Origin of the sequence: Stenotrophomonas sp. SY1, assembly GCF_021202945.1 — a bacterium.
Taxonomy (GTDB): domain Bacteria; phylum Pseudomonadota; class Gammaproteobacteria; order Xanthomonadales; family Xanthomonadaceae; genus Stenotrophomonas.
The window spans coordinates 1,062,453-1,173,549 of record NZ_JAJOYR010000002.1 but is presented as its reverse complement, the minus strand read 5'-3'; the positions used below and the strand labels follow the sequence as shown (position 1 = coordinate 1,173,549).

At 65.2% G+C, this 111,097-nt stretch carries 115 protein-coding genes, 2 tRNA genes and 1 pseudogene (1 of these 118 running past the window's edge); 59 read left to right on the top strand and 59 right to left on the bottom strand.

Annotated elements, in window-relative coordinates:
* From cueR to LR961_RS16840, 3 genes are all read left to right on the top strand, one after another.
* Positions 1-113, top strand: the end of a protein-coding gene (gene cueR / locus LR961_RS16850) for a Cu(I)-responsive transcriptional regulator (protein ID WP_232151086.1). Its footprint begins 355 nt before the window's first position; only the last 113 of its 468 coding nucleotides appear in the window; the start codon falls outside the window, past its left edge; the stop codon is at positions 111-113.
* Between the two features lie 214 nt (positions 114-327).
* Positions 328-909 carry an Ax21 family protein gene (locus tag LR961_RS16845; RefSeq protein ID WP_232151085.1) on the top strand — a complete coding sequence of 194 codons (582 nt, stop codon included), beginning with the start codon at positions 328-330 and terminating at the stop codon, positions 907-909.
* Between the two features lie 472 nt (positions 910-1,381).
* Complete coding sequence (locus tag LR961_RS16840) at positions 1,382-1,840, top strand: hypothetical protein (RefSeq protein ID WP_232151084.1); 459 nt, start codon at positions 1,382-1,384, stop codon at positions 1,838-1,840.
* Between the two features lie 125 nt (positions 1,841-1,965).
* On the opposite strand, the gene LR961_RS16835 is transcribed toward LR961_RS16840, so the two are convergent.
* On the bottom strand, positions 1,966-2,439 hold the full coding sequence (locus tag LR961_RS16835) for a DUF1456 family protein (protein WP_232151083.1): 474 nt from the start codon (positions 2,437-2,439) through the stop codon (positions 1,966-1,968).
* A 165-nt stretch (positions 2,440-2,604) separates the two neighbouring features.
* Between LR961_RS16835 and LR961_RS16830 the strand changes: the two genes are divergently transcribed.
* The gene (locus tag LR961_RS16830; RefSeq protein ID WP_232151082.1) at positions 2,605-2,919 is read left to right on the top strand and encodes a DUF6122 family protein; all 315 of its coding nucleotides are present in this window, start codon (positions 2,605-2,607) and stop codon (positions 2,917-2,919) included.
* Positions 2,920-3,054: 135 nt separating this feature from the next.
* On the opposite strand, the gene LR961_RS16825 is transcribed toward LR961_RS16830, so the two are convergent.
* Together LR961_RS16825 and LR961_RS16820 are read right to left on the bottom strand one after the other, a co-directional pair.
* Entirely contained in the window at positions 3,055-3,504 is a 450-nt protein-coding gene (locus LR961_RS16825; RefSeq protein WP_232151081.1) for a hypothetical protein, read from the bottom strand.
* A gap of 98 nt (positions 3,505-3,602) precedes the next feature.
* Entirely contained in the window at positions 3,603-4,814 is a 1,212-nt protein-coding gene (locus tag LR961_RS16820; RefSeq protein WP_232151080.1) for an FAD-dependent oxidoreductase, read from the bottom strand.
* Positions 4,815-5,131: 317 nt separating this feature from the next.
* On the opposite strand from LR961_RS16820, the gene LR961_RS16815 reads away from it, so the two are divergent.
* The gene (locus LR961_RS16815) at positions 5,132-7,546 is read left to right on the top strand and encodes a DUF3772 domain-containing protein (protein WP_232151079.1); all 2,415 of its coding nucleotides are present in this window, start codon (positions 5,132-5,134) and stop codon (positions 7,544-7,546) included.
* Between the two features lie 112 nt (positions 7,547-7,658).
* Here the strand turns inward: LR961_RS16815 and LR961_RS16810 are convergent, their stop codons facing one another.
* A complete protein-coding gene (locus tag LR961_RS16810) occupies positions 7,659-9,761 on the bottom strand; it encodes a phosphoglycerol transferase I (protein WP_232151078.1) in 2,103 nt (700 codons plus the stop codon).
* A 318-nt stretch (positions 9,762-10,079) separates the two neighbouring features.
* Positions 10,080-11,732, bottom strand: coding sequence for an AarF/UbiB family protein (locus LR961_RS16805; RefSeq protein ID WP_232151178.1), 1,653 nt, complete (start codon positions 11,730-11,732; stop codon positions 10,080-10,082).
* Between the two features lie 181 nt (positions 11,733-11,913).
* Between LR961_RS16805 and LR961_RS16800 the strand changes: the two genes are divergently transcribed.
* Positions 11,914-12,825, top strand: a complete 912-nt coding sequence (locus LR961_RS16800; protein ID WP_232151077.1) for a DUF808 domain-containing protein — start codon at positions 11,914-11,916, stop codon at positions 12,823-12,825.
* A gap of 353 nt (positions 12,826-13,178) precedes the next feature.
* Here LR961_RS16800 and LR961_RS16795 read toward each other — a convergent pair whose 3' ends face one another.
* The 3 genes from LR961_RS16795 to LR961_RS16785 form a co-directional block, all read right to left on the bottom strand.
* The gene (locus LR961_RS16795; RefSeq protein ID WP_232151076.1) at positions 13,179-13,841 is read right to left on the bottom strand and encodes a hypothetical protein; all 663 of its coding nucleotides are present in this window, start codon (positions 13,839-13,841) and stop codon (positions 13,179-13,181) included.
* A gap of 13 nt (positions 13,842-13,854) precedes the next feature.
* Positions 13,855-14,373 (bottom strand): sigma-70 family RNA polymerase sigma factor, encoded by a 519-nt coding sequence (locus LR961_RS16790; RefSeq protein ID WP_332311047.1) that lies wholly within the window; start codon positions 14,371-14,373, stop codon positions 13,855-13,857.
* 66 nt (positions 14,374-14,439) lie between these two features.
* Entirely contained in the window at positions 14,440-15,972 is a 1,533-nt protein-coding gene (locus LR961_RS16785; protein ID WP_232151074.1) for a GGDEF domain-containing protein, read from the bottom strand.
* 120 nt (positions 15,973-16,092) lie between these two features.
* On the opposite strand from LR961_RS16785, the gene LR961_RS16780 reads away from it, so the two are divergent.
* Positions 16,093-16,725, top strand: coding sequence for an NAD-dependent epimerase/dehydratase family protein (locus LR961_RS16780; RefSeq protein WP_232151073.1), 633 nt, complete (start codon positions 16,093-16,095; stop codon positions 16,723-16,725).
* A 172-nt stretch (positions 16,726-16,897) separates the two neighbouring features.
* On the opposite strand, the gene LR961_RS16775 is transcribed toward LR961_RS16780, so the two are convergent.
* From LR961_RS16775 to pdhA, 9 genes are all read right to left on the bottom strand, one after another.
* Complete coding sequence (locus LR961_RS16775) at positions 16,898-17,659, bottom strand: SDR family oxidoreductase (protein ID WP_232151072.1); 762 nt, start codon at positions 17,657-17,659, stop codon at positions 16,898-16,900.
* A gap of 54 nt (positions 17,660-17,713) precedes the next feature.
* Entirely contained in the window at positions 17,714-18,100 is a 387-nt protein-coding gene (locus LR961_RS16770; protein ID WP_232151071.1) for a VOC family protein, read from the bottom strand.
* Positions 18,101-18,130: 30 nt separating this feature from the next.
* Complete coding sequence (locus LR961_RS16765; protein ID WP_232151070.1) at positions 18,131-18,742, bottom strand: DUF998 domain-containing protein; 612 nt, start codon at positions 18,740-18,742, stop codon at positions 18,131-18,133.
* 6 nt (positions 18,743-18,748) lie between these two features.
* Complete coding sequence (locus LR961_RS16760; RefSeq protein WP_232151069.1) at positions 18,749-18,910, bottom strand: hypothetical protein; 162 nt, start codon at positions 18,908-18,910, stop codon at positions 18,749-18,751.
* Between the two features lie 304 nt (positions 18,911-19,214).
* Positions 19,215-19,637: a hypothetical protein gene (locus LR961_RS16755; RefSeq protein ID WP_232151068.1), complete on the bottom strand. Its 423-nt coding sequence runs from the start codon at positions 19,635-19,637 to the stop codon at positions 19,215-19,217.
* A 129-nt stretch (positions 19,638-19,766) separates the two neighbouring features.
* Entirely contained in the window at positions 19,767-21,119 is a 1,353-nt protein-coding gene (locus tag LR961_RS16750; protein ID WP_232151067.1) for a dihydrolipoamide acetyltransferase family protein, read from the bottom strand.
* Complete coding sequence (locus tag LR961_RS16745; protein WP_232151066.1) at positions 21,116-21,469, bottom strand: SH3 domain-containing protein; 354 nt, start codon at positions 21,467-21,469, stop codon at positions 21,116-21,118. The genes LR961_RS16750 and LR961_RS16745 overlap by 4 nt, the downstream gene beginning before the upstream one ends.
* A 1-nt stretch (position 21,470) precedes the next feature.
* Positions 21,471-22,550, bottom strand: a complete 1,080-nt coding sequence (locus LR961_RS16740; RefSeq protein ID WP_232151065.1) for an alpha-ketoacid dehydrogenase subunit beta — start codon at positions 22,548-22,550, stop codon at positions 21,471-21,473.
* Positions 22,543-23,631, bottom strand: a complete 1,089-nt coding sequence (gene pdhA, locus LR961_RS16735; protein ID WP_232151064.1) for a pyruvate dehydrogenase (acetyl-transferring) E1 component subunit alpha — start codon at positions 23,629-23,631, stop codon at positions 22,543-22,545. Before pdhA ends, LR961_RS16740 begins: the two co-directional genes overlap by 8 nt.
* Positions 23,632-24,080: 449 nt before the next feature.
* Between pdhA and LR961_RS16730 the strand changes: the two genes are divergently transcribed.
* From LR961_RS16730 to LR961_RS16715, 4 genes are all read left to right on the top strand, one after another.
* Positions 24,081-24,941 (top strand): tryptophan 2,3-dioxygenase family protein, encoded by an 861-nt coding sequence (locus LR961_RS16730; protein ID WP_232151063.1) that lies wholly within the window; start codon positions 24,081-24,083, stop codon positions 24,939-24,941.
* Between the two features lie 374 nt (positions 24,942-25,315).
* A complete protein-coding gene (locus tag LR961_RS16725) occupies positions 25,316-26,824 on the top strand; it encodes an oligopeptide:H+ symporter (protein WP_232151062.1) in 1,509 nt (502 codons plus the stop codon).
* Positions 26,825-26,852: 28 nt separating this feature from the next.
* Positions 26,853-27,428, top strand: coding sequence for a thioredoxin family protein (locus tag LR961_RS16720; protein ID WP_232151177.1), 576 nt, complete (start codon positions 26,853-26,855; stop codon positions 27,426-27,428).
* 280 nt (positions 27,429-27,708) lie between these two features.
* A complete protein-coding gene (locus LR961_RS16715; protein WP_232151061.1) occupies positions 27,709-28,824 on the top strand; it encodes a hypothetical protein in 1,116 nt (371 codons plus the stop codon).
* A gap of 88 nt (positions 28,825-28,912) precedes the next feature.
* Here LR961_RS16715 and LR961_RS16710 read toward each other — a convergent pair whose 3' ends face one another.
* Positions 28,913-29,407, bottom strand: a complete 495-nt coding sequence (locus LR961_RS16710) for a MarR family winged helix-turn-helix transcriptional regulator (protein WP_232151060.1) — start codon at positions 29,405-29,407, stop codon at positions 28,913-28,915.
* A 128-nt stretch (positions 29,408-29,535) separates the two neighbouring features.
* On the opposite strand from LR961_RS16710, the gene hppD reads away from it, so the two are divergent.
* The 3 genes from hppD to hmgA all read left to right on the top strand — a co-directional run bounded on the left by hppD (position 29,536) and on the right by hmgA (position 32,462).
* Positions 29,536-30,651 carry a 4-hydroxyphenylpyruvate dioxygenase gene (hppD, locus tag LR961_RS16705; RefSeq protein WP_232151059.1) on the top strand — a complete coding sequence of 372 codons (1,116 nt, stop codon included), beginning with the start codon at positions 29,536-29,538 and terminating at the stop codon, positions 30,649-30,651.
* A gap of 87 nt (positions 30,652-30,738) precedes the next feature.
* Positions 30,739-31,137 (top strand): endonuclease domain-containing protein, encoded by a 399-nt coding sequence (locus LR961_RS16700; protein ID WP_232151058.1) that lies wholly within the window; start codon positions 30,739-30,741, stop codon positions 31,135-31,137.
* A gap of 26 nt (positions 31,138-31,163) precedes the next feature.
* On the top strand, positions 31,164-32,462 hold the full coding sequence (gene hmgA / locus LR961_RS16695; RefSeq protein ID WP_232151057.1) for a homogentisate 1,2-dioxygenase: 1,299 nt from the start codon (positions 31,164-31,166) through the stop codon (positions 32,460-32,462).
* Positions 32,463-32,627: 165 nt separating this feature from the next.
* On the opposite strand, the gene LR961_RS16690 is transcribed toward hmgA, so the two are convergent.
* A complete protein-coding gene (locus tag LR961_RS16690; RefSeq protein ID WP_232151056.1) occupies positions 32,628-33,146 on the bottom strand; it encodes a hypothetical protein in 519 nt (172 codons plus the stop codon).
* A 126-nt stretch (positions 33,147-33,272) separates the two neighbouring features.
* Between LR961_RS16690 and LR961_RS16685 the strand changes: the two genes are divergently transcribed.
* From LR961_RS16685 to LR961_RS16675, 3 genes are all read left to right on the top strand, one after another.
* Complete coding sequence (locus LR961_RS16685; RefSeq protein WP_232151055.1) at positions 33,273-33,860, top strand: lectin; 588 nt, start codon at positions 33,273-33,275, stop codon at positions 33,858-33,860.
* Between the two features lie 75 nt (positions 33,861-33,935).
* Positions 33,936-34,886, top strand: coding sequence for a calcium/sodium antiporter (locus LR961_RS16680; protein ID WP_232151054.1), 951 nt, complete (start codon positions 33,936-33,938; stop codon positions 34,884-34,886).
* 69 nt (positions 34,887-34,955) lie between these two features.
* On the top strand, positions 34,956-35,468 hold the full coding sequence (locus LR961_RS16675) for a hypothetical protein (protein WP_232151053.1): 513 nt from the start codon (positions 34,956-34,958) through the stop codon (positions 35,466-35,468).
* Positions 35,469-35,521: 53 nt separating this feature from the next.
* Here the strand turns inward: LR961_RS16675 and LR961_RS16670 are convergent, their stop codons facing one another.
* From LR961_RS16670 to LR961_RS16630, 9 genes are all read right to left on the bottom strand, one after another.
* Positions 35,522-35,872, bottom strand: coding sequence for a Na+/H+ antiporter subunit G (locus LR961_RS16670; RefSeq protein WP_232151052.1), 351 nt, complete (start codon positions 35,870-35,872; stop codon positions 35,522-35,524).
* On the bottom strand, positions 35,869-36,111 hold the full coding sequence (locus LR961_RS16665) for a K+/H+ antiporter subunit F (protein WP_232151176.1): 243 nt from the start codon (positions 36,109-36,111) through the stop codon (positions 35,869-35,871). Before LR961_RS16665 ends, LR961_RS16670 begins: the two co-directional genes overlap by 4 nt.
* 38 nt (positions 36,112-36,149) lie before the next feature.
* Entirely contained in the window at positions 36,150-36,656 is a 507-nt protein-coding gene (locus LR961_RS16660; protein ID WP_232151051.1) for a Na+/H+ antiporter subunit E, read from the bottom strand.
* Positions 36,653-38,194 (bottom strand): monovalent cation/H+ antiporter subunit D, encoded by a 1,542-nt coding sequence (locus LR961_RS16655; RefSeq protein WP_232151050.1) that lies wholly within the window; start codon positions 38,192-38,194, stop codon positions 36,653-36,655. Before LR961_RS16655 ends, LR961_RS16660 begins: the two co-directional genes overlap by 4 nt.
* Positions 38,191-38,571, bottom strand: coding sequence for a Na+/H+ antiporter subunit C (locus LR961_RS16650; RefSeq protein WP_232151049.1), 381 nt, complete (start codon positions 38,569-38,571; stop codon positions 38,191-38,193). Before LR961_RS16650 ends, LR961_RS16655 begins: the two co-directional genes overlap by 4 nt.
* A complete protein-coding gene (locus LR961_RS16645; RefSeq protein WP_232151048.1) occupies positions 38,571-41,399 on the bottom strand; it encodes a monovalent cation/H+ antiporter subunit A in 2,829 nt (942 codons plus the stop codon). Before LR961_RS16645 ends, LR961_RS16650 begins: the two co-directional genes overlap by 1 nt.
* Positions 41,400-41,486: 87 nt before the next feature.
* Positions 41,487-42,422 (bottom strand): universal stress protein, encoded by a 936-nt coding sequence (locus LR961_RS16640; RefSeq protein WP_232151047.1) that lies wholly within the window; start codon positions 42,420-42,422, stop codon positions 41,487-41,489.
* Between the two features lie 245 nt (positions 42,423-42,667).
* On the bottom strand, positions 42,668-43,141 hold the full coding sequence (locus LR961_RS16635; RefSeq protein ID WP_232151046.1) for an Mpo1-like protein: 474 nt from the start codon (positions 43,139-43,141) through the stop codon (positions 42,668-42,670).
* 89 nt (positions 43,142-43,230) lie between these two features.
* Positions 43,231-44,157: a phosphoribosylaminoimidazolesuccinocarboxamide synthase gene (locus tag LR961_RS16630; RefSeq protein ID WP_232151045.1), complete on the bottom strand. Its 927-nt coding sequence runs from the start codon at positions 44,155-44,157 to the stop codon at positions 43,231-43,233.
* Between the two features lie 163 nt (positions 44,158-44,320).
* Here LR961_RS16630 and LR961_RS16625 point away from each other — a divergent pair, with 163 nt between their 5' ends.
* The 13 genes from LR961_RS16625 (at position 44,321) to LR961_RS16565 (ending at position 56,970) form a co-directional block, all read left to right on the top strand.
* Positions 44,321-44,650, top strand: coding sequence for a DnaJ domain-containing protein (locus LR961_RS16625; RefSeq protein WP_232151044.1), 330 nt, complete (start codon positions 44,321-44,323; stop codon positions 44,648-44,650).
* Positions 44,651-44,662: 12 nt separating this feature from the next.
* A complete protein-coding gene (gene rpe / locus LR961_RS16620) occupies positions 44,663-45,337 on the top strand; it encodes a ribulose-phosphate 3-epimerase (protein ID WP_232151043.1) in 675 nt (224 codons plus the stop codon).
* A gap of 3 nt (positions 45,338-45,340) precedes the next feature.
* Positions 45,341-45,832 (top strand): GNAT family N-acetyltransferase, encoded by a 492-nt coding sequence (locus tag LR961_RS16615; RefSeq protein WP_232151042.1) that lies wholly within the window; start codon positions 45,341-45,343, stop codon positions 45,830-45,832.
* Between the two features lie 252 nt (positions 45,833-46,084).
* Positions 46,085-47,014 (top strand): lipid kinase YegS, encoded by a 930-nt coding sequence (gene yegS, locus LR961_RS16610; RefSeq protein ID WP_232151041.1) that lies wholly within the window; start codon positions 46,085-46,087, stop codon positions 47,012-47,014.
* A gap of 271 nt (positions 47,015-47,285) precedes the next feature.
* Positions 47,286-48,521: a Ca2+-dependent phosphoinositide-specific phospholipase C gene (locus LR961_RS16605; RefSeq protein WP_232151040.1), complete on the top strand. Its 1,236-nt coding sequence runs from the start codon at positions 47,286-47,288 to the stop codon at positions 48,519-48,521.
* Positions 48,522-48,828: 307 nt separating this feature from the next.
* Entirely contained in the window at positions 48,829-50,304 is a 1,476-nt protein-coding gene (gene trpE / locus LR961_RS16600; protein WP_232151039.1) for an anthranilate synthase component I, read from the top strand.
* Positions 50,305-50,426: 122 nt separating this feature from the next.
* Complete coding sequence (locus LR961_RS16595; protein WP_332311039.1) at positions 50,427-52,487, top strand: acyltransferase; 2,061 nt, start codon at positions 50,427-50,429, stop codon at positions 52,485-52,487.
* Between the two features lie 108 nt (positions 52,488-52,595).
* Positions 52,596-53,180: an aminodeoxychorismate/anthranilate synthase component II gene (locus LR961_RS16590; RefSeq protein WP_232151037.1), complete on the top strand. Its 585-nt coding sequence runs from the start codon at positions 52,596-52,598 to the stop codon at positions 53,178-53,180.
* Positions 53,177-53,827 (top strand): LysE family translocator, encoded by a 651-nt coding sequence (locus LR961_RS16585; protein WP_232151036.1) that lies wholly within the window; start codon positions 53,177-53,179, stop codon positions 53,825-53,827. Before LR961_RS16590 ends, LR961_RS16585 begins: the two co-directional genes overlap by 4 nt.
* Entirely contained in the window at positions 53,824-54,336 is a 513-nt protein-coding gene (locus tag LR961_RS16580) for a DUF1543 domain-containing protein (protein ID WP_232151035.1), read from the top strand. The genes LR961_RS16585 and LR961_RS16580 overlap by 4 nt, the downstream gene beginning before the upstream one ends.
* 15 nt (positions 54,337-54,351) lie before the next feature.
* Complete coding sequence (gene trpD, locus LR961_RS16575; protein WP_232151034.1) at positions 54,352-55,389, top strand: anthranilate phosphoribosyltransferase; 1,038 nt, start codon at positions 54,352-54,354, stop codon at positions 55,387-55,389.
* Between the two features lie 67 nt (positions 55,390-55,456).
* On the top strand, positions 55,457-56,251 hold the full coding sequence (trpC, locus tag LR961_RS16570) for an indole-3-glycerol phosphate synthase TrpC (protein WP_232151033.1): 795 nt from the start codon (positions 55,457-55,459) through the stop codon (positions 56,249-56,251).
* Positions 56,248-56,970, top strand: a complete 723-nt coding sequence (locus tag LR961_RS16565; RefSeq protein ID WP_232151032.1) for a haloacid dehalogenase-like hydrolase — start codon at positions 56,248-56,250, stop codon at positions 56,968-56,970. The genes trpC and LR961_RS16565 overlap by 4 nt, the downstream gene beginning before the upstream one ends.
* A gap of 148 nt (positions 56,971-57,118) precedes the next feature.
* On the opposite strand, the gene LR961_RS16560 is transcribed toward LR961_RS16565, so the two are convergent.
* Positions 57,119-57,880 carry a sulfite exporter TauE/SafE family protein gene (locus LR961_RS16560; protein WP_232151031.1) on the bottom strand — a complete coding sequence of 254 codons (762 nt, stop codon included), beginning with the start codon at positions 57,878-57,880 and terminating at the stop codon, positions 57,119-57,121.
* Positions 57,881-58,379: 499 nt separating this feature from the next.
* On the bottom strand, positions 58,380-59,069 hold the full coding sequence (gene crp, locus LR961_RS16555; RefSeq protein ID WP_232151030.1) for a cAMP-activated global transcriptional regulator CRP: 690 nt from the start codon (positions 59,067-59,069) through the stop codon (positions 58,380-58,382).
* 155 nt (positions 59,070-59,224) lie between these two features.
* Here crp and speD point away from each other — a divergent pair, with 155 nt between their 5' ends.
* Both speD and LR961_RS16545 read left to right on the top strand, forming a co-directional pair.
* Positions 59,225-60,019, top strand: coding sequence for an adenosylmethionine decarboxylase (speD, locus tag LR961_RS16550; RefSeq protein ID WP_057506052.1), 795 nt, complete (start codon positions 59,225-59,227; stop codon positions 60,017-60,019).
* Positions 60,020-60,166: 147 nt separating this feature from the next.
* Entirely contained in the window at positions 60,167-60,481 is a 315-nt protein-coding gene (locus tag LR961_RS16545; RefSeq protein WP_232151029.1) for a multidrug efflux SMR transporter, read from the top strand.
* A gap of 176 nt (positions 60,482-60,657) precedes the next feature.
* Here LR961_RS16545 and coq7 read toward each other — a convergent pair whose 3' ends face one another.
* Positions 60,658-61,302 (bottom strand): 2-polyprenyl-3-methyl-6-methoxy-1,4-benzoquinone monooxygenase, encoded by a 645-nt coding sequence (gene coq7 / locus LR961_RS16540; protein ID WP_232151028.1) that lies wholly within the window; start codon positions 61,300-61,302, stop codon positions 60,658-60,660.
* 201 nt (positions 61,303-61,503) lie between these two features.
* Between coq7 and rplM the strand changes: the two genes are divergently transcribed.
* Together rplM and rpsI are read left to right on the top strand one after the other, a co-directional pair.
* Positions 61,504-61,932: a 50S ribosomal protein L13 gene (gene rplM, locus LR961_RS16535; protein WP_057626427.1), complete on the top strand. Its 429-nt coding sequence runs from the start codon at positions 61,504-61,506 to the stop codon at positions 61,930-61,932.
* 2 nt (positions 61,933-61,934) lie between these two features.
* On the top strand, positions 61,935-62,327 hold the full coding sequence (rpsI, locus tag LR961_RS16530) for a 30S ribosomal protein S9 (protein WP_232151027.1): 393 nt from the start codon (positions 61,935-61,937) through the stop codon (positions 62,325-62,327).
* A 399-nt stretch (positions 62,328-62,726) separates the two neighbouring features.
* On the opposite strand, the gene LR961_RS16525 is transcribed toward rpsI, so the two are convergent.
* Together LR961_RS16525 and LR961_RS16520 are read right to left on the bottom strand one after the other, a co-directional pair.
* Positions 62,727-62,801, bottom strand: a tRNA-Gln gene (locus LR961_RS16525).
* 57 nt (positions 62,802-62,858) lie between these two features.
* Positions 62,859-62,935: transfer RNA gene (locus LR961_RS16520), tRNA-Met, on the bottom strand.
* Between the two features lie 119 nt (positions 62,936-63,054).
* Between LR961_RS16520 and LR961_RS16515 the strand changes: the two genes are divergently transcribed.
* The 3 genes from LR961_RS16515 (at position 63,055) to bfr (ending at position 64,526) form a co-directional block, all read left to right on the top strand.
* A complete protein-coding gene (locus LR961_RS16515) occupies positions 63,055-63,663 on the top strand; it encodes an RNA pyrophosphohydrolase (protein WP_232151026.1) in 609 nt (202 codons plus the stop codon).
* A gap of 77 nt (positions 63,664-63,740) precedes the next feature.
* On the top strand, positions 63,741-63,941 hold the full coding sequence (locus LR961_RS16510; protein ID WP_232151025.1) for a (2Fe-2S)-binding protein: 201 nt from the start codon (positions 63,741-63,743) through the stop codon (positions 63,939-63,941).
* Between the two features lie 114 nt (positions 63,942-64,055).
* Positions 64,056-64,526: a bacterioferritin gene (gene bfr, locus LR961_RS16505; protein ID WP_232151024.1), complete on the top strand. Its 471-nt coding sequence runs from the start codon at positions 64,056-64,058 to the stop codon at positions 64,524-64,526.
* Between the two features lie 18 nt (positions 64,527-64,544).
* On the opposite strand, the gene LR961_RS16500 is transcribed toward bfr, so the two are convergent.
* Genes LR961_RS16500 through LR961_RS16490 form a run of 3 tightly spaced genes read right to left on the bottom strand, consistent with a single transcriptional unit; the run spans position 64,545 to position 69,324 of the window.
* Complete coding sequence (locus LR961_RS16500) at positions 64,545-66,827, bottom strand: ATP-binding protein (protein WP_232151023.1); 2,283 nt, start codon at positions 66,825-66,827, stop codon at positions 64,545-64,547.
* Positions 66,828-66,830: 3 nt separating this feature from the next.
* Positions 66,831-68,657 carry an EAL domain-containing response regulator gene (locus tag LR961_RS16495; RefSeq protein ID WP_232151022.1) on the bottom strand — a complete coding sequence of 609 codons (1,827 nt, stop codon included), beginning with the start codon at positions 68,655-68,657 and terminating at the stop codon, positions 66,831-66,833.
* A gap of 31 nt (positions 68,658-68,688) precedes the next feature.
* Positions 68,689-69,324, bottom strand: coding sequence for a DUF4126 domain-containing protein (locus LR961_RS16490; RefSeq protein WP_232151021.1), 636 nt, complete (start codon positions 69,322-69,324; stop codon positions 68,689-68,691).
* 158 nt (positions 69,325-69,482) lie between these two features.
* Here LR961_RS16490 and LR961_RS16485 point away from each other — a divergent pair, with 158 nt between their 5' ends.
* From LR961_RS16485 to ampE, 6 genes are all read left to right on the top strand, one after another.
* The gene (locus LR961_RS16485) at positions 69,483-70,223 is read left to right on the top strand and encodes a DUF6776 family protein (protein WP_232151020.1); all 741 of its coding nucleotides are present in this window, start codon (positions 69,483-69,485) and stop codon (positions 70,221-70,223) included.
* Between the two features lie 2 nt (positions 70,224-70,225).
* Positions 70,226-70,663 carry a polymer-forming cytoskeletal protein gene (locus LR961_RS16480; RefSeq protein WP_232151019.1) on the top strand — a complete coding sequence of 146 codons (438 nt, stop codon included), beginning with the start codon at positions 70,226-70,228 and terminating at the stop codon, positions 70,661-70,663.
* Positions 70,664-70,695: 32 nt separating this feature from the next.
* Complete coding sequence (gene erpA, locus LR961_RS16475) at positions 70,696-71,082, top strand: iron-sulfur cluster insertion protein ErpA (RefSeq protein ID WP_232151018.1); 387 nt, start codon at positions 70,696-70,698, stop codon at positions 71,080-71,082.
* A gap of 25 nt (positions 71,083-71,107) precedes the next feature.
* Complete coding sequence (locus tag LR961_RS16470) at positions 71,108-71,440, top strand: hypothetical protein (protein WP_232151017.1); 333 nt, start codon at positions 71,108-71,110, stop codon at positions 71,438-71,440.
* A 114-nt stretch (positions 71,441-71,554) separates the two neighbouring features.
* Positions 71,555-72,463 (top strand): NAD(+) diphosphatase, encoded by a 909-nt coding sequence (gene nudC, locus LR961_RS16465; RefSeq protein ID WP_232151016.1) that lies wholly within the window; start codon positions 71,555-71,557, stop codon positions 72,461-72,463.
* A gap of 69 nt (positions 72,464-72,532) precedes the next feature.
* The gene (ampE, locus tag LR961_RS16460) at positions 72,533-73,420 is read left to right on the top strand and encodes a regulatory signaling modulator protein AmpE (protein ID WP_232151015.1); all 888 of its coding nucleotides are present in this window, start codon (positions 72,533-72,535) and stop codon (positions 73,418-73,420) included.
* Between the two features lie 160 nt (positions 73,421-73,580).
* Here ampE and LR961_RS16455 read toward each other — a convergent pair whose 3' ends face one another.
* From LR961_RS16455 to LR961_RS16435, 5 genes are all read right to left on the bottom strand, one after another.
* Positions 73,581-73,961 carry a DUF2752 domain-containing protein gene (locus tag LR961_RS16455; RefSeq protein ID WP_232151014.1) on the bottom strand — a complete coding sequence of 127 codons (381 nt, stop codon included), beginning with the start codon at positions 73,959-73,961 and terminating at the stop codon, positions 73,581-73,583.
* A gap of 39 nt (positions 73,962-74,000) precedes the next feature.
* Positions 74,001-74,309, bottom strand: a complete 309-nt coding sequence (locus LR961_RS16450) for a CD225/dispanin family protein (protein WP_232151013.1) — start codon at positions 74,307-74,309, stop codon at positions 74,001-74,003.
* Between the two features lie 29 nt (positions 74,310-74,338).
* The gene (locus tag LR961_RS16445; protein ID WP_232151012.1) at positions 74,339-74,698 is read right to left on the bottom strand and encodes a hypothetical protein; all 360 of its coding nucleotides are present in this window, start codon (positions 74,696-74,698) and stop codon (positions 74,339-74,341) included.
* Between the two features lie 98 nt (positions 74,699-74,796).
* Positions 74,797-76,686: an MFS transporter gene (locus LR961_RS16440; RefSeq protein ID WP_232151011.1), complete on the bottom strand. Its 1,890-nt coding sequence runs from the start codon at positions 76,684-76,686 to the stop codon at positions 74,797-74,799.
* Positions 76,687-76,727: 41 nt separating this feature from the next.
* Positions 76,728-77,600, bottom strand: coding sequence for a LysR substrate-binding domain-containing protein (locus LR961_RS16435; RefSeq protein WP_232151010.1), 873 nt, complete (start codon positions 77,598-77,600; stop codon positions 76,728-76,730).
* 99 nt (positions 77,601-77,699) lie between these two features.
* Here LR961_RS16435 and LR961_RS16430 point away from each other — a divergent pair, with 99 nt between their 5' ends.
* Entirely contained in the window at positions 77,700-78,887 is a 1,188-nt protein-coding gene (locus LR961_RS16430; RefSeq protein WP_232151009.1) for an MFS transporter, read from the top strand.
* Positions 78,888-79,039: 152 nt separating this feature from the next.
* Here LR961_RS16430 and yccS read toward each other — a convergent pair whose 3' ends face one another.
* Entirely contained in the window at positions 79,040-81,229 is a 2,190-nt protein-coding gene (yccS, locus tag LR961_RS16425) for a YccS family putative transporter (protein WP_232151008.1), read from the bottom strand.
* An 89-nt stretch (positions 81,230-81,318) separates the two neighbouring features.
* Here yccS and LR961_RS16420 point away from each other — a divergent pair, with 89 nt between their 5' ends.
* Positions 81,319-82,629, top strand: coding sequence for an amidohydrolase (locus LR961_RS16420; protein WP_232151007.1), 1,311 nt, complete (start codon positions 81,319-81,321; stop codon positions 82,627-82,629).
* Positions 82,630-82,689: 60 nt separating this feature from the next.
* On the opposite strand, the gene LR961_RS16415 is transcribed toward LR961_RS16420, so the two are convergent.
* The gene (locus LR961_RS16415) at positions 82,690-83,604 is read right to left on the bottom strand and encodes a LysR family transcriptional regulator (RefSeq protein ID WP_232151006.1); all 915 of its coding nucleotides are present in this window, start codon (positions 83,602-83,604) and stop codon (positions 82,690-82,692) included.
* 81 nt (positions 83,605-83,685) lie between these two features.
* On the opposite strand from LR961_RS16415, the gene LR961_RS16410 reads away from it, so the two are divergent.
* A complete protein-coding gene (locus LR961_RS16410) occupies positions 83,686-84,681 on the top strand; it encodes an aldo/keto reductase (protein ID WP_232151005.1) in 996 nt (331 codons plus the stop codon).
* Positions 84,682-84,827: 146 nt separating this feature from the next.
* On the opposite strand, the gene purD is transcribed toward LR961_RS16410, so the two are convergent.
* From purD to prmA, 7 genes are all read right to left on the bottom strand, one after another.
* Positions 84,828-86,114, bottom strand: a complete 1,287-nt coding sequence (gene purD, locus LR961_RS16405; protein WP_232151004.1) for a phosphoribosylamine--glycine ligase — start codon at positions 86,112-86,114, stop codon at positions 84,828-84,830.
* A 22-nt stretch (positions 86,115-86,136) separates the two neighbouring features.
* Positions 86,137-86,547, bottom strand: coding sequence for a hypothetical protein (locus LR961_RS16400; protein ID WP_232151003.1), 411 nt, complete (start codon positions 86,545-86,547; stop codon positions 86,137-86,139).
* Entirely contained in the window at positions 86,547-87,362 is an 816-nt protein-coding gene (locus LR961_RS16395; RefSeq protein WP_232151002.1) for a hypothetical protein, read from the bottom strand. Before LR961_RS16395 ends, LR961_RS16400 begins: the two co-directional genes overlap by 1 nt.
* A 23-nt stretch (positions 87,363-87,385) precedes the next feature.
* Positions 87,386-88,969, bottom strand: coding sequence for a bifunctional phosphoribosylaminoimidazolecarboxamide formyltransferase/IMP cyclohydrolase (gene purH, locus LR961_RS16390; protein ID WP_232151001.1), 1,584 nt, complete (start codon positions 88,967-88,969; stop codon positions 87,386-87,388).
* A 235-nt stretch (positions 88,970-89,204) separates the two neighbouring features.
* The gene (fis, locus tag LR961_RS16385; protein ID WP_057631483.1) at positions 89,205-89,477 is read right to left on the bottom strand and encodes a DNA-binding transcriptional regulator Fis; all 273 of its coding nucleotides are present in this window, start codon (positions 89,475-89,477) and stop codon (positions 89,205-89,207) included.
* 98 nt (positions 89,478-89,575) lie between these two features.
* Complete coding sequence (locus LR961_RS16380) at positions 89,576-90,442, bottom strand: DUF3426 domain-containing protein (RefSeq protein WP_232151000.1); 867 nt, start codon at positions 90,440-90,442, stop codon at positions 89,576-89,578.
* A gap of 29 nt (positions 90,443-90,471) precedes the next feature.
* Entirely contained in the window at positions 90,472-91,386 is a 915-nt protein-coding gene (gene prmA, locus LR961_RS16375; RefSeq protein WP_232150999.1) for a 50S ribosomal protein L11 methyltransferase, read from the bottom strand.
* A gap of 146 nt (positions 91,387-91,532) precedes the next feature.
* Between prmA and LR961_RS16370 the strand changes: the two genes are divergently transcribed.
* Positions 91,533-92,489 carry a hypothetical protein gene (locus LR961_RS16370; protein ID WP_232150998.1) on the top strand — a complete coding sequence of 319 codons (957 nt, stop codon included), beginning with the start codon at positions 91,533-91,535 and terminating at the stop codon, positions 92,487-92,489.
* Complete coding sequence (locus LR961_RS16365; protein ID WP_232150997.1) at positions 92,489-92,848, top strand: hypothetical protein; 360 nt, start codon at positions 92,489-92,491, stop codon at positions 92,846-92,848. The genes LR961_RS16370 and LR961_RS16365 overlap by 1 nt, the downstream gene beginning before the upstream one ends.
* Before the next feature lie 299 nt (positions 92,849-93,147).
* Here LR961_RS16365 and accC read toward each other — a convergent pair whose 3' ends face one another.
* From accC to aroQ, 3 genes are all read right to left on the bottom strand, one after another.
* Positions 93,148-94,515 (bottom strand): acetyl-CoA carboxylase biotin carboxylase subunit, encoded by a 1,368-nt coding sequence (gene accC, locus LR961_RS16360; RefSeq protein WP_232150996.1) that lies wholly within the window; start codon positions 94,513-94,515, stop codon positions 93,148-93,150.
* Between the two features lie 10 nt (positions 94,516-94,525).
* Positions 94,526-95,002 carry an acetyl-CoA carboxylase biotin carboxyl carrier protein gene (gene accB, locus LR961_RS16355; protein WP_232150995.1) on the bottom strand — a complete coding sequence of 159 codons (477 nt, stop codon included), beginning with the start codon at positions 95,000-95,002 and terminating at the stop codon, positions 94,526-94,528.
* 64 nt (positions 95,003-95,066) lie between these two features.
* The gene (aroQ, locus tag LR961_RS16350) at positions 95,067-95,501 is read right to left on the bottom strand and encodes a type II 3-dehydroquinate dehydratase (RefSeq protein ID WP_232150994.1); all 435 of its coding nucleotides are present in this window, start codon (positions 95,499-95,501) and stop codon (positions 95,067-95,069) included.
* Between the two features lie 362 nt (positions 95,502-95,863).
* Between aroQ and LR961_RS16345 the strand changes: the two genes are divergently transcribed.
* From LR961_RS16345 to LR961_RS16330, 4 genes are all read left to right on the top strand, one after another.
* Positions 95,864-96,496, top strand: coding sequence for a TetR/AcrR family transcriptional regulator (locus LR961_RS16345; protein WP_232150993.1), 633 nt, complete (start codon positions 95,864-95,866; stop codon positions 96,494-96,496).
* Between the two features lie 13 nt (positions 96,497-96,509).
* A complete protein-coding gene (locus LR961_RS16340) occupies positions 96,510-97,187 on the top strand; it encodes a type 1 glutamine amidotransferase domain-containing protein (RefSeq protein WP_232150992.1) in 678 nt (225 codons plus the stop codon).
* Positions 97,188-97,275: 88 nt separating this feature from the next.
* Positions 97,276-97,686 carry an organic hydroperoxide resistance protein gene (locus tag LR961_RS16335; RefSeq protein ID WP_232150991.1) on the top strand — a complete coding sequence of 137 codons (411 nt, stop codon included), beginning with the start codon at positions 97,276-97,278 and terminating at the stop codon, positions 97,684-97,686.
* Between the two features lie 18 nt (positions 97,687-97,704).
* Complete coding sequence (locus LR961_RS16330; protein ID WP_232150990.1) at positions 97,705-98,682, top strand: zinc-binding dehydrogenase; 978 nt, start codon at positions 97,705-97,707, stop codon at positions 98,680-98,682.
* 331 nt (positions 98,683-99,013) lie between these two features.
* On the opposite strand, the gene LR961_RS16325 is transcribed toward LR961_RS16330, so the two are convergent.
* Entirely contained in the window at positions 99,014-99,742 is a 729-nt protein-coding gene (locus tag LR961_RS16325) for a hypothetical protein (RefSeq protein WP_232150989.1), read from the bottom strand.
* 110 nt (positions 99,743-99,852) lie between these two features.
* Between LR961_RS16325 and LR961_RS16320 the strand changes: the two genes are divergently transcribed.
* A complete protein-coding gene (locus LR961_RS16320) occupies positions 99,853-100,872 on the top strand; it encodes a LysR substrate-binding domain-containing protein (RefSeq protein ID WP_232150988.1) in 1,020 nt (339 codons plus the stop codon).
* 105 nt (positions 100,873-100,977) lie between these two features.
* On the top strand, positions 100,978-101,409 hold the full coding sequence (locus LR961_RS16315) for a hypothetical protein (RefSeq protein ID WP_232151190.1): 432 nt from the start codon (positions 100,978-100,980) through the stop codon (positions 101,407-101,409).
* A 99-nt stretch (positions 101,410-101,508) separates the two neighbouring features.
* On the opposite strand, the pseudogene LR961_RS16310 reads toward LR961_RS16315, so the two are convergent.
* From LR961_RS16310 to cutA, 5 genes and pseudogenes are all read right to left on the bottom strand, one after another.
* Positions 101,509-101,763: pseudogene (locus LR961_RS16310) on the bottom strand (integrase core domain-containing protein); the annotation flags it as partial.
* Between the two features lie 554 nt (positions 101,764-102,317).
* Positions 102,318-102,737: an H-NS histone family protein gene (locus LR961_RS16305; protein WP_232150987.1), complete on the bottom strand. Its 420-nt coding sequence runs from the start codon at positions 102,735-102,737 to the stop codon at positions 102,318-102,320.
* A gap of 112 nt (positions 102,738-102,849) precedes the next feature.
* Complete coding sequence (locus LR961_RS16300) at positions 102,850-103,419, bottom strand: TlpA disulfide reductase family protein (RefSeq protein WP_232150986.1); 570 nt, start codon at positions 103,417-103,419, stop codon at positions 102,850-102,852.
* A 1-nt stretch (position 103,420) separates the two neighbouring features.
* Positions 103,421-105,772, bottom strand: coding sequence for a protein-disulfide reductase DsbD (locus tag LR961_RS16295; protein ID WP_269670794.1), 2,352 nt, complete (start codon positions 105,770-105,772; stop codon positions 103,421-103,423).
* Positions 105,773-105,779: 7 nt separating this feature from the next.
* Positions 105,780-106,127 (bottom strand): divalent-cation tolerance protein CutA, encoded by a 348-nt coding sequence (cutA, locus tag LR961_RS16290; RefSeq protein ID WP_232150984.1) that lies wholly within the window; start codon positions 106,125-106,127, stop codon positions 105,780-105,782.
* Positions 106,128-106,293: 166 nt separating this feature from the next.
* On the opposite strand from cutA, the gene LR961_RS16280 reads away from it, so the two are divergent.
* Genes LR961_RS16280 through LR961_RS16260 form a run of 5 tightly spaced genes read left to right on the top strand, consistent with a single transcriptional unit; the run spans position 106,294 to position 110,554 of the window.
* On the top strand, positions 106,294-106,701 hold the full coding sequence (locus LR961_RS16280) for a prepilin-type N-terminal cleavage/methylation domain-containing protein (RefSeq protein WP_332311038.1): 408 nt from the start codon (positions 106,294-106,296) through the stop codon (positions 106,699-106,701).
* Entirely contained in the window at positions 106,698-107,195 is a 498-nt protein-coding gene (locus LR961_RS16275) for a prepilin-type N-terminal cleavage/methylation domain-containing protein (protein WP_232150983.1), read from the top strand. Before LR961_RS16280 ends, LR961_RS16275 begins: the two co-directional genes overlap by 4 nt.
* Positions 107,179-107,592 (top strand): hypothetical protein, encoded by a 414-nt coding sequence (locus LR961_RS16270; RefSeq protein WP_232150982.1) that lies wholly within the window; start codon positions 107,179-107,181, stop codon positions 107,590-107,592. Before LR961_RS16275 ends, LR961_RS16270 begins: the two co-directional genes overlap by 17 nt.
* On the top strand, positions 107,589-108,299 hold the full coding sequence (locus LR961_RS16265) for a hypothetical protein (protein ID WP_232150981.1): 711 nt from the start codon (positions 107,589-107,591) through the stop codon (positions 108,297-108,299). Before LR961_RS16270 ends, LR961_RS16265 begins: the two co-directional genes overlap by 4 nt.
* A gap of 20 nt (positions 108,300-108,319) precedes the next feature.
* Positions 108,320-110,554 carry a hypothetical protein gene (locus LR961_RS16260; RefSeq protein ID WP_232150980.1) on the top strand — a complete coding sequence of 745 codons (2,235 nt, stop codon included), beginning with the start codon at positions 108,320-108,322 and terminating at the stop codon, positions 110,552-110,554.
* Positions 110,555-111,097 lie beyond the last annotated feature (543 nt).

The following is a 111,097-nucleotide window of genomic DNA, read 5'->3' as shown; positions in this document are numbered from 1 at the left end:
ATGATCGTCCTGACTGCCCGATCCTGCGCGATATCGAGACCGGTGTACCGCTGCATGACACGCCGCTGCCCACCCAGTTCGGCAGCGGCATGGGCAGCAAGGCACCACGTTGATATGGCGTGGTGGATGAATGAAGTTGGGACGACGCGATGCTCGCGTGCATCGCGCGTGCCAGAAATGACCTGAATACAAGCCAAAAAACGCTGTATTCGAGGAGGTGCGGTTTCAGGAAGGGTTGTGGCGCATAACGGAAAAATTACATCCGGACGCAAAGCAGGCTTCCCTGCAATGCACGCCATAAAGTCTTTATCCAGAAGGTGTACCCCCATGAAGAATTCGTTGATTGCCCTGGCGCTGGTTGCCGCCCTCCCGTTCACCGCTTCGGCAGCTGAAGGCCTGTCCTACAACTATGTTGAAGGCAACTACGCCAAGACCGATGTCGGCGTTGATTCCGAAGCTGATGGTTGGGGCGTGAAGGGTTCCTACAGCGTGCTGCCGAAGATGCACGTGTTCGGCGAATACACCCGTCAGGAAACCGACTTGGGCAAGATTGACGTTGACCAGTGGCGCGTTGGCGTTGGCTACAACCAGGAAATCGCACCGAGCACCGATTTCATCGCACGTGCGGCTTACGAGAAGTTCGACCCGAAGGTGCGTGACGGCCTGGACTTCAACGGCTACAGCGTTGAGACCGGCCTGCGTACCGCTTTCGGCAAGCATGCCGAGGTGTACGTGATGGCAGGTTACGAAGACTTCCAGAAGAAGCACGGCATCAACCCGGAAGGTGACTTCTACGGCCGCCTGGGTGGCCAGGTGAAGTTGAACCAGAACTGGGGCATCAATGGCGACATCAAGATGACCGGCAACGGCGACAAGCAGTGGACCGTCGGTCCGCGCTTCAGCTGGTAAGAAGCAGCGTCATCGCGAGATGGAAAGGCCCGGCATTGCCGGGCCTTTTTGCGTTTGGGCGTTTGTGGCAATCGCTGTCTCAGCGCTGGAACCAGCAGCGTCCTCACCCCAACCTCGCTCCGCGCCCCGGCCCTTGCGCTGACGCAAGGGCGTTCAAGAAGACGCGAACCGGTGGTTTGCAAGCGCCCTCTCACCCCGCAGGCAGAAGTGTGGCCATTGCATTGCGAGCCGCTGCATTTCTGGCCTCTTCGGTAATCGGAAAAGGGCTGCTGCGCCGTGAGTCGTCGCATTCCGGGCCATTCTCCTGTGAACGGGAGAGGTCCACTGCACTATGCGCTGCTGCGTTCCGAGTCCCTCTCCCGCAAGCGGGAGAGGGGTTGGGGTGAGGGCCGCTGCCGCTTCTGTCATTCAGTAGTAACAAAATTGCAGCATCGTGCGCATCGACCGGCATTGGCCGGAAGGAATTGCCGCCATGAAGATCCGCCTGCTGCTCACCGCTTCGCTGATGCTGGCCACACCGCTGGCCTGGGCGCAACGCGATTACCTGCCCATCGAACAGCGCCTGAGTGCCGAGCAGCTTCAACAGGTTGGTCTCAGCCCGCAGCAATTGCAGTTGCTCAACCGTATGCTCAGTGACGCCCAGGCGGCTGCGCCCGCAGCGGATGCCGTACCGCCAGCCGCGCCGGCGATGCATATCGGTCTTGAGGAAGGGCCCGTGCACAGCCAGGTGCAGGGCACGGTGGATGGCTGGGAGCCGGGCACCGTGTTCGTATTGGCCAACGGCCAGCAGTGGAAGGTGCTGAAGGGGCAGATGCGCCTGCGTCAGAGCCTGCAATCGCCGCAGATCGAGGTGGTGCCGGGTATCGCCGGGCGCTGGTTCCTGCAGGTTGACGAGGACCTGCCCAAGGCGCGCGTCTACCGCGTGCTTTGAAACTTCCTTCGCCCGTTGGGAGAAGGTGCCCGGAAGGGGGGACGAGGGTAGGGCGCGTTGCTCCTTCCGTACCCTCTCCCCAACCCCTCTCCCGGAGGGAGAGGGGATAGTGGCTTGCGGGGCAATCAGCCCGCCGGGCGTACCCGCTGGGTCAGGCCCTTGAGGAAGTTGCGCAGTGCCTGGTCGCCGCATTCGCGGTAATTCTTGTGGTCCGGCTGGCGGAACAGCGCCGACAGCTCCGGCTTGGACATCGGGAAGCCGGCCGCTTCGAAGATGGCGTGCATGTCCACGTCCTTCAGTTCGAAGGCCACGCGCAGCTTCTTCAGCACCAGGTTGTTGGTGACGCGCTTTTCCGGCGGGCGCTGCGGCTGCGATTCGTCGCGGCCACGGTAGTGATAGATCAAGCCATCCAGGAAACGCGACAGCACCGCGTCCGGGCAGGACTCGAACAGCGGCTCGTCGTCCTTGCGCAGGAAGTCGTGTACCTGGGCCGCGTCCACGGCGAAACCGGGATCGGCCAGATGAATGGTGTCCACCACCATGCCGTCGCTGAGATCGAGCATGTAGCGGATGCTGCGCAGTACGTCGTTGTTGATCATTGCCACTCCAGAACGGCCGCGCGGAACCCTCCGGCGGCCGCGTAGTGTAACGCCGCGCCTTGCCGGGGCCGTCTACAATCGGCCGATTCAGCGGAAAACAGCCCCCATGCATACCTTTGCCCCCTGCACACGCCGGGCCGTCAGCCTGGCCGCGGTGACCGGTCAATGAGCCTGCGCGCGATCTTTCACCTGTGCCTGCACGCGGCGATACCGGCGCTGCTGGCATGGCTGTTCTGGCGCCCGCAGTTCGCCAGGGCGTGGATGCTGCTGTTGTTGGGCTGGGTGATCGACCTGGACCATCTGCTGGCCGATCCGATCTATGCACCGAACCGCTGCAGCATCGGTTTCCATCCGCTGCACACCGCGCCGGCCATCCTGGTCTATGCCGGCCTGACGGTGCCCAAGCGCACGCGCCTGTTCGGCATCGGCCTGCTGCTGCACATCACGCTGGACGCCATTGACTGCGTGTGGATGCGCTGAGGCCGGGATTGGTGGCTCGGGATTGATGGAGCACAGCCGTGCGCGGCTGAGGCACTGCCGGGAAGGCCCATGCCCAGCATGGCCCGGCACTACCGGGTGCATCTGCCGGGATGACGCAGCGTCCGGATCCCAGCCTTACCAGCCGTACCAGGGGCCGGGCCCATAGCCCCGGCCGTAGCCATAACCGGGGCCGACGCCTTCACCCTCGCTGAGATGGATGTTCAGGTCGAAACGGCGGGTCTTGCCTTCGTCATTGGTGTAGTTCTTGCCCAGATTCAGGTCCACCGCACTCCAGTGGCTGTTGCCGAACGCCTTGGAGTAGCCGATGCCGGTGCTGAGTGCGCCGTGCACCTGGAGCTTGTCGTCCACCACCACGTCGGTGCCGGCCGCATCCTTTTTGGGCAGGCCACGGCCGCTGTGGTCGCCGTAGTAGGTACCCGGAGCGTCGGACTGGTAGGACGGGTCGCCCAGGTAACGCAGTGGCTCCTGCGGCACGCTCAGATCCAGAGCGCCGGGGGACGGGCTCTGTGCCAGGGCCATGGCCGGAGCCAGCAGCAGGGCGGGGATGAGGGACGTTCGGATCATGACGGAACCACTCCGGGGCGCTTGCCGCGCCGTGGATGGCGAGGTTTCCTGAACGCTAGCAGAAAAGGTTTGAACGATGGCTGTCGTCGCCGGACCGCTCAACCAAGCCGCTGGAACGAGAACAGCCGCGCCAGCGGATGCGGGCGACGTTCGATGGCAGCACGCACCAGACCGGCGCCGAGCATCGAGTAGGTGATGCCATTGCCGCCATAGGCCATCGCGAACTGGACCCGCGGCCCCCACTGCGGGTGCGCACCGAAAAACGGCAGGCCGTCGTCGGTTTCGGCGAAGGTGCCGGCCCACGCGAACGCGGGCTGCAACGGCAGCCAGGGAAACAGGTGACTGGTCTTGGTCACCAGTTTGTGTGCCTTGTGCTGTACCCGCCGGTCGCGCCGTGCCGGCACGTCGATGGCATCGTCCTCGCCGCCGATGAGCAGGCGTTGGTCGTCGGTGGCACGCAGGTACAGATAGGGGCGGGCGGTTTCCCACAGCAGCGTCCGCTGCAGCGGGCCCAGCAGTTCATCCGGCAATGGGTCGGTCACCAGTGCGTAACTGCTGCGGTTGCGGGCCACGTTCTGCCTGATCCAATGCTGGCTGGCGTAGCCGGCGGCCACCACCAGCTGCTTGCAGCGGATGACGGCGCCGGCATCGGTGCGCGCACGTACCTGGCGGCTGCCCACCTCCAGCCCGGTCACGCAGGTGCGGTCGTACACCTGGCCACCGCGCCGGCACAGGCGCATCAGCAGACGGTAGGTCATGCGGTAAGGGTCCACGCGCGCGGCCAGGCTGCTGACGATGGCACCGGGCGCGGTGAAACCGTATTCGGCGTGCACGCCTGCGGCGTCAAGCCAGCGCACGGGCAGACCATGCTGGTGGCGCAGTTCGTATTCTGCGATCAGTTGCTTGAGATCACGCCGCCTGCTGGCGAAGTACAGGCTGTCGTTGCGTTGGAAGCCGATGTCGCGCAGGCGCGTGGCCAGATGCTGCAAGGCCACGACGGCCTCGGCACAACTGCGGTACGCCAGCAATGCCTGCTCCAGGCCATGGCGGCGTGTCAGTTCCAGCAGCGGCGTGTCGATTTCGTACTGCAGCAACGCGGTGCTGGCAGCGGTGGAGCCCCAGCCGATGTCGCGCTGTTCAACCACCGCCACGTCGTGGCCGTGGTGGTGGAGGTGGTCGGCGATCAGTGCGCCGGTGATGCCGCCACCGATCACCAGCACATCGCATTGCAGGTCGCGCTGCAATGGCGGGAAGGCATGCATCAGTCCGTTGCTGATCGCCCAGTACGGGTAGCCGCTTTTCAGATCCATGGGGATGCCTGCGCGTTGTACATGACGAGCTATAGGCCGTGTCGGGTGAACGTGGTGTTGCGGTGAGGCTTTGGGCAGCGCGGATTCAAGGGCTGGGGGCGGCGTAGGAGCAGAGGCTTCCCCCATCCGCCCTTCGGGCACCTTCCCCGCAAGCAGGGGAAGAGAAGGTGTTGGCTCCGGCTTCGATGCGGACGCCTGCGGTTGCCTGTTTCCAGCTTTCCTGGTGCTCACTCCGCTACAACGCTCACTCCTGCTTCTGCCGGGCTGATTTATAGTCCGCAGCAGGCGCGGTGGTCCGCGCGGTCCGGTGCACCGTCTTGTTCAAACAACGCTTCTTCCTGCCGCTGCGTGCGGGGCTGTTCGTCTTCTTCATGTTGGCCGTGGGTGCAGCGTGGGCGGCACCGGAGACGAGTGGCAACGCCGGTACGCCGCAGGCGCGCATCGAGCAGGCGTCCAGCGCGCTTGATGCGGTACAGCGCGCATTGAACGACGCTGATTCGGCCGAGACGCTCAAGACGCTGTCCGAACGTGCCCTGCAGGCCCAGCGTGATGCGGAGGCCAGCGTGCAGGCGCTGCAGCCGGATCTGGCGCAGATGGATGCGCGCATCGAGCAGTTGGGGCCGGCGCCGGAATCCGGCGAGGAAGCCGACATCGCCCGCCAGCGCAAGGCGCTGGAACAGCAGCGCAGTGAGCTGGATGCGGGCGTCAAGCGCGGCAAGCTGCTGGCCGAAGACGCGCGGCAGCTGAGCGAATCCATCGAGAAAATGCGCGCCCAGCAGTTCAGCGAACAACTGGGGCGCAAGCTCGGTTCCCCGTTGTCACCGGCGTTGTGGCGCAACTTCGCCGAGCATCTGCCCGATGATCTGGACCGCGTACACGGCCTTTACCGCCAGGCGATCAGCGGGCTGACCCAGGCCACCGCCAAGCACGGTTGGGTGGCCCCCTTGACCGGGTTGGGACTGGCACTGCTGGTCGCATTTCCGTTGCGGCTGTGGCTACGTCATCTGGGACGTCGTTACGCCGCTTCCGGGCGGGCGCCCGATGGGCGCCTGCGCCGCACCGGCCTGGCAACCTGGTTGCTGCTGGTCGGCACACTCCTGCCAGGTATGGCCAGTCTGTTGCTGGTGAACAGCCTGCGCTCCATCTCCGCGATCGCGCCGCGTCTGGAATCGGTGGCCGATGCCTTTGTCGGCGCAACCTTCTTTGCTGCCTTCATTGTTTCGCTGGCATCCTGCCTGCTGGTGCCTTCACGGCCTTCGTGGCGGCTGTTCGATATCGAAGATGTCGGTGCGCGGCATCTGCTCCGCTTTGCCTGGGCGGCGGCGGGCGTGACCTGGGTGACGTTGCTGCTGCGTGCGGTCAACAATGCAGCACGCACCTCCCAGATCAGCACGGTGGCGTTCTATGGACTGATCGCGCTGATCTACGTGGCACTGATCATGGGCATGCTGGTGACGCTGGCGGCCCTGCATCGGCGCCGCGCGGCCGAGGCGGCCAAGGTCGAACAGGAAGAGAGCGCCGCAGCACATGCGCGCGCTGCCAAGCCGCCGCGCAGTGGCTGGCTGGTGCTGGTGCGGCTGGGTGGGCACGTGGCGGTTTTTGCCGCGTTGATCGCAACCCTGCTGGGTTATATCAACTTCGCCATGTTTGCCGCCCAGCAGATGGTGTGGATGACGGTGGTGGTGCTGGCGATATCGCTGCTGATGAAGTTCGCCGATGACTTCGCAACCTGGCTGCTGGCGCCGGAGAGCACCATCGGCCGCACGCTGCGCCTGTCCACCGGCCTGGCACCGTCACGCCTGGAGCAGGCCGGGGTGTTGCTGTCGGCGATGGTGCGGGTGCTGCTGGTGCTGGTGGGCATCACGGCGGTGATCGCGCCCTACGGCAATGTCAGCATGCTCTACAGCGGCCTGGAAACGATGGCCGGTGGTGGGCTGAAGATCGGCGACAGCGTGCTCAAGCCTTCGGCGGTGGTGTGGGCCTTGGTGGTGCTGGCCGGCGGCCTGGCGCTGATGGGCGTGGTGCAGCGCTGGTTGGTGGAAACCTATCTGCCCAAGACCCAGCTGGATATCGGTGCCCGCAATTCGATCAGCACCGTGGCGCATTACGCAGGCATCGTGCTGGCGGCCTTGTGGGCATTGGCGACATTGGGCATTGGCTTTGAAAAGGTGGCGCTGCTGGCCAGCGCGTTGTCGGTGGGTATCGGTTTCGGCCTGCAGGCGATCACCCAGAACTTCGTATCCGGTCTGATCCTGTTGGCCGAGCGCCCGGTGAAGATTGGTGACTGGGTGAAGATCGGCGACCAGGAAGGCGATATCCGCCGCATCTCGGTGCGTTCAACCGAAATCCAGGTGGGCGACCGTTCCACGCTGATCGTGCCCAACTCCGAGTTGATCACCAAGACCATCCGCAACATGACGATGGACAACGCGCTGGGCCGCATCCAGATCCAGTTCTCGGTGCCGTTGAGTACCGACGTGGGCAAGCTGCGCACGCTGATGCTGGATATCTACGCCGCCAACCCGGCGGTGCTGGAAACGCCGGCGCCATCGGTGCAGATCGATTCGATCAACGGCGGCATGATCGCGATCAACAGCTTCGCCTACGTCAACTCGGCGCGTGCGGTATACGGCACCCGCAGCGAGCTGCTGTTCGAACTGCTGCAGCAGACGATGGCCAACAACATCCCGTTGGTCACGCCCACCGATATTCATCTAGTGCGGGATTCCTGAAGCAGTGATGCGTGATTGGTGATTGGTAGAGCGGAGCCATGCTCCGCTGTGGCATTACCGGTATGGCGGTTGCCGAGCGTGGCTCGGCACTACCGGATCTGAAATGTCTGCTTCAAGACCGTGGATACACCGTTTCGGCCGGCAGCAACGCGTAGTCATCCACTGCCAGCTGCTCGGCGTGGTTGAGCCATGCGCGGATTTCCAGGTCATCAATCGCGTGGTCCAGCCCCAGCGGCATGCGGATGCGGCCTTCGCTGTCCGGCTGCACCCACTGCTGGGCGATCACCACTTTGCCGCTGGAAGACACCGCTTCCACCCAGAACGGCCGCGTCGGGCGCTGCGCCGCGTACAACTCCAGCACGTACTGGCCGGGGCCAGTGTGGCGCGGCTGGCGGCTGATCATGCGCGACTGGCGCACGCTCGGGCGTGGGCCGGTGAACGGCTGCAAGGGTGAGTCGATGGCGATGCCACGGCGCAGCTGTGCATCACGGAACAGGCGCATGCCCTGGTCGCTGTCCACCAGCAGTGCGCACCACTGGCCATCGGCCGAACCATCCTCGAACGCCGTGCAGCGGTCCACGTAGGCCAGGCGATGCTCCGGATCGGCTTCCTCGAACTTGCGCGAGGTGTTCTCCAGGTACATCGACTTGAGCTGCCATTGCTTGTCGTACTCCAGCAGCACCGGTGGCTGCACCTTCTGCACACCGACCAGTACCTGTTCCTGCTCCAACCGCAGCATGCGGGTCTGTTCACCGAGCCACAGCGAGCGCGCGAACGCGCGGTAACGTGCGTAGTCGCTGCCATCGCCCTGCATCGCGGCGACGCTGGCACTGGCCGGGCGTGGCGTGGCCAGCAGCGAGCGGCCGAAGCCGATCGCATCGATGGACGGATCCAGCAACTGCAACGCGGTGGCGCCCGAGTCCAGCGTGGTGCCGGCCTCGGCCTGGATCTGGCGCGGTGCGATGTCCTTGCCCAGGAACAGCAGCAGGTTCTCGCGTTGCTGCCTGGCCAGCACGTGACTCAGGTCGTTGGGCATGGCCAGATGGTCGGAGGCCAGCACGACCAGCGTGTTGTCGCCGAACTCGCTGCTGCGGATGCGGTCGACCAGCCGGGAGATCAACCGGTCAGTGCACTTGAGTGCATTGAGCAGGCCGATGTTGCCGTGCGTGCTGCGGTAGCGCGTGCCCTTGCAGGCCACCGGCAGGTGCCCGGCCGGATGATGCGTGTCCATGGTCAGCGCGGTGAGCATGAATGGCTGGCCGGCGCGCGACAGCTCCATGAATTGCTCGAATACGCTTTCCAGCAGCACATCATCGTGCACGCCCCAGTTGGAGAAGTGCTTGCGGGCGATGCCCTGCTGCTGGAACCAGGCCAGGTCGCGCACGTCATCGAAGCCGTGCGAGGAGAGGAAATCCGCCTTCGCCGCGAACTGGCCGTTGGCGCCGCCCATGTAGTGATTGCGGTAGCCCTGCTGCTTGAGGTAATCGCCCAGGCAGAACGCCTCGGGCAGGAAGCTGCCCATGCGCCCCATGCTGTTCTCATCGCCCTGCGCGGTGGTCAACGGCACGCCGCACATGGACGACACCAGCCCGGCGATGGTCCAGCCGCTGCCGTCGGCGGAGTCGATGTTGCGGAAATCCAATGCCTGCGCGGCGAGACGGTGCAGGTTGGGCATCAGCCCCGGAAACACTGCTTCGTCCAGATAGGTGCGCTCCAGGCTTTCGCCGTAGATCCAGACGATGTTCGGCTGCCGTGCAAGCGGCTTGGAGGGGACGATGTACTGCGGCGCCACCGCGCTGTAATCCACCGGCTGCATCTGCTGGTAGATGCGCTTGGCATCGGCGTAGAGCGGACTGCTGAACATTGCCGCCAGCAGCAGTGCGGCAAACCCGGCAAATACCGGTGCACCGCGTCGCGCAAGGTGCAGGCGGCGTACACGCAGCAGCAGCATTGGCGTGAGCGAGATCAGCACCAGCACCAGGAAGCTGGCGATGTAGGTGCCGAAATCACCGACGCCGGCGCCTTCCATGTCGCTGCGCAGGTGATAGAGCGTGGCCGAGTTGATGCCGTCGCCGCTGAGACGATCAATCAGCCACCAGCTGCTCAATGCCAGCAGCAGCAGCGATAACAGTCCGGCCTTGAGTCGGGCCAGGGTGGGGGACAGCAACAGCAGGACGACCAGTGCAGCCAGCGAGGGCCAGAAGATCCAATGCATGCAGTCATTCGGGTAGCGGAGACGATGATCAGCGACCGCAGCCGCCGCTCTGTTTCACGTACGCATTGCATGCGTGTGACGAAGAGGTGCCCGATGGTGCATGCACGAACCTGACTGAAATGTTCTGGATGAATTGCGATGTAGTGAGATGTGCGGAGAGGGAGTGGCGGGTGGCAGGACGGAGCCAAGCTTCGTTTCAGCGTTGCCGGAGGGTCGGTGCCGGGCATGGCTCGGCACTACCGGATAAGTGGGTTGAATGGCCGGTTTGCTGATCGTGCGCTGCGCTTCATCCCAGCCTGGCAATCCCCAATTCCCGCATCACCGATGCCCGCGCTCTTCGCGTTCGCGCGAACGTGTGCGTCGATCAAACAACAGCGAACTGAAGATCAAGCCCACGCCAACCACCACGCCCAGCAGGAACAGCACGATCGCAAAGGCGGGATAGCCGAACAACGTGTAACGGGTGGGTACCTGCATCAGCAGCACCGAGGACAGCAGCAACGCGGCGGTGATCAGCCCGGCGGCGATGCGGTTGGCGACTTTCTGGATGTTCTCCATCAGCCGCGATTCCTCCAGCCCGGTGACCTTCATCTGCAGGCGGTTTTCGGCCAGCAGACTGAGGATGTCGAACATGCGCCGGGGGCCATCACGCAGCAGTTGCTGCAGTTCCATCGCCTCGCTGGCCAGGTTGGCGCGCGACAGCGATTTGCGCAGGCGCGCACGCACCACGTGCTGCAGCTGCTGCTCAACCACGTTGCGCGTGTTCAATTCTGGCGCCAGCAGCCGGCACACGCCTTCCAGGTTCAACAACGCCTTGCCCAGCAGGCTCAACTCCGGCGGTGTGCGCAGATTGCTGGCGGTGGCGATGCGGACGATCTCCAGCACCACATGGCCTTCGGACACGGTGCCGCTGGCGGCATAGCGGGCGATCATCTGCCCGGTTTCACGCAGGTGGCGTTCCTCGTCGTAGTCCTCCAGCCGTGTGCTGATGGCGATGATTTCATCGGCCACTTCTTCACCACGTCCATCGACAGCGGCAAACAGCAGCTTGAGCAGGTGTTCGCGCAGGCGTGGTGGCACGTGCGCGACCATGCCCAGGTCGAAGATCGCCAGGCGTCCGTCGGGGGTTACCCGCAGGTTGCCCGGATGCGGGTCGGCGTGGATCTCGCCGTGCACGAAGATCTGGTCCAGGTAGCCACGCACCAGTGCGGCGGCCAGCGGCAGCATCGGTTGTTCGGTGCGACGCACGTCGGCGATCGCATCCACGCGCACGCCGGGCACCAGATCCATCGTCAATACGCGACGGCTGCACAGGCTGCCAACCGGCTGCGGCACCCACAATTCCGGGTATGGCGCCAGGTGCCGGCCAAAGCGCTCCAGGCTGGCGGCCTCGGCTTCGTAATCCAGCTCCATGCGCAGGGTCTTGGCGAACTCATCCAGCCAGTCGGAGAACCGCACCTTGCGGCCGACCCGGGTGAGGTGGTCGGCGGCACTGGCAAAACTGCGCAGCACACCGATATCCGAGCGCAGCTGCGCGGCGATATCCGGCTTCTGCACCTTGATGGCCACCTGCCGGCCATCGTGCAGTTCGGCGCGATGGACCTGGGCAATGGATGCACAGCCCAGCGGTTCAGGGTCGAACCACAGGAACAGCTTGCTGACCGGCGCGCCGAGGTCTTCTTCGATGACGGTGCGGATGTGTTCCACCGGAACCGGCGCAACCTGCTCCTGCATGCGCTCCAGCGCGGTCACGTATTCCTGCGGGATCATGTCCGGCCGCGTGGACAGCAACTGGCCGAGTTTGACGAAGGTGGTGCCCAGCGCTTCCAGGTCGGTGACGAACTGGGTGGGATCACCGGTGCCGGGCTGCTTGCCCAGCCGCGGCAATTCGCCGTCGAGCACGATGCCGGAGAACACGCCCGAGTTCCGGTAACGCAGCAGCAGCCGCACGATCTGCTGGCGCCGGTTCATGCCGCCCACGGGCGTGGGGCTGTCGTTGGCGTCGGGGGTACTCAAACGGGGTGCCTGCCACTGCCAGAGCGGCCAGTGTGGCGCCAGGAGGGTTGGCTCTGGGTGAATGGAGCACCGCAAGCCTGCGCAGCAGGGCGTGAATGGGCGAGAATCCCCCCATCCACCCAACCTTTGGTGCCCCATGGCTGGAGCCAGCCTGTTTGCCCTGCTCGACGATATCGCCTCACTGCTTGATGACGTGTCCATCCTCACCAAGGTCGCGGCCAAGAAGACCGCCGGCGTACTGGGCGACGACCTGGCGCTCAACGCGCAGCAGGTCACCGGCGTCAATGCCAACCGCGAGCTGCCGGTGGTGTGGGCGGTGGCCAAGGGGTCACTGGTCAACAAAGCCATCCTGGTGCCGGCGGCGCTGGCCATCAGCGCGTGGCTGCCATGGGCGGTGACGCCGTTGATGATGATCGGCGGCGCCTTCCTGTGCTACGAGGGCGTGGAGAACCTGGCGCACAAGTTCCTGCATTCCAGGGAAGAGGACGCCGCGCGCAAGGCCGAGCGGCGCGAGGCGCTGGCCGACGAGAACATCGACGTGGTGGCGTGGGAGCGCGGCAAGATCAAGGGTGCCATCCGCACCGACTTCATCCTGTCGGCGGAGATCATCGTGCTGTCACTGGGCGTCGTCTCCAGTGCCCCGTTCGGCCAGCAGGTCGCCACGCTGATCGCCATTGCGCTGGGCATGACCGTGTTCGTCTACGGACTGGTGGCCGGTATCGTCAAGCTGGACGACGTCGGTGCCTGGTTGCTGGACAAGGGCCGCGCGCTGGCCTTGCTGGGTCGCGGCATCCTGCATGCCACGCCGTGGTTGATGCGTGGCTTGTCCATCGCCGGTACCGCAGCGATGTTCCTGGTCGGCGGTGGCATCCTGGTTCACGCGATTCCAGCGTTGCACCACTTCGTCGTGGGCCTGGCCCCTGCGAATCTGGAATGGCTGGCCAACGCACTGGGCAGCGTGGTGGTGGGCATCATCATCGGCGCTGTGGTGCTGGCGGTGGTGACGCTGTTCCAGAAGCTGCGCGGTGGCGCCAAGGCGGCGCATTGAGCGGCCAAGCCTGAGGTCATGGTTGTGCTGTAGGCGCGGCGTCAGCCGCGAAACGGGTGGCACAACCGCAACTGGTTTCCCGTGCGACGGCACGTACCCCCGTTGCCGGAATCACCCCCGGCTTCGCCGCTGAAGTCGCTCCTGCAACGGCGGGCAGGCAGCGGCGCGGTGCAGGAGCGACCTTGGTGGCGAAGCCGATGTGGTTTCCCTCGGTGGTGCGTCTGCAATTGCAGTTATCCGGTTGCCGCATGCATTGCCAGCTTCGCGGCTGACGCCGCTCCTACAACTGAGGATGCTGCAAAGGCAGGACGTTGTTCGCAGCGCACGGCTACATCGTGATCCTCGGCGCACCCTCACCGTGCATCCTCCTGCAACTCACGTAGCTGCCGTTGCGCATGCACCAACGATTGGCCGGACAAGCCCTCCAGCCAGCGTCGCAACCCGTGCGTAACCGGCAGGCGTCGCAATGCCCAGCGCGCCAGCACGCCGCTGCCGAGCATCGCGACCACGCCGAAACCCAGTGTCGCCACGAACCAGGCCGGTGCCGCCGCGTACAGGTCCAGCCCCAGCCAGCGCACACACAGCCACTGCGTGGCCAGCAACCACAGGCAGAACCACGGCAGGCCCAGCGCGAGTTCGCCAAGTGCGGTGAAGCGGCGCAACTGCGCGATCCGCTGCAACTGCAGCAGCACCGGCGCGTCGCTGCGCTCGATCCGCATCGCCAGCAACGCGCGGGTGATCGATACCCAGATCGCGGCGATGCCGTAGATGTGGAAGGCCAGGCCGGTCAACAGAAGTTGCGGCACCTGCCGGTACTCGATCCAGAAGCTGGCCGCCATCGCGGTGACCGCAATCCAAACCAGCAACCACGCCAGCTGCATGCCGCTGAACCAGCGCAGCCGCCGTCGGATATCGCGCAGGCGGGGTTCGCGCCAGGCCTGCAGCGCGGAGGCTTCCAGCTGATCGATGCGTTGGGCCTGGCTGGCCCAGGCAGCCTTGAGTTGTTCAAGTTCCATGGTTTGAGCCCCTTCAATCCTGAGCGGGAGACAGGCGTTGCCGCAGCTGCTGGCGCAGCCGGTGCAGGCGGGTGGCTGCGTTGCCGGCGCTGATGCCGAGCACTTCGCCGATCTGTTGGTGGCTGTAGTCGTCCAGGTGCAACAGCAACAGGGCGCGGTCCAGCGGCGGCAGGGCGTGGATCACCGAATACAACTGCGACAGCTGCGCGGCTTCCTCGGGGGTGTCGGCAACCATCGCCGCGGATTCCAGTTGGTCGATAGCCACATCGGCGTGGTGGTCCTGGCGCAGCCGCCGGCCACGCTGTTGGGAGATGGCCACATTCAGCGCGACGCGATACAGCCAGGTGCTGAACCGGGCCTTCTCCGGCGCGAAGGCGGGGAAGCCACGCCATGCCTGGATGCTGATCTCCTGCACCAGGTCGCTCCGGTCCTCCGGTTCATGGCTCCAGGCACGCGCCACCTTGAGCACGATGCCCTGGTGCTGCGCCAGCAGGTGGGCGAAGCGCTGCTGCAGATCGGCGTCGGCGGTCACGGGGATGTCCATGCAAGGGTGATTCGCACCAGCGCAGGAAATATCACAGCCGTGGGCGCCGGAGCGTCAGTCGGCCGGCAACACCCGGTTGCGGCCGATGCGCTTGGCCGCGTACAGGGCCTGGTCGGCGCGGTGCAGCAGCGCGTCGGCCGGTTCTCCATCGCGGGCCTGGGCCACGCCAGCACTGAAACGTACCTGCACGCGCTGCGTGTCGAGAAGGAACGGGCGCTGTGCCAATGCAACCTGCAGCTGCTGCACCGCTTCCAGCGCGGCGTTGCCGGTCAGGCCCGGCAGCACCAGCACGAACTCATCGCCACCCAGGCGGGCAAGGCGGTCGTGCGTGCGCAGCCGTTGCTGCAGCACCGCCGTCATGTGCCGCAGTGCCTGGTCACCGCCGGCGTGACCGTGGCTGGCGTTGGTCTGGGCGAAGTGATCCAGATCCAGCATCGCCACGCTCACCAGCGCTCCGCTGCCGCTGAGTTCTGCAGCCAACAGTTCTTCCAGCCCACGCCGGTTCAGGACGCCGGTGAGCGGGTCGGTGCGCAGCTGGTTGTCGGCCTGTTCCAACTCGCGTTCCAGCTGCTGCACACGCAGCTCGGCAGCCTTGGCTTCGGCGCGGGCATTGGCCAGGTGGTCGCGCGCGCGCGCGGCCTGGGCCTGTACCCGCGCGGTGTCCTGCAGCACGTCCTGAAGCAACTGGTTGAGGTCGGCGATGCTGCGCGCCTGGCGCACCGCGATGGCGTAGCTGGCGATGCGGTCGTGGTACTCGCCGGTCTCGGTGGCCATGCCGTCGACCTGGTCGAGGAAGCTGACCATCAGTTCCTTCATGGCCTGCTTGGATTCATCGATGCCCTGGCGCAGCAGGCCTTGCCGGTAGATCACGTCCCGCAGGTCGTTGCGGGTCTGCTCCAGCGAGCCGGTATCCAGCGGCCCGGACAGCAACTGGCGCACGTTGCGGATCTGGCTGTGCAGCCAACTACTGCCATCGAGCAGTTCGGTGATGTTTTCCAGCAGCATGTCGAACAGGCTCAGCAGCAGATCGCGCTGCTCCTGCATGCCATCACTGCGCACGCCCACCTGGTGGCACAACTCGCGCAGGTGTTGCGCCACCGGCTCCAGCGCTTGTCCGGCGCGCCAGCCACGCAGTTCCTCGCCCATCCGCCGGGCCTGTTGTTCCAGCTCAGGCGAGTGCTGCATCAGGCTGGCCAGCACCGCATCAAGGGTGCTGGCGAGCATGTCGCGCAGGCGTTCGGCCTCGACGCTGCCGGTGCCTGGCTGGGCCAGTTCGATGGTGCGGATGTACTTGTCGATCAGTTGCCGCAGCAGGCGTCCATAGCGTTCCCAGTCCCGGTCGATGTGGGCGCTGTGCAGGCGCTGGCCCATGTCGCCCAGTTCGCCGGGCAGCGAGCACATGCCTTGGGCGAACGCGCCCAGCAGCGGTTCCGGCGCATCGGCGCCGACGAACAACCGCTGCAGCAACGCCATGCCGTTACTGCTTGCTGCGACCGGTTCAACCGTCACCTGTGGCGCTGCCCGCCGCGACAGGATGCGTCCCAGCCCGGTGCCACGGGGGAGGGGGGAGTCGGTGTGATCGGCCATTGCAAGAGGGTCCGGGCGTGGAAACGCATGCGCCTGCGCGCGTAAGGAGGGTGGTGTTGAAGCCCCATTATCGGCAAGGTAGCAGACGGCTTGAACGGCAGCCGATCACAGGAGCGGAGCATGCGGGTACTGATTGCAGGGGCCACCGGCCTGGTCGGGGCGCAGGTGCTGCGGCGGTTGCTGGCAGACCCGCGCTGCAGCGGCGTGGTCGCCCCGACCCGGCGGCCGTTGGCACCGACTGATGCAAAGCTGCTCAATCCGGTGCTGGATTTCGCCACGCTGCCGGCCGATGCGCCGTGGTACCAGGTCGATGCGGCGGTCTGCGCCCTGGGTTCGACGATGAAACAGGCCGGCTCACGCGAGGCGTTCCAGCAGATCGATCACGGCTACCCGCTGCAGATCGCGCAGGCCGTGCGCCGGCAGGGCTGCGAGGTGTTCGCGTTGAACTCGGCGATGGGCGCCAAAGCGCGTTCGCCGTTCTTCTACAACCGGGTGAAAGGGCAACTGGAGGAGGATCTGCGCGCGCTGGGTTTCTCTTCGCTGGCGTTGGTCCGGCCGGGGTTGATCGGTGGCGAACGTGCCGAGTCGCGTGCGGGAGAGCATGCCGCAGCGGTGGTGCTGGGGGCTTTGGCGCCGATGCTGCCCAAGGCATGGCGGATCAACCCGGCCGAGCGCATTGCCGATGCATTGGTGGAAGCGGCATTGAACACGCAGCCCGGCGTGCGGGTGATCGGTTCGGCGCAGTTGGTGTAGGCGATAGCCCCGCGTAGGAGCAGCCTTGGCCGCGAAGCCACCGCTGCTGCAGTCTGCAGGGAACAGCGCAACCGTACGATGCGTGATCGCGTTTATGTGGATGCCGGCTGCACGGTCGGGTTCGCGGCCAAGACCGCTCCTGCAATGCGGATATGGGGGCCGCGCGGCCCGATCAGGCCGGCAGCGATTGCCCACCATCCACCGCCAACACCTGCCCGGTGATCCAGCGCGCCGCCGGTGAACACAGGAACACCGCGGCGCTGGCCACATCGGCGGCATCGCCGAAACCGCCGAACGGAATCTTCGCGCGGATCTGCTCGTACAGCGCCGGCTCCTCGCTGCGACGGCGGTCCCACAGGCCGCCGGGGAACTCGATCGAGCCCGGTGCGATGGCGTTGACGCGGATGCGCTCACGCGCCAGTTCAGCAGCCAATGACACGGTGTAGTAATTCAACGCGGCCTTCGCGCTGGAATAGGCTGCTGCACGCGGCGTGGGCACCAGTGCATTGATCGAACTGATGTTGAGGATGGCCGGCATCGCGCTGTTGCGCAGGTACGGGACGGCGAGACGATTGGTGCGCACCGCCGCCATCAGGTCGATGTCGAAGCCGGCCTGCCAGCTGGCGTCATCGGTGCCATTGCCGTAGCCGGAGGCATTGTTGACGACGATGTCGATGCCGCCCAGCGCATCGGCTGCGGCACCTACCCAATGTTCGATCTGCACCGGCTCGGCGAGGTCGCAGCCCTGCACGTGCACGGTGCGGGCGCCGGCTTCACGCAAGCTTGTCGCGGCCTGCTGCAGCACCGCCTCATTGCGCGCGCAGATGCTTACCTGGGCACCTTCCTTTGCGAAGGCGACCGCCATGGTCAAGCCAATACCACGACTGCCACCGGCAATCAGTACGCGTGCATTGTTGAGTGAAGGGGCAGGCATCGACATATCTCCAGCATCTGGAACGAAGCGGCCATTATCGGCGGCCTTCGCCGTTTACTCCCAGCGTGTGGGTGCCGGTCCGCGCTCGGGATGTTTCATCTGCACCACGCAGAAGCGGTGGCCGGTTGGCGCTTCCATCACCCACCAGCGTTTGACCCGGCCGATGCGTTTGGCGCCGAGTGCTTCCAAGCGGTCGGCCTCGGCATCGATGTCGTCGGACTCGATATCCAGATGCACGCGCGAAGGATGGCTGACGCGTTGCACCTCCACGTGCAGTCCGGCCGGTGCGCCGTGCAGTTCGCTGTACTGGGCGCCGTCTTCCTCGGTATAGGCGGGTTCGGCATCCAGCCCCAGTGCCGCGCTCCAGAACGCTGCGGCCTTGTCACTGTCGATGTCCTGGCAGTCGATGATGAAACCGGCCAGACGGCTGCGGTGGCTCATGGCGTTGCTCCGGGCGATGGAAGCCGCAGCTTAATCCCTGCCCGGTGACGGGGCAGGCTGGGCCAGTCGCCAAGCCGTGATGCACAGCGATCCATAGACGAGCCACTCGGCCAGGCGCTGCAGCAACCCACGCCATTCATGCAGTGGCGGTGCGCCCATCAGCACGAACAGCAGCAGCCAGGTTGCGGCGAGCGCCACCCACGCCATGCGCATGCTGGCACGCAGCCCGGGAGTGGTCGCCAGCAGCACCAGGCCGAGGGTGGTACCCAGATACGTGAATACGCCAAGCAGGTTGTGCAGTGCCTGCGACAGGCTGCCTTCCATCGGGCAGCCAAGGTCGCAGGGCGCCAGTGCCGAGCCGATCCAGGCCAGCGGCTCGCACAGCAGCAGCCAGTAGCCGACGCGGCTGGCACCGGAGACCGGCACGCGCGGAGCCATCACCACCAGCAATGCTGCGGCCAGCACGCCAACGGGAATGAATCCGGCGACGCTGATCACAATGGCGTGGGCGCTGCCGCTTGCGCCCAGTTCGCTGATGTACTGCGCCTGCGCCGAGTAGCCCGGCTTCAGTGCGGCACCACCGACCAGCATGCCCACGTATACAAGGACGAACAGAACGATGAGCCAGCGCGGCTTACGCATCGCTGGTCAGTAAGGTGTGCTGGAAAGGAAGAGCTCGACCTTGCCGCATGAAACGCAGGCATAAAGGTCGAACTCTTCGCGGTCGAGGAACAGGCTGCCCAGGTCGCCGAGCAGGAATGGCATCGCCTGGGTGCTTTCCTGGAAGCGGCGGCGGCCGATGAACTCCATCGTGGCGCCAGCGCATCGCAGGCATTGCATCCGCCGTGGGGCCGGGCCGCCATGCGGCGGCTGGTCGGCATCCGCTGGTGGCGGGGAACCATCGGCGTAGGTACTGCAGCGCCAGCACTGCCGTGCGTCGGCGCCATTGCGTTCACCACATCGGGTACAGATCCAAGCGTCCATGGGATTACCGAATCGGGTTTGTGGCCGGCTCGGGCATGGTAGCCCTGCATTGGGTGAATGCCGTGACAGCGGATGCATCGGAACCGCAACCCGCTCCGAAGGCGGGTCACGGTTCCGGCAGGGCACAGGTTCAGCCGATCGGCGGGGCGTGCAGTTCAGCGAACAGCTGGTTCTGCGCCTTGCGTGCCATCGAACGCGGCAGGCTGGCTACGAAGCTGCTGCCGCTCAGTGCCATGTCGCCCTTGATGATCAGGCCGTTGATGCGGGTGTAGCTGCGGAACGTATGGCGGCTGCCGTCGCGGATGACCTCCAGGAACATCGGAGCGGTCAAAAAGCCTTTGCCCTTGCGGTAGACCTGCGTCTGCCCGGTTTCGCGCTCCAGGAAGTAACCGTTGGCCTGTGCCCAGCTGGCGACCTTGCCAAGCACGTCCTCATCGGTGGTCAATGTGGTCTGGTCGTACGGACGTCCACTGTTCCTGGCCATCAGCGCCATCACGTTCAGTGCGCCAAAGCCAATGACGGCGCCGACGATCATCCCTGTTGCGATTCCCATGTACTGCTTCCTGTTTCGGTGTTGAAGAGCCCGCTCGATGGCGGGTGCCGGCAGCGATGGTAGCGCGGTCGCGCAGACATAAAAAAAGCCCGCATTGCTGCGGGCTCAAATGCTGCAGTAACAATGGGATCAGTGGGTCAGCGCCAGGTCGTCGATCAGCGCGCGCAGGAAGCGGGCAGCTTCGCCGCCGGTGCAGGCGCGGTGGTCGAAGGTGACCGACAGCGGGATGACCTTGTGCGTTTCCACGCCGCCCATCACCGGGGTGAGCTGGAAGCGGGCGCGGCCGGCGGCAACGATGGCCACGCACGGCGGCACGACGACCGGCGTTGCGTAGCGACCGGCGAACATGCCGAAGTTGGACAGCGAGATGGTGTAACCGCTCAGTTCCGAAGCGGCGATCGAGCGGTCTTCCACCTGCTGGCGCAGACGGTTGATGCCTTCGCGCACGCCACGTGCATCGAGCATGTCGGCATTGCGTAGGGCCGGGACGAACAGGCCGTCGTCGGTGTCCACGGCGATGCCGATGTCCACCTGCGCGTGCAGGGTGCGGGTGAGGTTGTCACCGTCGAACCAGGCATTCATCGCCGGCACGGCCTGGCAGGCCTTGACGATGGCGCGGACCAGGCGCGAGGTCATGTCGTTGCCCGGTGCCCAGGCGTGGATGTCGGCGTCGTCGCTCAGCGTGGTCGGCACGACCTTGCTGTGCGCATCGGCCATCACCCGCGCCATGTTGCGGCGCACGCCCTTCAGCGGCTCCGGCTGGCCCTTGGCAACCACGCCCGGAGGCGCGGTGCGCATCGGCTTGCCGGCGGCGGAAAGCGGGGTGCGGGTGGCTTCGACGCGTGCGGCGGGTGCCGCAGCGACAGCAGCCTGCGGTACCGCTGCCGGCGCTGCGCCGATCTTTGCGGTACCTGCTTCGGCAGCCTGCTTCACGTCGTTCATTGTCACCGCGCCATCGGCGCCGGTGGCACGCACGCGGGCCAGGTCCACGCCCAGCTTGCGGGCCATTGCACGCACTGCCGGCATCGCTTTGACGCCACCGACGGCTACGGCCTGTTCGGTGTGCACGGCGTTGGAGCTGACCATCGCGCCGACCACGGTGCCTTCGTCGGCACGTTCGGCGGCGGCAGCAGCCGCTGGTGCCGGTGCTGCGGCAGGTGCAGGCGCCGGTGCGGCCGGTGCCGGGGCGCCGTGGTGATGGCCGGTGTCCTGGCCTTCGGCACGCTGCGGCAGGTTCGGGTCGATCTCGAAGTGCGCCAGCATGTGGCCGGTCACCACGATGTCACCCGGTGCGCCGGCCAGTTTCAGGATCTTGCCGGAGACCGGCGAGGGCACTTCCACCACGGCCTTGGCGGTCTCCATCGAGACCAGCGGCTCGTCCAGCTTGATCACATCGCCTTCCTTGACGAACCACTCAACGATGGTCGCGTCCGGCAGGCCTTCGCCCAGGTCGGGCAGGTTGAAGCTCTTGGTCTGGCTCATGTGCAGTTCTCTTCCAGCAATTCAAGTTCGCGCGCCGGCAACCAGCCCTGCGTGCCGTCGGCACGCTCGGACCACCACCAGCCGCCATGTTCGTAATGAAGCCTTACCCGCTCGCCGCTGTCGGCATCCAGTTCGCGCGCGCTGTAATCGCGCAGCACTTCGGCGCGTCCATCGCCGAGCATCCCCAGCCATGCAACCGGTGTCCAGCCGGCATCGCCGGCGTCGGTGGTTACCCACGCGAACGCCGGCCATTCCTCGTCACGTACGCCGAGCGCGACAATCTGCCCGGCGTGGACCTGCAAAGGATTGCGATATTGACTGCGGTAGCTGCCAGTCAGGCGTGCCTGCATGTCAGCCTGCCGTCACCGCACGCTTGGCCGCAGCCACGATCCGCTCGACGCTCGGCAGGTACTTCATTTCCAAACGGAACAGCGGGATGTGGGTGTCGTAGCCGGTGACGCGCTCGACCGGTGCCAGCAGGTCGTACATGGACTCTTCGGCCAGGCGGGCGGCGATTTCAGCGCCGAAACCGGCCGTCTTCGGCGCTTCCTGCACGATCACGCAGCGGCCGGTCTTGGCCACCGATTCGGCGATGGTGGCGAAATCGAGCGGACGCAGCGTGGCCACGTCGATGACTTCGGCACTGATGCCTTCGCCGGCCAGCTTGTCGGCTGCTTCCAGGGCTTCCTTCACCTGCGCGCCCCAGGTCACCAGGGTCACGTCGGTGCCGTCACGCAGCACGAAGCACACGTCCAGCGGCAGTGCCTCGCCATCGTTGGCGACCACTTCCTTGTACTGGCGGTAGATGCGCTTGGGCTCCATGTAGATCACCGGATCCGGCTCGCGGATCGCGGCCAGCAACAGGCCGTAGGCACGCTGCGGGCTGGACGGCAGCACCACGCGCAGGCCCGGCACGTTGGTGAAGATGGCCTCGTTGGCTTCGCTGTGGTGCTCCGGCGCACGGATGCCACCACCCCACGGCACGCGCAGCACCATCGGGCAATGCAGGCGGCCACGGGTGCGGTTACGCAGGCGTGCGGCGTGGCAGATGATGTGGTCCACCATCGGATAGACGAAGCCGTCGAACTGGGCTTCGGCAATCGGCTTCATGCCCTGCGCGGCCAGGCCGACGGTGAGGCCGGCGATGGTGGTTTCATCCAGCGGGGTGTCCAGCACGCGCTGCGAACCGAACTGCTGCTGCAGGCCGGCGGTGGCGCGGAACACGCCGCCGTTGACGCCCACGTCCTCGCCCAGCACCAGCACCGAGGGGTCGTGTTCCATTTCCCATGCAAGGGCCTGGGTGACGGCTTCGATGAGGGTGATCGGGGTGGCGGTCATGGTGGCTTCTCCGCTGTGGCTTGCCGCGCTGTGGGCCGGGCCGGGGTCGTGGCTGGCCGGGGTTCCGGAAACGACGCGCTTGATGTCATCCATGGCGCTGCTCCAGGGCGATGGCGGCGGCGCGCTGGGCCAGCAGATCCGGCGGCGGGTCGGCGTACAGGAAATCGAACATGGCTTCGACCGGCTGCACCGGGCAGTTGAGGTAGGCGTTGACCTCCTCGTCCACGCGGGTGCCGCATTCGGCGATCCAGTTCTTTTCTTCTTCCTCGCTCCACACGCCCTGCGCGGTGAGGTACTTGCGCAGGCGGAGCAGCGGTTCCTTCAACCAGGCCGACTTCACTTCGGCGTCGTCGCGGTAGCGGCGCGCATCGTCGGCGGTGGTGTGGTCGGACAGGCGGTAGGTGAGCAGCTCCAGCACCGTGCCGCCCTTGCCGGACAGGGCACGTTCGCGCGCCTGTTCCATGGCTGCCAGCACCGCGATCAGGTCGTTGCCGTCCACCTGCAGGCAGAACAGGCCGCCGGCCAGGCCCTTCTGGGCCAGGGTTTCAGCGCCGGTCTGGGCCGAACGCGGCACCGAGATGGCCCAGCCGTTGTTGACCACGCACAGGATCAGCGGCAGCTGGTAGGCGCCAGCGGAGTTCACTGCGGCGTAGAAGTCGGTCTTGGAGCTGCCGCCGTCACCGCAGACGGTCACGGCCACCTGGTTCAGGCCACGCAGCTTGAACGACAGTGCCGAACCGGCTGCGTGCAGGCACTGGGTCGAGATCGGCACGCAGATCGGGAAATCGCGCACGGCGTCGCTGGAGCGGTCGTAATCGCTGCCACGTTCGTCGCCGCCCCAGTACATCAGGACGTCGCGTGGGCGTACGCCGCGCATGAACATCGCGCCGTACTCGCGGTAGCTGGGGGCGAACACGTCACCGGGCTTCATTGCCGCACCAATGCCGACGTGGGCCGCTTCATGGCCCAGGCAGGAGGCAAAGGTGCCGAGCTTGCCGGTGCGCTGCAGCGCCACGGCCTTGGTGTCGAACACCCGGGTGGCCAGCATCTGCCGGAACATCGGCAGCAGGGCGCGGGGGTCGCGCAGCGACTCGGGGAGATCGTTGCGTACCAGGTTGCCGTCGGCATCCAGGTACTGCAGGTATTCAATTTGGAACTGGGCGGAAACCGTCATTGCAGCAACACCTTGAACAGATGGTTTCAAATGATAGGAATTGCCCATGGTAAGGAATCCGTCCGAAAAAGCCGTCCTGCGCCGCAGCACAACTGATCGTACAAACCCTTGGTTACAGCCAGGGCAACCACCGACGGCGAGCAAACTCAACGTATTCAGTCTGGTTTGCCGCAGACCACGCATTGTCGCGCCGGTTGCGCCGGCAGGTGTTCGGATTCCGTTTGCGCGGCCAGCAACGGAGTTCCGTCCCGGGTACCGGGCTTCCAGAAGGTCGGGAAGGGGGCCTTGTTGCCCCTGCTCCTGCGCGTTGGTGGCGGGGCTGGAGACAAGCGCTGAAGGCGCCCCTCCCCAACCCTCCCCTTTGCCTGCGGCAGAAGGGAGGGGGCAACGCCCCCGCAGTGGTGGCGGCCTGCGTTACGCTTTGCGCCCCCGCGCAGATGGCAAGGCCGATGACCGTAGAAAAGAACCAGCGTGAGCTCGAAGCAGGTATCCACACCGACCTGCAGGGCCGGCTCACCTACGGCGGCTACCTGCGCCTGGACCAGCTGCTGTCGGCCCAGCAGCCGCTGTCCAACCCACCGCACCACGACGAGATGCTGTTCATCATCCAGCACCAGACCTCGGAGCTGTGGCTGAAGCTGCTGGCCCATGAGCTGCGTGCCGCGCGTGCCCACCTGCAACGCGACGAGGTCTGGCAATGCCGCAAGGTGCTGGCCCGCGGCAAGCAGGTGCTGCGCCTGCTGACCGAACAATGGGCGGTGCTGGAAACCCTGACCCCGTCCGAATACATGGGCTTCCGTGACGTGCTGGGGCCGTCTTCCGGCTTCCAGTCGCTGCAGTACCGCTATATCGAATTCCTGCTGGGCAACAAGAACGCCGACATGCTCGGCGTGTTCGCCCATGACCCGGCCGGGCAGGCGCAGCTGCGCGAGGTGCTGGAAGCGCCGAGCCTGTACGAGGAGTTCCTGGCCTACCTGTCGCGCTTCGGCCATGCCATCCCGGCTACCTACGAGGACCACGACTGGACCCAGCCGCATGTCAGCGACCCGGCCCTGCGCACGGTGTTCGAGACCATCTACCAGGACACCGACCGCTACTGGCGCGAGTACTCGCTGTGCGAGGACATGGTGGACCTGGAAACCCAGTTCCAGCTGTGGCGCTTCCGCCATATGCGCACGGTGATGCGGGTGATCGGCTTCAAGCGCGGCACCGGTGGCTCCAGCGGCGTGGGCTTCCTCAAGCAGGCGCTGGAGCTGACCTTCTTCCCGGAGCTGTTCGAAGTCCGTACCAGCATCCGCGCCGACGGCTGAGGCCGGCCAGCGCCGGATGCAGCCTGGGGCGTTGCAGGAGCGGCTTCAGCCGCGAAGCCACGGCTGCATCCCGTCGCATGGGGCTCGTCACGGCTGTTCTGTGGTTGCGGTCTGGCCGTTGGCGGGTGGTTTGCCAGCGTAGCGATGGGCGTCGCGCCTGCGCTGAGGACGGCATGGTGCGTCCGTCAAAACCCAACCCATTCAGCATGTTGCGACCGCAGCATGACTCGCTTTGACCGGCCATGGCCGCGGCGTGGCCGGTGCGGGCAAGATGCAATGTGGATTTGACGTGAAGCCGACGCTTCTGTGATCCTCGCCCGTCGCGCCGGTTCCGGCCGATTTCTTTCGCATCAAAATTATCAGGGGACACCCGCATGAGCGCTGCCGCGCCGAATTCCGCAACAAACCCGGCGCCCGTGCCGGAGTTCAAGGACCTCCTCGGTCACCCGCGTCCGCTGTGGATGCTGTTCATGACCGAGTTCTGGGAACGCTTCGCCTTCTACGGCATCCGCTGGGCGCTGGTGCTGTACATCGTGGCGCAGTTCCACGGCGGCAATGCGGTTGGCGAGGAACCGGCCAGCCATACCTACGGCGCCTACCTGGCGCTGGTGTATGCGGCAGCGATCTTCGGCGGTTTCGCGGCCGACCGGATCATCGGCTACCAGCGTTCGATCCTGATGGGTGCGGTGATCATGGCCGCTGGCCTGTTCATGATCGCCATTCCCAACCAGCAGGTGTTCAACCTGGGCCTGGCCACGATCATCGTCGGCAACGGCCTGTTCAAGCCGAACATCTCCACGATGGTGGGCAAGCTGTACAAGCTGGATGATGGCCGTCGCGATTCGGGCTTCACCATCTTCTACATGGGCATCAACATGGGTGCGATGATCTCGCCGATCCTCACCCAGATCCTGGCGCAGAAGGTGTTCGGCACCGACGCGATGCCGGCCTACAAGATGGTGTTCATCGCCTCGGGCATCGGCATGCTGATCAGCCTGGTGTGGTTCCTGATCGAGCGCCGCCACCTCAAGGGCATCGGCGCACCGCTGGCTGAAAAGCCCGGCAGCGGCCCGGTGATCAAGACCGCGCTGGCCTGCTTGGTCGCCATCCCGGTGATGTACGGCCTGCTCAATGCCGGCGCCAACGTGCTGCAGGTCATCCTGACCATCATGTTCATCGGCCTGGGCGTCATCCTGCTGATCGAGGGTATCCGCGAAGGCAAGGTCGCGCGCAACCGCGTGATCGCCATGCTGATCATCTTCACCTTCAACGTGCTGTTCTGGATGTTCTTCGAACAGGCCGGCAGCTCCTTCACCTTCCTGGCCGACCGCATCGTCGACCGCCAGTTCGGTGACTGGACCTTCCCGACCGCCTGGTTCCAGTCGGTGAACTCGGTGGCCATCATCACCCTGGCGCCGGTCCTGGCCTGGTTGTGGGTGCGCCTGGGCAAGGCCAATCCGTCGATCCCGCGCAAGTTCGGCCTGGGCCTGATCTTCAACGGCCTGGCGTTCCTGCTGCTGATGTTCGCCCTGTCCAGCCTGCTGGACCCGGGCAGCAACAAGATCCCGTTCTGGACCCTGTTCGCGGTGTACTGGATCCAGTCCATTGGTGAGCTGTGCCTGTCGCCGATCGGTCTGTCGATGGTGACCAAGCTGGCGCCGGTGCGTCTGGTCGGTTTCGCCATGGGCGGCTGGTTCCTGTCCACCGGCATCGGCAACAACCTGGCGGGCCTGTTCGCCGGCCACGTCAGTGGCGCCGGTGGCATGACCGTGCAGTCGGCCCATTCCGGTTACACGATGGGCTTCTGGATCCTGATCGGCGGCGGCGTGCTGCTGTTCCTGATCGCCCCGCTGGTGCAGAAGCTGATGCACGGCGTGAAGTGAGGAAGCAACGATGAAACTGATGTTCGGAATGATTCCCCTGCTGCTCACCGTCGCACTTGCCGGTTGCAATCAACCGCCGGCCCAGGCTCCGGAAAAAGTGCAGCCGCTGGATACCTCCGAACAGAAGACGCCGGTGGCTGACACCAGCCAGCCGGTGGCATCGGGCAATACCCCCACCGCAGCGGACATCGCCGCGGTGGCCGGGCTCAACGCGCAGTTCGACCCGGCCCGCGACCCGGTCGCCGACCTGGAAACGGCCAAGGTCGAGGCCCAGCGTGGCGGCAAGCGGATCATCCTGGATGTGGGCGGCGAGTGGTGCTCGTGGTGCCACCTGCTGGACGCTTTCATGGAAGGTGATTCGGAAATCCGCCGCTTCCGCGATGCCAACTACGTGTGGATGAAGGTCAACTACAGCGAGGACAACGAGAACGTGGCGTTCCTGTCCCGCTTCCCCGCGATCACCGGTTACCCGCACCTGTTCGTGCTGGATGGCGAAGGCAAGTTGCTGCATTCGCAATTCACCGGCGAGCTGGAAAAGGGCAAGGGTTACGACCGCGGCAAGTTCTTCGCCTTCCTCAAACAGTGGGCACCGCCGGCGAAATAGTTCGAGAGCGATGCAGCAAGCAACGGCGCCTGAGGGCGCCGTTGTTGTTTCCAGCACCGCGCTTTTCGTAGGAGCGGCTTCAGCCGCGATGCCACGAATGCATGCGCCGACAGTAAACACACCGGCCGACATTGTTGGGTGGCGAGCTCTGCGACGTCGGGCACATTGGTGGCTTCACGGCTTCACGGCTTCAGCCGCTCCTGCCGAGGCTACATTTGGCGGGATTGCGGCCGCTAACGAATCAATCCCGTCTGCTTCCGGCACCTCGCCGCTTCCCGCCATGCAGCCTGTTGCGAGCATCCCACCGCAAACCAATGAAGCCCCTGCACCGGATCCGGCCACCGCCACCTTGCCTACGGTGGAGGAACTGCTGGATGACAGTCCGACCACCGACGAGGTGATCGCGCCGCCGTCGCGCCTGCCATTGGCGGCTGCGCCGCCCAACATCATGTTGCAGGCGGCGGTGACGCGGCTGGTGGAGCAGAAGGAACAGATCGACCAACTCGCCCGCAATGGCCTGCTCGCCGGCTTGTTGCCATCGGAATGGAGTGCCTCGCCGGGCAATGAGCTGCGGGCATTCGTGGCCACAGTGGTGCCGTTCGCTTCCGATGCCGTGCGTGGGGACACCGTGGCGGCGCGTGTGCCGTTGAAATTCCTGCTGGGCCATTCGCAGCGCTGGGGCCGGCAGGATGTGGCCGAGCCGAAATCGCTGGCGACCTTTCTTGGCAGCGACGAGCGCGCAGCTCCTGGCGGTACCGATCTGGCCGAGGTGATGCTGCTGTCTTCCCTGGGCCTGGGCTGGGCGCAGGTAGGTCGCGGCCGGGTGGGTTTCCTGCGTGCGATGGGCGCTGAATCGCTGGCCGCGCGGGTTACCGCACTGCCGTATCCGGCAGCAGAGCAATTGGGTTTGTATCAGGTCAACTGCGATGGCATTCCGCAAGTCTGGTGCGTACTGGACAAGCGCAAGTTGCGCCCGCTGTTGGTGCCGTCACTGACAGTCCCATTGCTGACGGCTTATGGCGTGGATGCGCCTCAAGCCTGGCCGTCAAACTGGCCTGACCCGGCAGAAGTTGGCGTTGAATTGGCGCTGGCGCGTTCCGGCAAGTCCGTGGTCGAGGTCGATCTCGTCAAGCTTGTGGACAAAATCGGACGCAGCAGGGCGGGCGAGGCGTGGACGCGCGCAAGCCTGATGCAGCTGCACACCTGGGTGCCGCGCTGGCGTTTCTTCCTGACCTCGTTCATCGGTCTGCCGGCTGCACTGCTGCTGATCGCGGCATTGGCCTTGCCCGGTCAGATCGAAGCCGCTGCCGTGGCCGCAGCACTGGGCTTTGCCGGTGGCGCGATCGCTGCGCTGGCCGCGCCGTGGATCTATGCGCGGCGCAAGCACCTGAGCTGACCACGGCCGGTAATGCCGAGCCACGCTCGGCAGGCGCGTCGCCAGGAAGACCCCCGCGCAGCATGGCTGCGCGCTACACGGTCCGGTATCAGCCTTCGCTCATGCGCGGCAGGCCGGCTTCGGCAAGGCGCGTGATCAGCCGTTCCAGCACCTGCTCTTCTTCCTCGGTGAGCACCGACATCAGCCGGCGATCCATTTCGATCACCATAGGCGCGATGGTCTCGTAGACCTCGAAGCCAGCCGCCGACAACGCCAGCACCGAGCGGCGGCGGTCGTCACCGTGCGTCTCGCGTTTGATGAAGCCGCGTTCGAGCAGGCGCGCCACGGCGCGGCTGACGGCCACCTTGTCCATCGCGGTGCGTTCGGACACCTCGCTGGCCGAGGAGCCCGGGTACAGCGCCAGGATGGTGATTACCCGCCATTCGGGAATGGCCAGGCCATAGCGCTCACCATAGAGCCGGGCGATGTTGCCGCTGACCCGGTTGGACAGGACGCTGATGCGGTAGGGCAGGAATTGCTCCAGATCCAACAGGACATTTGAGGCCCGGATGCTGGTGGACTTGCTGTAGTCGGAAGAACTCATGCTGCAGTGCACCTTGATGGTGGTTTCATGTGAAACTATAACCTTCGACTCTGACGCGCGATATTCGCGAGTCTCCCTGTTTTCCCGCCGCCGACATCTGGCGACGGTCACGCTCCCGGAGGCAACCCATGAACACCCAAGCCCAACCTGCATCCAACGCACCCAACCTGGGCATGCAGGTCACCACCTTTGAAAACCCGATGGGCATCGATGGTTTTGAGTTCGTCGAGTTCGCTGCGCCGGCCGGGCAGGGCGCCCAGCTGCACGCGTACTTTCGGAACATGGGATTCACTGCCGTGCTCCGCCATCGGCAGCGTGCTATTACCGTCTACCGTCAAGGCGGCGTCAACTTCCTCGTGAACGAGGAGCCGGACTCCTTTGCCGCCGACTTCGCCGCCAAGCATGGCCCGTCCGCCTGCGGCTTCGCCATCCGCTTCCAGAAGCCGGCCGCCGACGTACTGGCCACCGCGCTGGGCAACGGCGCCGAGGAAGTGACCCTGCTGGCCGACACCCGCGCCGTGCCGGCGCCGGTGATCAAGGGCATCGGCGACTGCATGCTGTACCTGGTGGACCGCTACGGCGACAAGGGCAGCATCTACGACGCCGACTACGTGCCGGTGGAAGGCGCCGAGCAGGACCCGAAGGGTTTTGGCCTGACCTTCATCGATCACCTGACCCACAATCTGTACCTGGGCAACATGCAGAAGTGGTCGGATTACTACGAGCGCCTGTTCAACTTCCGCGAGATCCGCTACTTCGACATCAAGGGCGCAAAGACCGGCCTGGTGTCCAAGGCGATGACCGCTCCGGATGGCATCGTGCGCATCCCGCTCAACGAGTCGTCCGACCCCAAGAGCCAGATCAACGAGTATCTGGACGCCTACAAGGGCGAGGGCATCCAGCACATCGCCTGCTTCACCGACAACATCTACGACACCGTCGAAGCCATGCGTGAGCGCGGCATCGAGTTCCTGGATACGCCGGACAGCTACTTTGACGTGGTCGACCTGCGCATCCCGGACAATGGCGAAGACGTGCCGCGCCTGCGCAGGAACAAGATCCTGATCGACGCCGACCCGGAGACCAAGCAGCGCAAGCTGCTGCAGATCTTCACCCAGAACTGCATCGGCCCGATCTTCTTCGAGATCATCCAGCGCAAGGGCAATGAAGGTTTCGGCGAAGGCAACTTCCAGGCGCTGTTCGAGAGCATCGAGCGCGACCAGATGAAGCGTGGCGTGCTGTAAAGCATGTGCTCCAAAGCCCCTCTCCCACCGGGAGAGGGGTTGGGGAGAGGGTAGGCTCCTGCGGGTGTAATGCCCAACGGATGCCAGATGGTCAGGACGATCAAACCCCCACTCCCCAGCACCACACTTGAAGTCGCCAGATCCCTGCGCAAGACGATGACAGATGCCGAGCGGCGCCTATGGAAACACCTGCGTGCAGGACGCTTGTGCGGTTTGAAGTTCAGGCGCCAGCATCCCGTACCGCCGTATGTCGTGGATTTCTGCTGCATTGAGGCGGCATTGGCAGTCGAGCTGGACGGTTCGCAACACAATGCGCTGGTAGACGCCGAGCGCACCCGATATCTGCAGGCGCAGGGATGGCGGGTAGTGCGTTACTGGAACAACGAGGTGTTGTTGCAGATAGATGCAGTACTGGAAGAGATTGAGCGCATTGCGCGTAGTCGTACCCTCTCCCCAACCCCTCTCCCGGAGGGAGAGGGGCTTTGAAAACAGCTAACAGGCAGGCAGCCATCATGGTCAGCAACGGTTATCAATCCGGCTTTGGCAACGAGTTCGCCACCGAGGCCGTGCCCGGCACCTTGCCGGTGGGGCGCAACTCGCCGCAGCGCGTTGCGCATGGTCTTTACGCCGAGCAGTTGACCGGCACCGCATTCACCGCGCCGCGCGGCAGCAACCGCCGCAGCTGGCTGTACCGCATCCGCCCGGCGGTGATGCACGGTGAATTCACCCCGTTCAATCAACCGAACCTGCATGGCGATTTCAGCCATGCCGCCGTGTCGCCCAACCAGCTGCGCTGGGACCCGCTGCCGCTGCCGGCCACGCCCACCGATTTCATCGAAGGGCTGTACACGATGGGCGGCAACGGCTCGCCTGATGCCCATGCCGGTGCCGGCATCCACATGTATGCAGCCAATGCCGACATGCGTGGCCGCTATTTCTACAACGCCGATGGCGAACTGCTGATCGTGCCGCAGCTGGGCCGGTTGCGCCTGCGCACCGAGATGGGCGTGATCGACGTCGAGCCGCAGCAGATCGCAGTGATTCCGCGTGGCGTGCGCTTCGCCGTCGAGCTGCCCGATGGTCAGGCGCGCGGTTACGTCTGCGAGAATTTCGGCGCGCTGCTCAAATTGCCCGACCTTGGCCCGATCGGCAGCAACGGCCTGGCCAATCCGCGTGACTTTGAAACGCCGGTGGCCGCGTATGAAGAACTGGAAGGCCAGTTCGAACTGGTCGCCAAATTCCATGGACGCCTGTGGCGCGCGGATATCAGCCACTCCCCGCTGGACGTGGTCGGCTGGCACGGCAACTACGCGCCGTACCGCTATGACCTGCGCCGCTTCAACACCATCGGTTCGATCAGCTACGACCACCCGGACCCGTCTATCTTCCTGGTGCTGCACTCGGCCAGCGATACGCCGGGGACCAGCAACCTGGACTTCGTGATCTTCCCGCCGCGTTGGCTGGTGGCGCAGAACACCTTCCGTCCGCCCTGGTTCCACCGCAACATCGCCAGCGAATTCATGGGCCTGATCCACGGCGCCTACGACGCGAAGGCCGAAGGCTTCGTGCCCGGTGGCGCGTCGATGCACAACTGCATGAGTGGCCATGGCCCGGATGCGGCGACTTTCGACAAGGCGTCCAATGCCGACTTGTCCAAGCCGGACGTGGTCACCGAAACGATGGCCTTCATGTTCGAGACGCGCGGGGTCATCTGCCCGACCGAGCAGGCCATCGCTGCCGGCCACCGCCAGCGCGAGTATCAGGCCTGCTGGACTGGGCTGCAGAACAACTTCACGCCGCCCAAGGCGTGAAGCAGGCCAGTGGCTCCATGTAGGAGCGGCCTCGGCCGCGAAGCTGGTGATGTTTCCGCCCAAATGAAAACCCGTCATCCCGCAACGCGAGATGGCGGGTTTTTTGTTGAAGAGAAGCGGCACCGGTTTCGCGGTTGAGGCCGCGCCTGCGGAAGCAGAGCGGGCTTACGCCGGCAACGCGACATCCCCGCGCAGTGCTGGCAGATGCACTTCTGGCACCACTTCCAGCAGGCGGGCATGCACGCGCTGCGCATAGCCTTCGGAGGTCAGTGCCGGGAGCTGGGCCAGGGCCAGGCCGATGACGTTGAGGGTATCGGCTTCCTCGCGGGTGGCCTGCAGCTGCCGATGCAAGTGGGCGGCGACCGGGTTGCGCTGCAGCGCCAGGATGTCCAGCACGTAGATGCGCGCGGCGACCATCGAGCGGCGCCGTTCGACGGCGGGCTTGGATTCCGTTGCCGGCGTTGGCGTAGCCGGTGGGGCGGACGATTCCTGGTCGATATGCAGATAGCCGTTGTGCTGCAGTTGCGCGATCAACCCCGGCGCATCGATTCCCAGCAGCATGGTCAGTTCGGCCAGGCTGCGCTTGCCATCGCACAGGATCAGGGCGCGGCGCTGGCGCAGGTCCAGCGGTGCGCGGTGTGCCTGCAACACGTTGTGGGCGAGTTCGGTCTTGCGCGGATGCATGGTCGGCTGACGGGGCGGCGCGAAGGCCCCAGCCTGCCGTGCGCAGGTGAAAGCATGATGACAACATGCACGCCGATGACGGGGTTGTGGTTAGACTCGGCCCCGGTTTCCGCCTGGAGTCGCCGCATGATCCGCATCGCATTGTCCTCGGCTGTCCTGGTCGTCCTGCTGGCGGCCTGCAATCGCACGCCGGAGCCGGCGGCCGCGCCGCAGACACCCGCCGCCACCCCGGAAGCCAGTCCGGCGCCCGCACCGGCCCCGGTTGCCGCCAGCGATGCGGACTGGCAAGGCTATGGCCCGGTGCAGTTGGGCATCGACGCCGAGCAGTTCAATACCGCCTGGGGCAGTGAGCTGCAGGGGGACGTGGTCGCCGATGGTGGCTGTTACTACCTGCAGCCGGCGGGTCAGCGCGAAGGCGGTGTGGCTTTCATGATCGAATCCGGGCGCTTCGTCCGCTATGACCTGCGCACGGCCGATATCGCAGCGCCGGGCGGCGGCAAGGTGGGGCTGGATCTGGCCCGGTTGCAGGCACTGTATCCGCAGGCCGAAGCGCCGCAGCCGCACAAGTACGAAGAAGGCGGCAAGACGCTGCGCGTGCCGGCGGCCGACGGCAGCCAGGGCGTGCTGGTGTTCGAGCTGGGCGCCGATGGCAAGGCCCGCGCCTGGCGGGTTGGGTTGCCGCCGCAGGTGGACTACGTCGAGGGCTGCGGCTGATACGCTGCGCACCATTCACTCAAGGGTGCGTGGCGGTCCTGGCCGCCGCGCCATCGTCGCCGGGAGAGACGCCAGATGTTTGAAGCATTCGCATGGTTCATCGGGGGATTGGTGCTGCTGGCACTGGGCGGCGATTCCATCGTCAAGGCTGCTTCGGGCCTGGCCCAGCGGTTTGGCGCTTCGCCTTTCGTCGCCGGCCTGCTGCTGGTGGCCTTCGGCACTTCATTGCCGGAACTGGCGGTCAATGCGCGCGCGTTCGCGGTGGGAGCGCAGGATCTGGCGCTGGGCAACGCGGTCGGCAGCAACATCGTCAACGTCGGCCTGACCCTGGCGCTGGCCGCGCTGGCTTACCCGCTGGTGGTGCGCACGCGCCTGTTGTCGCCGTTGCTGGTGCTGCTGGCGGTGGCATCGCTGGCGTTGATCGTGTTCGGCCTGGACGGTGCCATCAGCCGCATCGAAGGCATCGTGCTGCTGCTGGGTTTTGTCGCGGTGTTGGCGTTCCTGCTGTCGCGCGCGCGTCGTGAACCGCCCGAACTGCAGGAGAGCATCGCCAACTACGCGACCACCCGCACCGTGCTCGGTCTGAACATCATCCGTTTGGTCATTGCCGTCGTGGTGCTGTACTACGGCGCGCGCTGGGTGGTGCAGGCGGCACCGGTGATCGGCGCCGGCTGGGGCATGTCGCCGCTGCTGGCCGGCCTGTTGCCGGTGGCCATCGGCACCGCGCTGCCGGAGGTGGCTGCGGCCATCGCGGCTGCACGTCGCGGCCAGGGTGACATGGTGGTGGGCCACGTCATCGGTTCCAGCCTGTTCAATATCCTGGTCGTGATCGGTGGCATGGCAGCACTGCGGCCGATGCCGTTGCCGGCTTCGTTCGTGCGGCTGGAACTGCCGGCAGCCATCGTGTTCGTGCTGATGCTGTACCCGATGCTGCGCGGTGACCTGAAGATCACCCGAGGCGAGGGCGCGGTGTTGTTCGTCGCGTTCCTGGCCTGGGTCGGTTTGGAGCTGGCGCTGCTGCACTAAACGAACGATTGGCCGTAGGAGCGGCTTCGGACGAATGCATTGCAGTATCGGGTCATCCGGAACAATGCCATGCGAGCGCAATCCTTCACTGCCTTTTTCTTGTCGCTGCTGTGCTTTCCTGCCGTCTGCGTTGCGCAGGCCACCAAGGAAATCGAAGCCTGGGACCAGACGGGGCGTAGCGAGCTTGCCACTTTGCCAACGGTAGTACGTGCCTATGCCAACTCGATTGGCTGCAATGTCTGGTTCGATCCAAAGAATGTGGTGCGGTGGCAGGGCGAGCCAGGAGGTATTCGCTATCTCGCACTCATCTCAATGGATGTCGGCTGTGCCGGTGGCAGTAGATCCTGGCGCTCGGCATTCATTGCCTTGAGGGAGGGTGCTTCCCGAAAGCTGTATGTCGATCCGGAATTTTCCGGGGAGACTCCCGCTGAGTTCCCCCAGACCATGGATTCACTGGTGAACACGAACGAGGGCGTGCGCTTCATCGGAAGGGTTTGGCGCCCCGGCGATACGGACAACCGGGCTTCGCTAGTTGTCAGAGGAAAGGTGGCCTGGTCGGGAAGTGATTGGACATCCCGATAGCCTGCAAGCAGGCGGGCAGGTCAATGCCGCTTTGCGGCCCAGGGCACGGCTCATCACGATTGCGGTGCGTCGGTCTCGTTCGACTTGCTTTCAGGTGCTTTCGGCCGGCTTTCCATCATCAGCGACAACGCGGCCTTGGCCATCAGGTGCGCGCTGATCGGTGCGGTGATGAACAGGAACACGGTGATCAGCAGCTCGCGTGGCTGCGGGTCCACGCCGAGGAAGATGTGGTACGCCACCGAGCACACCAGCACGCAGCCCACGCCCAGCGTGCTGGCCTTGGTCGGTGCATGCAGGCGCTTGAAGAAATCGGAAAAGCGCACCAGTCCCAGTGCGCCCACCAGGATGAAGAAGCAGCCGAACACCAGCAGTGCCGACAGTGCGATCTGCAGGAAAGTGATCATTCGACGATATCCCGGCGCAGCACGTACTTGCTCAGCACCACGGTGCTGCCGAAACCGAGCATGGCGATCACCAGCGCTGCTTCAAAGTAGATGGCCGAGTCCAGATACAGGCCAAACAACATCAGCTCGGCAATGGCGGTGATGGACAGCGTGTCCAGCGCAAGGATGCGGTCGGGGACGGTCGGGCCGCGTAGCAGGCGCCACAGCGACAGCAGCATCGCCACGCCCACCACATGCATGCACACCACCACGGTGGTCTCAAAAATCTCGTATCCGTTCACGGGAAGATCTCCATCAGCGGCGCTTCGTAGCGCGACTTGATCTCGGCAATCAGGCTGTCGGCATCCTCAAGGTGCAGCACGTGCACCAGCAGATGGCGGCGGTCTTCGGACAGGGCCGCCGAGACCGTGCCCGGGGTCAGGGTGATGAAGCTGGTCAGCGCGGCAATGCCGTGGATGTTGTCGATGTCCAGTGGCACCCAGATGAAGCCGGGCTTGAGCCGGCGCTCCGGGCCGAGCACCTGGATGGCGACGCGGATGTTGGAGAGCAGGATGTCCCACAACACCACGAACAACAGTTTCGGCACTGGCCGCAAGCTGCCGAGGCGGGCGAACTCGCGGTCCAGCCGCGTTGCGAACAAGGGGATTACCAGGCCCAGCAGCAAGCCCAGCACCAACTGCCCCAGGTCGAAGCTGGAGGACATCACCATCCAGAACGCGACGACGGTGATCGACAGGGCCGGCGACGGGAACAACCGGCGCAGCAGTGGACGGCGCGTGCTCATGGCTGCCTCAGCTGCGGCGTGGTGCCGCGAATGTCATTGACGTACTGCTCCGGCGCCAGCAACTGCGCGGCGATGGCATCGGTCTGGCGCATCAGCGGTGCGACAAACACGGTCATTGCCACCACATAGGCCAGCAGCAGGCTGGCAGCCGCGGTTTCAAATGGGCGTGCCGGGGCATCGACGGACGGTTCGGGCACGGCGTCCTCGTCTCCGGGCACATGCCAGAACAGGCGGATGCCGGTGCGTGCCAGGCCCATGATCACCAGCAGGCTGCTGCCCAGCACCGCTGCCCAGACCACGCCGGTATGCGCGTCCGGCACGGCCGAGAGCAGCGCCACCTTGGCCAGGAAACCGGCCAGCGGCGGCAGGCCCGCCACGGCCACCGCGGACACCAGGAACAACAGGCCGGGCACGGTCTTGCCCGGCAGCACCGTGAGTTCACCCTCGCGACGCTCGCCCGCACGAATGCGGCGGCGGCGGATCAGGTCGGCGACCAGGAACATCGCCGCGGCGGTGAAGGTGCTGTGCGGCAGGTAGAACAGGCCCGCCGAAATCGTGCCGGCGTTGCCCAGCGCAAAGGCGATGAACAACGTCGCCGCCGAGACCACCACCAGATACGCCACCAGCACGCTCATGCGGGTTGCCGCCAGGGCACCCAGCGCAGCGACGACCAGCGTGGCAATGCCGGCCCACAGCAACCAGTCGGCACCGTAGCCGCTCATCGCGCCGGCTGCCGCACCGAACCACAGCGTGCTCACCCGCAGCACCGCGTACAGGCCGACCTTGGTCATGATCACGAACAGCGCAGCCACCGCCGCCGGCGCACGTGCATAGGACTCGGGCAGCCACAGGTACAGCGGCAGCAACGCGGCCTTGGAGCAGAACACCAGCAACAACAGCCCCAGCGCCGCCTTGGCGAGCTTCAGGTGTGACGGTGGCAGCTCGGCGATGCGCTGGCTGATCTCGGCCATGTTCAACGAGCCCAGCGTGGCGTACAGCATGCCCAGCGCGATCAGGAACATCGTCGAGGCGGCGATGTTGAACACCACGTAGTGCAGGCCGATACGCATGCGCAGGCCACGGCCGCCGGACAGCAGCAGACCATAGGAGGCGATCAGCAGCACCTCGAAGAACACGAACAGGTTGAAGATATCGCCGGTCAGGAATGCACCGTTGAGCCCGACCAGCTGGAACTGGAACAGCGCGTGGAAGTGCGGTGCACGCCGGTCCCAACCGGTGCAGGCGTACAGCAGGCAGGCGATGGCCAGCAGCGTCGTGGTGCCCAGCATCCAGCCGGCCAGCCGGTCGGCGACAAGGGCAATGCCCAATCGTGCCGGCCAGTCACCGAGCAGGTAGGCCGAAATCTGGCCTTCGCTGGTCTGCGCGAACAACAGCGCCACCACCACCGACAGCGCGGCCATGCTCAACCACGCCACGCTGCGCTGCACCTTGGGCCCGTAGCGGCGGTGCTCGATGAACAGTGACAGCGAGGCGCCGAGCAGCGGAATCAGGATCGGCAGGATCACCAGGTGATTCATGCGCCGGCTCCCGGCCGGGCATCGGCCGAAGCAACTGGTTCGGGCTCGTGCGCATCGACGTGGTCACTGTGGTTGTCGCTGCGGCTGCGCATGGCCAGCACGATGCTCACGGCGGTCATCGCGAAGGCGATGACGATGGCGGTCAGCACCAGCGCCTGCGGCAACGGGTCGGTGTAGTGCGCCAGGCTGGTCGCCACGCCGTCCTTGAGCACCGGTGCCTTGCCGATCACCGGCCGGCCTGCGCTGAAGATCAGCAGGTTGGTGGCGTAGGACAGGAAGGTCATGCCGAGGATCACATCGAAGCTGCGTGCCCGCAGCATCAGGTAGATGCCGATGCCAGCCAGTACGCCGATGGCGCTTGCCAGGGCCAGTTCCATCAGTGCATCTCCCCGGTACGTGCCGAACGGCGGTTGATATCGATTTCGCCGTGACGGGCGTTGCGGGTACGCGAGGGCTTGATCGTGCCCATCATCGACAGGATCAGCATCACCCCGCCAAACACCACCAGGTACACGCCGGTATCAAAACCAATCGCGCTGGCCAGCGGCACGGTGCCGATCAGCGGCAGTTCCAGGTCGAGGTGGCCGCTGGTCAGGAACGGCACGCCGAACAGCAGCGAGGCCGCGCCACTGAGCAGGGCGATCAACAGGCCCAGGCCGATGCAGCGGATGTAGTCGAAGCCGAACCGCGATTCGACCGAGGCCGTGCCCTGGATCACGTACTGGATCAGCAGCGGCACCGCCAGCACCAGGCCAGCGACAAAGCCGCCACCGGGCGCGTTGTGGCCGCGCAGGAACAGGAAGATGGAGACGGTCAGCGTCAGCGGGAACATGATCTGGGCCAGATCGGCCGGCACCGGCAGCTTGATCGGCGGGCCCGGCATGATCTGTTCCGGCGCCATCCGCGAGCGCCGCAGCAAGGCATGCACCACCAGCGCGGCGATGCCGAAAACGGTGATCTCGCCGAAGGTATCAAAGCCTCGGAAGTCGACCAGGATCACGTTCACCACGTTGTGGCCGTAAGCCTCCGGCAGCGAGCGCACCAGCAGCTCGCCGGCCATGGTGTTGGGCGGCAGGGTCATCAGCGAATAGGCCAGCGCCGCAAGACCACCGCCGGCAACGATGGCGATCAGCGCATCACGGCGCTTGCGCCAGCGCGAATGCTCGGGCGGTGACTGTGCTGGCAGGTAGTTCATGGCCAGCAGCATCAGCGCCAGTGTGACCATCTCCACCATCAGCTGGGTCAGGGCCAGATCCGGTGCGGACAGGAATACGAAGGTCAGCGCCACCATCAAGCCGGTGCCGCCCATCACGATCACCGCCAGCAGGCGCTGCTGGAACAGGAACAGGCCGGCGAACGCGCAGGCCAGCATCACCAGCCACAAAGTCCAGCCCAGCAGCGGAATCGGCTGCGGTGCCGGCCAGGTCGGCATCGCCGGATTGGCGATGAACGGGGCGGCGGCCACGATCACCGCCACCAGTACCAGCGCCATCAGCATGCGTTGCAGGCTGCCGTTGGCCAGTGCGGCGGTGAATCGATGAGCAAAGCCGAACAGCAGGTCCAGGCAGCGATGGAACAGGTGCTTGCCCAGCGGGCGGTTGTTCACCGCGTACAGATCGATGAAGCGGCGCAGGCCGAAGTACAGCGCGATACCACCGACCACGCCGATGGCGCTCATCGCCAACGGCAGATTGAAGCCGTGCCATACCGACAGGCTGTATTCGGGCATCGATGTACCGAGGATCGAGCCAGCCGCCGCGTGCAGCACCGGGGCCACGGTCAGCGCCGGCGCGATGCCCACGGCCAGGCAGATCACCACCAGCACTTCCACCGGCACCTTCATCCAGCGCGGCGGTTCGTGCGGCACCACATCGATGTCGATCGGGCCCTTGCCGAAGAACGTGTCATGGACGAAGCGCAGGCTGTAGGCCACGCCGAGGATGCCGGCCAGCAACGCAGCAACGCTCACCGCCGTACGCATCCAGTCCGGGCCGCCGGTGGCCAGCGCTTCGGCAAACAGCATCTCCTTGGACAGGAAGCCGTTGAGCAGCGGGATGCCGGCCATCGCCAGCGAGGCGACGATGGCCAGGGTGCTGGTGATCGGCATCAGGCGGCGCAGGCCGCCGAGCCGGCGCATGTCGCGGGTGCCGGTCTCATGGTCGATGATGCCGGCGGCCATGAACAACGAGGCCTTGAAGGTGGCGTGGTTGAGGATGTGGAACACGCCGGCGACCACCGCCATCGGCGTGGACAGGCCGAACAGCAGCGTGATCAGGCCAAGGTGGGAGATGGTGGAGTAGGCCAGCAGGCCCTTGAGGTCGTGCTGGAAGATCGCATTCCACGCACCCACCAGCAGCGTGATCGCGCCGATGCCGCTAACCACATAGAAGAACAGCTCGGTGCCGGCCAATGCCGGGTGCAGGCGTGCCAGCAGGAATACGCCGGCCTTCACCATCGTGGCCGAGTGCAGATAGGCCGATACCGGCGTCGGCGCGGCCATCGCATGCGGCAGCCAGAAGTGGAACGGGAACTGCGCGCTCTTGGTGAAGATGCCGGCCAGCACCAGCAGCAGCGCCCACGGATACAGCGCACTGGCGCGGATCAGGTCACCCGAAGCCAGCACCACGTCCAGGTCGAAACTGCCGACGATACGGCCGATCAGCAACACGCCGGCCAGCAAGGCCAGGCCGCCACCGCCGGTGACGATCAGCGCCATGCGTGCGCCTTCGCGTGCGTCCTTGCGGTGCGACCAGAAGCCGATCAGCAGGAACGAGCTGATGCTGGTCAGCTCCCAGAACACCATCAACAGCAGCAGGTTGCCGGACAGCACCATGCCCAGCATCGCGCCCATGAACAGCAGCAGATAGCTGTAGAAGCGCCGCGTGCTGTCTTTCGGCGACAGGTAGTAATGCGCGTACAGCACCACCAGTGCACCGATGCCCAGCACCAGCCCGGCGAACATCCAGGCCAGGCCATCCATGCGCAGGCTGAAGTCCAGGCCGATCTGCGGCAGCCACGGCCAACTGTTGCGGATCACCTCACCATCGAGCACCGCCGGGGTCAGGTAACCGAGCAGCGCAACCCCGAGTACGGGCGCGGCGCCGGCCAGGCACGCAGCAGCGGTCCGCGACAGGCGGCCATGCAGGGCGATGGCGGCCGCCAGCAGGAAAGGCAGGCAAAGGAGCAGCAGCAGGACTGGCGTCATGAAGGAACGTCAGGTCAGAAAAGCGGGTCTGCGAGTCTAACAGGCACTTTTTTGCCTCCGACACTTTTTCTGAACGGGTCGTTCGGGTTAAACCGATGCTGCCGCATCCGCATTGGCGGCTGCCAGCGAACGTGGATCACGCACCAGCAGCGTGTCCGTTTCCAGTGTTTCCACCAGCCGCCGGGCCACCGAGCCGATCAGCAGGTCGAACAGGGCGCTGCGCCCGTGGGTGGCGACGATCACCAGTTCCATGTCGGCGGCGCGGGCATGTTCGGTCAGCATCCGCGCCGGATCACCCGGCTCGATCAGCTTGGACACATGGGCCTGGCCCAGCAGCGGGCGCAGCCCTGCCAGCAGCGCCTGGGCCTGTTCGCGGGCACCGCTGCGCTCCTGTTCCTGCAGCGCCTCCCGGTCGCCGGTCAGCAGCACGCTGCCGGGCGATTCCAGTGCATGCACCAGCGACAGTTGCAGCGGTGGGCCGAACAGGTCCAATGCGCAACGGGCGGCCTGTTCGGCGCTGTCGGAGAAGTCGCTGGCCAGGGCCAGGTTGCGGTAAGGCCCACGCACGCGGTCATGGACGATCAGCACCGGCAGGGTCGAGTGCCGGGTCAGCCACAGCACGCTGGAGCCGACCATCGGCAGTTCAAACAGCGGGTCGCTGGCGATGCCGGTGATGATCAGGCCGCAGTCTTCCTCGGCTGCCAGCTGCAGTATGGCGCGGCCGACATGGCCCTGGCCCACGCGCACGTCCACGGCTACATCGGTGACCTCGCCTTCGAACAGGCGCCGCAGGCGTTGCTCGGCCACTGGTCGGGTCAGGTTTTCATCCAGTGGTGGCGCTGCGGGCAGCAACTGCGCGAGCAACTCGGTTGCGTTGTTGTCCGGCAGAACCGTCGCCACCACCAATCGCGCCTTCCATTGCCGCGCCAGTTGCAGCGCACGTGCCAGGGCGCGATCACCGCGTGCACTCAAGTCGGTAGCCAGCAGGATGCTGGTCGGCGGGGGGCTGGCAGAAGTGGTCATCGGCATCCTCACGGCAGTCGCTGCGAGTCTACCCACGGGCGAATCTGCTCCGTGTCGAGACATGGGGCGGTGCGCAACGCAGGGACGCGGCGGGAGTCCGGTGCATGATCGAAGCCATGATGGGAGTTGCTCTCCCGTTGGCCCGAGAGGGGGAGCCGCAATGGACAGCTCCCATCGTTCAATCCTCTCCTGCAGCAGGCGCAGGACAGGGGCCCGGGTGGCCAGTACCGTGCTGGCTTGCCTGTTCAGTACCGCCAGCCGAATTGCCGGAACAGCTTGGCCAGCACCCAGATGGGCCCGATCAGCAGGTAGGTCAGGTCGGTAAGGAAGCTGGGGCGGCGGCCTTCGATCTTGTGGCCGATGAACTGCGCGATCCATGCCAGCACGAACACACCGATGGCGATGCGCAGCAACATCGGGATGCCCAGCCGGTCTTCCAGCAACCGGCAGATGCAGCCGCTGACGAAGAACAGGATCAACATGCCGATGCCCAGCGGGCGTGACAGGCGGTTGTAGTAGGCCCAGGTGCCGAACATCGCCAGCGCGGCCCAGATGCCGTGCTGGAACCAGGGTAGCAGCGGCGGGATGCACCACAGCAGGGCAATCACCGACCACAGGATGGCCGGTACTGCCACCACATGGATGGCCTGGTTGGTGCTGTTGCGGTGGTCGCCGGAATAGCTGGCGAAGTAGCGGTCGACCGGACGTGCCGTGCTCATGTCGATGTTCCCTCCCAGGAATGACCGGCAGAGCATAGCGCGGCTTCCCTACGGGCGCGCACGGTAGTTCCGGCGCGCCCGTGTCGGGGTCAGTCGATATGAATTCCAGCCAGCTTCTCAAGCGCCTCGGCGTACTTGTCGCGGGTGCGCTCGATCACTTCGGCCGGCAGTTCCGGGCCCGGGGCGGTTTTGCCCCAGTCCAGCGTTTCCAGGTAATCGCGGACGAACTGCTTGTCGTAGCTCGGCGGGCTGATGCCTACCTGGTACTCGTCGGCCGGCCAGTAGCGCGAGGAATCCGGCGTCAGCATCTCGTCCATGATGTACAGGCGGCCGTCGGCATCGGTGCCGAACTCGAACTTGGTATCGGCCAGCAGGATGCCGCGCTCGGCCGCGTATTCGGCGGCGAACTTGTAGATGCGCAGGGTGGCGTCACGCACCTTCTCGGCCAGGTCCGCGCCGACCGATTTGACCATCGCATCGAAATCGATGTTCTCGTCGTGGTCGCCGACGGCAGCCTTGGTGGACGGGGTGAAGATCGGCTCGGGCAGCTTTTCGGCCTGCTGCAGCCCGTTGGGCAGCTGGATGCCGCTGATCTTGCCGGTGCGCTGGTAGTCCTTCCAGCCGCTGCCGATCAGGTAACCGCGGGCGATGGCTTCCACCGGGACCGGCTTGAGCTTCTTGGTCACCACCGCGCGCTTGGCGTACAGCGCCGGGTCCACGCCTTCGGGCAGCACGCTGGCCACGTCGATGCCGGTCAGGTGATTGGGCATCAGGTGCGCGGTCTTGGCGAACCAGAAGTTGGACACCTGGCACAGCATCTCGCCCTTGCCCGGGATCGGGTCGGGCAGCACCACGTCGAAGGCTGACAGGCGGTCGGTGGCCACGATCAGCAGGTACTCGCCAGGAGGAGTGCCGGCGGGCAGACGTTCGCGCGGGATATCGAACACATCACGCACCTTGCCGCGATGGCGCAAGGGCAGGCCGGGAAGATCGGATTGCAACAGCGTGGTTGGCACGGGCACTCCTGGGACTTGGCTGTGAAGCCGCCGGCGTGGAGGACCCGGGCTTGGAGGACCGTAGGGGCCCGCGGCTGGTCGGCGGGCGGCCTAGTGTAAAGCCGGATTGGGCCGCTGTGGCATAAAATGCAGGGCCCGCCCGTCCGGAATATTCCCCCCGCCCATGCGCTGGTACGGAAAATTGCTTGGTTTCATCGCTGGGGCCCTGCTTTTCAGGCCCAATCCGTTGTTTGGCGCGGTCATCGGGCTGCTGCTCGGGCACGCCTTTGACAGCGATTGGTTCCGCCTGGGCAAGGACCTTCCTTACCGTGAATTGGGTCTCACCCGGGACGCCACCGACGCCGAGATCGACTTGGCCTATCGCCGGCTGATGTCCCAGTACCACCCCGACAAAGTGGCCGGCGCCGCGCCCGAACTGCGCGCCCAGGCCGAGAAGAAGGCCCGGCAGGTCAACGCCGCCTACGACCGCATCAAAACCCTGCGCAAACGCTGAAAGGCCCACCTCATGTCCAACTGCATCATTGCCCCGTCCATCCTGTCGGCCAACTTCGCCAAGCTGGGCGAAGAGGTGGACAACGTTCTCGCCGCCGGTGCCGACTGGGTCCATTTCGACGTGATGGACAACCACTACGTGCCCAACCTGACCATCGGCCCGATGGTCTGCCAGGCGCTGCGCAAGCACGGCGTCACCGCGCCGATCGACGTGCACCTGATGGTCGAGCCGGTGGACCGCATCGTGCCGGACTTCGCCGAGGCCGGTGCCAGCATCATCAGCTTCCACCCCGAAGCCAGCCGCCACGTTCACCGCACCATCCAGCTGATCAAGTCGCACGGCTGCAAGGCCGGCCTGGTGCTGAACCCGGCCACCCCGGTGGAAGTGCTGGACTGGGTGCTGGAAGACCTGGACCTGGTGCTGCTGATGTCGGTCAACCCGGGCTTCGGTGGCCAGGCCTTCATCCCGTCCACGCTGGACAAGCTGCGTGCGGTGCGGGCGATGATCGACAAGCTCGGCAAGCCGATCACGCTGGAAGTGGACGGCGGCGTGAAGGCCGACAACATCGGCGCCATCGCCGCTGCCGGCGCCGATGCGTTCGTCGCCGGCTCGGCCATTTTCAACGTGCCGGACTACGCCGAAGTCATCGCCAAGATGCGCGGCAACGTCGCCGCCGCACGGGGCTGATCGATGACCGCGCCCGGCATGCGGATTCGTCCGGCTACCGCGGAGGATGCGGGCCTGATCCTGCACTTCATCCGCGAGCTGGCCATCTACGAAAAGGCCGAATCCTCGGTGCAGACCGACGAGGCTGGCATTCGTGCCAGCCTGTTCGGCGCGGATGCCAAAGCGCAGGCACTGGTGTGCGAGCGTGATGGGCAGGCCATCGGCTACGCGGTGTATTTCTACAACTATTCCACGTGGCTGGGCCGCAACGGCATCTATCTGGAAGACCTGTACGTGAGCCCGGAACATCGCGGCAGCGGAGCCGGCAAGGCGCTGCTGCAGCACATCGCCAGGCTCGCGGTGGAGCAGGGTTGTGGGCGTTTCGAGTGGTCGGTGCTGGACTGGAATACGCCTGCGATCGAGTTCTATCGCGCGGCTGGCGCATTGCCGCAGGACGAGTGGACCGTATATCGCCTGCAGGGCGACGCGCTGCGGAAGTTTGCGCAGGACGCATGACAGTAGTGCCGGGCCATGCTCGGCACGAACTTCTCCCGTACTGCTTGAGCGCAGCATGGCTGCGCTCTATATGGGAAAAAAAAGCCGCAGTGTCGCCACTGCGGCCGGGGAATTCGTCGGAGGCTGATCCTGCCTCCATCCATCGTCCCTGCTATGGCCTTTCATTCTCCGGACGCTTGATGACGGTGTCGTGACATTCATCAGGCCAGCAGCAAGAGCTTGCTAGGCTGCGCGTCCCCTAGGGAGAAATGTATGGTCAACGCGCACTGGTATCTGGTCCTCAACGGAAAATCCGCAGGCGATGACGCTGTGCGCGAGGCAGTAAGGGTCATGCGCGAACACGGTCAGGAGTTGTCGGTACGGGTGACGTGGGAAACCGGTGATGCGGAGCGTTACGTGCGCGAAGCGATTGCCGCGAACGCCGTGATGGTCGTTGCTGGCGGTGGTGATGGGACCTTGAGCGAGGTGGCCCAGGCGCTGGCCCACACCGGACATGACGCGCTCGCATTACCGGCGTTGGCACTGATGCCCTTGGGCACCGCCAATGATTTCGCCTCTGCAGCCGGTATCCCCTTCGAGCCGCTGCCGGCACTGCAGTTGGCCGCCCGCAGCCCGGCAGTGCCCATGGATCTGTTGCAGGTGGAAGGCGATGGCCAGGTGCACTGGTGCGCCAATCTTGCCAGTGGCGGCTTCGGTACCGATGTCACCGTGGAAACCCATGATGGCTTGAAGAAGGTGCTCGGCGGCCTGGCCTATGTCGTGACCGGCATTTCCAGGTTGGGGCGGATCGAGCCGGTGCATGCCCGTATCCATGGCGAGGGCTTCCACTGGGAAGGGGGCTTCATCGCCCTGGGCATCGGCAATGGTCGCCAGGCCGGTGGGGGGCAGGCGCTGTGTCCGGATGCCTTGGTGGACGATGGCCTGCTGGATCTGACCATCGTTCCAGAGCTGGCGGGGGAACTGATGCCCACGCTCAGCACCCTGTTCAGCGAGGGCAAGCATGCCGCGCTCGAACAGGTGGCCGAGCGTGCCCGGCTGCGCGAGCTTTGGATAGAAGCCGAGCAGCCGATGACCCTGAATCTGGACGGCGAACCCCTGCGGGCCCGCCGTTTCCATGTGCGTTGCGAGGCGGGACGGGTGCGGATGCATCTGCCAATGCGCACGGAGCTGCTGTCTGGTTGATGCGACGTCGGCATCTGCTGCAGTGCTGGCAACGATGTGAACGATGCATCCGGGAATGCATCTGTTGATGCCCCGGTCTGTTGAGGTGGACGAGGGTCCAGTCGCAACAGAGGGTGGCAGTGCAGCATCTGAAAACGCGGGCAGAACCAGGCGGCGAAAAGGAGTACGCACTGTCCTGAAAACGTGTGCGTCTGGCCATGCGTGCGTAAGCCCGCTGTCATTGCGCCTACCTAGGATCGCGCCCTGATTTCCTGTTCGGCTTGATCCGCTCATGTTCCTGCGCCTGTCTTTCCCTGTCTTTTCCATTCGCAGCGCCCCCGTGCTTCTGTACCTGCTGGCTATGGCGCTGGGCGTCTGCTCCGCGGGTGTGTCGGCGACGGAGCCGCGCCTGAACCAGATCCAGGTCATCGGTACCCACAACAGTTACCGCCTGGCCGCCGATGCACGGGTGTTTGGCGTGATGGACCCGTTGCTCAAGCCGCTCATCGAGGATTCGATCAGGCAGATGCCTGCGCAACGGCGGCGCGAGTATGTCGACGAGCATCCGCACGCGTTCACCGGTGGCCTTGCGCAGCCGCTGAAATACCGCTTCCCGTCGCTGGAGACGCAGTTGCGCGCGGGACTGCGCAGCATCGAACTCGACCTTCATGTGGATCATGAAGGCGGTCGGTTCAGTGACCCGTTGTCCTATCGCCTGCTGCGGGCGCAGGGCGAAAAGGAGCTCGAGCCGCTTTACGATGCGGCGTTGCAGGCACCGGGCTTGAAGGTCCTGCATATGGCGGATGTCGACTTCCGCAGCAGTTGCCCGTCCTTCCGGATCTGCCTGCGGCAGCTGCGCAGCTGGTCCGATGCCACGCCGGGGCATTCGCCCGTGTTCGTACTGTTGGAGCCCAAGTTCGGCGGCCATGCGAAAGCCCTCGCCGGGGCCACGCCGGTCGCACCATTCGACGCCCGCGCGTTCGCGGAATTGGATGCCTCCATCATCGAGGTGCTGGGGCGGGAGCGGGTGCTTGCACCGGATGACCTGCGCGGCAGGTCGGCCACGCTGGAGGCCGCCGCGCGTGCCGGCCGGTGGCCCACCCTGGAGCAGGCAAGTGGAAAGTTTGTTTTCCTGATGATCGTGCCCGGGATGAATCTGGGCACGTTCGCCCCGTATCTGCAGGGGCATCCCAATCTGGAAGGACGCATGGCATTCGTGCAGGGCCGGCCGGGCATGGACCACACGGCGTTCGTGATGATCGACAACGCACTTACGCGTGGCGATGAGATACGCCAACGGGTCAGTGAAGGCTATCTGGTCCGCAGTCGCGCCGATATCGATACCGGGGAGGCCCGCGCCAATGACAGCCGCCGGCGTGAGGCGGCGCTGGCAAGTGGCGCGCAGATCATCTCGACCGATTACCCGTTCGCACCGAACATCTTCGGCAACGACTATGTGGTCCAGCCGTTCGATAACGGCTGGCGCTTGAATCCGGTCACTGCGGACGAGAGCGGGCGGACACGGTAGACCGCTCTCGTCCGCTCCCCGGGACACGTTGGCTGGCCCCAGCGGCAAGGTGGTTTCCCGGCATCGGCAGCAGCTCCTGAATGGGGCGAAGATCCGGCCACGGCTAAGCCCCGGCGGTCCCTGACCGTTGCGATTGCAAGCAAGTTCCGCCGGCCGCGCTCCCACGCGCGGCCGCAGTTGCGGTAAAGTGCGCCGGTGCCCATTCTGACGACCAAGCGTTCCCTTTCTTCCGCTCGCCGCTGGTGGCGATGGTGGCCCGTTGCCGTCGTCCGTCCCGCCACCGTCGTTTCCCGGAAGGAAAGCCGTCTTGATCTCGCAAGAGCAGTTCCAGCAGCAGGCCGCTGAAGGCCACACCCGCATCCCCGTCGTCCGCGAAGTGCTGTCCGACCTGGACACGCCGCTTTCGGTCTATCTGAAGCTCGCCGACGGCCCATTCACTTATCTGTTCGAATCGGTCGAGGGCGGTGAGCGCTTCGGGCGCTATTCGATCATTGGCCTGCCGGCCCGCCGCATCTACAGCTTCCGTGGTCATACGCTGGAAGTGAGCGAGCTGGGCGAAGTGATCGAACGCCGTGAGGTCGCCGATCCGCTGGCCGAAGTGGAAGTGCTGCGTGCCGAGCATTCGGTGCCGCAGTTCGAAGATCTGCCCGGTTTCACCGGTGGCCTGGTCGGCTGGTTCGGCTTCGAGTGCATCCAGTACATCGAGCCGCATCTGGGGGCGGGCGACAAGCCCGATGAACTCGGCACGCCGGACATCCTGCTGATGCTCTCCGAAGAGCTGGCGGTATTCGACAACCTCAAGGGCCGCCTGTACCTGATCGTGCATGCCGACCCCGCGCAGCCGCAGGCCTGGGCGCGTGCCAACCGCCGCCTGGACGAACTGTCGCATCGCCTGCGCCAAGCGGGCGCCGGTTATCCGCAGGCGCAGGTGTCCGATGCGATTGATGAGCAGGACTTCAAATCGTCCTTCACCCGCGAGCAGTACCATGACGTGGTGCGCAAAGCGCAGGAATACGTGCGTGCCGGCGACATCTTCCAGGTGGTGCCGAGCCAGCGCCTGCGCGTGCCATTCCGTGCGCGGCCGATCGACGTTTATCGCGCGCTGCGTGCGTTGAATCCGTCGCCGTACATGTACTTCATCGATGTTGGCGACACACAGGTGGTGGGTTCCTCACCTGAGATCCTGGCGCGCCTGCGCGATGGCGTTGTCACCGTGCGCCCGATCGCCGGTACCCGCCCGCGTGGTGCCACGCCGGAGCTGGACCAGGCACTGGAAGCCGAGCTGCTGGCCGACCCGAAGGAACGCGCCGAGCACGTGATGCTGATCGACCTGGGCCGCAACGACGTCGGCCGCATCGCCGAGCCGGGTACGGTCAAGGTGGGCGAGCAGTTCGTGATCGAACGCTACAGCCATGTCATGCACATCGTCAGCGAGGTCACCGGCACGCTGAAGGCCGGCCTGAGCTACAGCGACGTGCTGCGCGCGACCTTCCCGGCCGGCACCGTCAGCGGCGCGCCGAAGATCCGCGCGCTGGAGATCATCCGCGAGCTGGAGCCGGTCAAGCGCAACGTCTATTCCGGCGCGGTCGGTTACATCGGCTGGCACGGTGATGCCGATACCGCCATCGCGATCCGCACTGCGGTGATTCAGGACGGCCATCTGTACGTGCAGGCCGGCGGCGGCGTGGTCTACGACTCCGACCCGGATGCCGAGTGGCACGAAACGATGAACAAGGGCCGCGCGTTGTTCCGCGCGGTGGCGCAGGCGGCGAAGGGGCTTTAAGCAGTTTCCGAATGACTTGGGCCGTCGTGCCAGGGTTGGTGGAAGTGGACGTGCCGTTCCGGCGAAAGAGCATTGCCTCATTCTGCGCCGGCCTGATGAATATGGATTGATCGTCAAGACCAATGAATAAAACCGATAACAAGTACATGCCGCACGTTGATGGACTCCGGTGCGTGGCAGTCATGGCTGTTCTGCTGTTCCATTTCGGGGTCCCGGGAATGGGCGGCGGATATGTCGGTGTGGACATATTCTTCGTCATCAGCGGTTACCTGATCACGTCGATCATAATCAACGAAGTACTGAGTACCGGAGGCTTCGATTTCAGAAGCTTCTATGTACGTCGCATTCGGCGAATCCTGCCTGCACTGATCGCAACTCTGATCGTGACGACAATCTTTGCCTTGATAAGTCTGACACCGACGGACCTGGTTGCTTATGGGAAGTCCTTGCTGGCGTCAGCGATATCCTTGTCCAATCTGCTGTTCTGGTCGGAGAGTGGATACTTCGATGCGGCAGCACAGACAAAGCCACTGCTGCACACCTGGTCACTTAGTGTTGAGGAGCAGTTCTATCTGATCTGGCCGGCATTCCTGTACTTCTGCTATCGCGGGTTCGGCAGGCGCGGGCTCTTGTGGGGGATCGTCGGCGCAGGCTTGGCCAGCTTTGCCGCCAACTACCTGGTGGTTGCTGCACGCGATGTCGATTTCAGGTCCGACCTGTTCTTTCTCCCGCATTTCCGGGTGTTTGAATTTGCCATTGGCGCGCTTGGCTATTTTCTGATCAAGCGGCTCCCATCTTCCCGGCCATTGCACGAAGCAATGATGGTGTTGGGAATGGGGTTGATGGTGTACTCGATCGTCGTGTTGGAAGAAGGGGATGTTTTTCCTTATGTGAATGCGATTGCTCCGTGCCTGGGCGCGTTGCTGGTGATCACAGCCAGGAACTCGACGGGAGCCCGGTTGTTGCTTGGGAATCGGGTTGCAGTGTGGTTCGGGAAAATCAGCTATTCGCTCTATTTGACGCATTGGCCCATCGTTGTGTTTGTGGGGCAGTACATGCTTGCGGCCTCTTGGGGCGTGCGATTTGCAGCCATGGCGTCGCTCTCGCTTGTCACGGCCCTGGTGCTCCACCACTTCATTGAAGTTCCGTTCCGGTACGCGAAGCCATCCGGCCCGATGCGTATCCCGGCGCGACGCATACTCGTCGCCTCGCTGCTCTGCAGCATCGTTGGCGCGAGCTTCTTCCTGTCTGACGGTATGACCTGGCGGTACAGGTACTTCATTCCAGGGGCGATGGCTCAGGAGCGAAGCGGAGAGATGGTCCCGATATCAACCGGGGAAGCTCCGAGCCACAAAGAGCCTGGACCGCACGATAGTGGTCCGTTCAAGCCCCTGGGGGCCGCCGAAATAGAAGCCGGGAAGGCAAGGAGATTCGAGGCGCTTGCCGGAGCATGCAACATCAGTTCGTTGGAAGATCCCTCGGCGTGTGGCATGGACAGGCCGAAGCAGGTTCTGATCTTCGGCAACTCGCATGAGCCGGATGCATTCAATGCATTTGATGAGATCTATGGGAAGGACCCGCGTGTAAACCTGATCAGCTTCGGGACCGTGAACGATTGTGAAGTCGTTCTGGGTGACGCCCTCTTTTCGTCTCCCACAACCCAGCTGGCTTGCGACAAGCGCTTCTCAGTGCTGAATAACGATCAATTCCTTCAGGCATTGGACGTCGTTGTGTACAACACGCACCAGGGCTTTGACCCGGTTGCTCGTGATCTCTGGCGCGTGCTTGAGATCATCAAGAAGAGAAATCCATCCATCAAGATCATGGCGATCGGATCCTATCTGCAGACGGCGATGGATTGTGCCTCGCTCTACAACAGATACGGGAGCTACGAGGCATGCCGGGCTCCGGAAGCTGTTAATTACTTCAATCCGGACGAAAGAGTGAATACGACCGTTCCCCAGGTGCAGACGCTCGGCTACGTGTACATCAGCAAGTATGCGTTGCTCTGCAAGGAGCAGAGGCTCCAGGGCTGTCTGGTTTATGCAAACGGTGAGCCGGCTTTCTATGATCAGCACCATCTGTCCAGAGGGTTCGCTCGTTATCTGGGGCAGAGGTTGGCAGAAGTGCACCGGTCGGAACTGGTTGAACTGGGACTTCCTGACCCGGTGAAGATGGATTGATACAGAGTTTTTGAATGTGTCCTCGCTCATGTCGCGGGGCGAGGACATGGCAGGTGGCGTAGCCAACCTGCATCCCGAACATGGATTGAATGAGTAAAGAGCATCCGCATGCTACTGATGATCGACAACTACGACAGCTTCACCTTCAACCTCGTGCAGTACCTGCAGATGCTGGGTGCCGAGGTGAAGGTGGTGCGCAATGACGCGATGAGCGTCGAACAGATCGCTGCGCTCAAGCCTTCGCACATCGTGGTTTCGCCGGGGCCGAAGACGCCCAACGAAGCCGGTGTGTCGCTGGAGGTGATCCGCCAGCTCGGCCCGACGATTCCGCTGTTCGGCGTGTGCCTGGGCCATCAGAGCATCGGTCAGGTGTACGGCGGTGACGTGATCCGTGCGAGCAACATCATGCACGGCAAGACCTCGCCGATCCGCCATGAAGGCAAGGGCGTGTTTGCCGGCCTGCCGGACCGCTATGAAGCCACCCGCTACCACTCGCTGGTAGTGGACAAGAACACGCTGCCAGCCGAACTGGAAGTCACCGCCTGGACGGAGAATCCGGACGGTTCGATGGAGGAGATCATGGGCCTGCGCCACCGCCAGTACCCGGTGGAGGGTGTGCAGTTCCATCCCGAGTCCATCCTCACCCAGCACGGCCACGCGCTGATGAAGAATTTCCTGGATCGCACCTCGTGATCGAGCCCTCGCAACTGCTGCTGTTCATGCTGGCCGGTTGGGTGCTGAACCTGACGCCCGGCCCGGACGTGCTGTACATCATCAGCCGTTCGCTGCGTGGTGGACGTCGTGCCGGTTTCGCCGCCATTGCCGGCATCAGTGCCGGCTGCCTGGTGCATGTGACGCTGGCGTCGCTGGGCTTGGGTGTACTGCTGACCACGTCGGCGACGCTGTTCACCGCGATCAAGTGGATCGGCGCGGCGTACCTGCTGTGGGTGGGCGTGCGCCTGCTGCGCAGCAAGGGCGGTCCGGACACCTTGCAGGAAAGCGTGGATGCGACCAGCGGCGGTGCGGGCTCGTGGTGGCAGGTGTTTGCCGGTGGCTTCCTCACCAACGTGCTCAACCCCAAGGTGGTGCTGTTCTTTCTGGCGTTCCTGCCGCAGTTCATCGCGCCTTCGGTGCAGAACAAGACGCTGGCCTTCGCGATGCTGGGTTTGATTTTCACCGTCAACGCGTTGCCGATCACCACGATGTACGTGTTGCTGGCTGATCGCATGCGCACCAGCCGTTGGGCGGCACGTGGCATGCAGTGGTTGGACAAGGTGGCCGGTGTGCTGTTCATCGGTTTCGGCGTGCGCCTGGCAATGAGCGCGAGGCCGATGCCGTGAGCAATGCCGATCTGCGCCTGTTCGTGGTGATGCTTGGTGGCCGCCATGCACGCGCCAATACCGAAGTGCATGACGTTGTTTTCGCCGTGGCATCCAGTATCGAGCAGAGCTACGAACAGCTGCGCCAGCAGTGGTTCGGCGAGCCGGCCGGGCTGCACCTGGATTCATGGATGACCGTGGACGGCGTCGAACAATGGCTGGTGCGCCTGTCCAGCGAAGCGCCGGCCGCTGATGTACCGAAGCTCTACTTCGTGAATCTTGGTGGTTATGTCGCAGGTGCGTTCGGCGAAGACCATCGCTATCTACTGGTGGTCGCAAACGACGCGGTGGAAGCCAAGCGCAAGGCCCTGCACCAGGCGCAGGCGGAGTGGATCAAACCGCACCGCGACGCGCTGCTGGAAGTGGACAGCTGCCTGCCGGTGGGTCCGATTGCTGGCCTGCACGTGCAGCTGGTTCCCGGCGCGCATACCGGCATCCAATGCCAGAGCGACTACATCGTTATTTCCTGAGTTACCGGAGTTGTCATGACCATCACCGCGCAGGAAGCCCTGCAACGCACCATCGAGCACCGCGAAATCTTCTTCGACGAGATGGTGGACCTGATGCGGCAGATCATGCGTGGCGAAGTCTCGCCGACCATGACCGCCGCCATCCTCACCGGCCTGCGGGTCAAGAAGGAAACCGTCGGCGAGATCGCCGGTGCGGCCACGGTGATGCGTGAGTTCGCCCTGCCGGTGGCGGTCGAAGACAAGAGGCACCTGGTCGACATCGTCGGCACCGGCGGCGACGGCTCGCACACCTTCAACATTTCCACCTGCTCGATGTTCGTGGTGGCTGCGGCCGGCGCCAAGGTGGCCAAGCACGGCAACCGCAGCGTGTCGTCCAAGTCCGGCAGCGCTGATGCGGTGGAAGCGCTGGGCGCGATCATCGAGCTCAACCCGAAGCAGGTGGCGCGCGCCATCGAACAGACCGGTATCGGCTTCATGTTCGCGCCGATGCACCACCCGGCGATGAAGGTGGTGGCACCGGTGCGCCGTGAGATGGGCGTGCGCACCATCTTCAACATCCTCGGCCCGCTGACCAATCCGGTCGGTGCCACCAACATCCTGATGGGCGTGTTCCATCCGGACCTGGTCGGCATCCAGGCGCGCGTGCTGCGCGAACTCGGTGCCGAACGTGCGCTGGTGGTGTGGGGGCGTGACAACATGGACGAGATTTCGCTCGGCGCCGGCACGCTGGTCGGCGAGCTGCGCGACGGCAAGGTACGCGAGTACGAAATCCATCCGGAGGATTTCGGTATCGCCATGTCGGCCAGCCGCAATCTGAAGGTCGCCAACCCGGAGGAATCCATCGCCATGCTGCGCGGTGTGCTCGACAACGAGCCCGGCCCGGCCAACGATATCGTCGCGCTCAATGCCGGCGCGGCGCTGTACGTGGCCGGCGTGGCCGACAACATCGCCGATGGTCTGGCGCGTGCCCGCGCGGCCATCGCCGACGGCAGTGCCCGTGCTCGCATGGAACAGTACGTCGCCACCAGCCGTACGCTGGCCGCAACCCTTTGATTTCTTGATTGTTCACGCCCTCCCGATCACCCGCGCAAGCAATGCCCGTCTTCCAGGAAGCAGAACCATGAGCGACATCCTCAACACCATCCTCGCCCGCAAGTCGCAGGAGGTGGCCGAGCGCAGCGCCCGCGTGCCGCTGGCCGAGCTGAAGGCGCGCGTGGCCGATGCTTCGCCGGTGCGCGGCTTTGCCAATGCGTTGCAGGCGGCCATCGCCAACGGTGACCCGGCGGTGATTGCCGAGGTCAAGAAGGCCAGCCCGTCCAAGGGTGTTATCCGCCCGGACTTCCGCCCGGCCGAGATCGCGGTGAGCTATGAGTTCGGCGGCGCCAGCTGCCTGTCGGTGCTCACCGACGTGGATTTCTTCCAGGGTGCCGACGCTTACCTGCAGGAAGCGCGCGAGGCCTGCACGCTGCCGGTGCTGCGCAAGGATTTCGTGATCGACCCCTACCAGGTGGTCGAGGCGCGCGTGCTGGGTGCCGACTGCATCCTGCTGATCGTCTCGGCGCTGGACGACCGCCAACTGGCCGAGTTGTCCGACCTTGCCATGCAGCTGGGCATGGACGTGCTGGTCGAAGTACACGATATCGACGAGCTGGAACGCGCCATCCAGGTGCCGGTGCCGCTGGTGGGCATCAACAACCGAAACCTGCGCACCTTTGAAGTGTCGCTGGAGACCACGTTGTCGATGAAGAACGCAGTGCCGCGCGACCGCCTGTTGGTCACCGAAAGCGGCATCCTCGGTCCGGCCGACGTGAGGCTCATGCGCGATGCCGGCGTCAATGCTTTCCTTGTCGGAGAAGCCTTCATGCGCGTGGAAGAACCGGGCGAGGGCCTGCGTCAGTTATTCTTCCCCGCATGACCGAGCCTTACCCCGTTCCCCGCGACGACGCGCAACTGGTCGTCTTCGACTTCGATCACACGTTGTACGACGGTGACTCCGGCAGCCACCTGTTCGCGTGGCTGATCAAGCGCAATCCGCTGCGGATGCTGGCGGCATTGCTGATCACGCCCATCGCCGGCCCGCTGGTGGCGATGCTGCCGACCCGTCGGGTCGGCATCTCCGCCTACGTGTGGGTGGCTACGTTTGGCTTGCACAAGGCGCGTGAGTTCAACTGCGTCATCGATCAGTACGTGCTCAAGCATGAGGCGGAGATCCGCAGCAAGCTGCTGCCGCATGCGTTGGAAGTGTTTGCAGCGCACCGCAAGGCTGGCGATCGTGTGGTGGTGGCCACCGGTGCGCCGCCGGAGCTGGCCCGCGCGATCCTGGCCTTCGTCGCCCAGCAGGGCGTGCCGGTGATCGGCAGCGAGGTCGGCCCGCGCCTGGGCGCGGTCGGCGCCACTCGCCACTGCCACAACGAAGAAAAAATGCGCATGCTGCGCGAGCGCGGTTATGGCGACATCGCCATCGCCTATTCGGACAGCACCGCCGACCTGCCGCTGCTGAAGGCCGCCAAGGCCCCGGTGGTGGTCAATCCCAAGCACTCGCGTGTGGCGTACTTCGGCAAGGTGCTGCCGGCCGGCACGCCAATCCTCAACTGGGGCTGTGTCTGCCGCGGCGGTGATCCGCTGCCGAAGTAAGGGTGAGCGCCGGAACTCCCTTCTCCCGCGCGGGGTGAAGGCATGCGGCATACGAGCCATTGGCTCGCGCATGGCTGAACGCCACGCACGCTGTGCGTGGCCGAGGTGCGCAGCTAGGTGCCCGAAGGGCGATGAAGACGGTTTGCCGTCAGCCAGCGCGTAGCTTCAGAAGCGCCGTGCCGATCTGGAACAGGCTGATCGACAGCACCAGCACGCCCACCGCGACCAGCACCCAGCGCTCCTTGACCCGCTTCACCAGCAACGCCGCTACCGGCGCGGCCATCATGCCACCGACCAGCAGGCCGGCAACGATGGACAGATGCTGCATGCCCATCGTCAGCAGGAAGGTGGCCGATATCGACAAGGTCACCACGAACTCGGCCGCGCTCACCGAACCGATCGTGGTGCGCGCGTGGCCGCCTCGCGCCAGCAGCGTGGACGTGGCCACCGAGCCCCAGCCGCCACCCCCACTGGCATCCAGCAGGCCGGCGACAAAGCCCAGTACCGGTACCCGCTTCACTTCCTTGCGCGAGGCGAACCTTCCTGCGGCGCGGGCCAGGATGAAGAGCGCCAGCACCAGCAGGTAAAGGTAGATGAAAGGTCGAATCACATCGCCCGGCAGCTGGGTCAGGACATAGGCACCGATGGCACCTCCCACCGCACCGGGCAGGGCCAGGCGCAGGAACAGGCGCTTGTCGACGTTGCCGGCAACCAGATGCGACACACCGGACGCGCCACTGGTGAAGACTTCGGCGGTATGCACGCTGGCACTCACCGCAGCCGGTGGCAGCCCCATGCTCAACAGCACCGAGGAGGAAATCAGTCCGAATGCCATCCCCAGGGCACCGTCCACCAGCTGTGCGCCGAGGCCGATCAGGATGAACCAGTAAAACTCGCTGCCAAATTCCATCGGGCCAGCCTGCGGGCTGGGGCAGGGCAGGTCAAGGCAGCGGCCCGATCAGGCCAGTCGCGATGGCCCGCAACTGCGTCTTAGGCCGGGGTAATCCCTGCCGACATGCAGGCAATTCGGAGATCAGAGAACGGGTAGACCTGCTCCGGCCAGCGGGAAGGTAGTCGCGCACCGCATCAGGTCTGAAGTCGTCTTTGCTGAATTGGACACGGGCTGCTGAGGGGGAACAGGAGAACAGCCGGCCAAGGCGCGGGGCATGCGTGTGCTCAAATCCGACCAGCGAAGGAGCTTTCGTGCGGTCTATCAGAGCAGGAGCCCCCTTTAGTAAAGGGGGCGCGCCGACAGGCGTGGGGAATTGGGAGCTGTTGAGCCGGGGCCGCGTCTCAGCTGCAACCGGGGCGCCATAGCGTTTGCCGCGTCGCCACGCGTCGCTTTGCCGCCGCAGGCCTCATGGCAGGCGGGGCTCGGCAAACATTGGTGACACCCGTGAATACGGGTGTCACCGCGTCCCGTACAGGACTACCGTCTTGCCGCGCGCATGCAGGATGCCGTCGGCCTGCAGCTTCTTGAGTACGCGCCCGGCCATTTCGCGCGAGCAGCCGACCAGACGGGCGATCTCCTGGCGGGAGACGCGCAGCTGGGTGCCCTGCGGGTGGCTCATCGACTCCGGCTCCTTGGCCAGGTCGTGCAGGGTACGGACGATGCGGTCGGTCACGTCCAGGAAGGCCAGACGGCTGGCTTTGCGGCTGGTGTGCAGCAGGCGGCGGGAGATCTGCGAGCCGATCGCGTACAGCAGCTTGGGCGCGTCGGTCGACAGCGGCCCGAGAAACAGCTGGTGCAGGCGCTCGTAGCTGATTTCGGCCAGCTCGCAGGGGGTTCGGGTGCGCAGGATGACTTCACGCTTGTCCGATTCGATGAACAGGCCCATCTCGCCAACAAACTCGCCGGCGCCGAAGTAGCCCAGCACCAGTTCGCGGTCGTCCTCTTCCTCGGCAATGATGCTGACTGAGCCGCTGATCACGTAATACATGGTCCCGGCCGGATCCCCGGGGCGGAACACATCGGTGCGGGCGGGGTAGCGACGGCGGTGGCTGTGAGCCAGGAAGCGGTCGATGGTGGCTATATCCAGAGCCAGTGGACTGGAGGCGAGGCGCACGTTTGACACGGAGTTGGCGTTCCCTGGGCTCATGGTTGGCGTTCACACAGAATGTTGAACTTGCTTAATGGCCAAGCTTAACGAGCCTAGCCAGTCGGGGCAAACCCTACTTGGTAGGGATCACATATCACAGGCGGGCTACTTTGCCCCATAATTGATCCTTTCCACCATCTACAGGATCGACCGCCGTGGTCAAGCCGCTGCCTCGCCTGAGGTTGCAAGGGTTCAACAACCTCACCAAGGCCCTGAGCTTCAACATCTATGACGTCTGCTATGCGCGTACCGAAGAGGAGCGCCAGCGTTACATCGAGTACATCGACGAGGAATACAACGCCGATCGTCTCACGCAGATTCTCACCGATGTGGCCGAGATCATCGGCGCAAACATCCTGAACATCGCGCGTCAGGACTACGATCCGCAGGGTGCATCGGTCACGATCCTCATTTCCGAGGAGCCGGTGATCGACAAGAAGGCGGCAGGCAAGGAGTTGATCTCCGATGCTGTTGTCGCGCACATGGACAAGTCGCACATCACGGTTCATACCTACCCGGAAACGCATCCGCAGGAAGGTATCGCCACGTTCCGCGCCGACATCGACGTGGCTACCTGCGGCGTGATCTCGCCGTTGAAGGCGTTGAACTACCTGATCGAAAGCCTGGAATCGGACATCGTGATCATGGATTACCGTGTTCGCGGTTTCACCCGTGACGTGAAGGGCAAAAAGCACTACATCGATCACAAGATCAATTCGATCCAGAACTTCCTGGCCAAGAACATCAAGTCGCGTTACGAGATGTTCGACGTCAACGTCTACCAGGAAAATATCTTCCACACGAAGATGCACCTGAAGGACTTCGACCTGGACCAGTACCTGTTTGAAGAGAAGGCCAAGAACCTTTCCTTCAAGGAGCGCATGAAGATCGAAGCGCTGCTGCGCCGTGAGATCGAAGAGCTGTTCCACGGCCGCAACCTGGCCGAGTAAGCAAGCCTCAAACGCGAAGGCGGCCTGGCCGCCTCCGTGACAACAGGCGGGACGGCCCGCCCTGCATGCAATGCAGACGTTTGCCGACGGCGGCCCGGTGCGTACATCGGGCCGCCGTCTTTTTTTGTTTTGTAAGGAAGTTTGGAAATGCCCTGGATTTATCTGCTGCTTGCCGGCGTGTTCGAGATCGGCTTCGCACTGGGCCTGAAGTACAGCGAAGGTTTCACCCGGCTGTGGCCCAGCGTGGCCACCGTGGTGATGGCGGGCATCAGCCTGTGGCTGCTGACCCAGGCGCTGCGCACCATCCCGGTGGGTACCGGCTATGCGATCTGGACCGGAATTGGCGCGCTTGGCGTGGCGATGGCCGGTATCGCGCTGTTCGGTGACAGCGCCTCGTGGCCGCGTTTGTTGTGCATCGGCCTGATCGTGTCCGGCGTGATCGGCCTGAAGCTGGTCAGCTGAGCCACCGCTTCGTAGAGCCGGGCCACGCTCGGCGGGAGCTTCATCAGTGATGCCCCAGCGGAGCACGGCTCCGCTCTACAGCCATGTCCCGGTAGTGCTGAGCCGCGCACGGCGGGCGGCTATCCAGCATTGCCCCGAAGGGGCGTGATGTCGCAGCATCCGGGAAGGGGCGTTCCTCAAATCCGGTAGGCCACCGTTTTCATCGCCTTGGACGCGAGCGCCATCACCGAGGGAATCGGGAACGGCAGTTTGCGTGCACCTGCGTGCTCGGCATGTTCAGCGTGGCGGGCCTCGTCGAGCTTCATCACCTTGAGGATTTCGCGGCTGCGCTGATCAGCGGCCGGCAGCGTCTCAAGGTGCTCGTCCAGATGGGCTTCCACCTGGCGCTCGGTTTCCACCACGAAGCCCAGGTTCCAGCCGTCGCCGCGCAGGCCGGCGAGGGTGCCGATGGTGTAGCTGCCGGCATACCAGAGCGGGTTGAACAGGCTGGGGCGACTGCCCAGTTCGCGCAGGCGGTCGGCGCACCAGCTCAGGTGGTCGGTTTCCTCCTGCGCGGCTGCCAGCAGGTGCTCGCGGGTGGCCGGGTCGCGGGCCACGGCTGCCTGGCCGAAGTACAGCCCCTGGGCGCAGACCTCACCGACGTGGTTGATCCGCATCAGGCCGGCCGCGTGCCGCGTTTCGGCGGGCTCCAGTGCCACTTCCGGGGTGTCGCCGGCCGGATTGGGGCGGGCTGCGGCTGGATTGCCGAACACCGTGTCCAGCGCGCGCTGGGCTTCGGTCAGCAGGTGGTCCAGGGGAGTCTGAACGCGGGCAGTGATCATGGTTGTCACGACGGTCGGGGGTGTCCGGATTCTCGCCTCTGGGTCCAGGCCTGCCAAGGGCGGGCTGAGCGGGAGCCGGGGGTCAAGTTGCGTCTGCGGCCCTGGGCCGGTACAATCCCGCGCTTCTGTTTCACCTTCACAACGCGTGGCAGAGTTCCGGCAGCCCACCGCCGCAATGAGCCCGACCTACTAGAGTTCTTTATGAGCACTTTCACTGCAAAGAACGAGACCGTCCAGCGCGACTGGTACCTCGTTGACGCCGCCGGCAAGACGCTGGGCCGTCTGTCCACCGAGCTGGCTCGCCGCCTGCGTGGCAAGCACAAGCCGGTCTACACCCCGCATGTTGACACCGGTGATTACCTGGTCGTCATCAATGCCGACAAGATCACTGTTACCGGCAAGAAGCTGAAGGACAAGAAGTACCATCGCTTCACCGGCTACATCGGTAACCTGAAGACTGAGTCTCTGGAGCAGGCGCTTGAGCGTCACCCGGAGCGCGTGATCGAGATCGCCGTCAAGGGCATGCTGCCGAAGGGCCCGCTGGGCCGTCAGATGTACCGCAAGCTCAAGGTCTACGCCGGCACTGAGCATCCGCACGCCGCACAGCAGCCGCAGGTTCTGGATATCTAATCATGGCTATCACTCAAAACTACGGCACTGGCCGCCGCAAGTCCTCCACCGCTCGCGTGTTCCTGCGCAAGGGCGCCGGCAACATCACCGTCAATGGCCGTCCGCTGGACGAGTTCTTTGGCCGTGAGACTGCGCGCATGATCGTGCGTCAGCCGCTGGAACTGACCAAGAACACCGAAACCTTCGACATCATGGTCACCGCTGCTGGCGGCGGCACCACCGGCCAGGCCGGTGCGATCCGTCTGGGCATCGCCCGTGCGCTGGTCGAATACGACGAAACCCTGAAGTCCGAGCTGCGCAAGGCTGGCTTCATGACCCGTGACGCCCGTGAAGTCGAGCGTAAGAAGGTCGGCCTGCACAAGGCACGTCGCGCCACCCAGTTCTCCAAGCGCTGATCCATCGCGCCTGGCGTGGGGTTCTTCGGAGCCCCGCTGGGAGGAAAGCAAAAGCCCGGCTTCGGCCGGGCTTTTGTCGTTTATGGGGTTCGGGATTGGGGCGGGGCTTGAGGCGAGGCCGGGTTCGGAGTCAAAGCCAAAAGCCAAAAGCCAAAAGCCAAAGCGCTCCTCTCCTGTTCTTCCCTTCATGTTTGGTCGGAAAGGGCGGGTGCTGCCGCGGTCGTCGCGTTGGGTGTGCTGGCCGGGTAATTCACTCCCTCCGTTGTGCGTAGCGCGGGAGCGGGGTGTTTTTGGCTTCTGGTCGTTGTTTGGGTTTCGGCCCATCCTGCATCCGGCTTTTGAATTCACGAATTCCAGGCAAAAGAAAAGGCCCGATCTTTCGATCGGGCCTTTCAGGTTTGGCTGCCCCGGATGGATTCGAACCACCGAATGCCTGAGTCAGAGTCAGGTGCCTTACCGCTTGGCGACGGGGCAAAAAACAGGCGACTATTGTCGCATTTCCCTGAGTGTTTGCCAATGTATGGCAAGCGTTGGTGGCTATGGGTGGACTCGAACCACCGACCCCAGCATTATGAGTGCTGTGCTCTAACCGGCTGAGCTACATAGCCTCAGGGAGCCGGCAATTCTGGAGATATGAAGAAGAACTGTCAATAGTTTTTTCTTCGCTTGTGGCCCGGGCAAGGCCATGGCAGAGTCCCCGGCAGTAGAAATTTTAGGAGTCCGCATCGTGATCGATCCGGACGGCTATCGACCGAACGTCGGCATTGTGCTGATGCGGGAAGACGGGCAGGTGTTCTGGGCACGACGTGTGCGCCGGGACGGCTGGCAGTTCCCGCAGGGTGGGATGAACACCGACGAGACGCCTGTCGAGGCCATGTACCGCGAGCTGCAGGAGGAAACCGGCCTGCTGCCCGAACACGTCGAAGTACTGGGGGCAACCCCCGGTTGGCTTCGCTATCGGCTGCCCAGCAGGGCGATCCGCCGCAATGAACGCCAGGTGTGCATCGGCCAGAAGCAGGTCTGGTTTCTGCTGCGACTGACCGGCGATGAGGCGCACGTGCGCCTGGATCAGACCGACACGCCTGAGTTCGACCATTGGCGCTGGGTGGATTTCTGGTACCCGGTGGAGCATGTGGTGATGTTCAAGCGCGGCGTTTACGCGCGCGCGCTGCGGCATTTGGCGCCGATGGCCCGTGGGGTTGCTGGTCCGGGAGTACAGGCGATGCCGGCCTCCGCGCTGGAGGCCTGGTTGCCGGGCAACACCGCTGGCCATGACCGGCCGCGCAAGCGCCAGCGCCGTCAGGGGCCGTGGCGCAAGAAGATTAATAATGATTAACAACGGAAATTGACAACCATTCTCGTTTGGGATTGAATGCCCTCCAGCCACTCAGGCTGCCTGAAGAGCATTGCACCGTGTACGTCTGCATCTGTAATGGGGTTACCGACAACCAGATCCGTGAAGCCGCCATTGCCGGCTGCGACAGCGTGGCCGAGCTGACCATGCGTACCGGTTGCGGCTCCAATTGCGGCTCCTGCCTGGACATGGCGGCCGGTCTTCTGGAGCAGGCGCGCGCCTTCCGCGACCTGCCTTTGCCGATGCTGCAGGCCGCCTGAGCCTGCCTGCCGTGGCGCCGGCTGGCGTGGCGGCTAATGATCACGATTCGCGTTCCTTCATCTTCCGCCTGCAAGCGGTAAAGTGCGCCCGTTCCAATTGCGGGAGTGCGCAAAATGAAAGGCGACGCCAAGATCATCGAATTCCTCAACAAGGTCCTCTACAACGAGCTGACCGCCATCAACCAGTACTTCCTGCACGCCAAGATGCTGAAGAACTGGGGACTGAAGGAACTGGCCGAACACGAATACAAGGAATCGATCGACGAGATGAAGCACGCTGACGTGCTTTCCGATCGCATTCTGTTCCTGGAAGGGCTGCCCAATTTCCAGGCGCTGGGCAAGCTGCGCATCGGTGAGAACCCGACTGAGATTCTCAAGTGCGACCTTGCGCTGGAAAGTGCCGGCGTGGTCGTGCTGCGCGAAGCCGTGGCCTATGCCGAATCCATTGGTGACTATGTCAGCCGCGAGCTGTTCGTGAAGATCCTCGATTCGGAGGAAGAGCACATCGACTGGTTGGAAACCCAGCTGGATCTGATCGAGCGCATCGGTGAGCCGAACTACCTGCTCACCAAGCTCGAGGACTGAGCCGGGTCTGACCCGGTGTTACTGCTGCGGGGCAACGCGGCCCCGCAGTCGCGCCTGGTAGTGCACCAGCGCCGCGCGCGCGCGCGTGGACTCGCTGATGACCAGGGCAACCCGTGCCGTCGGGTCGCCGAGCGTGCCGCTGCGGCTGGCGTGTTCCAGCCGTCGTGCGGCTTCGGACAGTGCCAGGGCACCGACATTGGCGCTGGATGACTTGAGGCTGTGAGCCAGCTCGCCCAGCCGTTGCGGATCCGGCACCACGGCCGCTTCCTGCAGTTGCCGCACCAGGTTCGGGGTTTCCCCGAGGAACATGTCGAGGATGGCGTGGGTTTCGTCGCCGGCGATGTCGAACAGTTCGTCCAGCACTGCGGTTTCCAGCGGTGGCGCCGTAATGCCTTCGATGGCGGATGAGGACTGCGGCGGGGTGGTGTTGGCAGGGGGCATGGCGGGTACTGTCTGGGGGACTTGGATGGTGCGTTTGAACGCTTGCAGGCAGGTTTGCAGCTGGGTGCGGGAGATCGGCTTGGGCAGGTACTCGTCCATGCCGCTGTCCAGGCAGCGCTGACGATCACCGGCCATGGCATTGGCGGTCATCGCGATGATGGGCAGGCGCGTGGTCGAGCCGCTGGCTGCCTCGTGGTCACGCCAGCGACCGGTGGCGGCATAACCATCAAGCACCGGCATCTGGCAGTCCATCAGCACCACATCGTAGGTCTGGCGATGCATCTTCTCCAGGGCGATGGCGCCGTTCTCGGCGGCTTCGGTCTGGCAGCCGATGACCTTGAGCAGCTTCTGCGCGACCAGCAGATTCACCGGGTTGTCTTCGACCAGCAACACCCGCATGCCAGTCAGATCGACGGCCGATGAGGTGTCCGGGGCCAGGATGATGACCGGCTCGGGTGGTTGCGCTGATGCGGCCGATGCGGTCAGTGCATCGCGCAATTGGCTGTCTGGAGCCTGGCGTGGCAGCACGCTGCTGTTGTGGCGCAGTTCTTCAGGCACCGGTGTGCTGCCGTACAACCACAACAGGCGTGGCGCGGCCGGCTTCATGCGGTGGAGAGCGCGCTGCAATGCGCTGGCGCTGTGCAGCAGGGATTCCAGGTCGCCAATGACTGCGTGCCAGTTGCCGGCGCTGGCAGGGTTGCGCAGGTGCGCCAGTGCTTCCTGCAGGTTGGCCACGGTCTGTGGCTGGAAGCCCCAGTTGGAAAGCAGCAGTTCCAGACGTTGACGCAGGCGCGGTTCGGGGCTGACCAGCAGCACCTTGCGGGCACTGCGCAGGTGTTCGGGCGGGTACAGGTCGCCGATTACCTTCAGTAGCGGGATCTCAAACCAGAACGTTGCGCCGCGCCCGCGTTGGGATTGCACGCCGACGCTGCCCTGCATCAGGTCGATGATGCGCTTGCAGATGGCCAGGCCCAGCCCGGTGCCGCCGTACAGGCGGGTGATGGAAGCATCAGCCTGGGTGAACGCCTTGAACAGCCGTTCCTGCTGGCTCTCGTCCAGACCGATGCCGGTGTCGCGTACCTCAAAGCGCAGCCGGTGCTGGGCCGGGGTCTCGCCCAGCCGCTTGACCCGCACCTGGATGCTGCCGCGCTCGGTGAACTTGATGGCGTTGACCAGCAGATTGCCCATCACCTGCCGCAGCCGCACCGGGTCGCCGCGCACGGACAGGCGCACGGCCGGGTCGATATGCAAAGACAGATGCAGCCCTTTGTGCTCGGCGATGCGCTGCATCAGTTGCAGCATGCCTTCCAGGGTCTCGCGCAGGTTGAAGGTGGTGACTTCCAGCTCCAGCCGGTTTGCCTCCAGCTTGGAGTAATCCAGGATGTCATCGACGATGCGGAACAGCTGCCGCGAGCTGTCCGTCGCGGTGGCCAGCATGTTGCGTTGTTCGAGGTCCAGCGGCCCCTGCGCAACCAACTCCAGCATCGGCAGGATGCCGTTGAGCGGAGTGCGGATCTCATGGCTCATGGTGGCCAGGAATTCGCCCTTGGCCAAGGTGGCGGCTTCGGCGGCCTGCTTGGCCTGCAGCAGTTCCTGTTCGAGCCTGCTGTGGCGCTGTTCGGACTGGCGCAGCTTGCTGCATTCCAGTGCCAGTTCTTCGCTGCGTGATTGCAGCACGCGGTTGGCGCGCATCTGCCCGCTGGCGCTGACCGCAGCCAGCAGTGCGGCGAGCACCGCGCTACCGCTGCCAGCGGTGATGAGTACAGGCGGCAGCTGAGGCACCAATGTCGCAGCGGCGGCGGTAGCGGCGCAGCCAGCAGCGAGCAGTGCCCAGCCACGTGTTCCCCCCGAAACGGCCATGGTTCAGAGCACCGCAGTCTGGAAATCGAAATTCAGCTCGGTGCCGACACGCTGCACGACGTTGCCCTGGATGAAATCCACCCCGCCCATCCACATCGCGGCAGCGGCCTGCGGGTCCTCGATCTGCTGCCCGATGATCTGCACGTTGGCGCGGTGTGCCAGGTCGATGCTGCCGCGCAGTTCGTCGCGCAACTGCTGGCTGGCGTGGCTGTCGGCGTAGCGCGAGGCCATGCGGATGAAGCCCAGCGGAAGCTGGGTCAGCAGCGCGTTGGCTTCGTGGCTGGGCTCGAACTGGCTCAGGCAGAACTGCACGCCTGCGGGCATCAGGCGCGCGCAGAACTGCTGCAGGCTCACGGCATGCACCAGCGCGTCGGTCAGGCGCAGGTCGATCACCAGGCCATTGCCGGCCACGCGGCGCTCGCCCAGTGCCTTGAGCAGCCAATCGGCATAGGCGCCACGGGAAAGCGTGCGCAGCGATTGGGAGACGAACAGGCGCATTGGGGGCTGTGCGTACTGGTGCAGGTGCAGCAGGCCGAGCGCATGTTCGACGACCTGCTGGTCAAGATCGGCAATGCGCCCGGCCGCTTCGGCGGCGGGAATCACCTGGCCGGCCGACAGCAGGCTGCCGTTGCTCTGGCGCAGCCGCAGCAGCACCTGGTACTGGGCGGTATCGCCACCGGCCACGGCGACGATCGGCTGGTAGGCGATTTCGAGCTGGCCTTCGAGCAGTGCCAGTTGTTCCTTGCCGAAGGTTTCATCCTCGGGCTTGTAGGCGGCGATGCCATCGCTGTTCAGGCGCGCACGCAGTGCGGTGCGCTCCATGGCTTCCAGTGCATGGTCGGAGTTGCTGAAACCCGAGGAAAGGCGGGCATGGCCGATGGCGCAGCGCAGGAACACCGACTCATCCTCACGCACCGAGAAGGGATGGGCTGACAAACCTTCGCGCACATGCTGCGCGAGCGGCGCCAGGGCGCCTTCATCGCTGCCACGGGCCAGCAGCAGGAAGCTGTTGTCGTTGAGACGGGCCAGCAGATGCGGTTGCAGGTTGTCGTACAGGCGACGCCCGGCCTGCACCATCAGCCGTTCGAAGCTGGCATAGCCGTAGCGTTCGCGCAGGCCCAGGGCGCTGGCGATTTCGATGAACATCAGCCCGCCCGGTTGGCCGGCCGCCAGTGCAGCCTGCAGCTGGTGCATCACGTTGTGGCGGGTGGGCAGGCCGGTTTCCGGGTTGTTCAACTGCGGGCCGGTTTCCACCTTGTTCTGCACCTGCAGGCGGCTGCGGCGGATGCGGTTGGCCACCGCGGCGACCAGGTGGCGTGGGCGGATCGGTTTGATCAGCACGTCGTCGGCGCCGCAGTCGAGCACTTCGAACTGGCGGTCCGGGTCGGCCTCGCCGGTGAGGAACACGATGGGCAGCAACTGCTGCTGCGGTTGCTGGCGGATCATCGCGGTCAGGCGCATGCCGTCCAGGCCGGGCATGTGCAGGTCCATCAGGATCAGGTCCGGCTGGTGTTCGGCAATGGCCTGCTGCACGCCTTCCACGTCCATCTGCACGAACGCCTGCATGCCGGCGCCATGCAGCACCGCCTGCGCGAACAACGCCTGCGAACGGTTGTCCTCCACGATCAGCACGCGGTACGGCGTGTCGTCAGCGATGGCCTCCGCGCTGCCCGGTGCGGACTGCGGGTCGTTGGCTGCGCTCTTGAGCTGGGCCTGCACCACCTCGGCCGGCGGCGCGTTGCGCACGCTCCAACGCTGCCAGTAGTCGGCTGGCGGGGTTTCCGCGCGAAGCGGACGCGAGGTTTGTACAGCCGTGTCGTTGCTTGCCATCGGTACTCCCGGTAGGCCGGGGATTATGCGTTCAAGGAGCCGGCGGGAGCGAGCGATCGCCGGAATTGTGCGTATTGGTCACCGCCGGTTCGGCGAACAGACGCTTGAGCCCTCGCCACAGCATGCGCCATACAAGCCAGACCACCAACGCGCCGACCAGGCTGGCACCCAGCACCACGATCAATGCCAGCCACGGATGGGCCACGGCCAGTGCCAGCCCGCCGATCACCAGTCCGTCTTCGGCCAATGACGCGAGCCAGTTGCTGGCCGGTTCCGGCGAGGTGTTCAGCAATGCGCGGGTGCCGGCCTTGAGGCCGTGGCTGGCCAGCGCCACGCCGGCGCCAGCTGCCAGTACCCCGGTACTCAGTTCGCCATTGGGCGAAAGTGTGGCGGCAGCGAGGAATGCGCCGGCCGGCACGCGGGTCAGGGTCTGCAGCAGATCCCAGATCGAATCCACGCCGGGAATCTTGTCGGCGAAGAATTCGGCGATGGCCAGTGCGCCGGAGGTGCCCAGGACCCACCACGATTCGGTTGCCTGCAGGGCCGGTGGAAGGTCGACCCAGCCCATCACTCCGGCCAAGCCTACGCCGAACACGGTGAGGTAGACGCGGATGCCAGCCAGCCAGGCCAGCAGGATGCCGATGACGAAAACATGGGCTTCAGTCATGGGAGGGCTCCGGCGAGGGACTGTGAGCAGAATCGCAACTATCGATGAAGGCTGCCGTGAATGCCAGTTGCCGCCTGGCAATGTGTCCGGTTGTACACTGCAACGTCGTTTCCTGACCGCGCACAGGCCTCGTCCATCGGCCGATTCCGGAGCCTGCCATGACCCAACGATCTCCTTCCCGTTTCCAGATCACTCCCCGCGGCAGCGGCAGCGCGCGCCCGGGCTGGGTGCCGATCGCCGTGCTCGCAGGCGCCTGGCTGCTGTCGCTGCTGCTGGTGGGCTGGCTGGCCGCGCGCTACGCCTCGCCTGATGCCGGTGGCCTGCGCAGCAAGCTGGACCAGAGCGAGCAGCAGGTCCAGCAACTGCGTACCCAGATCGAGGAGCTGCGGCAGCGGCAGGCCACGCTGGAGGCGTCGGACAGGATCAGCCGCGCGGCCAACAACGAAGTGCAGGTTTCGCTGGCCGAGCGCGATGAGGAGATCGCCGGCCTGCGTGCCGACGTGGCGTTCTACGAGCGGCTGGTGGGTTCCACCAGCCAGCGCAAGGGCTTGAACGCACACTCGGTGGAGTTCACGGCCGAGGCCGCCGGCACCTGGCATTACAGTGTGGTGCTGACCCAGAATCTCAACCGTGGCGCGATCAGCAAGGGCCAGATGCGCTTCTCGGTGGAAGGGGTGAAGGACGGCAAGCTGACCACGGTCAGCTGGGATGAGCTGCACCAGAACAAGGGCGTGCCGGGCCAGGAATATTCGTTCCGATATTTCCAGCAACTGGACGGGAGCGTGATGCTGCCCCGGGATTTCACACCGCAACGTGTGCGAGTCTCTCTGTCCGGGCCTGGGGGGGGCGCGACACAGACTTTTGATTGGAAACTCGCCGGCAGCGGCAGAGGGGAGTAGGCATGTTCGGTAACAAATCCAAGCGCGACGCTGAAGTGTCGGTGGATGCCCTGATCGGCTCGCAGGTCGAGATCCGTGGGGATGTGATTTTCAGCGGCGGTCTGTACGTGGACGGTCGCATCAGCGGCAAGGTGATGGCCGAGGAAGGCTCCAACGCGGTGCTGACCCTGGCTGAACACGGCTTCATCGAAGGTGAAGTGCGTGCCAGCGTGGTGGTGATCAGTGGCCGCCTGGAAGGCGACGTGCATGCCACCGAGCGGGTCGAACTGACCCCGTCGGCGCGTGTTACCGGCAATGTTCATTATCAGACGGTGGAGATGAGCGCTGGCGCGCAGCTCAACGGCCGCCTGGTGCATTCCGGTGCGATGGCTGCGCTTCCGGCGCCGGAACAGAAGCCGGCAAACCAGAAATCAAAGAAAGCTGAAGCCGCCGAAGCTTGAATCAGCCCCGGCCCGCCCCCATGCTGGGCCGTATGAGTACGCTAGTTTCCCTGCCCGGCGCGCAGCCGGCGCCTGATTACCAGTCCCTGGACCGCCCGCTGAATTTCACCGCAGCGGCGGCGGCCAAGGTGCGAGAGCTGATCCAGGACGAAGGCAACGATGCGCTGGCCCTGCGTGTGTACATACAGGGCGGCGGTTGTTCAGGCTTCCAGTACGGTTTTGAGTTTGACGAAAACCGTGCCGAGGATGACCTGGCGGTGGTCACCGAAGGCGTGACCCTGCTGGTGGACCCGTTGAGCCTGCAGTACCTGATGGGTGCGGAAGTGGATTACAGCGAAAGCCTGACCGGCGCGCAGTTCGTGATCCGCAACCCGAACGCCCGTACCACCTGCGGTTGCGGCAGCAGCTTCGCGGTCTGAAACAAGCGGTTGGCCGAAACAACAGATGTCGTTGAATCTCGAAGAACAGTTCCACGCGGCCATGCTGCATATCCATGAGCAGGCCGCTCGACTCAAGCCTCCCTACCGCGCGACCCGTTTCCGCCAGCTGGTGCTGAGCAGCGGCGGCAAGGCCGCTGCCGACCAGTTGTTGGCTTCGACCAGCGCCTCGGACGGCTTCACCGAGCTGTTCCTGCGCGGGCGTGAAAACCTCAAGCTCAGTGTCGAGTACCTGGTGCTGCAGGAACCCTGGAAGGCGCTGTTCTCCGAAGAGCAGCTTGCCGTCGCCCGGCGGCGTCTGCAGGACGTGGGCATCGCCTTGCCCGACGCCGTGACCTGAGCGCCGGTGCCGGCAGCGCACAACGCCCGGATTCGCCCGAACGAATGACTGGCCAGCAATAAAGCTGGCCGTTCGCGCTTGCGATGGACACGCTTTGGCGGCAGGCTCTGTTGGATGTCCAATCCTGATTCTTCTTTTTCCGGATATGCGTTTGCCGGTGCGCCGCTGGATCGTGGCGATACCCTGCGCGACGACCCCGACGCATTGAACCGGCTGTGGCCCGATGCACAGGTGCTGGTGCTCGACGCCGACGGCACGGCGTTCGCCAATGCCGATGGGCAACCTTTCCCCATTCTTGGCCGCGAGCTGGGCGGTGGCCCTGGTGCGGCGGTGTTCCTTGGCCTGACCGCTGATCGCCGCGCCTGGTTCGTGACCGAAGCGGGAACGATCACTTTGCGCGCGCCCAACAGGATGGACCTGCGCCAGGCCGCCGCGCAATGGCCGGCCGAGGTGGCCGACGTGTTCTGCTACGCGCGGGGCATGTCCTACTGGCATTCGCGCAACCGCTTCTGCGGCGTGTGTGGCGGCGCGGTGCGCTTCGGTCGCGCCGGCTTCATCGGTCATTGCGACCAGTGCCGCACCGAGCACTACCCGCGTGTGGACCCTGCGGTGATCGTCGCCGTGGAGAATGCTGGCCGCCTGCTGCTGGGCCGCCAGTCCAACTGGGCGCCGCGCCGTTATTCGGTACTGGCCGGGTTTGTGGAGCCGGGCGAAACCTTCGAGCAGACCGTTGCGCGCGAGGTGTTCGAGGAATCGAAGGTGCGGGTGATCCAATCGCGCTACATGGGCACCCAGCCGTGGCCCTTCCCGGGCGCGCTGATGGTGGGTTTCTTCGCCACCGCGCATGCCGATGTGCCTGCCGTCGACGGCGAGCTGGAGGATGCGCGCTGGTTCAGCGCCGAGGAAGTGGCGGCGGCGATGCGCCGCGAAAGTGTCGATGACGGGCAGGGCATCCTGCTGCCACCGCCGATCTCCATCGCCCGCACCCTGATCAACCACTGGCATCGCCAGCAGCTGGCCTGAGGGCGGGATGGCCTTGATTACGCGCCGTTGGCGCAGGCAGGGCCTACAATCCCGGATCGGAGGAAATCCATGTTCACGACCCTGGTAGCGGTGATCGCAGCATTGGTGCTGGGCCATCTGGCCCCGTCATTGATGACCGCGCTGCGCGATTGGCGCTGGTACGAGCGCTGGTTGGCCTGGTTGCAGGCGCATGCCGGGCAATCGGCCAGCAGCCGTTATGGCCTGGCGTTGGCCATCGCTCCCTGTGTGCTGCTGGTGGCGTCACTGCAATGGCTGCTGGATGAGCGCCTGTACGGCCTGCCGTCGCTGTTGTTCGGCGTTGCGGTGCTGGCGCTGTGCTGGGGCCCGCGTGACCTGGACCGTGATGTCGAGGCGGTGATCGATGCCGATGATGCCGGCAGCCGCGATGTGGCCATCGCCAACATGCAATCGGCGGGCGGCAGCATGCGCCAGGACGCGCCGTCGCTGGTCGAGGCCACGGTGGTCGATGCGCTGCGGCGCTGGTTCGCACCATTGTTCTGGTTCCTGCTGCTGGGGCCGCTGGGCGCAGTGCTGTATCGCCTGCTGGCGCTGGCCGTTCAGGGGCCGGCAGCGACGCAGGTGGCTGCTGCCAGTCGCGAAGGTGGCAGCCAGGTATTGGCGCTGCTGGAATGGCCGGTGGCGCAGCTGATGACCTTGACGATGGCGCTGGTGGGCAACTTCGACACGGTGTTCACCACCTGGCGACAGAGCGGTGGAAACCGTTGGGCGCTGGAGCTGGGCTTCCTGGGCCGCGCGGCGCGGGCGAGCGTGGGCGTGGATCTGGTGGAAGAGGCCGATGAGGCGCGTCTGGAAGGGCTTGAGCCAGTGGACGAACGGTATCCCGAGCTGCGCGATGCGATGAGCCTGGTATGGCGCATGCTGCTGCTGTGGATGGCGCTGCTGGCGTTGTTGGTGATCGCCGGTTGGGTCGGCTGATCCACGGCCCGAAGCGTGGCCACCAGGGAAGGCCGGTGCTGGGCGTGTGTCCGGCTTCCGAAGGTACGAGCCCTTGGCGTTCGCCAGGGCTAAGCCGGCGAGTGGAGGCACCCAGGCCGGCTGCTGACAGCCGTGTTCCCCAGGATCGCGCGGGGCGCTGTCAGCCCGGCGCGAGCAGCGTGAAGGGAAACCACGGCAGGTTGCGGGCGATCCAGTAGCTGGGTAGCAGCACAAGCCAGAGTTTGGGTTCCATGACCCAGCGCATCAGCGGTTGCAGCCAACGTGGTTGCCATCCTGCCGACCACAGCGTCATTACCGGGATCAGGCCCAGCACGATCAAGCCCAGTGGATTCATCGACAGCGCGCCCAGCACGTCGCCGTGGACAAGCGCATGCAGTGCGCGGGTAAGCCCGCAGCCAATGCAGTAGTGGCCGGTGATGGCGTAGAACATGCACGGTGGGAACGGATTGCCGGCGACGTTGGGATCAAATGTCCACAGCAACGCCACGCCGGCCGGGACGGCGACTGCCATCCCGGCCATTGCAAGCTTGTGGTTCGTTTTGAGTTCGAGCGCCAAGGCTTACTGGTACTGCTGCAGCATTTCCATGTAGCCGGCGCTGCCGACCATGGAGAAGTAGACGATGTTGATGATCAGGCCAAGGATGGCCAGAGCGGTTGCGACCCAGCACCAGGTCTTGGCGTTGTTGGATGCACGGCGAGCACCATCGATGTCGCCCTGGGCCAGCAGTGAATTGACCTTGCTGGAGAACACGATGGCGACGATGCCGACCAGGCCCAGCGGACAGCACAGGCAGGTAGCCAGGACGGTGGCGATGATCGACCACGCCAGGTGGTTGGGAATGCTGCTGGTGGGGTTGAGGGTGTTCATAGATTTCTCCGGTTTGATGGGTAAAGCGATCAGCGCGACTTACACGAATTTGCAGCGGTCAGTGGCGAGATGATCATCATGGCCACCCAGCACAACGGCCATGTGAAAAAGCCGATGATGATGAAGCACAGCAGGAAGTTGACGAAGGCCACCATCCAGTAGCCGAACATGAAGAGCAGGCCGGTGCCGACATTGCCGGCGTACATGTGGCCGATGCCGAACACCTGGAACAGCCCGGGGATGGCTTCCAGCAAGGCGGCCGTACCGCCGGATTTCTCCGGATGGTGGTAGTGATGCACCACCTGCGGTGCGGGCGGGGCGGCGTATGCAGCCGTTGCGGGCGGCGGTGGTGGTGCTGCCGGTGGTGCCGGTGATGCGGAACTGTCCATGTATTCCCCTGGGTCTGGTGGCGCGCCGCGCATTCCCCTGGCCGCACGCAATGGGACGTAGCCTAGCCAGTTGTCCTACATCTGAAAAGCTTGAGTTCCTAGGCCTGGTCACCACGCAGCGCACGTACCAGCGTTTCCAGCTGTGCGGCATCGGTGTTGGCACCATCCACCGGGGGAGCGGCAACCACTTCGACATGCGCACGGAAGCGGCGCGGTACGCGCATGCGGCCCAGTCGCGTATCGCGACGGCTCCACATGCTGGCCCACATGCCCTTGAGCGCCATCGGCACCACCGGTACCGGGCGCCGTTGCAGGATCTTCTCGACGCCGGACTTGAAGGCGGCGATCTCGCCATCCTTGCTCAGCGCGCCCTCGGGGAAGATGCAGACCAGCTCGCCGTCGGCCAATGCCGCGTCCACCTCATCGAAAGCGCGTTGCATCAATGCCGCGTCCTCCTTCGGGCTGGCGATGGGAATGGCCTTGGCGGTGGTGAAGATCCAGCGCATCACCGGGATGTTGAAGATCTTGTAGTACATGACGAAGCGCACCGGGCGCGGGATCGTCGCCGACAGGATCAACGCATCCATGTAGCTGACGTGGTTGCAGACGATCAGCGCAGCGCCTTCGTCGGGCACGTTGTCTTCCACGCCCTTGACCCGCAGCCGGTACAGCGTGCGCACCATCACCCAGCTGAGGAAGCGCATCAGGAATTCGGGGACGATGCTGAAGATGTAGACCGCCACCAGCACGTTGGCGATGGCCAGTGCCAGGAACAGCTGCGGGATGGTCAGGCCGAGCAGGCGCTGTGCCAACAGACCCAGTACCGCCGCGGCGACGATGAAGCCGGAGTTCTGGATGTTGAGCGCGGCAAACACGCGCGACATCTCGGACTTCGGTGTGCGGCTCTGGATCAGCGCGAACAACGGCACCACGAAGAAGCCGGTGAACAGGCCGATACCGAGCAGGTCGATGACGATGCGCACTGCGCCGGCTTGTTGCAGGAAGCCGCTCACATCCAGCCCGCTGACGCTGACGACACCGCTGCGGGCGAAATACAGATCGAGCAGGAACGCGCTCATGCCGAACGCGCCCAGCGGCACCAGACCGATTTCAACGATGCGCCCGGACAGTTTTTCGCACAGCAGCGAACCGACGCCGGTGCCCAGTGAAAACAGCGCCAGCGCAAAGATGTACAGGGTGTCGCCACCGCCGAGGTTGACCACCGCGTAGGTCGGCAGTTGCGAGGTGAGCACGGTGCCGAAGAACCAGAACCAGGACACGCCGAGGATCGCGTTGCGCACCGCTTTCTGCTTCTTGGCCAGACGCAGTACCGCCAGCGATTCGCTCAGCGGGTTCCAGTTGACCTTCAGTTCCGGTGCGCCGGCATCCACGCGCGGGATCATCCGCGACACCACGTTGCCGACCACTGCCAGGCCGATGATGGCCACCGCCGCGACGACCGGGCCCTGGCTGCCGGCCAGGGCGAAGATCATGCCACCGGCGATCATGCCGGTGAGGATGGAAATGGACGTGCCCATCTCGACCAGGCCGTTGCCGCCGGTCAGTTCTTCAGGCTTGAGGATCGACGGCAGCACCGAGTACTTCACCGGGCCGAACAAGGTGGATTGCAGGCCGGTGCAGAACAGCGCGATCAGCAGCACCGGCATGTTCTGGGTGAGGAAACCGATCGCGGCCAGCGACATGATCACGATTTCCATCGTGGTGGTGATCACGATCAGCCGTTGTTTCTCCAGCTTCTCGGCGATCTGCCCAGCCAGGGCGGAGAACAGGAAGTACGGCAGGATGAACAGCGCCGGCGCCAGGTTGGTGTAGAGCGTGCGTTCCTCGGTACTGACGCCCAGGTAGAACAGCAGGCCGATGATCGCCTGCCGATAGACGTTGTCGTTGAACGCGCCCAGCGCCTGGACGATGAAGAACGGGAGGAAGCGGCGCTGCCTGAGCAGGGCGAACTGATTGTGGCCGGACATCGTGTCTCCTCGATTCTGCGCGGCACCTTAGCAGACCAACATCACCGTGCCAGTGGTTGCAGCAGCTCCAACAACGCACGCGCTGCCGGCGTCGGGTCGGCCCGCCACACCGCGCAGGTCCGGAACTGAAAGGGTTCGGCCAGCGGGCGCACGCTGACGCCGGCCATGTGATCGGCCATGCTGGCTGGCACTACCGCCACTGCCAACCCGGCCGCCACCAGTTGCCGCTGGATCTCGCTGTGGGTGACTTCGTACTGAAGCTGTGGGCGGATGCCCCGGCCGAGCAGGGCGTCGTCGACCATGCGGCGCACGCCGGCACCGGGGATCAGCGCAGCCAGCGGTATGCCATCCAGCGCGGCCAGTGGAATGGCCGGCAGTGCGGCCAGCGAATGATCCGGCGGCATCACCAATGACAGGCCTTCCTCGTGCAGCAGCCGGTGTTGGGGCGGCAGTGTCACTTGCGGGCCGACGCCGACCAGGGCCACGTCGAGCCGGCCTTCGTCCAGATCGGCCAGCAGGGCGTCACTCATGCCCACGCGCAGGTGCACGTCCACCGCGGGGTGAGCGGCGCGGAACACGGCAAGCAGGGCCGGCACGTCGACGATGTTGAGCGAGGTGATCTGGCCGATGTTGATGCGACCACGCACCGTGCCCAGCGCCAGCGCCATTTCTTCCTGCAGCCGTGCCGCAGCCTGGAGCGTGAGCCGGGCGTTGCGCAGGAACACCTCGCCCGCGGCGGTGGGCCGTGCGCGCCGGTGGCCACGTTCGAACAGGCGGGCGCCGAAGGCTTCTTCCAGCCGTGCGATCTGGTGGCTGAGCGCGGACTGCACCGTGTGGCAACGGAGTGCGGCAGCGGTGAAGCTGCCTTCCTCGGCCACGGCAATGACGAACTCGAGCTGGCGCAGGGTGAACATGCCATCACTGAAACAGATGGCATGGATGAAAACAATGCATTTGTGTCATTGATGGCCCAAGAACAGACTGGCGCCCGGTTTCCCCCTGTGCCAGCTGCCATGTCCCTCGAGTCGCCCCGTTCAAACGTACTCCCCCAGTCACGGGTACTGCTGCTGGCCACCGCCACCGGCCTGATCGTGGCCAGCAACTACTACGCGCAGCCGTTGCTGCAGATGCTGGCCGGGGTGTTCAACGTCAGTGCGGGCCAGGCCGGCTGGGTGGTGACGGTGGCACAGCTGGCCTACGCCACCGGCCTGCTGCTGATCGTGCCGCTGGGCGACCGGCTGGAGCGTCGCGGCTTGATCGTCGGCCTGTTCGTGCTGGCGGCGGTGGGCCTGGCGATCAGCGCCACCGCCACCGGCCTGCCGCAGCTGTTGATCGGCACCGCATTGAGCGGGCTGAGTGCCGTGGCCGCGCAGGTGATCATTCCGCATGCGGCCACGCTGGCCGCGCCTGAGCAGCGCGGGCGCGTGGTCGGTACGATCATGGCCGGCCTGTTGCTGGGCATCCTGCTGGCGCGCACCGCATCGGGCGTGCTGGCCGGGATAGGTTCCTGGCACACGATCTACTCGGTGGCCTGCGTTGCCTTGCTGCTGCTGGCGCTGGCCTTGTACAAGCTGCTGCCGGCACATCAACCGACCGCCACCTTGTCGTATCCGCGCCTGATCGGCTCGGTGCTGGCGCTGTTGCGCGATGAACCGGTGCTGCGCCGGCGCTCGCTGCTGGGCGCGCTGCTGTTTGCCGGCTTCAGCGTGTTCTGGACGCCGCTGGCGTTTCTGCTGTCCGGGCCGGCCTATGGCTATTCCATCGCCACCATCGGTCTGTTCGGACTGGTGGGTGCGGCCGGTGCATTGGCCGCCAGCCGCGCCGGCCGGCTCAGCGACCACGGCCATGGCCGCTGGGTGGCCGGCGGCGGTCTGGCGATGTTGCTGTTGTCGTGGCTGCTGCTGGCATTCGCACCGATGTCACTGACCGCGCTGGTGCTCGGCGTGCTGCTGCTGGATGTGGCGGTGCAGGCGGTGCACATCAACAACCAGAGCGTGATCTACCAGCTGGATGAAGGCGCACGTAGCCGCATCACGTCGGCCTACATGACCTGCTATTTCGTCGGCGGCGCCAGCGGTTCGGCGCTGGGCACCGCGGCGTGGACGCATTACGGCTGGAATGGCGTGTGCGTGCTGGGCGCAGTGCTGGCGCTGGTCGGGTTGGTGATGTTCTTCGTGCCGGAACAGAAGCCGCGCGCGTGATCGTGGGCGGGAGTTCGATGCAGGAGCTGCGTCAGCCGCGAAGCCGATGTGGTGCCCGACATGGGGGAGCCTGCAAGCGCGGGAATTCCCGTTGTGGCTTGCTTCATCCGTTTCGCGGCTGAAGCCGCTCCTGCGAAAAGGAAACGTTCCGCTTACCTGGCTGCTGCCATCGCCGTTGGATTCTGCAACTGGATCGCCTCGGCGGCGGTGTTGCGCAGCTTCGGCAGCAGACGCAGCATCAGCGCCAGTTGGGTGCGCACCAGACGTGCCTTTTCGTCGATGTCATCGGGCACCTGTTCCAGCGCATCGGCCAGCGCGATTTCCTCTTCCTGCGGCATTGCGGCGTCGCGTCGGGACAAGGCATCGGCCAGGTCCGTCAGCGAACGTTGCAGTTGCTGGTGGCCGGCCGTGATCAGCGGGTCCTGCTCAACCAGGGGTGATTGCGCGCGGTGTGCTCCCAGTGCGGACAAGTAGCCGAGCAGCGTGTTGGACAGCGCCAGGAAGCGGAAGCCACCGTCGAGATTGCCGCGTGCATAGACGGGCTCGCGCAGCATGTTGGCCAATGCCGCCGACAACGCGACATCGGCGTTGTGCATGTCGCGACGCGCGATGCGGTACGGCAGGTCGTCGCGCATGCCGCTGCGGTACTGGCCCAGCACTTCGTCCAGATACGCGGTGCTGGTGGCGACAACCTGCGCCATCACCCGGTGCAGGCGCCGGCCCTGCCAGTCGGGCAGGATCAGCAGCGAGGCGATCGCGGCGATGGCGCAGCCGATCAGCGTGTCGAGCAGACGCGGCCAGATCAGCACGAAGCCGTCGCCGAGCAGGTTGAAGCAGACCAGCGCCATCACCGTGATCGCGGCGGTGGCCAGCAGGTAGCGGTCGGTGCGGGTGAAGAAGAACACCAACGCGGCCAGCAGCGCCACCAGCAGCTGCAGCTCGGTACCGGGGAACAACTGCATCAGCGCCCAGGTGGCGCCCAGGCCGACCAGCGTGCCGGCGATACGTTCGACCAGCCGGCGCCGGGTGGCGCCAAAGTGCGGGCGGCAGACGAACAGGATGGTCAGCAGGATCCAGTAGCCATTCTCCGGATGCACCAGTTTGAGCACCACGTAACCGGCAATCAGCGCCAGCGCGATGCGCACGCCGTGACGGAACAGCAGCGAGCCGGTGGTCAAGGCCTGGCGCAGGCGCGTGGCCATCTCGCGCAGTGTGTGCGGCGAGGAATCGCGCAGGCGGGTGTCGATGCCTTCCAGTGGCGTGTCGGCCAGCGAGGCTTCGGCCAACTGCCGCTCGATGCTGGTCAGGTTGTGGGCCAGCAGGTTGAGCGAGCCGAGCAGGCGCGTCCATTGCGGGCGCTGCTGGTCGCGCAGGTAGCGTAGTGATTCGTGCAGATCGCGCCCGGCCTGCAGCGCCCGCTCACCGTAATCGAACGGCTGGCGCAGGCGGATGGCCTGGCCCAGTGCCTGGCAGGCCTTGCCCTGCAGTGAGAGCAGGCGCCGGCAGCGGTACAGCACGTCGCTGTGGAAGAAGGTGTCGGCCAGCGCTTCGTACGGGTAGTGCGAGGAACTGGCGCGTTCGTGGAAATCCTGCGCCATGTAGTACAGCCGGAAGTACAGGCCGGACTGCACGCCAGGCCGGCCGGAGCGGCCGAAGCGACTGAGGATGGCGGTCTTGGCGGTGTTGAGCGCTTCGACCACGCGCACGTTCTGCTCGGCCAGCGCCAGCCGCCGCGCTTCCAGGTCGCCGTGCCGCACCGGCTCGAACAGGTCGGCCTTGAGCTGCAGGTACTGGCCCAGCTCGAAGAACAGGCGCGCCAGCCGTTCGCGCACCGGGCGGTTGGCGAACATGGCCGTCCACAGGATCGACAGCGCGCCGTACCACGCCGCGCCAACCAGCAGGTTGGTCACCTCGTGCCAGGCCATGTCCGGAGACTTGAGCTGGTCCATCGCGATCATCGTGTAGATGGCCAGCGTCACCGTGGCCTGGCCGATGGACGCGTAACGCTCGCCCAATGCACCGAGCAGGGTCAGGCCGAAGGCGGTCAGCGCCAGCGCGGTGATGAACTGCAGCGGATGCGGGAACAGCCACACCACCGAGGCGGCGGCCAGTGCGAAACACAGCAGCGACAGCGCGACCGATTTGCTGCGGCCCCACCAGTTGTCATCGGTCTCGGCGATGGCGCTGGCGATGATGCCCAGGAACAGTCCGGGGATCGCGCCGATGCGGTCGTAGTACCAGCCATAGGCCAGCACGGCGGTGAGCGCGATGAACACGCGCAATCCGTAGCTGGCTTTTTCGTGGGCCCAGAGTTGGCCCAACTGACGTTCGAGACGGGGCATATCGACAGAAGGCAACGCCATTGCGGGAAAGGGGGCACGCGACTCTGACACGATTACCATCACGGCCTTGGCAATGAAAGGATCGGGCAATGAAATATCGGAGCATGGGCGCGCTGGCCTGTCTGTTGCTGGCGGTACCCGCAGTGGCGCAGGCACAGCCTGCCGGCGAGGTGCGCGCGGCGGTGCAGGCGGCCACGCCACAGTTGCAGGCCTGGCGGCGTGACCTGCACCAGCATCCGGAACTGGGCGGCGAGGAGCGGCGTACCGCCGACATCGTGGCCCGCCAACTGCGCGCGCTGGGCCTGCAACCGCGTACCGGTATTGCCGGCACCGGTGTGGCCGCCGTGCTCAAGGGCGGCCGGCCCGGCCCGAAGATCCTGATCCGCGCCGACATGGACGCGCTGCCGGTACGCGAGGAAACCGGGCTGCCGTATGCCTCGCAGGTGACGGCCAGCTATCGCGGCCAGCAGGTCGGGGTGATGCACGCCTGCGGCCACGATGCGCACGTCGCCATCCTGCTGGGCGTGGCGCAGGCGCTGGCGGCGCGCCGGGACAGCCTGCCGGGCGGGGTGATGTTCGTGTTCCAGCCGGCCGAGGAAGGCCCGGCGGTGGCCGGTGCCGACTTCGGCGCCAAGCTGATGCTCGATGAAGGACTGCTGCGCGACTTCCAGCCCGACGCCGCGTTTGGCCTGCATGTGTGGGCGGGTTTGCAGGTCGGTCAGATCGGCTACAAGGCCGGCCCGCTGCTGGCGTCGGCCGATGAGTGGTCCTTGACCGTGACCGGCAAGCAGACCCACGGTTCGCGGCCATGGGATGGCGTGGACCCGATCACCGTCGGCGCGCAGGTGCTGCTGGGCACGCAGAGCATGATCGCGCGCCAGATCAACATCGCGCAGACGCCGGTGGTACTGACGGCAGGGCAGTTCAACAGCGGCGTGCGCTTCAACATCATTCCCGACCAGGCCACGCTGGTGGGTACGCTGCGCACGTTTGATCCGAAGGTGCGCGAGGACGTGATCGCGCGCTTTGACCGCATCGCAACCGATTACGCGCATGCGGCCGGTGCGAGCGCGGTGTTGAAGGTGATCAACAATGCGCCGGCGACGATCAATGATCCTGCGCTGTCGGCGAAGGTGCGGCCTTCGCTGGAAAAGGTGGCCGGCGCGGACAAGGTGGTGGAGATGCCATTGCAGACCATCGCCGAGGATTTCTCGCAGTTCGCCAACCGCGTGCCGGGGTTCTACTTCCTGGTGGGCTCGACCGGTGTGGGCATCGATCCTGCGCAGGCACCGGCCAACCATTCGCCACGTTTCCTTCTGGATGAGGCCGCCCTGGCCAATGGCATGGCGGCGATGTTGCAGGTGACCACCGATTACCTGGAAGCGGGTGCCGCGCGGTAGCGCGGAGCCATGCTCCGCTGCGCGCGGCGGCGGTAGTGTCCCGCCGAGCCTGGCTCGGCGCTAGCGGGCGTTGGCGGCGCGCATGAAGTCGATGAACACCCGCAGCTTCGGTGCGAGCTGGTCGCGCGACGGGTAGTAAAGATGGAAGCCGGCGAACGGCACCTGCCACGCTTCCAGCACCCGCACCAGCCGGCCGGCATCCAGGTCAGCGCGCACGTTGTGCTCGAACACCTGCTGCAGGCCCAGCCCGGCGCGGGTGGCCTGCAACGCGAGGTGGCTGTCATTGAGCAGCAGGGGGCCATCAACTTCGATGTAGAAGTCGTGGCCGTCGCGGCTGAATTCCCACGGCATGATCCGGCCGTCGCTGTTGCGATGGGGAATGCAGGCGTGATCGACCAACGCCTCGGGACGATCCGGCACGCCGTGCTGTTGCAGATAGTCCGGGCTGGCGACCACAGCCAACCGCAGTGACGGGCCCAGCGGCACCGCGATCATGCCGGCAGCCAGCGATTCACCCAGCCGGATGCCCGCGTCGAAACCTTCGGCGACCACATCGACCATGGCCGGCTGGATCGACAGTTCGACCCGCACCTGCGGATGGCGTGCATGGAACCCGGGCAGGAATGGCAGCAGCAGGTGCTCGGCCGCATAGCGCGGGGTGGTGATGCGCAGTTGGCCGGATGGAATGTCGCGGCTTTCCTCCATCGCCTGCAAGGCAGTGCCGATGCGCGCCAGCGCCGGTACGGTTTCCTGCAACAGGCGCTGGCCGGGTTCGGTCAGGCCCACCGTGCGGGTGGTTCGCTGCAACAGCCGGGTGCCCAGGCGGCGTTCGAGGTTGCGGATGGTCTGCGACAGCGCCGAAGGCGAAACCCCAAGTTCGAGCGCGGCCTGACGAAAGCTGGCATGCCGGGCAACGCAGGCGAAGGCGGCCAGCGCGGGCAGCAGGGCAGGGTCGATTGTGCGGTCTGGCTTCATGGTCAGTCCCGATTATGGGGGTTTATTCGACTGCCGACGGCGGCCTACAGTGGCTTCCCCTTCGTTGATGGATGCATGCCAATGCAGACCCGCCTGTTGGGCCGTGACGGCCCGGTTGTTTCCGCCCTTGGCCTTGGCTGCATGGGCATGAGCGCCTTCTACGGTGGCCGCGGCGATGACGCTGGCTCGATCGCGGTGATCCACCGCGCGCTGGAACGTGGGCTTACCCTGCTTGACACCGCCGACATGTACGGCCCGCACACCAACGAAGTGCTGGTCGGCCGCGCCATTGCCGATCGCCGCGAACAGGTGTTCCTGGCGACCAAGTTCGGTGTCCGTCTGGATGCGCACGACCCGCAGGCACGTGGCGTGGATGGTCGTCCGGAGTACGTGCAGTCGGCCTGCGAGGCTAGCCTGCAACGGCTGGGCGTGGATCACATCGATCTGTACTACCAGCACCGTGTCGATCCCAATGTGCCGATCGAGGAGACGGTGGGTGCGATGGCGCGCCTGGTCGAGCAGGGCAAGGTGCGTTTCCTCGGCCTGTCCGAAGCTGCGCCGGAGACCATCCGGCGCGCGCATGCGGTGCATCCGATCACCGCGCTGCAGACCGAGTATTCGTTGTGGTCGCGCGAGCCGGAGCAGAACGGCGTGTTGGCCACGGCACGCGAACTGGGCATCGGCTTCGTGCCGTACTCACCGTTGGGTCGCGGCTTCCTGACCGGTGCGATCCGCAGTCCGGCGGATTTTGAAGAAGGGGATTACCGCAGCAAGTCGCCGCGATTCCAGGGCGAGAATTTCGACCGCAACCTGGCGCTGGTGGAACAGGTCAACGCGATTGCCGCCGACAAGGGCGTGACGCCGGGGCAGTTGGCATTGGCGTGGGTGCTGGCACAGGGCGATGACCTGGTGCCGATTCCCGGGACCAAGCGTTTGCCGTACCTGGAAGAGAACCTGGCTGCGCTGGACGTGGTGCTGAGTGCCGAGGATCTTGCACGGATTGATGCGGTGTTCCCGGTCAATGTTGCGGCCGGTGCGCGTTATCCGGCGGCGAGCATTGGCAGTGTGCATCGCTGACGGGTTGGAGTGAGGGTTGAGGGGTAGGGGCAGCTCTGCGCTTGTGCTTCTCGCCCACGATGCTGTGTTGCATCGCCGCCGACAAACGGGCGCAACGAAAAAGGGCGGCCTTGCGGCCGCCCTTTTTCTTTCGTCACACGAATGGCTTACTGCTGCTCGCGCGCAATCGCACGCCAGCCAATGTCGTTGCGGTGGAACTCGTTGGCCCAGTGGATCTTCGCAACGCCGGCATAGGCATGCTGCTGCGCATCGGAAACGCTGTCGCCCAGTGCCGCCACGCACAGCACGCGGCCACCGGCGCTGACCACATTGCCCTCGGCATCCAAAGCGGTGCCGGCATGGAACACCTTGGCGCTGGCCGGCACTTCGGCCAGGCCGCTGATCACATCACCCACGATCGGCGTTTCCGGGTACGGCTTGGCGGCCAGCACCACGCCCAGCGACGGGCGCGGGTCCCACTGCGCATCAACGCCCGCCAGGACGCCGTCGATGGCCGCTTCGAGCAGGTCCACCAGATCCGACTGCAGGCGCAGCATCACCGGCTGGGTTTCCGGGTCGCCGAAGCGCACGTTGAATTCGATGACCTTCGGCGCACCGCTTTCATCGATCATCAGCCCGGCATACAGGAAGCCGGTGAACGGCACGCCATCGGCGATCATGCCGGCCACGGTCGGTTCGACCACTTCGCGCATCACCCGCGCATGCACGTCCGGCGTGACCACCGGGGCCGGCGAGTAGGCGCCCATGCCGCCGGTGTTCGGGCCGGTGTCGCCATCGCCCACGCGCTTGTGGTCCTGGCTGGTGGCCATCGGCAGTGCGACGCAGCCATCGACCATCGAGATGAAGCTGGCTTCCTCGCCTTCGAGGAACTCCTCGATCACCACGCGCGCGCCGGCATCACCAAACGCGTTGCCGCTGAGCATGTCACGCACGGCGGCTTCGGCTTCGTCCATGGTCATCGCCACGATCACGCCCTTGCCGGCGGCAAGGCCATCGGCCTTGATCACGATGGGCGCGCCCTTCTCATGCAGATAGGCCAGCGCCGCATCCACTTCCGTATGCACCGCATAGAACGCGGTCGGGATGCCGTGGCGGGCGAGGAAATCCTTGGCGAACGCCTTGCTGCCTTCCAGCTGCGCGGCGGCGGCGGTCGGCCCGAAGATGCGCAGGCCGGCTTCACGGAAGGTATCGACCACACCAGCCACCAGCGGTACTTCCGGGCCAACCACGGTCAGTCCAACGGCCTCGTCCTGGGCCAGCTTCAGCAGCCCGGCGATGTCGGTGACCTTGACCGCCACGTTGCGGCACTTGCCCTCGGTGGCGGTGCCGGCATTGCCCGGCGCGACGATCACTTCGCTCACGCGCGTGGACTGGGCCAGCTTCCAGGCCAGGGCGTGTTCACGGCCACCGGAGCCGATGACGAGGATTTTCATGGAGTCAGTTCCTGTGGGGCGATCAGTTGGAAACACAATGCGAGGCTTTCAGCGTGACCTCGAAGAACACCGCGCCATTGGCATCGATGAAGCGGCGGCGCACACCACCACCGGCGTTGTAGAGCGGCAGCAACGTCGCGTCGGCACACAGGTCGGTGATGGCATAGTCTTCGTCCAGGCGCAGGGCTTCGAATACCTCAGGCTTGGCCTTGGCCATGTCCACGGTGGCGTCCGGGGAGCGGATCACCTGGACCAGGTCATCACCGTGGCGATGCACCGATTCGATCATCAGGCCATCGCGGTAGGGAAGTGGCAGTTGTTTGCTCATCGTCGCCACGGCCTGGCGCTGGGCGTCGGCCAGCGTGCCGTTGCCACAGCTGGCCAGCATCACGGTGCCGATGGCGAGATAGAACATGCGGGGCAGCAGGTGCATCAGGCGCAGCCTTCAAGTTGCAGTTCGGTAGGAATCAGGTAGCGCGACTGCGCCGGGTCGTAGGTGATGACATGTGCCTTGTTGACCCGCCCCTTGCAGCCGTTGCCGGTCTCCTGCACGCGCAATGGCCAGTACCGCAGGCCGGGCTGGCTGTCGTCCGGCTGCACGTCGAGATTCAGGTCCAGCCTGCCGTGCGCACAGCGGCCGGCGCCGTTGCATTCGATGGCGTTGTGGTCATCCAGATGGACGCGCAGCCAGCCGGCATCGGCCACCTTGCCGCCGCCGTCGAACAGCAGCCAGGAACGGTTGCGCATCATCGAGCCGACCATCACCAACTCGTCGTCGATCTGGTAGGCCCATGCGCCGGCGCCCACCTGCAGCGTGTTGATGGCGCCAGGCTTCCCGCCAACCCCGCTGGCGCGGCCGGGCAGCTCGGCGGCAAGGCTCATCGTGCCGTCGACGGCTTCGCGTAGCACGATGAAATCGCTGGTGCCCAGTTCGATGGAGGTGGCGTTGTCGTAGCTGGTGCAGACGGCCAGCATGCGATAGCGGTCCTGGCCGATGGCAACACCGCGGTCGGCGCAGACTTCGCGGTGGACCGGGCGGGCGCTGCTCATGTTCGAATCATCCAGCTGCTGCGCCCATTGCCCCTTCAGCTGTGCGGGAGCGCCGTAGCGCTCCTGCAGCAGCGCCAGCACTGCTGCGTCGTGGCGCAGCGCCGGCTTTTGCGCCGTCGCCTCGGCCACAACGGGTGTGTCCTGCCGGCACGAGGCCAGCAGGACCACAGCGGCCAGGGAAATCAATCGCGGAAACATCCCCGTCGCCATCGTTGCGGTACTCAGTGACGGAAGTGGCGCACGCCGGTGAACACCATGGCGATGCCATGCTCGTCGGCGGCGGCGATCACTTCGGCATCGCGCATCGAACCGCCCGGCTGGATCACCGCGGTGATGCCGGCTTCGGCGGCCGCATCCAGGCCGTCGCGGAACGGGAAGAACGCATCGGAAGCCATCACCGAGCCGGGAACCACCAGGCCGGCATCGGCGGCCTTGATGCCGGCGATGCGTGCCGAGTACACGCGGCTCATCTGGCCGGCGCCGACACCGATGGTGCGTTCGTCCTTGGCGTAGACGATCGCGTTGGACTTGACGTACTTGGCCACGCGCCAGGCGAACAGCATGTCGCGCAGTTCGGCGGCGGTCGGTGCGCGCTGGGTCACCGTCTTCAGTTCGTCGATGGTCATGCCGCGGTTGTCGGCGCTCTGGATCAGCAGGCCCGAACCAATGCGCTTGGTGTCGTAGTTGTTGCGCGCGTCGCCGGCCGGGATGCGCAGCACGCGCACGTTGGCCTTCTTGGTGGCGTATTCCAGCGCGGCCGGCTCGTAGTCCGGGGCGATCAGCACTTCGACGAACTGGCGGTCCAGGATGGCCTTGGCGGTGGCCGCGTCCAGCGTGCGGTTGAAGGCCAGGATGCCGCCGAACGCGCTGGTCGGATCGGTGTTGTAGGCCATTTCGTAGGCAGCGCCGACATCGGCAGCCACAGCCACGCCGCACGGATTGGCGTGCTTGACGATGACGCAGGCCGGCACGTCGAACTGGCGCACGCATTCCCATGCGGCATCGGCGTCGGCCAGGTTGTTGTAGCTCAGTTCCTTGCCCTGCAACTGCACGAAGGTGGCCAGGGTGCCCGGCACCGGGTACAGGTCGCGGTAGAAAACGCCGCTCTGGTGCGGGTTCTCGCCGTAGCGCAGGTCCATCACCTTCACGAAGGTGGAGTTCATCTGCGCCGGGTATTCCTCGCGCACCGGCACGGCGGCGCTGGTGTCGCTGACTGCGGACAGGTAGTTGCTGATCGCTGCGTCGTACTGGGCAACGCGGTTGAACGCGGCCACCGACAGTTTAAAACGCTTGGTGGCCGACAGCTTGCCGTCGTTGGCATTCAATTCGGCCAGCAGCGTGTCGTACTGGTCCGGGCTGGTGGCCACGGCCACGCGGGCGAAATTCTTGGCCGCGCTGCGCAGCATTGCCGGACCACCGATGTCGATGTTCTCCACGGCGTCGGCCAGCGTGCAATCGGCCTTGGCGGTGACCGACTCGAACGGATACAGGTTCAGCACCAGCAGGTCGATCGGTGCGATGCCATGTTCGGCCATCACTGCGTCATCGGTGCCGGCGCGGCCGAGCAGGCCGCCATGGACCATCGGGTGCAGGGTCTTGACCCGGCCATCCATCATTTCCGGGAAGCCGGTGACGTCGGAGACGTCCTTTACCGGCAGGCCGGCATCGCGGATCGCCTTGGCGGTACCGCCGGTGGACAGCAGTTCGACGTTGCGGGCGGCCAGGGCACGGGCCATTTCGACCAGACCGGTCTTGTCGGAAACAGACAGCAGAGCCCGGCGGACGGGCAGCAGATCAGCAGACATGGGGGCAAGAGGGGAAGCGGAAGCGGGCCGGTATTGTAGCCGCGCGGTCATATCCCTGCCCGGTAGAACCGAGCCATGCTCGGTTGGAGGCATGGCCGGTAACGCTTCAGCGCAGCATGGCTGCGCTCTACCGCCGGTGGTATGCGCGTAGTACCGAACCCTGCCCGGCAGGGGCATTGCTGGTAACGCTTCGGCGCAGCATGACTACGCTCTACCGGAGCGGTTGCCGGGCGCCTTACGCCAGACCGTACTCTTTGAGCTTCTTGCGCAGGGTGGCGCGGTGGATGCCCAGCAGCGCGGCGGCGCGGCTCTGGTTGCCTTCGCAGTGGTTGAGTACTTCCACGAACAACGGGATTTCCATCTCGCGCAGCACGATCTCGTAGACATCGTCGGCGTCACAACCGTCCAGGTCACGCAGGTAGCGCCGCACGGACTGGGCGACGTGTTCGCGAAGCGGCGGCTTGGCAGCGCCACGACTGGTGTCAGGACGGGTGGGGGCAGCGTTCAAGGAGATTCCCGGATTCAGCAGGGTTGGGCACGGTTGGCCCGACGTGGGGGGAGGAGTCTAGCGCGTGGGCCGGCGCGCTGCCATGCCGGTTTCCATCGTTACTGGAATTCGAAGCTGAAGGCGACCGTGGCCGATGCGGGTTCGCGCAGCCGGAACGACACCTGCGCGCTTTGCCCCGGCTCCAGCCGTGCCTGCGGATCGGCGGCACTGCCAAGGTAGTCGGCCGGCTGCAGGGTGCGACGGCCGATCACCCGGCCATCGGCATCGGACAGTGACAGCCGCAACGCCGGCCAGGCTTGCGCCCAGCGCGCTTCGTTGCGGAAGCTGGCCTGCACCTGCAGGACGCCGGGTTGCCCCGGCACCGGGCGGATTTCGCGGCTGAGCATGGTGTAGGCGGCAGGCTCATGCCAGGCCGGCAGGCTGCAGCGCAGCACCGCGCACAACGCGCTGACCAGGGGCCGGGTGCCCGCATCGGCAGCCAGGCGCGCGCGGTCGGCAATGACGATCTGCACTGCCAGCAACAATGCCAATGCAGCCACCAGTGCCCATTGCCAACGCGGCGTTGGGCGTGCGGATGCCACGGCCTGGCCGCTGCTGCGGATGAACGTGGGCAGCGTGGTTGGCGGGCTGCCGGCGGCGGGGTCGGTACCCGTTTCGACCTCACTGTCGGCATCAACATCAACATCAACATCGATGTCGGTAGCGATGTCGGTAGCGATGGCGGTTTCGGTGCTGTCGTCAGTGGCCGGCGCTTCCGCTTGGTTGTCGGCGGGAGCGTTGAACAGATCCTGTGCCGTCGCTGCCGGCATTGTCGGCTGCGGGGTTTCAGCGGATTCTGCTTGCGGCGTTTCCGCTTCGGTCGCCGGCAGGTCCGTTGCGGTGTCTGCGGGCGCCGGCTTGGTCGCCGGCTTGCCGCGCAGGAAGGTGGCAAGCGAGGGGCGCGAGGCTGGGTTTTCTTCGCTCATGTCAGGCAGTGACGGGGCAATGGCCCCATTCAAGCACGGCGCACGCCGGTGATGCGCATCCAGTCGCCGTCCTGCACCGCTTCGAGCTGGTCGAACCAGGTTGCATAACGTTCCAGCAGTTCACCTTCCTGGCCATGCAGGATGCCGGACAGGGCAATCCTGCCGCCGGCCGCAACGCGCGCGGCCAGCAGTTCGGCCAGCGCATCCAGCGCCGAGGCCAGGATGTTGGCGACCACCACCGGATACGTGGCGACCGGCTCGTCCTCGGGCAGGTAGGCGGCGATATGCACGCCGTTGCGCTCGCCGTTGTCGTGGGTGGCGATCAGCGCCTGCGGGTCGTTGTCCACGCCCACCGCCGCGCCAGCGCCGAGCTTGAGCGCGGCCAGGGCCAGGATGCCGGAGCCGCAGCCGAAGTCGAGCACGGTGCGGCCTTCCAGTTCGCCGGCGGCCGACAAGCCGTCCAGCCAGCGCAGGCACAGGGCGGTGGTCGGGTGGGTGCCGGAGCCGAAGGCCAGGCCCGGGTCCAGACGGACGATGGCGGCATCGGCGCTCTGGGCCTCTTCAGGCAGTTCGTGGTTCCACGGCACGATCCAGGTGCGCTGGCCGAAGCGCATCGGCTGGAACTGGTCCAGCCAGGCGCGCTCCCAATCCTCATCCTCGACTGCGCGGAAGCTGGCGCTGCTCCAGTCCAGGCCGGCGTCGAAGGCTTCCAGTGCCGCCAGCAGCGCCAGGCCATTGGTATCGGCCGGGAACAGCGCGGTCAGCACCAGATCGTTCCACAGCGGGGTTTCGCCCACGCCCGGCTCCAGGATCGCGCGCTCGTTGCTGGTGTCGGCATCGGCGTCGAGCATGGTCACCGCCAGCGCGCCCACGTCATCGAGAGCGTTCTCGTAGCGGGGCTGGGTGGTTTCGGTGCAGCGCAGGGTCAATTCAAGGAAGGGCATGGCGGGGGACAGCAACAGCGGGACAGGGCACGCATCCTAGACGAGGCGGGCGCTGATTGCGCGGGCGCGCTGCCCGGTTCAGCGCCAGCCGCCGCTGCCTTGCTAGAATCGCGCCACCTTTGCCGCCGATATGCGCCGCACCCCCGATGTTCAGCCTGCTGGCCAGAAAACCCTGGTACCTGTTGCTGCTGCCTGCCGCGGTGCTGCTCGCCGTGCTGGGCTTTCGCGGCGGCAGTGGCATGCAGGGCGCCGATAGTCGCGAAATGGCTGCGGCCATGGTGACGCGCGCCCCGCTGTCGGAAGATGCGGGCCTGGCGCCGGCCAGTGGCGTGAGCGGCCGTGAGCGCGATACCGCGATCGGCCCGGGCCTGCCGTTGGACCTGCGCGCGGCCTTTGAAAGCGGGCGCGACCTGTTCAGCTATGCCCGCCAGCTGCGCGCCGCCGCTGCGGCCGGCGACGCCGAAGCGGCCTGGATTGTCAGCCGCATCTACGACTATTGCGGCGTGTACGCGATGGACCCGCAGGGCTATGCGCTGGACAGCGGCACGCTGGCGTCGATGGGGTTGAAAGACGTACCGGGCCTGGTCGCGGCGCGCGAGCGGGTGGGCAGCAGTTGCATCGGTTTCACCGCTGCCGATGGATTGGGCAGTGCGCTGATCCTGCAGCAGCGGCACGATGCCGCCGTTGCCGGCAACCTGGCGGCCGAGGCCGCATTGCTGGCGATGGGTGAGCCGCTGCGCAAGGATGCAGCGTATCGGCGTGACCTGGTAGAGCGGGTGCTGCATTCGCAGGATCCGGAGGCATTCCTGGCGATATCTGCGGCCATGGGCGTGGCTGCCGCCGGTGACGATGCCTATCGTGGGTTTGTGGCCGGCGATCAGTTCTCGCAGCTGGCCTGGCAGTTGGCGGCCTGCAAGCTGGGGCTGGCGTGTGGACCGGACAGCTCGCTGATGACCGGTTACTGCGCCAATGGTGGGATCTGCTCGCGTGATCCCGATCAGGATTTCGAGTCGTTCGTTTATGACGCCGCCGTATCGCGGCAGGGTATTGAAAGAATGAACCAACTGGTCGACAGCCTGCGCAAGTCGCAGGGAGGTGCATGATGAATTACCGACGTCTCCTGCATGGAGCCAAGTTCTGGATCTGGGTGGTGCTGTTCGTGGCCTATTCGGCCGGCGCCGTGGGCGTGGTGCTGATCGACACCTACGAGGATCGCTACCGGGCGTTGAGCAAGGTCAAGCTGACCAGCGTCAAATCCGATGCGGATCTGCGCCGCGCCGGTGCCAGCCAGGCGGCGGCCATTTACCGCGCCCAGAGCGGCATGCCGTTCTCCACGTTGCAACCGGGCAGCAGTTTCCAGATCGTCTGGCCGGATGGTTCGGTGGAAACGGTGACGGTGGTTGACCCGTCCTCGCCGCTGGGTATCGAGCCGGTCAAGGGCACGGCAATCCAGGCGGAGTGATCGCTACATCGCAATGCTGATGAGAGGGCGGGGAAACCCGCCTTTTCTGTGCCTGGCGATCCGTGCGCGGTATTGGCTGCTGCATGTTCTGCCGGAGGTTTTCAGCGGTCGGCTTTTGTAGGAGCGGCGTAAGCCGCGAAGCCGGTGCGGATGGAAGCAGCAGGATGTTGATGATCTTGGAATTGCGGTTCGCGTGATTGTTCAGACGTTGCCAGCATCGCGGCTTACGTCGCTCCGAGAAAAGCGGGCAAAGAAAAAGGCGGGTTTCCCCGCCTTTTTCCTGTTTGCCGAAACCGCGATCAGGTCAGCGCGATCGACTGGTTCTTGCGTTCGGCCAGGCGCTTTTCCAGGTAGTGGATGTTCTGTCCGCCGGCCTGGAAGCCCTTGTCGCGCATGATGCGCTGCTGCAGGGCGACGTTGGTCTTGATGCCGTCCACGACCATCTCGCTCAGCGCCACGCGCATGCGCGCGATGGCGGTGTCGCGGTCCGGGCCGTGCACGATCAGCTTGCCGATCATCGAGTCGTAGTTCGGCGGCACCTTGTAGCCGGCGTAGATGTGCGTATCCACGCGCACACCCGGGCCACCGGGCGGATAGAAGCCGGTGATCAGGCCGGGGCTGGGAATGAAGGTTTCCGCGTCCTCGGCGTTGATGCGGCATTCGATCGCGTGGCCGTGCAGCACCACGTCGCTCTGCTTGATGCTCAGCTTCTGGCCCGAAGCGATGCGCAGCTGCTCGGCGACCAGGTCGATGCCGGTCACCATCTCCGTCACCGGATGTTCCACCTGCACGCGGGTGTTCATTTCGATGAAGTAGAACTTGCCGTCCTCGAACAGGAACTCGAACGTGCCGGCGCCGCGGTAGCCGATGCGGATGCAGGCTTCCACGCAGACCTTGCCGATCTGCTCGCGCAGCTCGGCGGTGATGCCCGGTGCCGGTGCTTCTTCCACCACCTTCTGGTGACGGCGCTGCATCGAGCAGTCGCGCTCACCCAGGTGGATGGCGTTGCCCTGGCCATCGGCCAGCACCTGGATTTCCACGTGACGCGGATTTTCCAGGTACTTCTCCATGTAGACCTCGCCATTGCCGAATGCGGCCTTGGCTTCGGACTTGGTGGTTTCGATGGAGGCCTTCAACGAGGCTTCGACATGCACCACGCGCATGCCACGGCCGCCGCCGCCGCCCGATGCCTTGATGATGACCGGGTAGCCGATCTCACGGGCGATCTTGGTGTTGGCGACGATGTCCTCGCCCAGCGGGCCGCCCGAGCCGGGCACGCACGGCACGCCGGCAGCCTTCATCGCGCGGATCGCTTCGACCTTGTCGCCCATCAGGCGGATGGTTTCCGCACGCGGGCCGATGAAGATGAAACCGGACTGCTCCACGCGCTCGGCGAAGTCGGCGTTCTCGGAGAGGAAGCCGTAACCGGGGTGGATGGCCTGGGCGTCGGTGACCTCGGCTGCGGCGATCAGCGCCGGGATGTTGAGGTAGCTCTCCGACGACGGGGCCGGGCCGATGCAGACCGACTCGTCGGCCATGGCCACGTGCTTGAGATTGCGGTCAACGGTGGAATGCACCGCGACCGTGCGGATGCCAAGGGTGTGGCACGCGCGCAGAATGCGCAGCGCGATTTCACCCCGGTTGGCGATAACGACCTTGTCGAGCATGGCCGGCGCCTCAGGCGATCACGAACAGCGGCTGGTCGAACTCCACCGGGCTGCCATTCTCGCCGAGGATGGCGACCACGGTGCCGGATACTTCGGCTTCGATCGGATTGAACATCTTCATCGCCTCGATGATGGCCAGGGTTTCACCGGCCTTGACGGTCTGGCCGACGGTCACGAAGGCCGGCTTGTCCGGCGAGGAGGACGCATAGAAGGTGCCGACCATCGGCGCGCGCTGCACGTGGCCTTCCGGCAGGGCGTTGCCCGGCTTGGCAGTGCCGCCGGTGGAGGCTTCGGTCGGGCCGCTCATCGGCATGGCCGGTGCGGCAGCGACCGGAGCGGGGGCGTAGACCGGAGCCGGCGCGGCGACGAAGCCGCCGACCGGGTTGCGCGACAGGCGCACGGACTCTTCGCCTTCCTTGATCTCGATCTCGGCCAGGTTCGACTCTTCCAGCAGGTCGATGAGCTTCTTGATTTTGCGCAGATCCATTGAATGCCTCTTTGGTGGTGTCCGCAGGCACTGGCGCCGGGCGCCGTCCCTGCCGGGGAAGGTTTCAGAGCCGCTGGAGCGCGGCGTCCATGGCGTAGCGGTAGCTGTCCGCGCCGAAGCCGCAGATCACACCCAACGCCTTGTCACTGAGATAGCTGTGCTGGCGGAAAGGTTCGCGGCTGTGCGGGTTGGACAGGTGGATTTCGATGAACGGGATGGCCACGGCGGCCAGCGCATCGCGCAGTGCCACCGAGGTGTGGGTGAAGGCGGCCGGGTTGATCAGGATGAAAGCGGTTCCATCGGCGCGCGCTGCCTGCACCCGGTCCACCAGCACATGCTCGGCGTTGGATTGCAGGTGCTCGCTCTGGTGGCCGGCCTGTTCGGCCTGTGCCGCAAGAGCCGCATCTATCTGCGCCAGCGTGGTGTGGCCGTAAACCTCCGGCTCACGGGTACCCAGCAGGTTCAGATTGGGGCCATGGAGGACCAGCAGTTTTGCCATTGCCAGCGGTCAGCGTGAAAGGGCGGCAGTGTGAGGGAAGCTGGCAATGCTGTCCAGTTCGCCGAAATTAGCCGCGTTTTAATCGTTTGTTTGAAATTTGACGGGGTTCCGGGTTTGCATGTGCGGTGGTGCCTGGGAGCTGAGAGGGTATGGGGTTCGCCCGGTTCGTCGGCGGGGGTTGAGCGATGGGTGGGCAAAACCGGGCTGGCGCGATGCGCGGCTTTTGGCGGGAAATGGGCGAAGTTGGGGAAACGGCGGAGGTGACTGTTCGAACGCTTTTCTCCACTGGCGGGAGTACTGGTATTGAGCCCAGTAATTTTCCATTAATAGACGACCGGTCTATTTTAAGTAAGGTTCGCTCCATGAATCTCTCTCCCAAAGCCCAGGCTACCCGCCAGCACATCCTCGATACCGGCTACCGGCTGGTCCTGCAGAAGGGCTTTGCCGCGCTGGGTCTGCAGGAAATCCTCAAGGCCTGCGCCGTGCCCAAGGGCTCGTTCTATCACTACTTTTCGTCCAAGGAAGCGTTCGGCTGCGAGCTGCTGCAACAGTACGTAGACGACTACGGGCGCAAGCTCGACCTGCTGCTGGCCGACGGCGGCAACGGCCAGCAGCGGCTGATGCGCTACTGGGATGCCTGGGCACGTGATCCGGCCGATCCGGCGCAGGGCTGGGCCGAGGAATGCCTGGTGGTGAAGCTTGCCGCCGAGGTGGCGGACCTGTCCGAGGACATGCGGCGCGTGCTCGACGATGGCGTGCAGCGCCTGCTGCAGCGCATCGCCGCGCTGGTCGAGGAAGGCCGCGCCGATGGCTCGCTGCCCGCCGGCAAGCCCGCGCTCGATGTCGCCCGCGTGCTCTATCAGATGTGGCTGGGCGCGGCGCTGCTGTCCAAGCTCAGCCAGGACCGTCTGCCGCTGCGGCAGGCGCGTGAGGCCACCGAACACCTGCTGACGTGCGGCAACACCGCCGCGCGCCTTTCTCCCCCAAACGATTGAAGAAGGCACTGCCATGAAAGTCCTGTTCGTACTGACTTCGCACGACCAGCTCGGCGACACCGGACGCAAGACCGGTTTCTGGCTGGAGGAATTCGCCGCACCTTGTTACGTGTTCAAGGATGCCGGCGCCGATATCACCCTGGCATCGCCGGCGGGCGGCCAGCCGCCGCTGGACCCGCACAGCGACGCGCCCGACGCGCAGACACCGGCCACCGAGCGCTTCCGCAAGGACAGTGCCGCGCAGCAGCATCTGGCGACGACGCTGCCGCTGAAGCAGATCGACCCGGCGCAGTTCGACGCGGTGTTCTACCCGGGTGGTCACGGTCCACTGTGGGATCTGGCCCGTGATGCGGATTCCATTGCGTTGATCGAAACCTTCGACCGGGCCGGCAAGCCGCTCGGTCTGGTCTGCCACGCGCCCGGCGCGCTGATCGCCGCGCGCAGCGCCGACGGCAAACCGCTGGTCGCCGGCCGCAAGGTCACCGGCTTCTCCAATAGCGAAGAGGACGCGGTGGGCCTGAGTGCCGTGGTGCCGTTCCTGATCGAAGACGAGTTCGCTCGTCTGGGCGGCAATTACGCCAAGGGGCCGGATTGGCAGTCGTTCGTGCTGACTGACGGCCATCTGGTCACCGGTCAGAACCCGGCCAGCTCCGAAGCCGTCGCCAAGGCACTGCTCGCGCAACTGGCCTGAGCCACCACAGACAACCCACGACACAACCTGCCGCGCGCTGCTGATCAGAACCCCGCCGCGCCGGCCCACTCGAGACAGGAAATCCGCAATGAAGATCTTCTACAAAACCCGCGCCACCTCCACCGGCGGCCGTGCGGGTCGCACCGCACTGGATGACGGCAGCCTCGCACTCGACCTCGCCTTGCCGGGTTCCGGCAAGGCCGGCGCCAACCCCGAGCAGCTGTTCGCACTGGGCTATGCCGCCTGCTTCGACAACGCGTTGCCGGTGGCCGCCAAGAAGCTGCAGCTGCAGCCCAGCGGCACCGCAACGTCGGTGGAAGTGGGCATCGGCCAGACCGCCGAAGGCGGCTATGCGCTGGACATCGACCTGCACGTCGAAGTGAAAGGCCTGGACCAGGCCGACGCGCAGCGCCTGGTGGAGGCCGCGCACCACATCTGCCCGTACTCCAATGCCACGCGCGGCAACATCGGCGTGCGCCTGCACGTCACCGCCGTCTGAATCCCACCGGAGACCATCATGCGCAGTGCCATCCACACCACCTTTGGTGAACCGGCCGACGTGCTGGCATTGGGCGACAGCCCGGTGCCGCAGCCCGGCGCGGGCGAAGTGCGGATCAGGACGATCCTCGCGCCCATCCACAACCATGACCTGTGGACCATTCGCGGCAAGTACGGCTACAAGCCCACGTTGCCGGCCATCGGCGGCAGTGAAGCGGTGGGCACCGTCGATGCGGTGGGCGAGGGCGTTGAAGGCATCAACGTCGGTCAGCGTGTGATGTCTGCTTCGGTGCATGGCACCTGGGCGGAGTACTTCATCGCACCGGCGCGCATGGTCATCCCCGTGCCGGACGCCATCGCCGACGAAGCGGCGGCGCAGTTGATCGCCATGCCGCTCAGCGCGCTGATGCTGCTGGAATTCCTGCAGGCCGAACCCGGCCAATGGATTGTGCAGAACACCGCCAATGGCGCGGTCGGCAAGACCCTGGCCATGCTCGCCGCCGCGCGCGGCGTGCAGGTGCTCGGGCTGGTGCGTCGCGATGCCGGCGTCGATGAACTCAAGGCACTCGGCATCGGCAACGTGCTGTCCACCGAGCAGGCCGACTGGAAGCAGCGCGCCCATGCATTGCTTGGAGACACGCTGGCACACGCCGCCGTCGATTCCATCGGTGGCCAAGCCAGCGCGGACCTGCTGTCACTGCTCGGCGAAAACGGCACGCTGGTGTCATTCGGCAGCATGGCCGGCGAGCCGATGCAGATTCCGTCCGGCGACGTCATCTTCAAGCAGGCCACGGTCAAGGGCTTCTGGGGCAGCAAGGTCAGCCAGCAGATGTCGGTGGAGAACAAGCGCCGGCTCGTCGGCGAACTGATTACGCGCGTGATGAGCGGCGAACTGACATTGCCTGTGCAGGCGGTTTACGGCCTGGCCGATGCAGCCGAAGCGGCGAAGGCGAGTTTGCTGCCGGGCAGGAAAGGCAAGGTTCTGTTGAAGCCTTAAGTCCTGCGGGGCGGAATTGGATCAAAAGCCTGTCCAGCGACTGTGAAGTGTTCAAGCGAGGAGGCCGGCAGCAATGCCGGCCTTCTTCTTTCTGGCGACGGTGAGTGGCGCGGTTGGGATCGGACGCCGGGTGACGGTGTCGACTCTGCCAAACGTCCAGAAACCGCTGGGTCGCGGTTGCGTCAGGTATTCAACAACTCGACTCTGACCCCTGTTTTCGTCCACCTCCTGATGCAAGGCCTTGCCCATGGGCCGGGATAGGGGAAGTCGACCTGCAGGAGGAAGGGCATGAGGCTTCCTGGCATCGGGGGCGGCTGACGACCGTGCCCGGTCAAGCCAGCTGGAGTATCTGGCGGGCGCGGCTCACCAGCTCCTGTGCGCCGATGTGGCCAACGGCCAACGCACTGAGGCGGCCCTCCTTCTCGACGGCAAGGGTGGGGAAGGAGCTCACCCCCCACTTTCGGCATCGACCGAAATCCTCGGCAACCGCGAGGCGTGCCTGGATCGATTCCCACAGTTGCGAGAACTCCTGGAAATCCACCCCGGCTATGGCGCAGGGCTCCCGATAGAAGGCAACGGTGGCTGGATCGTCGCCCTCCACGTAGAAACGCTCCTGCACCGCAGCGAAGAAGGACAGCTGCAATGCAGGGTCACGCCCGGTCTGTTCCAGCATCACCCGGATGCTGGCCACGGCACGACAGGCAGGCTCGGTGTCGTAATTGAACGCGGTGCGTTGCAGGAGGCGGTAGCTGAACGGTTGTCCGGTAGCCTGGCTGATGTGCTCCCATTCCCGACGCAGGAAGGCCTTGAACGGTGCGTTCCAAGGGTCGCCCCCACCGGCACGCAGGCCGCCCATGGTCATGCGGAAGGCGATGCCCTCATCGTGGCAGAACCTGGCCAGCGCCGCGGTCGCCGGCGAGATGCCCCAGCACCACGAGCACATCGGGTCGCCGAAGTAATGGATCGCCAGACCGGTCTTCAACGCGGGAGACGGCAGGGTTTGCCTGTCGTCGGTTCCGGGCAGGGTGCAGGCGCCAAGGGTGGAGTCGCAGTGGATCAAGGCCAGGCTTCCGTGAGGGGGAAGGTGCGGAGTGATCAGCGTAGGCGCCGTTGATTGGTCGAAAAATGGGTGCAAACATGATTCTTTGTTCAATTTTGTTGAACCAGAACATGGACAAGCTCTCCGCAATGGCGACCTTTGTCGCGGTGGCCGATGCCGGCAGTTTCACCGCTGCGGCCGATGCTCTGGCCTTGCCGAAGGCGCGTGTCTCGCAACGAGTGGCGGCGCTGGAGGCGGAACTGGGCGTGCGCCTGATCCACCGGACCACCCGCTCGTTGAACCTGACAGCGGACGGCGCGGCCTACCTGGACCAGTGCCGGTCGGTGCTGCACCAGATCGAGGACATCGAAGGCGGGTTGCGCGAAGGCGCGGCCGAACCGCGCGGGAGGCTGCGGGTGGAAGCGCTGGTATCGGTGGCGCGCTGGATAGTGGCTCCACGCATCCATGAGTTCCATGCCCTGCATCCGCGGATCCAGCTGCGGCTGGGGGCCAGCGACCGGATCAGCCATCTGCTCGAAGATGGCATCGATTGCGCGATACGCGGCGGGCGTCTGCAGGACTCGTCCAACGTATCGCGCCAGCTGTGCGAGATCGAACTGGGGTTGTACGCGTCAGCGGAATACCTGGCGTTGCATCCGCGCGTGAGGTTGCCTGACGATCTGCACGGGCACACGCGGCTGTCCTGGTTCCCGGCGGAGAGCCATCCGTTCACCTGGAAGCTGCAATCCATTGACGCGCAAACGCATGTCTCCAGCAGCGATGGCATTGTCTTCGATGATCCGGACGTGGCGATGGCCGCCTGCATGGCCGGTGCCGGGATCTGTCCGGGTGCGCCGTTCGCGGTGGCACAGCACGTGCGCGCGGGCCGGTTGCTGCCGGTGTTGCCGCAATGGTCGTTCGCGCCGCGCCCGATCAGCCTGTTGTATCCGGGCAGCCGGCATCTGTCCGGGCGCGTGCGTTGCTTCGTGGATTGGTTTGTGGCGCTGATGGAACAGACCTCGGATATCCGGTTGACGCCATGGGCCTTGGCGCAGGCGCTGGCTGGCGAAGAGGGTGCGTCACCGCAGGGCAGGCGGAAGCGGGTTCCACCCCGCTTTCACGGAGGATTGGGTAAGAGTTCAAGCGCCTGAGTTCGGGCGTCCAGCCGGTACTGCCTGCGTGGATTGAGTAGTGTGCAAGGCAGCGGGCCGTGCATCGGCCCGGGTTGGATTTCCCGAGTGATAAGGAGCATCACGATGTCGGCTGATACGAGCAACAGATCGCTGAAACGGGCGGAGATGCTGGCCCAGCGGGCGATCGAGTCCGGCGTGGCGGGGCACCGCCAGAAGGCGCTGGATGAGTGGTCGCTCGCCGAGGCGTTGGTGGCTCGGCATCAGGCTGATTCGGATTTCCACCAGTGGTTGCGCACTGGCCTGGCCGACGCGCTGTGTGAGGTGGGCCAATACGCGCGCTGCCTGCAGGTGGTGGCGCCGGCACGTGCCTGGTGCGTATCGATTGGCCAGCCGCTGGCCAGCATCTGCGTGGCCAGGGCGCTATGGGGTTTGGGCAGGCTGGATCAGGTGAGCGAGCCCTTGAACGAGGCGGTGCGTCTGGGGGGCATGGCCGTCCTGGAGCATTTCGAGCCGCAGCATCGCCCGGCGTTGGAAGCATTGCTGGCGCGGGCGTGAGGGTGGAGCGGCGCGTTTCGCAGTGAAGAGGGCGCGCCTTCTTCCTTTCATGCCTGTCATGCCTGCAACGGCAGGGCTGAGAGTGACCGGACCGGGCGCCTTAGTCGGGCTCGCGTAGCCGATGCCGCTGTGTCGATCCTCGTGGTTGTACCAGTGCATGAAACGATGCGCCCATTCGCCAGCTTCCCGCATGCCGCCAAGCCCATCGGTCGGATATCCGGCGCGGTACTTGGCAGTGCGGAACAGGCTCTCCACGAAAGCGTTGTCATCGCTCACGCGAGTACGTGGGTGCGACGGCTTCAAGCCCGGCCAATGCAGCATCGCCAGCACGGTCGTGGCCTTGAGCGTGGCGCCTTGGCGCGGCCACGATGGCGCGTCTGTGCTGGGGCACGCAACACGGATGAACTCTTTCGGATACGCGACGAGATCCACGATCTCGGTGATTGGGACTGGTCGGATATCGGGCCTGAAAGCAATGCATTCGCGGGCGCGCGTCTCTCTTGCGAGATGTTCACGGAACGCCACTGTGAGTAGTGCTTCATCGAAGTGGTCGATGGCGAGTTCGAGGGGATTGACGGTGTTTGTGCAGGTCTCGGCGATCACACCGAGCACCCCAATCGCGTCGCCGCTGGAAAGCCCGTTCCTGAAGCAGGCCGGTGGTACTCACAGGCACAGGGATCGTGCCGTTACTTCAAATAGGGCGATGTGTTCCCGTTATCGACAACAGCGAATGGGGCGCCGCGTTCTGGTTGTGGGTGTTGGATCAGTCGGCACCGCGCCTCGGGAGATGGTTGCAGCGAGCATCCCGTGCGTAATCCGGCTGCGCTCCGGTGCGGGTGCAGGTCCGCAGTGGCTCCGCTTCACACCGGTGGTTGGCAGGGCAGTCACTGCCCTGGACCGTGGGGCGATCAGGGCTGTTTGAACAGCTTGCGCTTGCCCGTCAGTACGGTTTCCTTCGGGGTGAGCTTTGCCACGCCGGGAATCAGGAAGTCGGCCACGGTGTGGCCAAAACGGATCTTGTTGGCGAGCCAGAGCGGTGTTTTACCGCGGCCAGTCCAGGTGTTGTAACGATTTTCCGGGTCGCGGTACTTGGGCTTCACCTTCGGACCCTTGCGACGACGCGCGGCTTTGGCTGCCGGTTGTGACGGAGCGATGGCTGGCCCGAACAACTCCTCGATCGTATAACCGGTGTTGCGGGCGAGGGTGATCAGCTTGCGCCGCACTTTGTCGGGGGACTCGCGTCGACTGAGTGCCTGGTGTTGCTGCTGCGCGGCGCGGATGAGCGCGTTCAGCTCTCGGAGATTCAGGGGGGTGAGGTCAATACTCATTGCACTAGCCTCCGGTCCGGACATGCAAGGTGTCAAGGAGCAGTAATCGGGCGCACTTGTGGACAGCGTCCGACCCGCTCCAGCACCTCCAGCGTCGCTGCTTGCGTGGCTGCTACGGCGTCGCTGCCCAGCTCTCGATCTCGCCGGCCTTGAACGGCCCAAGCTTCTGCTTGAGGATGCGCCCCTGCGCATCCACCAGCACGCTGTAAGGCAGCAGCCCCTGCGTGTTGCCGAGCTTGACGCTGGCATCGTCCGGGCCGGGCGTTTCGATCACGATCGGGTAATACACCGGCACGTTGCCAAGAAAATCCTGCACCGCCTCGGGCGTATCCAACGCGACTCCGACCACCTGCGGGCCGTTGTCGGCATGCCTGGCGGCAAAGCGCGCCAGTTCCGGCATCTCCTCGATGCACGGTGCGCACCAGCTGGCCCACACGTTGATCAACAGCGGCTTGCCCTTGAAGCGATCCGGGAACGCCACCGGCATGCCGTCCAGGTCTGGCAGGCTGAAGGCCGGCAGCATGTCGCCCGGCTTTGCGGCCTGCACCGCCGTTCTCGGCGGCGGTGTCGATGGATCTTCCATGCGCGCCGGCAGGTCGACGTTGGTGGGCATGTAATGCACGCCGACGACCACCCCGGCCACGGCGGCAATTGCGGCTACCCACCACGTCGCAGCCCGCATGTCAGCGCGCCGCGCGCAGCAGCGCGTCCTCGACGATGGGCTGGGTCAGCACGGTCGGCAGCACGCGCGGCGGCGCGCCGGGGCCGTACACCACGTACAGCGGCACGCCTACGGCCTTGTGCTGTTCCAGGAAGGCGCTGATCTGCGGGTCGACATTGGTCCAGTCGCCGCGCATGTACACCGCGTCCACGCGCTTGAGCGTGTCGCGGAACGCATCCCGGTTCAGCACGCCGCGCTCGTTGGCCTTGCAGGTCACGCACCAGTCGGCGGTCATGTTGACGAACACCACGCGGTTGTCGGCACGCAGGCGGTCGAGCATTTCCGGCGAATAGGCCACCGTGCCCGCGGTGACGGCCTGCGCAGCGGCCGGCGGCATGCGGTTCACCGCCAACACCGGCACCAGCAGCGCCAGCACGGCGATGAGCGCGCCCAGCACCATGCCGAACCTGCGGCTGTGCCAGCGGCTGCGTTCGAACCACCACAGGCCCAATGTCAGTACCGCAGCACCGGTCAGCAACAGGGCCATCGAGCTGACGCCGCGCTGCTTGCCCAGTACCCACAGCAGCCAGATCGCGGTGAGGTACATCGGGAAGGCCAACAGTTTCTTCAGCGTTTCCATCCACGCGCCCGGCTTGGGCAGGCGCCGCGCCAGCGCCGGCACGAAGCCGATCAGCAGGAACGGCAAGGCCAGGCCCAGGCCGAGAGCCAGGAACACCAACATCGCAAGCAGCGGCGGTGCGGTGAACGCATAGGCCAGTGCCGGGCCCATGAACGGTGCGATGCACGGGCTGGCTACCACGCAGGCCAGCACGCCGGTGAAGAAGTCACCGACAGCGCCGTTGCGGTTGGCCAGCGACTGCACGCGTCCGCCCACGCTGCCGCCCAGAGTGAACACACCACTCAGGCTCAGGCCCACGGCCACCATCAGGTAGAACAAGGTGGCGATGAACCAGGGATGCTGCAGCTGGAAGCCCCAGCCGGCCGCTTGTCCGGCCGCACGCAACGACAGCACCAGGCCGCCGATCGCACTGAAGGCCACCAGCACGCCCAGCGTGTACCAAAGCGCATGGTTGCGGGCGTGCTGGCGGCTCTCACCGCTCTGCGCCACACCCAGCACCTTCAATGACAACACCGGCAACACGCACGGCATCAGGTTCAGGATCAGGCCGCCGGCCAGCGCCAGCAGCAGGATCCACGCCAGCGAATGGCCATCGTCCTGTTCGGCCGGCGGTTGGCTGCGCTGGCTGTTTTCGGCCGATGCATCCGGTGCCGGCTGGGTCAGGTCCGGCGCGCCCGGGTCCGGGCGCACCACCAGCGGCTGCGGGCCAAACGCGCTGGACGGATCAACCGCCGGCAGCACCGGTGCGGCGTCCTTCTTGCCGCTGGGCAGCGGCGGAATCACCAGCGGCGCGACGATGGCCTCCTCGCGCGCGGAGACCTTGCCGGCCGGTAGCGCCAGCTTCACCCGCCGGGTCATCGGCGGATAGCAGATGCCATCGGTCTGGCAGCCCTGGAAGGTGACCACCAGCGTTGCGTCGGTGGCATCAGGCTTGTCGCGGCGCAACGGCACCGGCACGTCCACCTGGTCGAAATAGACCACCACGTTGCCGAAATGCTCATCGCGGTACGGTTGGCCGGCCGGCCACTGCGGGCGTCCGGTGCGGATGCCGGCCGCGCCTTCCAGCGTCATCGAAGTGCGGTCGCGGTACAGGTAGTAACCCTGGGCCGGGGTAAAGCGCAGCAGCAGACGGTTGCCGTCATCGACAATGGCTTCAAAACCGAATGCCTGCTCCGAAGGCAGCGGCAGGCCCTGTACCGCGGTGCTGCCGGGGAGCTTCAGGCCGCTGCCATTGGCCGCCAGCGGGTTGAACATCGGTGCGGCGGCGCCATTGCTGGCCGGTGCGGCGGCTGGAGCGCCAGCGGCACCGGGCAAGGTCACTTCGATGTTGCGTTTCTGCGGCGGGTAGCACACGCCTGCATCGGCGCAGCCCTGGTAGCGCACTTCCAGCGTGACGGTCTGGGCGCCTGCCTGGGCGCTGCCGGGCAGGGTGGCGCGCAGCTGGCGATGGTAGGTTTCCACGTCGCCGAAGAACTGGTCGTGCTTCTGTTCGCCCCTGGGGAACTGCAGCGTGCCGGCGGTGAACTCCGGCCCGGCCTTGACGCTGGTGCGGTGGCGATAGAGGTAATAGCCCGGCGCGATGTCCCAACGCAGCTCGATGCGGTCACGGCTGGGCGCGGTGGCCTGCAGCGCGAAGGCCTGGTCGACCGGCAGCAGGTCTTTCTCGTTGACGGCCAGCGCCGGAAGCGCGCATAGGGACAGCAGGCAAAGGGCGGTAAAACGTCGCAACAGCATCATCGATTCAGTGTTCCTCCCGGGTCTGCGCCCGGATCCAGTCCATGTACGCCGGCAGGCCGGCGCTGGGGGAGATCGCCACGATCTCCGGCAATTCATACGGGTGTTGCTGGGTGATGGCCAACATCAATGCGTCCAGGCGGTCGGCGCAGGTCTTGATCAGCAGCTGGACCTCTTCGGCCTGCTCGATCTGTCCCTGCCAGCGGTACACAGACTGCATTGGGGGCAACAAGTTCACACAGGCCGCCAACCGGCGCTCCACCAGGTGGTGGGCCAGGGTTTGGGCACTACCGCTGTCAGGGCAGGTGCAGAAGACCAGTCTTACGTCCATCGCGGGATTGTCGCAGATGCGCATACGGCACTTCCTTACTCCAGTATTGACATCGTTGTCATTAAATGTAAATTGCGGTCCGTCACAACTTTCGGGCCGCCTTCACGCTGAGGGCATGCCCGGGACTACCGGACCACCGCACCGCAGGACGACGGATGCACAAGGGCTGCAAGGCCCTACAGGGGGAAAAATGGAACGGCACAACACCCGGGGCTTCACGCTCATCGAACTGATGGTCGTGGTGGCCATCATCGCCATCCTGGCGGCCATCGCCTTGCCGCTTTATGCCGATTACGCACTGCGCAGCAAGATCCGCGTGGCGCAGAGCGACCTGATGGCGCTGTCCAGCAACGTGGAGAACTTCCGCCAGCGCACGCTGGGTTATCCGGCCAGCGAAACCGTGGCCAAGAAGGGCTGGCAACCGTCCAGCAAGGGCGCCAATTTCAGCTACAGCTACGCCACCAGCAGCGCCGGCTACCAGCTCAAGGCGGTGGCTGGCAGTGCGATGGGCAAGGCCAGCGGCTGCACCCTGACCCTGGATGCGGACAACACACGCGGCGTGTCCGGTAACTGCGCCGGCGTGAGTGACTGGCCATGAGCCGGCGCGTCGCCGGGTTCTCGCTGGTCGAGTTGATGGTGACGTTGGCGGTGATTGCGGTGTTGGCAGCTGCGGGCACGCCCTTCGCCCGCAGCTGGATCGACAGCAACCGCCAGATGCAGGCGCGCAACGTGATGTGGGAAGCGGTGTCGCAGACGCGGGCGATCGCGCTGCGCAATCCGGGGCAGGTCGCGGGCGATGACGCCTCGGCCCGGCTCCAGCGCGATGGCCGCACGCTGCAGGTGCTCAATACCGACGATGCGGTGCTGTGGACCGGGCAACTGCCCGCCAATGCAGCCATCAAGCACATTGACGCCACCGATTTCAGTGATGCCGCCGCCCTGCAGGCTTCGGCTGACGAACTGTCCTGTGTGGCTTTCGGCAATCGTGGCCAGCGCCTGCCAGCGGCAGCCGGCTGCAGCAGCGCCGCTGGCAGTTACCGCCTTGCCATTGGCTTGAACGACCAGGAGCCGCTGTATGTCGACCTGCTCTGATCAACGCCGCCAGCGTGGCGACGTGATGCTCGAAGCCCTGGTGGGGGTGCTGATCACCAGCCTGATCGGCGCCGGCCTGGCGCATGTGGCCGCCAACGTGATGAACAGCCAGCGCGATGCGAAGGTCGAGAACCTGGTGGTGGAACACCTGCGTGACCAGTTGCAGAGTCGAGGTCTGGGGCTCTGCGCGGTAAGTGATGTGGACATCGTCTTGCCCGATGCAACGCGCAAGGCCAGCGTGGCGTGCCAGGCGGCCACGGCCAATGTGTCGATGGCCGGTGTCACCCGTGCCATCGATGCGCCGCAGCGGGTCGAGTTGAAAGTATCGGCCAGCGCGCTGGGCAGCCGTGGCGCCAGCGAGGGCGACCCGGATCTGCTGATGGCGTCGGGGCAATGAGCATGGCGGCCCGTCGCTTTCCCTGCGCCCGGCGCGGCACGCAGATCGGCCAGAGCCTGATCAGCATGATGATCGGCCTAGTGATCTCGCTGGTGACCATCTCGGCGATGCTGGTGCTGTACAAGACCATGGTCGAGGTGTCCGCCAACGCCTCACGCTCGGCCTTGCGCGATGGGCAGGTATCTGCCGCATTGCTGGCTGCGCAGATGGAACTGCAGTCGGCCGGGTTCGGTGTCCCGCAGGCCGACGCGCTCGCCAGCAAGTTGGCCCTGCGCGAATCCGGCAAGCAGCTGGTGTGGCGTTACAAGACCGATCTGGCCACCGCCGGCTTTGTCTGCACCGGCCTGCATCTGGTGGATGGCCAAGGCTTGTATCGACTAACTCCGAAAGCCTGCGGTGATGTTGCCGGCGCTGCGTGGGCCAGCAACGAACGCGAACTGATGGCCGGCAGCGTCGCTTTCTTTACTCCTGCACAGAAGAACGGCAACAGCTATGCCAGCGCCGAACGGGAAGTCGGCGCGATGAGCCTGGCACCGGGCTATGTGTTCTCGCTCAAGGCCGAGCGTCAATGCCTGCCGTACATGCAGCAGGATTTCGCCGTCTCGCCGATGGCCACGGTCGGCCAGCAGGTGGCACTGGAACGCGATGACGGCAGTGCGGGCCTGTTCCAGCTGTGCCTGCCCAATCTTGCCGTCACCACCATCTGATGACCCGGGAGCGCATGCGCATGGACAAGAACCGGTTTTTCCCTTCGACGTTTTCACCGCCGCGTCGGCAGCGCGGCATCGCCACTGTGCTGATCGTGTTGCTGGTCGGGCTTGCGGTGTCGGTGACGGTGGCGGCCACCATCTACGCGTTGCGCGGCACCCAGTCGCAGCAGCTGACCACGCACTCGGCCACCGCCGCGCAGGCAGCGGCCTGGCGGGGAGTGGAAGCGCTGCGTCTGTATCTGCTGCAGGTGGAAAAAACGGTCTGGCCGGGCTGGGTGGGCACCGACGCCAAGCCGGTATCCGGGATGGGTGCGTTGGGTGTCAAGCAGGCGGTGGTAACCACAGTGGAATCGGCCGGCAGCGAGCACTACCGGGTGACCGCACGCGTCACCGGCGAAGCCGGCGTGGGTTCGGCGTTGACCACCGCCACGGTCGAAGTGATCTATGACGTCGCACCCGGCAGCGGCAGTCCGGCGACACCGGAAATCTGTCACTCGCTGCCCAATGCGCCGATGGTGTTCAACGGCAACCTCAATTACAGCGGCGGCTCGCTGGAAGTGGTCAACCCGGTGGATTACGAGAACATCGTGGTGGCCGGCGACCTGACCATCGGCGGCGGTTCCAGCGCACGCATCTCCGGCTGCATGAAGGGCAATGTCTCGATCAGCGGCGGCGGCATCACCAACAACGGCCATATCCATTCCGAAGGCGACATCCGCATCAACCACATGGGCAACCCCAGTGGCACCACCTTGTGGGGGCGCAACGTCGATATCGGCAATGGCGTGAGCGGCGGCAACTATGCCGCGATCAAGGCCGGCGCCTACAGCGCGGTGGTGTACAGCGGGGGCAAGGCCATCGGTACCGCACAGGTGGGTGGCAGATTGATCGACGCCACCGTCAGCGGCGGCATTCCGTGGACGCGTGGCACGGTGGTGCCGTTCAACAGCGGGCGGGTGGTGGTCAGCCTCGATGACGGCAGCCGCTTCGTGCTGGACCTGGGCAAGCTGGTCATCGACCCGGCCACCGGCAATGTTTCCGGTGCGGCTGGCGCCGAGCGGCTCGGCGATGAGCGCGATACCGGCCCGGAAGGCGCCGCGTTGCCGGATGTGCTGGCGTTCGAATCGACGTCGGTGACGGGCGGCGTGGTCAGCCTGCATACGCTCTGGGCGCGTCAGCTGTGGGGACAGAGCGTTTCGATCCTGGGGTGGAGTGGCAGTTACGACACATTGTGGGCCGGCGGCCATGTGGACGCGGTGTCCGGCACCGTCGGCGAACTGCGCGTCGGCGGCAACATGAGCGCGCGCGAGGTGCGGGTAACCGGTTCGGGGCGGGTGGCTGGCACGCTCAATTCGCCGATTGCCAACGTGCTGGCGGGGCAGGCAGGGGCCAATCCCGGCCTGCCGGGGCTGCCGTGGTGCGATGCGCGGGTCAAGCCGGTGGATGCCAACAACTACAAGGGCATGGCCAACTACCTTTTTGAATCGGTCAACGGCTTGCCGCAGTTGACGGTGCAGCATGTCAAGCGCGCCGATGGCAGTTCCATCGATGGCGTGTACCCGCTGCGCAATCCATCGCCCGCGCAACTGGCGTTGCTGCAGGAACTGATGACCTGCATCAACGGCAACGACCGGGGCTGCCTGACCACCCGCAAGGCCGATGGCAGCTGGTACCTGGAAGGCGTGCGGAAGATGCCAGCGGGCGTGCTGTGGTTCGACTCCAAACTGACCATCAGTGGTACCACCGTCGATCTGCTCAACACTCTGGTCAACAAGGGCGGCGACGTGGTGCTGAGCAGCTCCGGCCACCTGGACCTGATAGCGCCCAACTTCGCCGGCGCAAGCCGCGTCTGCGGTGGGGACTTCTACCCGACCAACCTGTGCGCCAGCCGGTCCGCGTTCGTGACCTGGGAAGGCACCGACGCACAGGGCAAGACCACCACCTACACCGGGTTGCCCATTGCCAATGCCGCGGTCATCGCCGAGGAGGGCGCCACCATGGCGGGCTGGACTTTGCGTGGCAGCGTGCTGTTGGGCAAACAGCTGTCCACTACCGGTGCGGTGGTCACCATCCACGGCAGCCTTACCGTGGGCAGCAACCAGCGTGCCGATACCACCATTTCCGCCGGTGGCATCTCGCTGGAGGTGCCTCATGGCAATGGCCTGAACCTGCTGCCGGTCTGTGGCGGCGGCAGCCCCGGTTTGCCTGCGGCGCCGGCCAGTGCCGGGGTGCTTTGGTCGCGTTATCTGTGAGGACCCGGGGAATTGGAGATTGGTAACGGCCGGGTTGCGGCATGCGGGTTGAATGGCCGGTTGGCTGGGATTGCGCTGCGCTCGATCCCGGCCCTCGGCGCTGTGACTAACTAGAAAAACAGCATTTCAGCCCGTGGTCCGGGCGGCTCTCTCTGCATGGCGCGTCCTGGTGGTCCCGGGCCGCGCCTTTTTTTTTTCGGGCGGGGGCAAAGCGCCGGAGGGGGGCTGCTTTTGCACCTTCGTGCTTTCGCTCCTTGTGATTCTTTGACTGCCAAAGCCAAAGCCCCCCATCCGCCCTTCGGGCACCTTCCCCCGCGAGCGGGAGAAGGGAGGGGATAGCGGGCCTCATGTGACAGTCCCGATCCCGATCCCGAGATCGGGATCGGGATCGAGATCGAGATCGAGATCGAAACCGGGACCGGGACCGGGACCGGATCCGGATCCGGATCCGGATCCGGATCCGAATCCAAGCCCAAGCCCAAGCCCAAGCCCAAGCCCAAGCCCAAGCCCAAGCCCAAGCCCAAGCCCAAGCCCAAGCCCAAG

Coding starts and splice junctions, on each gene's coding strand:
- yccS (WP_232151008.1), bottom strand. CDS start 81,229: ATGCCCCGTCTCGAACGTCAGTTGGGCCAACTCTGGGCCCACGAAAAA.
- LR961_RS16420 (WP_232151007.1), top strand. CDS start 81,319: ATGAAATATCGGAGCATGGGCGCGCTGGCCTGTCTGTTGCTGGCGGTA.
- LR961_RS16565 (WP_232151032.1), top strand. CDS start 56,248: ATGACCGAGCCTTACCCCGTTCCCCGCGACGACGCGCAACTGGTCGTC.
- LR961_RS16615 (WP_232151042.1), top strand. CDS start 45,341: ATGACCGCGCCCGGCATGCGGATTCGTCCGGCTACCGCGGAGGATGCG.
- LR961_RS16680 (WP_232151054.1), top strand. CDS start 33,936: ATGTTTGAAGCATTCGCATGGTTCATCGGGGGATTGGTGCTGCTGGCA.
- LR961_RS16315 (WP_232151190.1), top strand. CDS start 100,978: ATGTCGGCTGATACGAGCAACAGATCGCTGAAACGGGCGGAGATGCTG.
- LR961_RS16725 (WP_232151062.1), top strand. CDS start 25,316: ATGAGCGCTGCCGCGCCGAATTCCGCAACAAACCCGGCGCCCGTGCCG.
- cutA (WP_232150984.1), bottom strand. CDS start 106,127: ATGCGCATCTGCGACAATCCCGCGATGGACGTAAGACTGGTCTTCTGC.
- hppD (WP_232151059.1), top strand. CDS start 29,536: ATGAACACCCAAGCCCAACCTGCATCCAACGCACCCAACCTGGGCATG.
- LR961_RS16300 (WP_232150986.1), bottom strand. CDS start 103,419: ATGCGGGCTGCGACGTGGTGGGTAGCCGCAATTGCCGCCGTGGCCGGG.
- LR961_RS16450 (WP_232151013.1), bottom strand. CDS start 74,309: ATGAACACCCTCAACCCCACCAGCAGCATTCCCAACCACCTGGCGTGG.
- LR961_RS16740 (WP_232151065.1), bottom strand. CDS start 22,550: ATGGATGACATCAAGCGCGTCGTTTCCGGAACCCCGGCCAGCCACGAC.
- rplM (WP_057626427.1), top strand. CDS start 61,504: ATGAGCACTTTCACTGCAAAGAACGAGACCGTCCAGCGCGACTGGTAC.
- LR961_RS16590 (WP_232151037.1), top strand. CDS start 52,596: ATGCTACTGATGATCGACAACTACGACAGCTTCACCTTCAACCTCGTG.
- accC (WP_232150996.1), bottom strand. CDS start 94,515: ATGCTCGACAAGGTCGTTATCGCCAACCGGGGTGAAATCGCGCTGCGC.
- LR961_RS16645 (WP_232151048.1), bottom strand. CDS start 41,399: ATGACGCCAGTCCTGCTGCTGCTCCTTTGCCTGCCTTTCCTGCTGGCG.
- LR961_RS16345 (WP_232150993.1), top strand. CDS start 95,864: ATGAATCTCTCTCCCAAAGCCCAGGCTACCCGCCAGCACATCCTCGAT.
- LR961_RS16410 (WP_232151005.1), top strand. CDS start 83,686: ATGCAGACCCGCCTGTTGGGCCGTGACGGCCCGGTTGTTTCCGCCCTT.
- LR961_RS16265 (WP_232150981.1), top strand. CDS start 107,589: ATGAGCATGGCGGCCCGTCGCTTTCCCTGCGCCCGGCGCGGCACGCAG.
- LR961_RS16485 (WP_232151020.1), top strand. CDS start 69,483: ATGACCCAACGATCTCCTTCCCGTTTCCAGATCACTCCCCGCGGCAGC.
- LR961_RS16730 (WP_232151063.1), top strand. CDS start 24,081: ATGACCGTAGAAAAGAACCAGCGTGAGCTCGAAGCAGGTATCCACACC.
- LR961_RS16720 (WP_232151177.1), top strand. CDS start 26,853: ATGATTCCCCTGCTGCTCACCGTCGCACTTGCCGGTTGCAATCAACCG.
- LR961_RS16340 (WP_232150992.1), top strand. CDS start 96,510: ATGAAAGTCCTGTTCGTACTGACTTCGCACGACCAGCTCGGCGACACC.
- LR961_RS16625 (WP_232151044.1), top strand. CDS start 44,321: ATGCGCTGGTACGGAAAATTGCTTGGTTTCATCGCTGGGGCCCTGCTT.
- prmA (WP_232150999.1), bottom strand. CDS start 91,386: ATGCCCTTCCTTGAATTGACCCTGCGCTGCACCGAAACCACCCAGCCC.
- LR961_RS16660 (WP_232151051.1), bottom strand. CDS start 36,656: ATGAGCACGCGCCGTCCACTGCTGCGCCGGTTGTTCCCGTCGCCGGCC.
- LR961_RS16805 (WP_232151178.1), bottom strand. CDS start 11,732: ATGAACCGGCGCCAGCAGATCGTGCGGCTGCTGCTGCGTTACCGGAAC.
- LR961_RS16455 (WP_232151014.1), bottom strand. CDS start 73,961: ATGGCCGGGATGGCAGTCGCCGTCCCGGCCGGCGTGGCGTTGCTGTGG.
- LR961_RS16395 (WP_232151002.1), bottom strand. CDS start 87,362: ATGTTTCCGCGATTGATTTCCCTGGCCGCTGTGGTCCTGCTGGCCTCG.
- trpC (WP_232151033.1), top strand. CDS start 55,457: ATGAGCGACATCCTCAACACCATCCTCGCCCGCAAGTCGCAGGAGGTG.
- rpsI (WP_232151027.1), top strand. CDS start 61,935: ATGGCTATCACTCAAAACTACGGCACTGGCCGCCGCAAGTCCTCCACC.
- LR961_RS16500 (WP_232151023.1), bottom strand. CDS start 66,827: ATGGCCGTTTCGGGGGGAACACGTGGCTGGGCACTGCTCGCTGCTGGC.
- LR961_RS16795 (WP_232151076.1), bottom strand. CDS start 13,841: ATGGAACTTGAACAACTCAAGGCTGCCTGGGCCAGCCAGGCCCAACGC.
- LR961_RS16380 (WP_232151000.1), bottom strand. CDS start 90,442: ATGAGCGAAGAAAACCCAGCCTCGCGCCCCTCGCTTGCCACCTTCCTG.
- LR961_RS16745 (WP_232151066.1), bottom strand. CDS start 21,469: ATGCAGGCACGCCTGACTGGCAGCTACCGCAGTCAATATCGCAATCCT.
- LR961_RS16335 (WP_232150991.1), top strand. CDS start 97,276: ATGAAGATCTTCTACAAAACCCGCGCCACCTCCACCGGCGGCCGTGCG.
- LR961_RS16825 (WP_232151081.1), bottom strand. CDS start 3,504: ATGATCCGAACGTCCCTCATCCCCGCCCTGCTGCTGGCTCCGGCCATG.
- LR961_RS16435 (WP_232151010.1), bottom strand. CDS start 77,600: ATGTTCACCCTGCGCCAGCTCGAGTTCGTCATTGCCGTGGCCGAGGAA.
- LR961_RS16365 (WP_232150997.1), top strand. CDS start 92,489: ATGAATTACCGACGTCTCCTGCATGGAGCCAAGTTCTGGATCTGGGTG.
- LR961_RS16800 (WP_232151077.1), top strand. CDS start 11,914: ATGGCTGGAGCCAGCCTGTTTGCCCTGCTCGACGATATCGCCTCACTG.
- LR961_RS16470 (WP_232151017.1), top strand. CDS start 71,108: ATGTCGTTGAATCTCGAAGAACAGTTCCACGCGGCCATGCTGCATATC.
- purD (WP_232151004.1), bottom strand. CDS start 86,114: ATGAAAATCCTCGTCATCGGCTCCGGTGGCCGTGAACACGCCCTGGCC.
- nudC (WP_232151016.1), top strand. CDS start 71,555: ATGTCCAATCCTGATTCTTCTTTTTCCGGATATGCGTTTGCCGGTGCG.
- LR961_RS16370 (WP_232150998.1), top strand. CDS start 91,533: ATGTTCAGCCTGCTGGCCAGAAAACCCTGGTACCTGTTGCTGCTGCCT.
- LR961_RS16650 (WP_232151049.1), bottom strand. CDS start 38,571: ATGGAACTGGCCCTGGCAAGCGCCATCGGCGTACTGGCTGGCATCGGC.
- LR961_RS16765 (WP_232151070.1), bottom strand. CDS start 18,742: ATGCGTAAGCCGCGCTGGCTCATCGTTCTGTTCGTCCTTGTATACGTG.
- LR961_RS16545 (WP_232151029.1), top strand. CDS start 60,167: ATGCCCTGGATTTATCTGCTGCTTGCCGGCGTGTTCGAGATCGGCTTC.
- LR961_RS16280 (WP_332311038.1), top strand. CDS start 106,294: ATGGAACGGCACAACACCCGGGGCTTCACGCTCATCGAACTGATGGTC.
- rpe (WP_232151043.1), top strand. CDS start 44,663: ATGTCCAACTGCATCATTGCCCCGTCCATCCTGTCGGCCAACTTCGCC.
- LR961_RS16495 (WP_232151022.1), bottom strand. CDS start 68,657: ATGGCAAGCAACGACACGGCTGTACAAACCTCGCGTCCGCTTCGCGCG.
- aroQ (WP_232150994.1), bottom strand. CDS start 95,501: ATGGCAAAACTGCTGGTCCTCCATGGCCCCAATCTGAACCTGCTGGGT.
- LR961_RS16305 (WP_232150987.1), bottom strand. CDS start 102,737: ATGAGTATTGACCTCACCCCCCTGAATCTCCGAGAGCTGAACGCGCTC.
- LR961_RS16320 (WP_232150988.1), top strand. CDS start 99,853: ATGGACAAGCTCTCCGCAATGGCGACCTTTGTCGCGGTGGCCGATGCC.
- LR961_RS16710 (WP_232151060.1), bottom strand. CDS start 29,407: ATGAGTTCTTCCGACTACAGCAAGTCCACCAGCATCCGGGCCTCAAAT.
- LR961_RS16785 (WP_232151074.1), bottom strand. CDS start 15,972: ATGGCCGATCACACCGACTCCCCCCTCCCCCGTGGCACCGGGCTGGGA.
- LR961_RS16445 (WP_232151012.1), bottom strand. CDS start 74,698: ATGGACAGTTCCGCATCACCGGCACCACCGGCAGCACCACCACCGCCG.
- erpA (WP_232151018.1), top strand. CDS start 70,696: ATGAGTACGCTAGTTTCCCTGCCCGGCGCGCAGCCGGCGCCTGATTAC.
- LR961_RS16560 (WP_232151031.1), bottom strand. CDS start 57,880: ATGGAATTTGGCAGCGAGTTTTACTGGTTCATCCTGATCGGCCTCGGC.
- LR961_RS16260 (WP_232150980.1), top strand. CDS start 108,320: ATGGACAAGAACCGGTTTTTCCCTTCGACGTTTTCACCGCCGCGTCGG.
- LR961_RS16770 (WP_232151071.1), bottom strand. CDS start 18,100: ATGAGCCACCGCAGCCGTCTGGCCGGTTTCATCATCGACTGCCAGGAC.
- pdhA (WP_232151064.1), bottom strand. CDS start 23,631: ATGACGGTTTCCGCCCAGTTCCAAATTGAATACCTGCAGTACCTGGAT.
- LR961_RS16675 (WP_232151053.1), top strand. CDS start 34,956: ATGCGAGCGCAATCCTTCACTGCCTTTTTCTTGTCGCTGCTGTGCTTT.
- LR961_RS16415 (WP_232151006.1), bottom strand. CDS start 83,604: ATGAAGCCAGACCGCACAATCGACCCTGCCCTGCTGCCCGCGCTGGCC.
- hmgA (WP_232151057.1), top strand. CDS start 31,164: ATGGTCAGCAACGGTTATCAATCCGGCTTTGGCAACGAGTTCGCCACC.
- LR961_RS16780 (WP_232151073.1), top strand. CDS start 16,093: ATGCGGGTACTGATTGCAGGGGCCACCGGCCTGGTCGGGGCGCAGGTG.
- LR961_RS16715 (WP_232151061.1), top strand. CDS start 27,709: ATGCAGCCTGTTGCGAGCATCCCACCGCAAACCAATGAAGCCCCTGCA.
- crp (WP_232151030.1), bottom strand. CDS start 59,069: ATGAGCCCAGGGAACGCCAACTCCGTGTCAAACGTGCGCCTCGCCTCC.
- LR961_RS16820 (WP_232151080.1), bottom strand. CDS start 4,814: ATGGATCTGAAAAGCGGCTACCCGTACTGGGCGATCAGCAACGGACTG.
- ampE (WP_232151015.1), top strand. CDS start 72,533: ATGTTCACGACCCTGGTAGCGGTGATCGCAGCATTGGTGCTGGGCCAT.
- LR961_RS16830 (WP_232151082.1), top strand. CDS start 2,605: ATGAGCCTGCGCGCGATCTTTCACCTGTGCCTGCACGCGGCGATACCG.
- LR961_RS16490 (WP_232151021.1), bottom strand. CDS start 69,324: ATGACTGAAGCCCATGTTTTCGTCATCGGCATCCTGCTGGCCTGGCTG.
- LR961_RS16400 (WP_232151003.1), bottom strand. CDS start 86,547: ATGCACCTGCTGCCCCGCATGTTCTATCTCGCCATCGGCACCGTGATG.
- LR961_RS16295 (WP_269670794.1), bottom strand. CDS start 105,772: ATGCTGTTGCGACGTTTTACCGCCCTTTGCCTGCTGTCCCTATGCGCG.
- LR961_RS16685 (WP_232151055.1), top strand. CDS start 33,273: ATGATCCGCATCGCATTGTCCTCGGCTGTCCTGGTCGTCCTGCTGGCG.
- coq7 (WP_232151028.1), bottom strand. CDS start 61,302: ATGATCACTGCCCGCGTTCAGACTCCCCTGGACCACCTGCTGACCGAA.
- LR961_RS16840 (WP_232151084.1), top strand. CDS start 1,382: ATGAAGATCCGCCTGCTGCTCACCGCTTCGCTGATGCTGGCCACACCG.
- LR961_RS16640 (WP_232151047.1), bottom strand. CDS start 42,422: ATGACCACTTCTGCCAGCCCCCCGCCGACCAGCATCCTGCTGGCTACC.
- LR961_RS16440 (WP_232151011.1), bottom strand. CDS start 76,686: ATGTCCGGCCACAATCAGTTCGCCCTGCTCAGGCAGCGCCGCTTCCTC.
- LR961_RS16755 (WP_232151068.1), bottom strand. CDS start 19,637: ATGGGAATCGCAACAGGGATGATCGTCGGCGCCGTCATTGGCTTTGGC.
- LR961_RS16750 (WP_232151067.1), bottom strand. CDS start 21,119: ATGAGCCAGACCAAGAGCTTCAACCTGCCCGACCTGGGCGAAGGCCTG.
- trpD (WP_232151034.1), top strand. CDS start 54,352: ATGACCATCACCGCGCAGGAAGCCCTGCAACGCACCATCGAGCACCGC.
- LR961_RS16270 (WP_232150982.1), top strand. CDS start 107,179: ATGTCGACCTGCTCTGATCAACGCCGCCAGCGTGGCGACGTGATGCTC.
- LR961_RS16810 (WP_232151078.1), bottom strand. CDS start 9,761: ATGCATTGGATCTTCTGGCCCTCGCTGGCTGCACTGGTCGTCCTGCTG.
- LR961_RS16480 (WP_232151019.1), top strand. CDS start 70,226: ATGTTCGGTAACAAATCCAAGCGCGACGCTGAAGTGTCGGTGGATGCC.
- LR961_RS16700 (WP_232151058.1), top strand. CDS start 30,739: ATGGTCAGGACGATCAAACCCCCACTCCCCAGCACCACACTTGAAGTC.
- LR961_RS16275 (WP_232150983.1), top strand. CDS start 106,698: ATGAGCCGGCGCGTCGCCGGGTTCTCGCTGGTCGAGTTGATGGTGACG.
- purH (WP_232151001.1), bottom strand. CDS start 88,969: ATGTCTGCTGATCTGCTGCCCGTCCGCCGGGCTCTGCTGTCTGTTTCC.
- yegS (WP_232151041.1), top strand. CDS start 46,085: ATGGTCAACGCGCACTGGTATCTGGTCCTCAACGGAAAATCCGCAGGC.
- LR961_RS16330 (WP_232150990.1), top strand. CDS start 97,705: ATGCGCAGTGCCATCCACACCACCTTTGGTGAACCGGCCGACGTGCTG.
- LR961_RS16835 (WP_232151083.1), bottom strand. CDS start 2,439: ATGATCAACAACGACGTACTGCGCAGCATCCGCTACATGCTCGATCTC.
- LR961_RS16690 (WP_232151056.1), bottom strand. CDS start 33,146: ATGCATCCGCGCAAGACCGAACTCGCCCACAACGTGTTGCAGGCACAC.
- LR961_RS16760 (WP_232151069.1), bottom strand. CDS start 18,910: ATGGAGTTCATCGGCCGCCGCCGCTTCCAGGAAAGCACCCAGGCGATG.
- LR961_RS16665 (WP_232151176.1), bottom strand. CDS start 36,111: ATGCATGTGGTGGGCGTGGCGATGCTGCTGTCGCTGTGGCGCCTGCTA.
- accB (WP_232150995.1), bottom strand. CDS start 95,002: ATGGATCTGCGCAAAATCAAGAAGCTCATCGACCTGCTGGAAGAGTCG.
- bfr (WP_232151024.1), top strand. CDS start 64,056: ATGAAAGGCGACGCCAAGATCATCGAATTCCTCAACAAGGTCCTCTAC.
- LR961_RS16655 (WP_232151050.1), bottom strand. CDS start 38,194: ATGAATCACCTGGTGATCCTGCCGATCCTGATTCCGCTGCTCGGCGCC.
- LR961_RS16605 (WP_232151040.1), top strand. CDS start 47,286: ATGTTCCTGCGCCTGTCTTTCCCTGTCTTTTCCATTCGCAGCGCCCCC.
- LR961_RS16595 (WP_332311039.1), top strand. CDS start 50,427: ATGAATAAAACCGATAACAAGTACATGCCGCACGTTGATGGACTCCGG.
- LR961_RS16430 (WP_232151009.1), top strand. CDS start 77,700: ATGTCCCTCGAGTCGCCCCGTTCAAACGTACTCCCCCAGTCACGGGTA.
- LR961_RS16845 (WP_232151085.1), top strand. CDS start 328: ATGAAGAATTCGTTGATTGCCCTGGCGCTGGTTGCCGCCCTCCCGTTC.
- LR961_RS16775 (WP_232151072.1), bottom strand. CDS start 17,659: ATGCCTGCCCCTTCACTCAACAATGCACGCGTACTGATTGCCGGTGGC.
- LR961_RS16670 (WP_232151052.1), bottom strand. CDS start 35,872: ATGATCACTTTCCTGCAGATCGCACTGTCGGCACTGCTGGTGTTCGGC.
- LR961_RS16635 (WP_232151046.1), bottom strand. CDS start 43,141: ATGAGCACGGCACGTCCGGTCGACCGCTACTTCGCCAGCTATTCCGGC.